General features: G+C 37.8%; 99 protein-coding genes, 1 pseudogene and 2 other annotated features (1 of these 102 cut by a window edge). Of the genes and pseudogenes, 87 read left to right on the forward strand and 13 right to left on the reverse strand.

The window, feature by feature from the left end:
* Positions 1-101, reverse strand: the beginning of a protein-coding gene (locus tag MWJ95_RS18195) for a globin-coupled sensor protein (RefSeq protein ID WP_249106894.1). Its footprint begins 1,210 nt before the window's first position; the window shows 101 of its 1,311 coding nt (coding positions 1-101); it begins with the start codon at positions 99-101; its stop codon lies beyond the left edge, outside the window.
* Between the two features lie 295 nt (positions 102-396).
* On the opposite strand from MWJ95_RS18195, the gene MWJ95_RS18200 reads away from it, so the two are divergent.
* A complete protein-coding gene (locus tag MWJ95_RS18200) occupies positions 397-606 on the forward strand; it encodes a hypothetical protein (RefSeq protein ID WP_249075391.1) in 210 nt (69 codons plus the stop codon).
* Positions 607-704: 98 nt separating this feature from the next.
* Here MWJ95_RS18200 and corA read toward each other — a convergent pair whose 3' ends face one another.
* Entirely contained in the window at positions 705-1,664 is a 960-nt protein-coding gene (gene corA, locus MWJ95_RS18205) for a magnesium/cobalt transporter CorA (protein WP_481817361.1), read from the reverse strand.
* A 49-nt stretch (positions 1,665-1,713) separates the two neighbouring features.
* Positions 1,714-2,400, reverse strand: a complete 687-nt coding sequence (locus tag MWJ95_RS18210) for a class I SAM-dependent methyltransferase (RefSeq protein ID WP_249106896.1) — start codon at positions 2,398-2,400, stop codon at positions 1,714-1,716.
* Positions 2,401-2,520: 120 nt separating this feature from the next.
* Between MWJ95_RS18210 and MWJ95_RS18215 the strand changes: the two genes are divergently transcribed.
* From MWJ95_RS18215 to rpsI, 73 genes and pseudogenes are all read left to right on the forward strand, one after another.
* The gene (locus MWJ95_RS18215; RefSeq protein WP_249075394.1) at positions 2,521-2,826 is read left to right on the forward strand and encodes a DUF4870 domain-containing protein; all 306 of its coding nucleotides are present in this window, start codon (positions 2,521-2,523) and stop codon (positions 2,824-2,826) included.
* Positions 2,827-3,017: 191 nt separating this feature from the next.
* Positions 3,018-3,488, forward strand: coding sequence for a CtsR family transcriptional regulator (locus MWJ95_RS18220; protein WP_249075395.1), 471 nt, complete (start codon positions 3,018-3,020; stop codon positions 3,486-3,488).
* A 14-nt stretch (positions 3,489-3,502) separates the two neighbouring features.
* The gene (locus MWJ95_RS18225; RefSeq protein WP_249075396.1) at positions 3,503-4,051 is read left to right on the forward strand and encodes a UvrB/UvrC motif-containing protein; all 549 of its coding nucleotides are present in this window, start codon (positions 3,503-3,505) and stop codon (positions 4,049-4,051) included.
* Entirely contained in the window at positions 4,048-5,157 is a 1,110-nt protein-coding gene (mcsB, locus tag MWJ95_RS18230) for a protein-arginine kinase McsB (RefSeq protein WP_249075397.1), read from the forward strand. Before MWJ95_RS18225 ends, mcsB begins: the two co-directional genes overlap by 4 nt.
* On the forward strand, positions 5,147-7,591 hold the full coding sequence (locus tag MWJ95_RS18235) for an ATP-dependent Clp protease ATP-binding subunit (protein ID WP_249106897.1): 2,445 nt from the start codon (positions 5,147-5,149) through the stop codon (positions 7,589-7,591). The genes mcsB and MWJ95_RS18235 overlap by 11 nt, the downstream gene beginning before the upstream one ends.
* A 95-nt stretch (positions 7,592-7,686) precedes the next feature.
* Positions 7,687-9,063, forward strand: coding sequence for a DNA repair protein RadA (gene radA / locus MWJ95_RS18240; RefSeq protein WP_249075399.1), 1,377 nt, complete (start codon positions 7,687-7,689; stop codon positions 9,061-9,063).
* 273 nt (positions 9,064-9,336) lie between these two features.
* Positions 9,337-10,422, forward strand: a complete 1,086-nt coding sequence (locus MWJ95_RS18245; protein WP_249075400.1) for a PIN/TRAM domain-containing protein — start codon at positions 9,337-9,339, stop codon at positions 10,420-10,422.
* A 12-nt stretch (positions 10,423-10,434) separates the two neighbouring features.
* A complete protein-coding gene (ispD, locus tag MWJ95_RS18250; protein ID WP_249106920.1) occupies positions 10,435-11,130 on the forward strand; it encodes a 2-C-methyl-D-erythritol 4-phosphate cytidylyltransferase in 696 nt (231 codons plus the stop codon).
* Between the two features lie 389 nt (positions 11,131-11,519).
* Positions 11,520-11,996, forward strand: a complete 477-nt coding sequence (gene ispF / locus MWJ95_RS18255) for a 2-C-methyl-D-erythritol 2,4-cyclodiphosphate synthase (RefSeq protein WP_053482833.1) — start codon at positions 11,520-11,522, stop codon at positions 11,994-11,996.
* A 91-nt stretch (positions 11,997-12,087) separates the two neighbouring features.
* On the forward strand, positions 12,088-13,548 hold the full coding sequence (gene gltX / locus MWJ95_RS18260; protein WP_249075401.1) for a glutamate--tRNA ligase: 1,461 nt from the start codon (positions 12,088-12,090) through the stop codon (positions 13,546-13,548).
* A gap of 50 nt (positions 13,549-13,598) precedes the next feature.
* Positions 13,599-13,817 (forward strand) — a binding site (T-box leader).
* A 157-nt stretch (positions 13,818-13,974) separates the two neighbouring features.
* A complete protein-coding gene (gene epsC, locus MWJ95_RS18265) occupies positions 13,975-14,625 on the forward strand; it encodes a serine O-acetyltransferase EpsC (RefSeq protein WP_249075402.1) in 651 nt (216 codons plus the stop codon).
* Positions 14,622-16,022 carry a cysteine--tRNA ligase gene (cysS, locus tag MWJ95_RS18270; protein WP_249075403.1) on the forward strand — a complete coding sequence of 467 codons (1,401 nt, stop codon included), beginning with the start codon at positions 14,622-14,624 and terminating at the stop codon, positions 16,020-16,022. Before epsC ends, cysS begins: the two co-directional genes overlap by 4 nt.
* A 5-nt stretch (positions 16,023-16,027) precedes the next feature.
* The gene (locus MWJ95_RS18275) at positions 16,028-16,447 is read left to right on the forward strand and encodes a Mini-ribonuclease 3 (RefSeq protein WP_053482829.1); all 420 of its coding nucleotides are present in this window, start codon (positions 16,028-16,030) and stop codon (positions 16,445-16,447) included.
* Complete coding sequence (rlmB, locus tag MWJ95_RS18280; protein WP_249106898.1) at positions 16,447-17,199, forward strand: 23S rRNA (guanosine(2251)-2'-O)-methyltransferase RlmB; 753 nt, start codon at positions 16,447-16,449, stop codon at positions 17,197-17,199. Before MWJ95_RS18275 ends, rlmB begins: the two co-directional genes overlap by 1 nt.
* A gap of 2 nt (positions 17,200-17,201) precedes the next feature.
* Positions 17,202-17,714 (forward strand): NYN domain-containing protein, encoded by a 513-nt coding sequence (locus tag MWJ95_RS18285; protein WP_249075405.1) that lies wholly within the window; start codon positions 17,202-17,204, stop codon positions 17,712-17,714.
* 68 nt (positions 17,715-17,782) lie between these two features.
* A complete protein-coding gene (gene sigH, locus MWJ95_RS18290; RefSeq protein ID WP_249075406.1) occupies positions 17,783-18,430 on the forward strand; it encodes an RNA polymerase sporulation sigma factor SigH in 648 nt (215 codons plus the stop codon).
* Positions 18,431-18,506: 76 nt separating this feature from the next.
* Positions 18,507-18,653 carry a 50S ribosomal protein L33 gene (gene rpmG / locus MWJ95_RS18295; protein ID WP_079562383.1) on the forward strand — a complete coding sequence of 49 codons (147 nt, stop codon included), beginning with the start codon at positions 18,507-18,509 and terminating at the stop codon, positions 18,651-18,653.
* A 48-nt stretch (positions 18,654-18,701) separates the two neighbouring features.
* Positions 18,702-18,887 carry a preprotein translocase subunit SecE gene (gene secE, locus MWJ95_RS18300; protein WP_249075407.1) on the forward strand — a complete coding sequence of 62 codons (186 nt, stop codon included), beginning with the start codon at positions 18,702-18,704 and terminating at the stop codon, positions 18,885-18,887.
* 417 nt (positions 18,888-19,304) lie between these two features.
* Positions 19,305-19,838, forward strand: a complete 534-nt coding sequence (gene nusG, locus MWJ95_RS18305) for a transcription termination/antitermination protein NusG (protein ID WP_249075408.1) — start codon at positions 19,305-19,307, stop codon at positions 19,836-19,838.
* 227 nt (positions 19,839-20,065) lie between these two features.
* The gene (rplK, locus tag MWJ95_RS18310) at positions 20,066-20,491 is read left to right on the forward strand and encodes a 50S ribosomal protein L11 (RefSeq protein WP_004233593.1); all 426 of its coding nucleotides are present in this window, start codon (positions 20,066-20,068) and stop codon (positions 20,489-20,491) included.
* A gap of 120 nt (positions 20,492-20,611) precedes the next feature.
* Positions 20,612-21,310 carry a 50S ribosomal protein L1 gene (rplA, locus tag MWJ95_RS18315; protein ID WP_249075409.1) on the forward strand — a complete coding sequence of 233 codons (699 nt, stop codon included), beginning with the start codon at positions 20,612-20,614 and terminating at the stop codon, positions 21,308-21,310.
* A 61-nt stretch (positions 21,311-21,371) separates the two neighbouring features.
* Positions 21,372-21,518, forward strand: a sequence feature (ribosomal protein L10 leader region).
* Positions 21,519-21,550: 32 nt separating this feature from the next.
* On the forward strand, positions 21,551-22,051 hold the full coding sequence (rplJ, locus tag MWJ95_RS18320; protein WP_249075410.1) for a 50S ribosomal protein L10: 501 nt from the start codon (positions 21,551-21,553) through the stop codon (positions 22,049-22,051).
* A 72-nt stretch (positions 22,052-22,123) separates the two neighbouring features.
* Positions 22,124-22,483, forward strand: a complete 360-nt coding sequence (gene rplL, locus MWJ95_RS18325) for a 50S ribosomal protein L7/L12 (protein ID WP_132362671.1) — start codon at positions 22,124-22,126, stop codon at positions 22,481-22,483.
* A 76-nt stretch (positions 22,484-22,559) separates the two neighbouring features.
* Positions 22,560-23,162, forward strand: a complete 603-nt coding sequence (locus MWJ95_RS18330) for a class I SAM-dependent methyltransferase (protein WP_249075411.1) — start codon at positions 22,560-22,562, stop codon at positions 23,160-23,162.
* Between the two features lie 242 nt (positions 23,163-23,404).
* The gene (gene rpoB / locus MWJ95_RS18335; protein WP_249075412.1) at positions 23,405-26,980 is read left to right on the forward strand and encodes a DNA-directed RNA polymerase subunit beta; all 3,576 of its coding nucleotides are present in this window, start codon (positions 23,405-23,407) and stop codon (positions 26,978-26,980) included.
* Between the two features lie 208 nt (positions 26,981-27,188).
* Positions 27,189-30,875, forward strand: coding sequence for a DNA-directed RNA polymerase subunit beta' (rpoC, locus tag MWJ95_RS18340; protein WP_283164778.1), 3,687 nt, complete (start codon positions 27,189-27,191; stop codon positions 30,873-30,875).
* A gap of 138 nt (positions 30,876-31,013) precedes the next feature.
* Entirely contained in the window at positions 31,014-31,262 is a 249-nt protein-coding gene (locus MWJ95_RS18345; protein ID WP_132362679.1) for a ribosomal L7Ae/L30e/S12e/Gadd45 family protein, read from the forward strand.
* Between the two features lie 98 nt (positions 31,263-31,360).
* The gene (gene rpsL / locus MWJ95_RS18350) at positions 31,361-31,780 is read left to right on the forward strand and encodes a 30S ribosomal protein S12 (protein WP_010860613.1); all 420 of its coding nucleotides are present in this window, start codon (positions 31,361-31,363) and stop codon (positions 31,778-31,780) included.
* Between the two features lie 148 nt (positions 31,781-31,928).
* Positions 31,929-32,399, forward strand: coding sequence for a 30S ribosomal protein S7 (gene rpsG, locus MWJ95_RS18355; protein WP_132362681.1), 471 nt, complete (start codon positions 31,929-31,931; stop codon positions 32,397-32,399).
* A 42-nt stretch (positions 32,400-32,441) separates the two neighbouring features.
* On the forward strand, positions 32,442-34,520 hold the full coding sequence (gene fusA / locus MWJ95_RS18360) for an elongation factor G (RefSeq protein WP_249075413.1): 2,079 nt from the start codon (positions 32,442-32,444) through the stop codon (positions 34,518-34,520).
* A gap of 140 nt (positions 34,521-34,660) precedes the next feature.
* On the forward strand, positions 34,661-35,848 hold the full coding sequence (gene tuf / locus MWJ95_RS18365) for an elongation factor Tu (RefSeq protein WP_249075414.1): 1,188 nt from the start codon (positions 34,661-34,663) through the stop codon (positions 35,846-35,848).
* 267 nt (positions 35,849-36,115) lie between these two features.
* A complete protein-coding gene (locus MWJ95_RS18370) occupies positions 36,116-36,805 on the forward strand; it encodes a response regulator transcription factor (RefSeq protein ID WP_283164779.1) in 690 nt (229 codons plus the stop codon).
* Between the two features lie 6 nt (positions 36,806-36,811).
* On the forward strand, positions 36,812-37,828 hold the full coding sequence (locus MWJ95_RS18375) for a sensor histidine kinase (RefSeq protein ID WP_249075415.1): 1,017 nt from the start codon (positions 36,812-36,814) through the stop codon (positions 37,826-37,828).
* Positions 37,829-37,924: 96 nt separating this feature from the next.
* Positions 37,925-38,686, forward strand: coding sequence for an ABC transporter ATP-binding protein (locus MWJ95_RS18380; RefSeq protein ID WP_249075442.1), 762 nt, complete (start codon positions 37,925-37,927; stop codon positions 38,684-38,686).
* Positions 38,676-40,658 (forward strand): FtsX-like permease family protein, encoded by a 1,983-nt coding sequence (locus tag MWJ95_RS18385; protein ID WP_249106899.1) that lies wholly within the window; start codon positions 38,676-38,678, stop codon positions 40,656-40,658. The genes MWJ95_RS18380 and MWJ95_RS18385 overlap by 11 nt, the downstream gene beginning before the upstream one ends.
* Before the next feature lie 163 nt (positions 40,659-40,821).
* On the forward strand, positions 40,822-42,138 hold the full coding sequence (locus MWJ95_RS18390) for a Na+/H+ antiporter family protein (protein ID WP_249106900.1): 1,317 nt from the start codon (positions 40,822-40,824) through the stop codon (positions 42,136-42,138).
* A gap of 506 nt (positions 42,139-42,644) precedes the next feature.
* Positions 42,645-42,953, forward strand: a complete 309-nt coding sequence (gene rpsJ / locus MWJ95_RS18395) for a 30S ribosomal protein S10 (protein ID WP_004233624.1) — start codon at positions 42,645-42,647, stop codon at positions 42,951-42,953.
* Between the two features lie 45 nt (positions 42,954-42,998).
* Positions 42,999-43,628, forward strand: coding sequence for a 50S ribosomal protein L3 (gene rplC / locus MWJ95_RS18400; protein WP_249075418.1), 630 nt, complete (start codon positions 42,999-43,001; stop codon positions 43,626-43,628).
* Positions 43,629-43,654: 26 nt separating this feature from the next.
* Positions 43,655-44,278 carry a 50S ribosomal protein L4 gene (gene rplD / locus MWJ95_RS18405; protein WP_012296062.1) on the forward strand — a complete coding sequence of 208 codons (624 nt, stop codon included), beginning with the start codon at positions 43,655-43,657 and terminating at the stop codon, positions 44,276-44,278.
* Positions 44,278-44,562, forward strand: a complete 285-nt coding sequence (gene rplW / locus MWJ95_RS18410) for a 50S ribosomal protein L23 (protein WP_053482811.1) — start codon at positions 44,278-44,280, stop codon at positions 44,560-44,562. The genes rplD and rplW overlap by 1 nt, the downstream gene beginning before the upstream one ends.
* A 47-nt stretch (positions 44,563-44,609) precedes the next feature.
* Positions 44,610-45,440, forward strand: coding sequence for a 50S ribosomal protein L2 (gene rplB / locus MWJ95_RS18415; RefSeq protein WP_036124661.1), 831 nt, complete (start codon positions 44,610-44,612; stop codon positions 45,438-45,440).
* Between the two features lie 60 nt (positions 45,441-45,500).
* The gene (gene rpsS / locus MWJ95_RS18420; protein ID WP_249075419.1) at positions 45,501-45,779 is read left to right on the forward strand and encodes a 30S ribosomal protein S19; all 279 of its coding nucleotides are present in this window, start codon (positions 45,501-45,503) and stop codon (positions 45,777-45,779) included.
* 22 nt (positions 45,780-45,801) lie between these two features.
* Positions 45,802-46,146 (forward strand): 50S ribosomal protein L22, encoded by a 345-nt coding sequence (rplV, locus tag MWJ95_RS18425; protein WP_004233639.1) that lies wholly within the window; start codon positions 45,802-45,804, stop codon positions 46,144-46,146.
* Between the two features lie 3 nt (positions 46,147-46,149).
* Positions 46,150-46,803, forward strand: coding sequence for a 30S ribosomal protein S3 (rpsC, locus tag MWJ95_RS18430; RefSeq protein WP_249075420.1), 654 nt, complete (start codon positions 46,150-46,152; stop codon positions 46,801-46,803).
* Between the two features lies 1 nt (position 46,804).
* Entirely contained in the window at positions 46,805-47,239 is a 435-nt protein-coding gene (gene rplP, locus MWJ95_RS18435; protein ID WP_054767906.1) for a 50S ribosomal protein L16, read from the forward strand.
* Entirely contained in the window at positions 47,229-47,429 is a 201-nt protein-coding gene (rpmC, locus tag MWJ95_RS18440; RefSeq protein WP_049662852.1) for a 50S ribosomal protein L29, read from the forward strand. Before rplP ends, rpmC begins: the two co-directional genes overlap by 11 nt.
* 18 nt (positions 47,430-47,447) lie before the next feature.
* Entirely contained in the window at positions 47,448-47,711 is a 264-nt protein-coding gene (gene rpsQ, locus MWJ95_RS18445) for a 30S ribosomal protein S17 (protein ID WP_053482810.1), read from the forward strand.
* A gap of 43 nt (positions 47,712-47,754) precedes the next feature.
* Positions 47,755-48,123: a 50S ribosomal protein L14 gene (gene rplN / locus MWJ95_RS18450; protein WP_004233650.1), complete on the forward strand. Its 369-nt coding sequence runs from the start codon at positions 47,755-47,757 to the stop codon at positions 48,121-48,123.
* A gap of 35 nt (positions 48,124-48,158) precedes the next feature.
* Positions 48,159-48,467 carry a 50S ribosomal protein L24 gene (gene rplX, locus MWJ95_RS18455; RefSeq protein WP_053482809.1) on the forward strand — a complete coding sequence of 103 codons (309 nt, stop codon included), beginning with the start codon at positions 48,159-48,161 and terminating at the stop codon, positions 48,465-48,467.
* Positions 48,468-48,494: 27 nt separating this feature from the next.
* Positions 48,495-49,034 carry a 50S ribosomal protein L5 gene (gene rplE / locus MWJ95_RS18460; protein WP_008181719.1) on the forward strand — a complete coding sequence of 180 codons (540 nt, stop codon included), beginning with the start codon at positions 48,495-48,497 and terminating at the stop codon, positions 49,032-49,034.
* 21 nt (positions 49,035-49,055) lie between these two features.
* On the forward strand, positions 49,056-49,241 hold the full coding sequence (locus MWJ95_RS18465; RefSeq protein ID WP_004233656.1) for a type Z 30S ribosomal protein S14: 186 nt from the start codon (positions 49,056-49,058) through the stop codon (positions 49,239-49,241).
* Between the two features lie 29 nt (positions 49,242-49,270).
* On the forward strand, positions 49,271-49,669 hold the full coding sequence (gene rpsH / locus MWJ95_RS18470; protein WP_008181717.1) for a 30S ribosomal protein S8: 399 nt from the start codon (positions 49,271-49,273) through the stop codon (positions 49,667-49,669).
* 30 nt (positions 49,670-49,699) lie between these two features.
* Positions 49,700-50,239, forward strand: a complete 540-nt coding sequence (rplF, locus tag MWJ95_RS18475) for a 50S ribosomal protein L6 (RefSeq protein WP_249075421.1) — start codon at positions 49,700-49,702, stop codon at positions 50,237-50,239.
* Positions 50,240-50,271: 32 nt separating this feature from the next.
* Positions 50,272-50,631: a 50S ribosomal protein L18 gene (gene rplR, locus MWJ95_RS18480; RefSeq protein ID WP_100542761.1), complete on the forward strand. Its 360-nt coding sequence runs from the start codon at positions 50,272-50,274 to the stop codon at positions 50,629-50,631.
* Positions 50,632-50,652: 21 nt separating this feature from the next.
* A complete protein-coding gene (gene rpsE, locus MWJ95_RS18485; protein ID WP_249075422.1) occupies positions 50,653-51,156 on the forward strand; it encodes a 30S ribosomal protein S5 in 504 nt (167 codons plus the stop codon).
* Between the two features lie 13 nt (positions 51,157-51,169).
* Positions 51,170-51,352 (forward strand): 50S ribosomal protein L30, encoded by a 183-nt coding sequence (gene rpmD, locus MWJ95_RS18490; RefSeq protein ID WP_054771429.1) that lies wholly within the window; start codon positions 51,170-51,172, stop codon positions 51,350-51,352.
* A gap of 34 nt (positions 51,353-51,386) precedes the next feature.
* Positions 51,387-51,827, forward strand: a complete 441-nt coding sequence (gene rplO / locus MWJ95_RS18495; RefSeq protein WP_249075423.1) for a 50S ribosomal protein L15 — start codon at positions 51,387-51,389, stop codon at positions 51,825-51,827.
* Positions 51,827-53,122 carry a preprotein translocase subunit SecY gene (gene secY, locus MWJ95_RS18500; protein WP_249075424.1) on the forward strand — a complete coding sequence of 432 codons (1,296 nt, stop codon included), beginning with the start codon at positions 51,827-51,829 and terminating at the stop codon, positions 53,120-53,122. The genes rplO and secY overlap by 1 nt, the downstream gene beginning before the upstream one ends.
* A 70-nt stretch (positions 53,123-53,192) precedes the next feature.
* A complete protein-coding gene (locus tag MWJ95_RS18505; protein WP_249075425.1) occupies positions 53,193-53,846 on the forward strand; it encodes an adenylate kinase in 654 nt (217 codons plus the stop codon).
* A 248-nt stretch (positions 53,847-54,094) separates the two neighbouring features.
* Positions 54,095-54,172 (forward strand): annotated as a pseudogene (locus MWJ95_RS18510) (type I methionyl aminopeptidase); the annotation flags it as partial.
* An 86-nt stretch (positions 54,173-54,258) separates the two neighbouring features.
* Positions 54,259-54,477 (forward strand): translation initiation factor IF-1, encoded by a 219-nt coding sequence (gene infA / locus MWJ95_RS18515; protein ID WP_004233690.1) that lies wholly within the window; start codon positions 54,259-54,261, stop codon positions 54,475-54,477.
* A 37-nt stretch (positions 54,478-54,514) separates the two neighbouring features.
* Positions 54,515-54,628 (forward strand): 50S ribosomal protein L36, encoded by a 114-nt coding sequence (gene rpmJ / locus MWJ95_RS18520; RefSeq protein WP_000868344.1) that lies wholly within the window; start codon positions 54,515-54,517, stop codon positions 54,626-54,628.
* 24 nt (positions 54,629-54,652) lie between these two features.
* Positions 54,653-55,018, forward strand: a complete 366-nt coding sequence (gene rpsM, locus MWJ95_RS18525) for a 30S ribosomal protein S13 (RefSeq protein ID WP_049662875.1) — start codon at positions 54,653-54,655, stop codon at positions 55,016-55,018.
* A 25-nt stretch (positions 55,019-55,043) separates the two neighbouring features.
* Positions 55,044-55,433 carry a 30S ribosomal protein S11 gene (gene rpsK / locus MWJ95_RS18530; protein WP_036151912.1) on the forward strand — a complete coding sequence of 130 codons (390 nt, stop codon included), beginning with the start codon at positions 55,044-55,046 and terminating at the stop codon, positions 55,431-55,433.
* Positions 55,434-55,572: 139 nt separating this feature from the next.
* On the forward strand, positions 55,573-56,517 hold the full coding sequence (locus MWJ95_RS18535) for a DNA-directed RNA polymerase subunit alpha (RefSeq protein WP_004233733.1): 945 nt from the start codon (positions 55,573-55,575) through the stop codon (positions 56,515-56,517).
* A 56-nt stretch (positions 56,518-56,573) separates the two neighbouring features.
* Positions 56,574-56,954 (forward strand): 50S ribosomal protein L17, encoded by a 381-nt coding sequence (gene rplQ / locus MWJ95_RS18540; RefSeq protein WP_012296051.1) that lies wholly within the window; start codon positions 56,574-56,576, stop codon positions 56,952-56,954.
* A 487-nt stretch (positions 56,955-57,441) separates the two neighbouring features.
* The gene (locus MWJ95_RS18545; protein WP_249106901.1) at positions 57,442-58,287 is read left to right on the forward strand and encodes an energy-coupling factor ABC transporter ATP-binding protein; all 846 of its coding nucleotides are present in this window, start codon (positions 57,442-57,444) and stop codon (positions 58,285-58,287) included.
* The gene (locus tag MWJ95_RS18550) at positions 58,263-59,135 is read left to right on the forward strand and encodes an energy-coupling factor ABC transporter ATP-binding protein (protein ID WP_249075427.1); all 873 of its coding nucleotides are present in this window, start codon (positions 58,263-58,265) and stop codon (positions 59,133-59,135) included. The genes MWJ95_RS18545 and MWJ95_RS18550 overlap by 25 nt, the downstream gene beginning before the upstream one ends.
* Positions 59,132-59,929: an energy-coupling factor transporter transmembrane component T family protein gene (locus MWJ95_RS18555; RefSeq protein ID WP_249106902.1), complete on the forward strand. Its 798-nt coding sequence runs from the start codon at positions 59,132-59,134 to the stop codon at positions 59,927-59,929. Before MWJ95_RS18550 ends, MWJ95_RS18555 begins: the two co-directional genes overlap by 4 nt.
* 14 nt (positions 59,930-59,943) lie before the next feature.
* The gene (gene truA, locus MWJ95_RS18560) at positions 59,944-60,684 is read left to right on the forward strand and encodes a tRNA pseudouridine(38-40) synthase TruA (protein ID WP_249106903.1); all 741 of its coding nucleotides are present in this window, start codon (positions 59,944-59,946) and stop codon (positions 60,682-60,684) included.
* Positions 60,685-60,760: 76 nt separating this feature from the next.
* Positions 60,761-60,916 (forward strand): hypothetical protein, encoded by a 156-nt coding sequence (locus MWJ95_RS18565; RefSeq protein ID WP_249106904.1) that lies wholly within the window; start codon positions 60,761-60,763, stop codon positions 60,914-60,916.
* 256 nt (positions 60,917-61,172) lie between these two features.
* Positions 61,173-61,610, forward strand: coding sequence for a 50S ribosomal protein L13 (gene rplM / locus MWJ95_RS18570; protein WP_004233742.1), 438 nt, complete (start codon positions 61,173-61,175; stop codon positions 61,608-61,610).
* A gap of 25 nt (positions 61,611-61,635) precedes the next feature.
* Positions 61,636-62,028, forward strand: a complete 393-nt coding sequence (rpsI, locus tag MWJ95_RS18575) for a 30S ribosomal protein S9 (RefSeq protein ID WP_004233744.1) — start codon at positions 61,636-61,638, stop codon at positions 62,026-62,028.
* 68 nt (positions 62,029-62,096) lie between these two features.
* On the opposite strand, the gene MWJ95_RS18580 is transcribed toward rpsI, so the two are convergent.
* From MWJ95_RS18580 to MWJ95_RS18605, 6 genes are all read right to left on the reverse strand, one after another.
* The gene (locus MWJ95_RS18580; protein WP_249106905.1) at positions 62,097-63,137 is read right to left on the reverse strand and encodes a tyrosine-type recombinase/integrase; all 1,041 of its coding nucleotides are present in this window, start codon (positions 63,135-63,137) and stop codon (positions 62,097-62,099) included.
* Between the two features lie 94 nt (positions 63,138-63,231).
* Positions 63,232-63,429 carry a helix-turn-helix domain-containing protein gene (locus MWJ95_RS18585; RefSeq protein WP_249106906.1) on the reverse strand — a complete coding sequence of 66 codons (198 nt, stop codon included), beginning with the start codon at positions 63,427-63,429 and terminating at the stop codon, positions 63,232-63,234.
* Positions 63,430-63,455: 26 nt separating this feature from the next.
* A complete protein-coding gene (locus MWJ95_RS18590; protein ID WP_249106907.1) occupies positions 63,456-64,562 on the reverse strand; it encodes a replication initiation factor domain-containing protein in 1,107 nt (368 codons plus the stop codon).
* 80 nt (positions 64,563-64,642) lie between these two features.
* Positions 64,643-65,977: an FtsK/SpoIIIE domain-containing protein gene (locus MWJ95_RS18595; protein WP_249106908.1), complete on the reverse strand. Its 1,335-nt coding sequence runs from the start codon at positions 65,975-65,977 to the stop codon at positions 64,643-64,645.
* Positions 65,961-66,347 carry a hypothetical protein gene (locus MWJ95_RS18600; protein WP_249106909.1) on the reverse strand — a complete coding sequence of 129 codons (387 nt, stop codon included), beginning with the start codon at positions 66,345-66,347 and terminating at the stop codon, positions 65,961-65,963. Before MWJ95_RS18600 ends, MWJ95_RS18595 begins: the two co-directional genes overlap by 17 nt.
* A 33-nt stretch (positions 66,348-66,380) precedes the next feature.
* Positions 66,381-66,644: a hypothetical protein gene (locus MWJ95_RS18605; RefSeq protein WP_249106910.1), complete on the reverse strand. Its 264-nt coding sequence runs from the start codon at positions 66,642-66,644 to the stop codon at positions 66,381-66,383.
* 120 nt (positions 66,645-66,764) lie between these two features.
* On the opposite strand from MWJ95_RS18605, the gene MWJ95_RS18610 reads away from it, so the two are divergent.
* Positions 66,765-68,009, forward strand: a complete 1,245-nt coding sequence (locus MWJ95_RS18610; RefSeq protein WP_249106911.1) for a hypothetical protein — start codon at positions 66,765-66,767, stop codon at positions 68,007-68,009.
* Between the two features lie 184 nt (positions 68,010-68,193).
* Here MWJ95_RS18610 and MWJ95_RS18615 read toward each other — a convergent pair whose 3' ends face one another.
* Entirely contained in the window at positions 68,194-68,976 is a 783-nt protein-coding gene (locus MWJ95_RS18615) for a hypothetical protein (RefSeq protein WP_249106912.1), read from the reverse strand.
* A gap of 163 nt (positions 68,977-69,139) precedes the next feature.
* On the opposite strand from MWJ95_RS18615, the gene MWJ95_RS18620 reads away from it, so the two are divergent.
* The 5 genes from MWJ95_RS18620 (at position 69,140) to MWJ95_RS18635 (ending at position 72,375) form a co-directional block, all read left to right on the forward strand.
* Complete coding sequence (locus MWJ95_RS18620; protein WP_249106913.1) at positions 69,140-69,466, forward strand: helix-turn-helix domain-containing protein; 327 nt, start codon at positions 69,140-69,142, stop codon at positions 69,464-69,466.
* 210 nt (positions 69,467-69,676) lie between these two features.
* Positions 69,677-69,913: a hypothetical protein gene (locus tag MWJ95_RS18625; protein ID WP_249106914.1), complete on the forward strand. Its 237-nt coding sequence runs from the start codon at positions 69,677-69,679 to the stop codon at positions 69,911-69,913.
* A complete protein-coding gene (locus MWJ95_RS18630) occupies positions 69,913-70,470 on the forward strand; it encodes a hypothetical protein (RefSeq protein ID WP_249106915.1) in 558 nt (185 codons plus the stop codon). The genes MWJ95_RS18625 and MWJ95_RS18630 overlap by 1 nt, the downstream gene beginning before the upstream one ends.
* 1 nt (position 70,471) lies before the next feature.
* Entirely contained in the window at positions 70,472-70,699 is a 228-nt protein-coding gene (locus MWJ95_RS24725; RefSeq protein WP_368858275.1) for an ABC-three component system middle component 6, read from the forward strand.
* Positions 70,690-72,375, forward strand: a complete 1,686-nt coding sequence (locus tag MWJ95_RS18635) for a hypothetical protein (protein WP_249106916.1) — start codon at positions 70,690-70,692, stop codon at positions 72,373-72,375. Before MWJ95_RS24725 ends, MWJ95_RS18635 begins: the two co-directional genes overlap by 10 nt.
* A 262-nt stretch (positions 72,376-72,637) precedes the next feature.
* Here the strand turns inward: MWJ95_RS18635 and MWJ95_RS24730 are convergent, their stop codons facing one another.
* Complete coding sequence (locus MWJ95_RS24730) at positions 72,638-72,748, reverse strand: hypothetical protein (protein WP_481817362.1); 111 nt, start codon at positions 72,746-72,748, stop codon at positions 72,638-72,640.
* A 392-nt stretch (positions 72,749-73,140) separates the two neighbouring features.
* Between MWJ95_RS24730 and MWJ95_RS18640 the strand changes: the two genes are divergently transcribed.
* From MWJ95_RS18640 to MWJ95_RS18665, 6 genes are all read left to right on the forward strand, one after another.
* A complete protein-coding gene (locus tag MWJ95_RS18640) occupies positions 73,141-73,782 on the forward strand; it encodes a hypothetical protein (protein ID WP_249106917.1) in 642 nt (213 codons plus the stop codon).
* Positions 73,783-73,840: 58 nt separating this feature from the next.
* On the forward strand, positions 73,841-74,401 hold the full coding sequence (locus MWJ95_RS18645; RefSeq protein ID WP_249106918.1) for a hypothetical protein: 561 nt from the start codon (positions 73,841-73,843) through the stop codon (positions 74,399-74,401).
* A gap of 411 nt (positions 74,402-74,812) precedes the next feature.
* Positions 74,813-75,973, forward strand: a complete 1,161-nt coding sequence (locus MWJ95_RS18650; protein WP_249106919.1) for an acyltransferase family protein — start codon at positions 74,813-74,815, stop codon at positions 75,971-75,973.
* Positions 75,974-76,509: 536 nt separating this feature from the next.
* Positions 76,510-77,460 carry a DUF4822 domain-containing protein gene (locus tag MWJ95_RS18655; RefSeq protein ID WP_249075430.1) on the forward strand — a complete coding sequence of 317 codons (951 nt, stop codon included), beginning with the start codon at positions 76,510-76,512 and terminating at the stop codon, positions 77,458-77,460.
* 179 nt (positions 77,461-77,639) lie between these two features.
* Positions 77,640-78,353 (forward strand): N-acetylmuramoyl-L-alanine amidase, encoded by a 714-nt coding sequence (locus MWJ95_RS18660; protein WP_249075431.1) that lies wholly within the window; start codon positions 77,640-77,642, stop codon positions 78,351-78,353.
* 71 nt (positions 78,354-78,424) lie between these two features.
* Positions 78,425-79,480: a P-loop NTPase gene (locus MWJ95_RS18665; protein ID WP_249075432.1), complete on the forward strand. Its 1,056-nt coding sequence runs from the start codon at positions 78,425-78,427 to the stop codon at positions 79,478-79,480.
* A gap of 44 nt (positions 79,481-79,524) precedes the next feature.
* Here the strand turns inward: MWJ95_RS18665 and gerD are convergent, their stop codons facing one another.
* Positions 79,525-80,124, reverse strand: a complete 600-nt coding sequence (gene gerD / locus MWJ95_RS18670; RefSeq protein ID WP_249075433.1) for a spore germination lipoprotein GerD — start codon at positions 80,122-80,124, stop codon at positions 79,525-79,527.
* Between the two features lie 152 nt (positions 80,125-80,276).
* Between gerD and MWJ95_RS18675 the strand changes: the two genes are divergently transcribed.
* Positions 80,277-80,951: a KinB-signaling pathway activation protein gene (locus tag MWJ95_RS18675; protein ID WP_249075434.1), complete on the forward strand. Its 675-nt coding sequence runs from the start codon at positions 80,277-80,279 to the stop codon at positions 80,949-80,951.
* 240 nt (positions 80,952-81,191) lie between these two features.
* Here the strand turns inward: MWJ95_RS18675 and MWJ95_RS18680 are convergent, their stop codons facing one another.
* The gene (locus tag MWJ95_RS18680; RefSeq protein ID WP_249075435.1) at positions 81,192-81,848 is read right to left on the reverse strand and encodes a hypothetical protein; all 657 of its coding nucleotides are present in this window, start codon (positions 81,846-81,848) and stop codon (positions 81,192-81,194) included.
* Between the last annotated feature and the right edge of the window lie 292 nt (positions 81,849-82,140).

Here is an 82,140-nt window from a genome sequence, read left to right on the forward strand (position 1 = left end):
TTTGGATGGTTTGAGACATCCAATTGCACATCGTTCTTATAATTTTCAGGTACTAATGTAATTGAGTAGCGAGAATCGTTCTTTTTTGTAAACCAACTCATTGTTGTTTGCTCCATTCTTTATAAATGCATAGTAGTATATAAAAAATCGAATTGCTTATTTTGTTAATTTTTCGGAATATATGGTATTTAGTCTATTCTACTATTTTTTGTAGTGAATTTGGTTAAAATTTTAGTGTATTTCTTTATTTTTTTATAGGCATTATAGACGACTGTCGAATAAAAGTCATGAAATAGACTATTAAAAAGGTAATAGGTAAATTGAATTTGAAATAGGAAACCTGTAAAATACGAACTGTTTAGATTGATCGTAACAATAGTTTTGAGGAGGTATTACATGGAGAAGAAACGTTTCAAATTTGTTATTCCGGTTATGGTAATTGTAGCAATAGGATCGGTTTACATGTTGCGAAACTACTATACTGAGGTACCCGACTTAGATCAACTATTAATTACTATCTGTGCAACATTAGTATCTGGGGTACTCGCATACTTTTTATTTCCACAGCAGGGCGAAGATAAAGTTGATGATCGTGGACCTTACTGACAGTGAAAAGGCATCTTAGAAAAATCTCTAAGGTGCCTTTAGCTTGTCGACAAAATAAATAGTTGATTTCAAATTTCCGCTGGTTTCCTGCGTCATAACTAAGGTTTAAATAAATTGAACCAGCCTTTAAGCTTAAAGACTGCTAGCATAAATAACGCGATAAAAATCATAATGCCGAGTACGATAAAGTAGCTAAATCTCCCATGTAGCTCTGGCATATGGTCAAAATTCATCCCATAGACGCCGGCAATAAATGTTAGAGGAATAAAGATTGTTGAAACAATTGTTAAGGTCATCATAATGCCATTCATGCGACTAGAGCTCATGGCCATATAGCTATCACGCATATCCGCTGTGAGCTCACGGTTAGATTCGATCATTTCGGTGAGTTTAAGCAAATGATCATAAATATCTCCGAAATAAGCACGTTCCGATTTCTTAAGTGAAAATCGGTAAGAATTAAGGATTCGATATAAAAGATCACGCATTGGTAAAATGGTGCGTCGTAGATCAAGCAAATCACTACGGAATTCAAACACAATTTTCATAGCATTGAGGTTACTTTGGTAGGTAAGCTCATCTTCTAGTGCGTTTAAATGATCCTCAATTTTATAGACAAGTGGGAAATAGCTATCAACGATTTTATCTATAACCTGATATGTTAAATATATGGTGCCACGTTCCCAATTCTTTGGCTGTTTTTCTAACATCTTTTGTACTCGATCTATTTCAGGTGCTTCGTTTTTATGAAATGTGACAATAAATTTATTAGAAACAAAAATATTTACTTCCTCAGCGGTTAATTCTTCGTTAACCCTTTGAATAACAAAGAAATGGAAATCATCATAAAAATCGAGCTTTGGCCGCTGTAAACGCATTAAACAATCTTCTATAGCGAGTGGATGGAAATGGAAAAACGTATCTAACAATTGTTCTTCATCATCGGTCGGACAATTAAAATCGACCCAATACCATTCAAATTCGTTTTTGTGTATATCTTCAAGCGGAAATTCCTTTATAAGCTTTTGATCTTTTGTAATGCCAAATGTGCGTATCACAGCATTCACCTCAATTCTGTTCATTCTATCCTAACAGGTGTATATATCTTCACGAGCAACTTTCTTTATAACATATCCAACCACCAAATAGAGTAGTCGCAAAGAATCTAGATGGTTTTGTAAAGCCTGCCTGCTGTAATAGTGATAAAATCTCCTCCTCACACATAAATGAAAGAGAACGTATGGATTTCTCCATTTCTGCTACGTCCGATGATGTAAGCTTTGTGTGTTGTAGCCAATAAGCACGCCATAAATCAAATTGGAGCTCCGTTTCTAAGGAACAGAGTTGCCCGTATTTTGAGACGAGGACAAATGGAGCACCAGGCTTTAAATTATTTGCTATTTCTTTTAATGTTGCAAGCTTCTCTTGGTCATCTTGTATAAAATGAAGCACTAGCACACAGCTTGCTGCATCAAATTTCACTGCGGGTAGCTGCGTATCCAGTATAGTTCCTTGATATAAAGAAATATTATTAGGTAGGGATTTTAAACGTTCGCCAGCTATTTCTAGCATTGCTTCTGACGGATCTATGCCAACAAATGACCAGTGCGGTCTTTTCTCGGCAAGCTGTAAAATTTCATTGCCACTTCCGGAACCAACTACTAAAAATTCAGCTTTCTCATGTAATGCAGACTGGTAAAAAGTTTGTATTAAACGTAGCATGGCATCATAGCTTGGTAGCGTGCGACGAATACCTTTTTCGTATTCGTTTGCAAGTTTGTTACTAAATTCCATCAGGTATCACATGCCTTTCAAAAAAATTTTATAAATCGAATTTATATTGAAACTATATAAGGTATAGTTTCGTAAATAAAAGTACATAAAATAAAAAAATTAAAGGAAGGGTTGATATAAATGGAAACTAAATGGTCTAAGGTAATCATACACGCAAGTGCGTTTTTTGCGCCATGGTTAGTACCAATTTTATTTTTCTTAATTGGCTCGGATGAAGAGATAAAGAGTATTTCAGTGCAAGCTTTATTGTTCCAAGTTGTGATGGTGGTATTACTTACAATTTCGGGTATTTTAAGCTTCCTACTCGTTGGTATACCGTTTTTAATTGTTTTTGGTATTATGTATTTTATTGTGCCAATTATCGGTATTGTGAAGGCTCTATCTGATGAGCCTTGGCGTTATCCAATTGTTGGTCGCTGGGTATAATTTCTATAGACGCAAGTATATGCTAGTTGCATGTGCTTGCGTTTTTTCTATTGCTGAAAAGGGTATCTTAAAGCTAAGGATTTTTTCTGTGTGCGAATTAATTGCAATTATTTTCAAGCATTTTGTATAATATACTCAAAGAAAGTCAAAGATAGTCAAAGTCAGTGGAGTAAGCGAGGTGTATTCCTAAAATGCGTAATATATCAGACATCATAGAAGGCTACTTAAAGCAAGTACTTGAATTAGGTGGAGAAGGGCATATTGAAATTAAACGTAGTGAAATCGCAGATAAATTTCAATGCGTGCCCTCACAAATAAATTATGTAATTAATACAAGATTTACTGCCGAACGAGGTTACCTTGTTGAAAGCAAACGTGGTGGTGGTGGATACATTCGAATTTTACGTGTCCGCGCGAATTCACAAATTGATCTAATTGATGATGTCCTCAGGCAAATAGAAGGTGGGGCATCGCAAACAATGGCAGAAGATTTAGTGTATCGATTAATTGATGAGCAGGTAATTTCAATGCGAGAAGCGAAAATAATGTTAGCAGCAGTTGATCGTTCAACGATTGATTTGCAACTCCCGTTACGTGATCATATTCGATCAAAAATTTTAAGAGCGATGCTAACGACGATTAAATATGAACAGCAAAAATAAAAGAGGTGATGGAAATGATATGCGAACATTGTAAGCAGCGAAATGCGACAGTTACCGTAACACAAGTTCAAAGTGGTCAAAAGGTGGAGCACCATTATTGTGACGTCTGCGCCTCGCAATTCCATCCATTTCATGCTGAATTTAAACAAGAGCCAATCTCTATTCAACAGTTATTATCCAATTGGTTTGGCTCACCTTCATGGCAGCAACAACAAGTGGGTGAAAAACAACAGGCGCCACCACAACCACAAACATGTCCGCAATGTGGATTTACGTATAAACAGTTTTTAAAAGAAGGTAAATTTGGGTGCCCAAGTTGCTATGACACATTTAGCGAGCACTTACCGAAGCTCTTTAACCGTATACAGGCTGGTCCTCAACATATAGGGAAAATGCCCGGTGCCCGAAACAATGTTTATGTCATCAAAAAGCAAATTGAAGATATTCGTAAACGTATGAGGGTAGCAGTAGATGCAGAGCAATTTGAAGAGGCAGCTAAGCTCCGTGATGAAGTGAAAGAGCTTGAGAAGCAGCTACAATTCGAAGGTGGTGATGTGTTGTGATGATTGAATCGTTTTTAGAACGTGCTACACCAATATGGATGAGTGTGGAGGACGATTATTCAGATATTGTCATTAGTACACGCATCCGCCTTGCTCGAAATTTAGACGGTTATCGTTTTCCGTTAGCCTTTACAGAGGACGAAGCATTACAAGTGGAACAGGCAGTTACACATGCAATCAAGGATAGTACAGAACTTCGAGGAAATTATTCATATTTTGCTATTAAGGATTTAACGCCTTTGCAGCGTCAAATACTCGTGGAAAAACATTTAATTAGTCCTCAGCTTGCCAAAAAAGAGCGGGTGGGCTCAATGCTTTTATCTGATGACGAATCGACTAGCATTATGGTGAACGAAGAAGATCATTTACGCATTCAATGTATGACAGCGAGTTTTCAACTTCAAAAGGCATACGAGCAAGCCAATACAATTGATCGTACCTTAGAGAAAACTTTGCCCTATGCATTTCGAGATACATTTGGTTATTTAACAAGTTGCCCAACAAATATTGGTACTGGGTTGCGAGCATCTGTCATGATGCACCTACCAGCTCTTACACTTACAGGTCAGATGAATCAAATCATTAATGCAATGACACGGTTAGGGATGACGGTAAGAGGAATATATGGAGAGGGTAGCGAAAATATAGGGAATGTTTACCAAGTGTCAAATCAGATTACACTAGGGAAAACAGAGGATGATATTTTAGCGGACATTCAAAGTGTCGCTGAAAAAATAATTCAAAAAGAACGACATGCACGAGGCAAGTTACTGGAAAAAGCAGAGCTGGCCCTAGAAGACCGTGTATACCGTGCTTTAGGGACTATAACACATGCTCGAATTTTAACGAGTGAGGAAGCCGCTACCTGTCTATCTAATATTCGTTTGGGAGTAGATTTACAGTTAATTGATGGTGTCAAAGCGACCAAACTAAACGAATGTGTAGTCAGTATGCAACCTGGTTTTTTACAGAATTATGCAGGTGACGTCTTGCCGCCTGCTGAGCGAGATCGCGTACGAGCTGAAATGCTTCGTGAGGCACTATCTCGAGAAAATATGAGTAAGCCTATTATTCGGAGAAAAGGAGAGGATTCATTTGATGTTTAATCGTTTTACACAACGCGCACAAAAAGTATTACAGCTTGCACAAGAAGAGGCAATTCGTTGGAAACACGAATCAATTGGAACAGAGCATATTCTTTTAGGGCTTATCCGTGAAGGTGGCGGTATTGCTGCAAAAGCATTAGAAGCCATTGATATTAGTCCTCAAATGATTGAAACAGGTATTGAAGAACTTGTAGGGAAAGGCAAAGAGGATGTTGGGCCAATTGTTCACTATACACCTCGAGCAAAAAAAGTAATAGAACTATCAGTCGATGAATCACGTAAATTAGGTCATTCCTATATTGGCACAGAGCATTTACTATTAGCGCTTATTCGCGAAGGTGAAGGTATAGCTGCCCGTGTATTAAATAATGCTGGTGTTGGATTGAATAAGGCTCGTCAGCAAGTGCTGTTGTTATTAGGTAATAACGATAATGCCCAATCTGGTCAACAAGCTGCCCAGGCTGCCAATACACCAACATTAGATAGCCTTGCGCGTGATTTAACGCAAATTGCTCGTGAAGGTACATTAGACCCAGTCATTGGTCGTAGCAAGGAAATTACACGTGTTATTGAAGTGCTGTCACGTCGTACAAAGAATAACCCTGTATTAATCGGGGAGCCAGGTGTTGGTAAAACAGCAATCGCTGAAGGCTTAGCACAGCAAATTATTAATAATGAAGTGCCAGAAATTCTTCGCGATAAACGTGTTATGACACTTGATATGGGGACAGTTGTTGCTGGAACAAAATATCGTGGTGAATTCGAGGATCGCTTGAAAAAAGTAATGGATGAAATTCGCCAAGCTGGTAATGTTATTTTATTCATCGATGAACTGCATACATTGATCGGTGCAGGTGGTGCAGAAGGTGCCATTGATGCGTCAAATATTTTAAAACCGTCTTTAGCACGTGGCGAGCTTCAATGTATTGGTGCAACGACACTAGATGAGTATCGCAAATATATTGAGAAGGATGCGGCATTAGAGCGCCGCTTCCAACCAATTCAAGTTGATGAGCCAACTGTAGAAGAAGCGATTCAAATTATTCAAGGTTTACGTGATCGTTATGAAGCGCATCACCGCGTGAAAATTACAGATGAAGCAATTGAAGCGGCGGCAAAAATGAGCGACCGATATATTTCTGATCGTTTCTTACCAGATAAAGCGATTGATTTAATTGATGAAGCGGGTTCTAAAGTACGCTTACGCTCATTCGCAGTGCCACCAAACTTAAAGGCACTTGAAGATAAGCTTGAAAATGTGCGCTCTGAAAAGAATGCAGCTGTCTCAGGGCAAGAATTTGAAAAGGCAGCATCTTTAAGGGATACAGAGCAAAAACTAAAAGATGAAATTGAAACTACGAGAAAAAATTGGAAGGAAGAGCAAGGTAAAGCCGAATCAAAAGTTACAGTAGATGATGTAGCTGCGGTAGTATCTATGTGGACTGGAATTCCGGTATCGAAAATAGCCTCAGAAGAATCTTCTAAGTTATTACAACTTGAAGAGGAGCTACACAAACGAGTTGTAGGTCAAGGGGAAGCCGTAGAGGCAATTTCTCGAGCAATCCGTCGTGCAAGAGCTGGTTTGAAAGATCCGAAACGACCAATTGGCTCATTTATTTTCTTAGGCCCTACAGGGGTTGGTAAAACAGAGCTTGCTAGAGCACTAGCTGAGGTTATGTTTGGCGATGAGGACGCAATGATTCGTGTTGATATGTCTGAGTACATGGAAAAACATTCGACTTCACGTTTAGTTGGTTCACCTCCAGGTTATGTAGGCTTTGATGATGGCGGTCAACTAACGGAAAAGGTTCGTCGTAAACCGTATTCAGTAGTATTACTAGATGAAATTGAGAAGGCTCATCCAGATGTTTTCAATATCTTACTACAAGTACTTGAAGATGGCCGTTTAACAGACTCTAAAGGTCGTGTGGTAGATTTCCGCAACACAGTTGTTATTATGACATCAAATGTAGGTGCAGATGCTTTAAAATATCAGAAAAACCTTGGCTTCAATGTAGGTGGTACAGATACGAAGTATAAAGATATGAAGGGTACAATGCTGGAGGAACTGAAAAAAGCATTCCGCCCAGAATTCTTAAACCGTATCGATGAAATGATCGTCTTCCACTCACTAGAAAAAGAGCATTTAAAAGAAATCGTAGCGATGATGGCGAATGCTTTAACAAAACGTTTGCAAGAGCAAGACATCTCGTTAGAGTTAACGGATTCTGCTTTGGAGAAAATTGCAGAGGAAGGCTACGATCCTCAATACGGTGCTCGACCACTACGCCGTTCATTACAAAAACAAGTAGAAGACCGTTTATCTGAAGAACTGCTAAAGGGCAATGTAGAGAAGGGCAATCAAGTGATCATTGATTACGTAAATGATGAGTTTGTTGTGAAGAAAAAAGAGGAAGTTTCTACCTCTAAATAATTTTCCCGAAAAAGACAGCAAGGCTTTAAGTGCCAAGCTGTCTTTTTTTATGTACAATAATAAATATAAGAACAAATATTCGAGGTGGATGCAATTTGGCGAAGAAAAAAACAAAATTTGTATGCTCAGGCTGTGGCTATGAATCTGCAAAATGGATGGGTAGATGTCCAGGGTGTGGAGAATGGAATAAGATGGTTGAAGAGGTGGAGGTAGTTGCAAAAGGGCCGCGTGGGGCATTCCAACATTCTGCTACAGTTACCCAAAAGGCTCTCCCTATAATGCAGATTGAAGCTACTGAAGAATCACGAGTTGCAACAGAAATGGGTGAGCTAAACCGTGTGTTAGGTGGAGGCATCGTGCCAGGTTCTCTTGTGTTAATTGGGGGAGACCCTGGGATTGGGAAGTCGACATTATTATTACAAGTATCTGCGTTGCTGTCGAATAAGGGACATCGTGTGCTTTATATTTCTGGTGAGGAATCCATCCGTCAAACAAAGCTACGTGCAGAACGTTTAGGAGTAGTATCCCAGGAGCTTTATATATATTCTGAGACGAATTTAGAGTTTTTAAATCAGACCATTGACGATGTGCAGCCAAAGTTTGTTATTGTCGATTCTATTCAAACTGTTTTTCATCCGGAGGTAACGAGTGCACCGGGTAGTGTATCACAAGTGCGTGAATGTACAGCAGAACTTATGCGAATAGCAAAAACAAAGGGTATTGCCATTTTTTTAGTTGGACATGTAACAAAAGAAGGGCAAATTGCAGGGCCACGTATTTTGGAGCATATGGTTGATACGGTATTGTATTTTGAAGGAGAACGACATCATAATCACCGTATTTTACGTAGCCAAAAGAACCGTTTTGGCTCTACGAATGAAATTGCTATCTTTGAAATGCTGCAGGGGGGCTTAAAGGAAGTGTTAAACCCATCTGAGTTGTTCTTACAGGAGCGTTCACAGGGGGCGGCAGGGTCAACAATCGTAGCTTCGATGGAAGGTACACGACCGATTCTAGTTGAAATTCAATCACTTGTAACACCAACAAGCTTTAATTATCCGAAACGAATGGCAACAGGTGTCGATCAAAACCGCGTGCAACTGCTTATGGCCGTTCTTGAAAAGAGAATGGGCCTCTTGCTACAAGCCCAGGATGCCTATATTAAAGTTGCTGGCGGCGTGAAGCTTGATGAGCCCGCAATTGATTTAGCTGTGTTGACAAGCATTGTTTCAAGTTTTAAGGATCAAGCTGTCAGGGCAACGGATTGCTTCATTGGTGAAGTAGGTTTGACAGGTGAGGTGCGTCGTGTATCTCGTATTGAACAACGTGTGATTGAGGCAGCAAAACTCGGATTTAAACGAGCCTTCATACCAGCCTCGAATATAGGTGGATGGGATTTCCCACAAGGTATTGAGATAGTTGGTGTGGAAACAATAAAGGATGCATTAAATGCTTGCTTTAGAGAGCTATAAAGAAGCTTGTGCATGTTGGACAATGTTCTGACATGCACTTTTAATTGCATGAGTGGAATACCTAGATAGAAGGTAGGAAACTCAAAGAGGGGAAATGGCGTCTAAGATAACGTCTGTGAAAAGAATAGTTAGAATGAAGGATTTTGGCAATTGATTTTTCTTCTTTCAGTAGTCTCGATAGAAGAGGAATGAACGATACTTTGATGGGTTCATAAAAGATTTTCTACAGCAAACTATGTATAATTATATATTAAAAATAGGAGGTGACAGTTTATGAAAAAATTTGTTCAAATTGCTTTTTTACTGATTGGAGGAGCATTAGGCCTTGTTTTCTTACCGCCATTATACGAATTGCTTCATTTATCATCTAATCCTTGGCTTGATAATCCTTATGTATCAGTATCTTTAGGAGCGCTTTTACTGTTTACATTATCATTTGCCTTTTCAGATTATTTTGTAAGGCTTATTAGTTGGATGGAAGAGGTGTTATTTAAAGTACCTGTTGGGGATTTACTATTTGGTACACTCGGCCTTATTATCGGACTAATTGTTGCTTATTTCTTAGGCTTTGCAATTGATAGTATCGATTTGCCGAAGTTCACAAAGGTTTTACCGATAATACTGTCATTTGTACTAGGCTATTTAGGGTTCCGCGTAGGCTTTAAAAAGCGAGATGAATTAATCCAGCTATTTACATTGCGTGGTAACAATACGAAGAAAAAAGTAACGGAAGGTGTAGAACCTCAAGAAACACGAGGAAGCTATAAACTGTTAGATACTAGCGTTATTATTGATGGTCGTATCGCAGATATTTCTGAAACTGGCTTTATCGAAGGTACATTAGTTGTACCCCAATTTGTCCTTACTGAGCTCCAACATATTGCTGATTCTTCGGATACATTAAAGCGTACAAGAGGTCGTCGTGGTTTAGATATTTTAAAAAAATTACAAGATGAGCGAATGACGAAGGTAGAGATTACAGAAGAGGACTTTGAGGATGTGCAAGAGGTTGATTTAAAGCTAGTGCGTCTTGCGAAGAAAATGGGTAATGATACACAAATTGTGACGAACGACTTTAACCTAAACAAAGTTTGCGAGCTACACCAAGTGAAGGTTTTAAACATTAATGATTTAGCAAATGCAGTAAAGCCTGTCGTTATTCCGGGTGAAGATATGCAAGTGATGGTGATTAAAGATGGGAAAGAGCATAATCAAGGGGTTGCTTATTTAGATGATGGCACAATGATCGTTGTTGAAGGTGGACGTAGCTATATTGGACAGGCAATTACAGTAACTGTAACAAGTGTTCTTCAAACATCAGCAGGTCGTATGATTTTTGCTAAACCAAAGGATGACTAGGAAGTGGTAAATGTGCAATATGAAGTAGTATTACCTGCTGCGGGAAGCGGAAAGCGAATGGGTGCAGGACAAAATAAGTTATTTTTAAATCTTTTAGAAAAACCAATTCTCATCCACACACTGGAGGTATTCGAACAGGATAGTCAGTGTACAGGTATTTGGCTTGCGGTAAAGCCAGAAGAGCGTGTATTTATTCAAGAAATGCTTGAGCAGTATGGAATTACTAAAGTTAAAGGTTTACCTGATGGTGGTGCAGAACGACAGCATTCCGTGTATTCATGCATGAAAGAAATGAAGCAGGTTGATATTGTGCTTGTGCATGATGCTGCACGTCCATTTATTACGCATGACATTATTGCGAATCTTGTACAAAGTGCGCATGACTTTGGAGCTGCAATTGCGGGTGTTCGTGCGAAGGATACGATGAAAAAAGTACGAAATGGTGTTATTGAAGAGACAATTGATCGAGAAAGCTTATGGGTGATTCAAACCCCACAAGCATTTCAATTCGATTTGATTGTGGAGGCAGAGGATGTCGCGGAGAAGGTAGGCTTTCTTGGCACAGATGAAGCAATGCTTGTTGAACGTCTCGGTCATGAGGTGCATATTGTAGAAAGTAGCTACGAAAATGTAAAGATGACAACGCAAGAAGATTTAGTTTTTGGTGAAGCGATATTGCGTAAACGTGCTTTGAATGCGAGTAGTTGAAGTGAGACAATAGGTGAATGAAAAGTAAAAAATCCCGTAAAGAAGTAGCGCTATAACTTCTCTACGGGATTTTATTTTAACCTGTAGTGAAAGCGAAGCGTCAGCTATGGAAGTCTCCCACCCCTATAGGTAGGAGATGAGTAGACACGAATACGGCGCCCTCGTAACAACAAATGTGAGGGAAACTAGAAGTCGAATTTTATAAAGCTTTGTCGAGACACTCATTTCCTAGGAAATATGTTAAAATGTGAGGGTATAATATAGAGTAAATATATAAGTGAAGGAAGGTGAATGAGACTGCCTTATAAGCTGAATAGAAGCTTTTTAAGTCTGCTTCAGTTGGTGGATTTTCTTTTTTTATTTATCTTATTTGACAGTCTCAAAATCATATGTTTCGAGTGGGACAAGGGTTTGATGTGCATGCATTTGAAGAAGGACGACCATTAATTATTGGAGGTATCACAATTCCTCATGAAAAAGGGCTAGTAGGGCATTCGGACGCAGATGTTTTATTACACACTGTAACAGATGCAGCGCTAGGGGCTATTGGTGAGGGAGATATCGGTCGTCATTTTCCAGATACAGATCCAGCATTCAAGGATGCAGATTCAGCGAAATTATTAGAGCATATTTGGAAGATTGTTGAGGATAAAGGCTATGTTCTAGGTAATGTGGATTGTACGATTATGGCACAACGTCCAAAAATGGCGCCTTATATTGAACAAATGCAAAATCGTATTGCTGAATTGCTTCATGCAGAGCCTTCTCAGGTGAATGTTAAAGCAACAACAACGGAGCGTTTAGGTTTTACAGGTCGCGAGGAAGGGATTGCTGCGATGGCGACAATCCTATTGATGAAGAAATAAAAGCAAGCTCTCGATGCTTTTATTTCCTGTAACAGAGTGGTAAAATGAACAAAGTCAATTTTTTGATCGAAAATTTAGGAGGCTTTTAATTATGGCGAAAGAAGTTCGTGTTCGTTACGCGCCTTCCCCTACTGGTTTCTTACATATCGGTGGAGCGCGTACAGCGTTATTTAACTATTTATATGCAAAACATCATAACGGTAAATTTATCGTACGTATTGAGGATACAGATATTGAGCGTAATGTAGAGGGCGGAGAAGCATCTCAGCTAGATAACTTAAAATGGTTAGGTATTGAATATGATGAGTCAATCGATATCGGTGGACCATATGCACCTTATCGTCAAATGGAACGTCTTGATATTTATAAAGAGCACGCTGAAAAACTACTAGAGCAAGGTTTAGCTTACAAATGCTTCTGTTCTTCTGAGAAATTAGAAGCGTCTCGTGAAGAACAAAAAGCACGAGGTGTAGCAGCTCCAACTTATGACGGTACTTGTCGTCATTTATCAGCAGAAGAAGTGGCTGCTAAAGAAGCTGCTGGTGAACCATTTACAATTCGTATGCGCGTACCTGAAAATGTAACATATGAATTTGAAGATTTAGTACGTGGACAAGTAGCATTTGAGTCGAAAGATGTTGGCGACTGGGTACTTGTTAAAGCAAACGGTATTCCGACATATAACTATGCGGTAGTGCTAGATGATCACTTTATGGAAATTTCTCATGTATTCCGTGGTGAAGAGCATTTATCGAATACACCAAAACAAATGATGATTTTTGATGCATTCGGCTGGGAATATCCACGCTTTGGTCATATGACATTAATCATTAATGAAAATCGTAAAAAATTATCAAAACGTGATGAATCCATTATTCAATTCGTCACACAATATAAAGATTTAGGTTACTTACCTGAAGCGATGTTCAACTTCTTCGCATTACTTGGTTGGTCTCCTGAAGGGGAAGAAGAGATTTTCTCAAAAGAAGACTTTATTAAAATCTTTGATGAAAAACGTCTTTCAAAATCACCATCTATGTTTGATAAACAAAAGCTTACTTGGATGAATAACCAATATATTAAAAAATTATCTTTAGAAGAAGTAGTGGCATTATCTTTACCACACTTACAAAAAGCTGGTTTATTACCAGAAGAGCTAACAGAAGAAGAACGTGCATGGGCTACAGATTTAATTGCACTTTATCATGATCAAATGAGCTTTGGTGCTGAAATTGTAGAACTATCTCGCCTATTCTTTAACGATCATATTGAATATGATGAAGAAGCAAAAGCAGTTTTAGCTGGTGAGCAGGTACCTGAGGTAATGACTGCATTTAAAGCACAGCTTGAAGGTTTAGAGGAATTGACACCTGATACTGTCAAAGCGGCTATTAAAGCTGTTCAAAAAGAAACAGGTCATAAAGGTAAAAATCTATTTATGCCAATTCGCGTTGTAACGACGGGTGAAACGCATGGCCCAGAACTTCCGAACGCAATTTGCCTAATTGGCAAACAGAAAACAATTGACCGTGTAGAAAAATTTGCGCAATAAGTAGAAATTGATTGACAATTTGATAGTTCGTTGTAAAATGTATTTACATTGAGAAAGCGTTGATAAGGAGAAGTAAGTGGCGCATGCTCTAAAGAGAGGACCATCACCGGCTGAAAGTGGTCTGAGCCTAGGTAAAACTGAAATGCACCTTTGAGCATAAAGCTGAACAAATAGTAGGCTTTGTCGATTCGTTCCCGTTACAGAACGTCCAGAGTGGAAGGTGTTGGCCTTCAATCAGAGTGGAACCGCGCAAATTTAGCGTCTCTGTCATTCCTTTTTGGGGATGATAGGGGCGCTTTTTATTTTCCTGACATATGTCAAATTCTACTCGAATAACTCTGCGGTGAAATCAACGTCCGCAATAGTATTTCAAAGACCGGTACTTGATAGGATCAAGGTAGATCAACATGAAAAGGGGGAGCTTTTGTGTTTAAAAGAATGAAGGAAGATGTAGAAACGATTTTTGAGAATGACCCGGCAGCGCGTAGTGTATTTGAAGTTATATTAACATACTCAGGTTTGCACGCTACTTGGGCACATCGAGTTGCTCATTGGTTCTTTAAGAAACGTTTTTATTTTATAGCCCGTACTATTTCACAAATTAGTCGCTTCTTTACTGGAATTGAAATTCATCCTGGAGCGAAAATCGGTCGACGTTTCTTTATTGACCATGGGATGGGCGTTGTTATTGGTGAAACATGTGAGATTGGTGATAATGTAACGTTGTATCAAGGTGTAACGTTAGGTGGTACAGGGAAAGAAAAGGGAAAACGCCATCCGACATTGGAGGATAATGTACTAGTTGCAACAGGTGCAAAAGTTTTAGGTTCTATTACAATTGGCGAAAATAGTAAAATTGGTGCAGGCTCAGTAGTCTTAAAAGAAGTACCGCCAAATGCAACAGTTGTCGGTATTCCTGGTAAAATAGTGATTAAGGATGGAGTCCGTCTAGAGAAAAAACTAGACCACCAAAATATACCTGACCCTGTAGAAGAACGTTGTCAAGCTTTCGAGAAGCAGATTGCAACATTGAATCAGGAAATCGAACGCTTACAAAAGGAGAGAGAAACACAATGAGTATTCAAATTTTCAACTCATTAACACGACAAAAGGAAACTTTCGTACCGCTGGAGGAAGGCAAAGTAAAAATGTACGTTTGTGGCCCGACAGTTTATAACTATATTCATATTGGGAATTCACGACCTGTAATTGTCTACGATACAGTGCGACGTTATTTTCAATACAAAGGCTACGATGTGAAATTTGTTTCAAATTTCACAGATGTGGACGACAAAATTATAAAGACTGCAAATGAACTAGGAGAAGAAGTTCATGAATTAACGGAACGCTTCATAGCTGCATATTTTGAAGATGTTACAGCGTTAGGCTGCAAGAAAGCGGATGTGCATCCACGCGTGACAGAGCATATGGATGATATCATTCAATTTATTCAAGTTTTAATCGATAAAGGCTATGCTTATGAGTCAGCTGGTGATGTTTATTATCGAACTCGCAAATTCAATGGTTACGGTAAATTGTCTCATCAATCGGTGGATGATTTAAAAATTGGTGCTCGTATAGAAGCGGGCGAGAAAAAAGATGATGCGTTAGATTTTGCTCTATGGAAAGCTGTGAAGCCGGGTGAAATTTACTGGGAAAGTCCTTGGGGAAAAGGGCGCCCAGGTTGGCATATTGAATGCTCTGTAATGGCACGTGAGCATTTAGGTGATACTATTGACATTCATGCGGGTGGGCAAGATTTAACATTCCCGCATCATGAAAATGAAATTGCACAATCAGAAGCTCATAATGATAAAGCATTTGCTCGTTATTGGATGCACAATGGGTATATTAATATTGATAATGAAAAAATGTCCAAATCACTTGGTAATTTTATACTCGTCAATGATATTCGTAAACAAATTGACCCACAAGTTTTACGCTTCTTTATGCTTTCTGTGCATTATCGTCATCCGATTAATTTTGCGAAGGATTTAGTAGATGCAGCAGCAAATGGTTTAGAACGAATTCATACAGCCTATAACAATGTGAAACACCGTTTAACAGCAACTGCGAGCTTAGGTAATCACTCAGAAGAATGGCTTGAAAAAATTGCTGAACAAAAAGCTTATTTTGAAGAAGCAATGGATGATGACTTTAATACAGCCAATGCCATTTCTGTATTATTTGAATTAGCGCGTATCGCAAATATTTATCTAAATGAAACAAATACTGATGAAAAAGTATTAGTAAGCTTTGCTGAAACTTTTGAGGTGCTAGGTGACGTCTTAGGTATTGAATTTGCAAAAGAAGAAGAGCTATTAGACGAAGAAATTGAAGCACTTTTACAGGAGCGTGTAGAAGCACGTAAAAATCGTGATTTTGCTCGTTCGGATGAAATTCGTGACCATTTGCAAGCGCAAGGTATCATTTTAGAAGATACGCGACAAGGAACTAGATGGAAACGAGGGTAAGTAACTTGGATAAACTCCGCAACGAAGATGTTAAGCAATTGAATGCATTAGCGTTGGCCTATATGGGAGACGCAGTTTTAGAACAAAAGATACGAGAGCATTTATTACGTGCTGGCCGTGTCAAACCCAACACACTTCATAGAGAAGCGACACGTTACGTATCAGCGAAAGCACAATCTATGATCGTACATCGAATGATGGATGAAGGATTTTTAACAGAGGAGGAGTTGGCTGTGTTCCGTCGTGGACGCAATGCCAAATCCGGCTCTGTGCCAAAAAATACGGATGTTCAAACATACCGTAATAGCTCAGGCTTTGAAGCTGTGCTTGGTAGTTTATATTTATTAAATGAATTAGAACGCGTTTATGCAATCATTGCATACGCTATTCAAATAATCGAGGAATCGAAAGGAGTGTCAAATTAATGGCAGAGCAAAATGGTGAAATTATTGCCGGTAAAAACCCAGTGTTAGAAGCACTTCGTTCAGGCCGCGATATGAATAAAGTATGGATTGCAGAAGGTGTGAAAAAATCGGGGGTTAATGAACTGCTCGATTTAGCACGAGAACGTGGAGTCATCGTTCAGTTTGTTCCGAAAAAAAAGGTAGATCAATTATCGAGTGCCAATCACCAAGGAATAGTTGCCTCTGTTGCAGCATATAAATATGCAGAGCTAGAGGATTTATTTGCTGCGGCAGCAAAAAAACAAGAAGATCCGTTCTTCTTAATTTTAGATGAGTTGGAGGACCCGCATAATCTAGGTTCTATTATGCGAACTGCTGATGCGATTGGTGCACATGGTATTATTATTCCAAAGCGCCGTTCTGTGAGTTTGACAGCTGTAGTGGCAAAGGCATCAACTGGAGCAATTGAACATGTGCCTGTAGTGCGTGTTAATAACCTAGCACAGACGGTTGATGAGCTGAAAGAACGAGGGGTATGGATTGCGGGTACAGATGCAAAAGGTTCTGCAGACTATCGTAAAATGGATGCCACATTGCCACTTGCGATTATTATTGGTAGTGAAGGTAAAGGAATGGGCCGCTTATTAAAAGAGAAATGTGACTTTTTATATCATTTACCAATGGTTGGACATGTCACATCACTAAATGCATCAGTAGCTGCTGCAATTTTAATGTACGAAGTGTATCGTAAACGTCAAGAAGCGAATGATTGACGATGAACAACATTTTGCTTGTTGACGGTTATAATATGATAGGAGCTTGGAAAGAGCTACGACCATTACGTGATACTAATTTTGAAGATGCCCGTAAAAGATTAATTGAGCTTATGGCTGAGTATAAAGCAGCTATGGGGTGGCGCGTAATTATAGTTTTTGACGCACATCTTGTACCGGGTGTCGAGCAAACTTATTTAGAAAATGATGTTGAAGTCATTTATACACGGAAAAACGAAACAGCAGATGAACGTATTGAAAAAATGACGCACGAACTAAAAGCTAGAAATGTGCAGATTCACGTAGCAACCTCTGATATGGCAGAGCAAAATGTTATTTTTGGTAACGGTGCTCTTCGAAAATCGGCAAGAGAGCTAGAAATTGATCTGGGTATTATCCAGCATAAAATTTCTCATGATGTGAAACGAAAGCAAGATAGCAAGCCGCCTTCTCGCATAGAGCTAAGGCCCGATGTTGCTTTGGCCTTTGAAAAATGGCGGCGTGGTTTGAAATGATTGATTGACGCATATTTTCCAATTCCGTTATACTGTTCCTAATTATCTGTTGTAGCTGAGGTGATACCATGTTTAAAAATAGTATTGTACAAGTGACACAAGATTTTGAACGATTCAATGATGAAGAACTTATTGAAATGGTGCATCAAGGTAATACAGATGCGTTGGATTTTTTAATTACGAAATACCGTTTGTTAGTGAGAGCAAAGGCTAGATCTTATTTTTTAATTGGTGCAGATAAGGAAGACATTGTCCAAGAGGGCATGATTGGTTTGTATAAAGCTATTCGTGATTTTAAGGGAGATAAGCTTGCTTCTTTTCGAGCTTTTGCTGAACTGTGTATTACAAGACAGATTATTACGGCTATTAAAACAGCTACAAGACAGAAGCATATACCACTAAATTCTTATGTTTCTTTGGACAAGCCTATTTTTGATGAAGAGTCAGACCGTACATTAATGGATGTATTAACCGGCGCTATTATGGATGATCCGGAAGAATTAATGATTCATAGAGAAGAGTTTGGCTACTTAGAAGAAAAGATGGGTGAGATTTTAAGTGAATTAGAGCTACAAGTGTTAGCTCTATACTTAGATGGACAGTCTTATCATGAAATTTCTGAGAAATTAAATCGTCATGTGAAGTCTATTGACAATGCATTGCAGCGAGTAAAGCGTAAATTAGAGCGACATTTAGTTCTTGAAGAAATGTCTTAGTGGTTTTATGCCTTTATTGACATTGACAAATATAGGTGTTAGTCTTGAAAAGACAAAGTGCCGAAAAGGTGATAAAATGGCAAAAAAAGTCGTTCTAAATTGCGAAAAATGCGGATCGAGAAATTATACGTTTCCAGCTAAGGAAGATTCAACTGTACGCCTCGAATTAAAGAAATTTTGCTCGCATTGCAATGAACATACAGTGCATAAACAAACGCTATAAAATAATTTGTAAATAGACAGATATGATTGATTCGGAGGTTAGGCTAGAATGGGTAAGATTAAAGGCTTTTTCAGTAATGTAATGTCGGAAATGCGCAAAACAAGCTGGCCAAAAAGTAAAGAACTGACGAAATATACAGTCGTTGTAATTTCAACTGTTGTAATTATGGCTTTATTTTTTGTGTTAGCAGACTTAGGTATTTCATCATTATTCCGCTGGTACTTAGATCTATAATTTAGTAAATAGCATGTTAATACTTCTGAAATAGCCCGTCATTACAATAAACGGGTTTTTTCGTTTGCTTTATCTTCAGTCAGAATGAAGGTAAAGCCTCCGGCGGGTGTCGCGGTTTTTAAAAGGAATGAATTGTCGAGCGTAATTCAATGACACAATTACGCCAAGGAGAAATTGAAGAAACGAACAGCAGTAAAATATTCTCAATGTGATAAATATGCTACTAGGGATAGTATGAGGGTAGCGATAGATGACTATGCTAGATTTGGTATATATCATCAGGCTTTCGCTAGCAATGCGAAAGCTATGTTTTTCTAATGAGCAGTTTGTGAAAAGAGTAAAGGTTGCGTTTAGCATATCGTGATTCGTTTTCACTTTTATTTGTAAGGGAGGGACGGACGAGGAGTCCTAGTAGTTATGGAGAAAAATTGGTATGTTGTTCATACGTATTCAGGGTATGAAAACCGTGTAAAAGCAAACCTAGAGAAACGTGTAGAAACAATGGGTATGCAGGATAAGATTTTCCGTGTTATTGTGCCTGAACACGAAGAAACAGAAATGAAGGATGGGAAAAAGCGTACAATGATGCGTAAAGTTTTCCCTGGTTACGTTTTAGTAGAGCTAATTATGACGGATGATTCATGGTATGTTGTACGTAATACACCAGGTGTAACTGGCTTTATCGGTTCATCTGGTGGCGGTGCGAAGCCGACACCTTTATTACCTGAAGAAGCGGACCGTCTACTACAACAAATGGGTATGACTGACAAAGTTGTCGAAATTGATATTTCTGTTGGAGAAGCAGTAGAAGTATTGGAAGGACCTTTTGCGCACTTCCAAGGACGCGTTGAAGAGATTGACGCTGAAAAAGGTAAGCTAAAAGTTTCTGTCGATATGTTTGGTCGCGAAACAATTATGGAACTAGATTTTGAGCAAGTACAAAAATTATAGTTCTAGTAACTAAAGTGTCATATGTCTAAGACGTATGTCGCAGAATTTGTTAATTACTACTTGCTTAAAAAAATTAAAAGTGGTATCATTTCAAAGGTCAGACTGTCATACTTTGGTTTGACGTCTGCTATGATAATTTTAATGTTATCGGCACTTAGCTGACAGACAGATATTGAGTGGGAGGGGCAACCCAATTACCACATCACGGACTTAAGGAGGTGTGTCTCGTGGCTAAAAAAGTTATTAAAGTTGTTAAACTTCAAATCCCTGCAGGTAAAGCAAACCCAGCTCCACCAGTTGGTCCTGCATTAGGTCAAGCAGGTGTGAACATCATGGGATTCTGTAAAGAATTCAACGCTCGTACTGCAGACCAAGCTGGTCTTATTATTCCAGTTGAAATTTCAGTATTTGAGGACCGTTCATTCACTTTCATTACAAAAACTCCGCCGGCAGCAGTTCTACTTAAAGTAGCAGCTGGTATCCAATCTGGATCTGGTGAACCAAATCGTAAAAAAGTGGCAACGGTTAAACGTGATAAAGTTCGCGAAATCGCTGAAACTAAAATGCCAGACCTTAACGCTGCTTCAGTAGAAGCTGCAATGTTAATGGTTGAAGGTACTGCACGAAGCATGGGTATTGTTATCGAAGACTAATCCCAGTTACTTGATGATGTATTTGTTTTTTGGAAGGTTGCGGAGTTTCTTTGTGAACGCGCAACCTTTATTCGTGGGAGGTAAAATCCGCTATAACCACAATCAAGGAGGAATTATATAATGGCTAAAAAAGGTAAAAAACTGCAAGATGCAGCAAAATTAATCGACCGTAACGCAGTATACGGTGCGCAAGAAGCAATCGAACTTGCTCAAAAAACTAGCACAGTGAACTTCGACGCTACTGTAGAAGTTGCTTTCCGTTTAGGAATCGATACTCGTAAAAATGACCAACAAATCCGTGGTGCAGTAGTGCTACCAAACGGTACTGGTAAAACTCAACGCGTATTAGTATTCGCTAAAGGTGAAAAACTTAAAGAAGCTGAAGCAGCTGGTGCTGACTATGTAGGCGATGCAGAATACATCCAAAAAATCCAACAAGGTTGGTTCGATTTCGATGTAATCGTTGCAACTCCTGACATGATGGGTGAAGTTGGTAAACTTGGTCGTGTATTAGGACCTAAAGGTTTAATGCCAAACCCTAAAACTGGTACAGTTACTTTCGATGTAACAAAAGCTATCGGTGAAATCAAAGCTGGTAAAGTAGAATACCGTGCTGATAAAGCTGGTATCATCCACGCTCCTATCGGGAAAGCTTCATTCTCTACAGAAAAATTAGTAGAAAACTTCTTAGCTGTATTTGATGTAGTGCAAAAAGCAAAACCTGCTGCAGCTAAAGGTACTTACATGAAATCTGTAAACGTTACAACTACAATGGGTCCAGCTATTAAAGTTGATGCTTCAAGCGTAGTAGTAAAATAATTAACGTTTTTATATAAATCTGTTGACGGCGTCGTCTATCTATGATAAGATGATTGCTGTTGTGAATCATCCATTTGTACCGTAGACAGTAGGAGTGACTTGTCACTTAATGATCCTACCGAGGACATCGGAATTCGGATTCTTATTTAAAGATGATGACTTTCAGCCTCTGTGTCTATTTTGACCCAGGGGCTTTTCTTTTGTCGGTATAAATGACCCATTCTAATAGGAGGTGTCATCATGAGCAAAGCAATCGAAAACAAACAAGTACAAGTTCAAGAGATTACTGAGAAATTCCAAAACGCTGCTTCTGTAGTAGTTGTGGATTACCGTGGTCTTAACGTTGCACAAGTAACTGAGCTTCGTAAACAACTTCGTGAAGCTGGTGTTGAGTTCAAAGTTTACAAAAACACTTTAACACGTCGTGCTACTGAAGCTGTTGGCCTTGAAGGAATCAACGATGTATTAGTTGGTCCTAACGCAATTGCGTTCTCAAATGAAGATGTTGTAGCTCCTGCTAAAATCATCAACGAGTTCGCTAAGAAAAATGAAGCTTTAGAAATTAAAGCAGGTATTATTGAAGGTACAATCTCTTCTGTTGAAGATGTTAAAGCACTTGCAGAACTTCCATCACGCGAAGGTCTTCTATCTATGCTTTTATCTGTACTTCAAGCTCCAGTGCGCAACTTCGCACTTGCAACAAAAGCTGTTGCAGACCAAAAAGAAGAACAAGGCGCGTAATTTCGTACGCACTTTAACTTCCGCGGCATGACCGCAACAATAAAAACATTATCCAATTAGGAGGAAATTATAATGAATAAAGAGCAAATCTTAGAAGCTATCAAAGCTATGACAGTTCTTGAATTAAACGATTTAGTAAAAGCTATCGAAGAAGAATTCGGTGTAACAGCTGCTGCTCCTGTAGCAGTAGTAGGTGCTGCTGCTGGCGCTGCTGAAGAAAAAACTGAGTTTGACGTAGTATTAGCATCTGCTGGTGCTGAAAAAATCAAAGTAATCAAAGTGGTTCGTGAAATCACTGGTTTAGGTCTTAAAGAAGCTAAAGAAGTTGTAGATAACGCTCCTAAAGCTCTTAAAGAAGGCGTTTCTAAAGATGAAGCTGAACAAATCAAAGCTAAACTTGAAGAAGTTGGCGCATCTGTAGAAGTTAAGTAATCTCGCATTACTTTTAAACAAAAGGAAAGCTCGTCATTGTGGCGAGCTTTTTTCTTCATTCTGAGGAGGCGTGGAAATGTCAGATCACTATTATACGAATAAGCCTCAAACTGAGAGCAAACCTCGTCACTGGACATTCAAGTTGTTAGGGCATACGTTTTCCTTTGAAACGGATGCAGGTGTATTTAGTAAAAGCGAAGTAGATTTTGGATCCCGTGTTTTAATAGATGCTTTTCAAATGCCTGATATTGATGGTGCGATTTTTGATGTGGGGTGTGGGTACGGACCGATCGGATTATCGATTGCTAAAACAAACCCAGACCGTACCGTTTTTATGATGGATATCAATGAACGTGCTGTTGCACTCTCACAAAAAAATGCGCAAGTAAACGGAGTTCAAAATGTACGGATATTTGTGAGTGACGGACTATCGAAGGTTGGCAATGATGTAAACGCCGCAGCTATTTTAACCAATCCTCCAATTCGCGCAGGAAAGGAAACAATTTTCCGCTTTTACGACGGAGCTTATGATAAGTTAGTGTCATCTGGTGAGCTGTGGGTAGTCATACAGAAGAAGCAAGGTGCACCATCAACGGTAAGTTACCTAGAAGAAAAATTTTCTGAAGTCGATGTTGTGGAGAAGAAAAAAGGGTACTGGATAGTACGTGCGAAAAAATAAGTGAAATATGCATAATTTATTGACTTGACAAATCGGCTATGATAATATGATACAATGCAAAAATATTATTTTGAGGTCGTATGCCCTTTTTGTATATGATTGTTATAATGTGGGTATACTTGCCAAGATAAGTTTAGTTAACCGAAAATGAGATCTTTTTGAAGACTCGTTTTCTTTTTGTCTTTCGAAATCATACACTATTTGTATGATTTTGCAAAGACCTAATATCGCTTTATTGAGGGGTGAATGAGTTGACAGGTCAACTAGTTCAGTATGGACAACACCGCCAGCGTAGAAGCTTTGCGCGTATTAACGAGGTGCTTGAGCTTCCAAATCTGATTGAGATTCAAACGGCGTCTTACGAGTGGTTCCTTGAAGAAGGTTTACGTGAAATGTTCCGTGACATTTCGCCGATCGAGGACTTTACAGGTAATCTTTCATTAGAATTCATCGATTATTCATTAGGAGATCCTAAGTATGATGTAGATGAATGTAAAGAGCGAGATGTTACTTACGCGGCTCCATTACGTGTGAAAGTACGTCTTTACAACAAAGAAACAGACGAAGTGAAGGAACAGGATGTCTTCATGGGTGACTTCCCATTAATGACAGAGACAGGTACGTTCATTATCAATGGTGCTGAACGTGTTATCGTTTCACAATTAGTCCGTTCACCAAGTGTGTATTTCCATGATAAAACTGATAAAAACGGTAAGAAAGGTTTCGGAGCGACAGTTATTCCTAACCGTGGTGCATGGTTAGAGTATGAAACTGATGCAAAAGATGTAGTATATGTGCGTATTGACCGTACTCGTAAGCTACCAGTAACAGTGTTACTTCGTGCATTAGGCTTCGGTTCAGACCAAGAAATTATCGATATTATCGGTGACAACGAATATTTACGTAATACGTTAGAAAAAGATAACTCTGAAAGTACTGAAAAAGCACTTTTAGAAATCTATGAACGTTTACGTCCAGGTGAGCCACCAACAGTTGAAAGTGCGAAGAGTTTATTATACTCTCGTTTCTTCGATGCAAAACGCTATGATTTAGCGAATGTTGGTCGCTACAAAATGAATAAAAAGCTTCATATCAAAAATCGTTTATTTAACCAAACGATTGCTGAAACGCTTGTAGACCCAGAAACAGGCGAAATTTTAGTAGAGAAGGGTACAGTTCTTGACCGCCGTACTTTAGATAAAATCTTACCGTATCTAGAAGATTCATCAAAAGGAATCGGTTACCGCACTTTATCACAAGTAGGTGGAGTGCTTGAGGATGATGTAACAATCCAATCTATTAAAATTTATGCACCAAAAGATGAAGCGCAAAAAGAAATCAATATTATTGGTAATGCGTACATCGATGAAGAAGTGAAGAATATTACGCCTGCTGACGTATTATCTTCAGTAAGTTATTTCTTCAACTTGCTTTACCAAGTAGGGGCAACGGATGATATCGACCACTTAGGTAACCGTCGTCTACGCTCTGTTGGTGAGCTTTTACAAAATCAATTCCGTATCGGTTTATCCCGTATGGAACGTGTAGTACGTGAGCGTATGTCTATTAACGATACAGCTGCTATCGTACCTCAGCAATTAATTAATATCCGTCCAGTAATTGCGTCAATTAAAGAGTTCTTTGGTAGTTCTCAATTATCACAATTCATGGACCAAACAAACCCATTGGCAGAGTTAACGCATAAGCGTCGTCTATCTGCGTTAGGACCTGGTGGTTTAACACGTGAGCGTGCTGGTTTCGAAGTACGTGACGTTCACTATTCTCACTATGGTCGTATGTGTCCAATCGAGACACCAGAGGGTCCAAACATTGGGTTAATCAACTCATTATCTTCATTTGCCAAAGTAAATAAATTCGGATTCATTGAAACACCTTATCGTCGTATTGACCATGAGACAGGTAAAGTAACGGATCAAATTGATTACTTAACAGCTGATGAAGAAGATAACTACTATGTAGCACAAGCGAACTCACTATTAAATCCTGATGGCACATTCGCTAAAGACGAAGTAGTAGGTCGTTTCCGTGGGGATAATACAGTATTTAATAAATCGCAAATGGACTACATGGATGTATCTCCTAAACAAGTAGTGTCAGCTGCGACTGCATGTATCCCGTTCTTAGAAAACGATGACTCGAACCGTGCACTTATGGGTGCCAACATGCAACGTCAAGCAGTTCCTCTTCTTAACCCAGAAGCACCATTTGTTGGTACTGGTATGGAACATGTTGATGCGCGTGACTCAGGTGCGGCTGTAGTAGCGAAATATGACGGTATTGTTGAGCATGTTGAAGCTCGCTCTATCCATGTTCGCCGTATTGAAGTCGTTGACGGTAAAGAGGTTAAAGGCGATTTAACAAAATATAAATTACAAAAATTCATTCGTTCTAACCAAGGTACTTCATACAACCAACGTCCACTTGTAAAAGTTGGCGAACGTGTGAAACCTCGTGACATTTTAGCAGACGGTCCATCTATGGAAAATGGTGAACTTGCTCTTGGTCGTAACGTACTTGTTGCGTTCATGACTTGGAACGGCTTTAACTATGAGGATGCTGTTATCATGAGCGAACGCCTTGTAAAAGACGATGTCTATACATCTGTTCATATTGAAGAATATGAATCAGAGTCTCGTGATACAAAATTAGGACCTGAAGAAATCACTCGTGATATTCCAAACGTCGGGGAAGATGCACTTCGTAACTTAGATGAACGTGGTATCATTCGTGTTGGTGCGGAAGTACGTGACGGTGACATTCTTGTAGGTAAAGTAACACCTAAAGGGGTTACAGAATTAACAGCTGAAGAACGCTTATTACATGCTATCTTCGGTGAAAAAGCTCGTGAAGTTCGTGATACTTCATTACGTGTACCACATGGTGCTGGCGGTATTATTCTTGACGTAAAAGTATTTAACCGTGAAGATGGCGATGAATTACCACCGGGTGTTAACCAATTAGTTCGTGCTTACATTGTTCAAAAACGTAAAATTCGCGTAGGGGACAAAATGGCCGGACGTCATGGTAACAAAGGGGTTATCTCTCGTATCTTACCGGAAGAGGATATGCCATTCATGCCAGACGGTACTCCTGTTGATATCATGTTAAACCCACTTGGTGTACCTTCTCGTATGAACATCGGACAAGTTTTAGAGCTACACTTAGGTATGGCTTCTCGTTACTTAGGCGTTCATATGGCAACTCCAGTATTTGATGGTGCCAACGAGGAAGATGTTTGGGAAACGATGGAAGAGGCAGGTATGAACCGTGATGGTAAAACAATCCTGTATGATGGACGTTCAGGTGAACCATTTGATAACCGTGTATCAGTAGGTGTCATGTATATGATCAAACTTGCTCACATGGTTGATGATAAACTTCACGCACGTTCAACTGGTCCTTACTCACTTGTAACTCAACAGCCACTTGGTGGTAAAGCACAGTTCGGTGGACAACGTTTTGGTGAGATGGAGGTATGGGCACTTGAAGCATACGGTGCTGCATACACACTTCAAGAAATCTTAACAGTTAAATCCGACGACGTTGTTGGTCGTGTGAAAACATACGAAGCAATCGTTAAAGGTGAAAGTGTGCCAGAGCCAGGCGTTCCTGAATCATTCAAAGTATTGATTAAAGAACTTCAATCTCTTGGTATGGATGTGAAGATGCTAACAGTCAATGATGAAGAGGTAGAGCTTCGCGACTTAGACGAGGAAGACGATCTTCAACCAGCTGATGCACTTAACATTGCACCACAGCAAGATACAGAAGAAGAGCCAGTAGAGTCTTTTGAATAATGGAAAACGTTAATTCACATTCTTTGTGAACACGGTCAAAGTTATTTTTCAAATTAGTCGGGCAGGATTTAACGCCCTGTCCGACTTTTTCTTTCAATAAATCATTCTATTTTTAATCTTTTGCTAAAGAGCAATGATTCTTGCAAACGATTATCGAGCTGCGTAAAAGAGTCTTTATAAAGACCTATACTAGAGGGAGGTAGGCTCCTTGATAGACGTTAATGAATTTGAATATATGAAAATTGGTTTAGCTTCTCCTGACAAGATCCGTTCTTGGTCATACGGTGAAGTTAAAAAACCTGAAACGATTAACTATCGTACTTTAAAACCAGAAAAAGATGGTTTATTCTGTGAGCGTATTTTCGGTCCAACTAAGGACTGGGAGTGTCATTGTGGTAAATACAAACGTGTACGCTATAAAGGCGTAGTTTGTGATCGTTGTGGAGTAGAAGTAACACGCGCTAAAGTTCGCCGTGAACGTATGGGCCACATCGAATTAGCGGCACCAGTATCTCATATCTGGTACTTCAAAGGTATTCCTAGCCGTATGGGTCTTATTTTAGATATGTCCCCACGTGCATTAGAAGAAGTAATTTACTTTGCTTCATACGTTGTAATCGAACCAGGTGCTACAAACTTAGAAAGTAAACAACTACTTTCTGAAAAAGAGTACCGCGCATATCGCGAAAAATTCGGTAACACATTCGAAGCATCTATGGGTGCAGAAGCAATTAAAAAATTATTAGGCAAAATTGATCTTGAAGATGAAACTCAATCTTTAAAAGAAGAGTTGAAATCAGCGCAAGGTCAACGTCGTACACGTGCCATTAAACGTCTTGAAGTTGTTGAATCATTCCGTAACTCAGGGAACTCTCCTGAATGGATGATTTTAGATGTACTACCGGTTATTCCACCAGAGCTTCGTCCGATGGTGCAATTAGATGGTGGCCGTTTCGCAACTTCTGACTTAAACGATTTATATCGCCGTGTCATCAACCGTAATAACCGTTTAAAACGTTTACTAGACCTTGGTGCTCCAAGTATCATCGTACAAAACGAAAAACGTATGTTACAAGAAGCTGTTGATGCATTAATCGATAACGGTCGTCGTGGTCGTCCTGTAACAGGTCCTGGTAACCGTCCATTAAAATCACTTTCACATATGCTGAAAGGTAAACAAGGTCGTTTCCGCCAAAACTTACTTGGTAAACGTGTTGACTACTCTGGTCGTTCGGTTATCGTAGTAGGTCCAAACTTAAAAATGTACCAATGTGGTCTACCAAAAGAAATGGCAATTGAATTATTCAAGCCTTTCGTGATGAAAGAGTTAGTAGAACGTGGTCTTGCACATAATATTAAATCTGCTAAACGTAAAATCGAGCGTTTAAACAACGATGTATGGGACGTTTTAGAAGATGTAATTCGTGAGCATCCAGTATTACTAAACCGTGCACCAACGCTTCACCGTCTTGGTATTCAAGCGTTTGAACCAACATTAGTTGAAGGTCGTGCTATTCGTCTTCACCCATTAGTATGTACAGCTTACAACGCTGACTTCGATGGTGACCAAATGGCGGTTCACGTACCATTATCAGCGGAAGCGCAAGCAGAGGCTCGTCTTCTAATGCTTGCTGCACAAAACATCCTGAACCCGAAAGACGGTAAACCGGTTGTAACACCATCTCAAGATATGGTATTAGGGAACTACTACTTAACACTTGAACGTGAAGCAGCTCGCGGTGAAGGAACAGCTTTCTATGGTCCAAACGAAGTATTAATTGCATATGATACAGGTCATGTTCATTTGCATACTCGTATTGCGATTAAAGCAAGTTCGTTAAATAACCCAACATTTACTGAGGAACAAAATAATATGTTCCTATTAACGACTGTTGGTAAAGTAATCTTTAACGAAATTTTACCTAAATCATTCCCATATATTAATGAGCCAACTGCATTCAACTTAGAACAAGAAACACCTGACAAATACTTTGTTAACTTAACAATTGATGAAGAAACGTTAAAAGAGCTTGAAGCAGATGCTACTTATAATGGTCTTGATGAAAAAGGTAAAGTTGAAGCACAACGCACAGCTGTACTGCGCAAACACTTTGCATCAGTTCCAGTTGTAAATCCATTCCGTAAAAAATTCTTAGGTAATATCATTGCTGAAGTATTTAAACGTTTCCACATTACTGAAACATCTAAAATGCTTGACCGTATGAAGAACCTAGGATTCAAATATTCAACACGCGCTGGTATCACTGTAGGTGTATCTGACATCGTCGTATTACCAGACAAAGGTGAAATTTTAGCGGAAGCTCAAGAAAAAGTAGATAAAGTTCAAGCGCAATTCCGTCGTGGTTTCATCACTGAAGATGAGCGTTATGATCGCGTTATCTCAAGCTGGAGTGCTGCGAAAGATGAAATTCAATCTAAGCTAATGAAGTCTCTTGAGAAAACAAACCCAATCTTTATGATGTCTGACTCAGGTGCCCGTGGTAACGCATCTAACTTTACACAGTTAGCTGGTATGCGTGGTCTGATGGCCAACCCGGCTGGTCGTATCATTGAACTTCCAATTAAATCTTCATTCCGTGAAGGTTTAACGGTATTAGAGTACTTCATCTCAACTCACGGTGCTCGTAAAGGTCTTGCCGATACAGCCCTAAAAACTGCCGATTCAGGTTACTTAACACGTCGTCTTGTTGACGTTGCACAAGATGTAATTGTTCGTGAGGATGACTGTGGAACTGACCGAGGTTTAACAATCGGTGCGTTAATGGAAGGCACAGAGTTAATTGAAGCGTTAGATGAACGTATTATCGGTCGTCATACGAAGAAAACAATCGTGCATCCAGAAACAGGTGAAGTGATCTTAGAAAAAGATGGCTTAATCGATCAAGATATCGCTCGTACAGTTATTGAGGTTGGTATCGAGGAAGTAACAATCCGTTCAGCATTCACATGTAATACAAAACATGGTGTATGTAAAAAATGTTACGGCATGAACTTGGCAACAGGTGAAAAGGTTGAAGTTGGGGAAGCAGTGGGTATCATTGCGGCTCAATCAATCGGTGAACCAGGTACACAGTTAACAATGCGTACATTCCATACTGGTGGGGTTGCCGGTGACGATATTACACAAGGTCTTCCACGTATCCAAGAGATCTTCGAAGCACGTAATCCAAAAGGTCAATCTGTTATTTCAGAAATTACTGGTACTGTTTCGGATATCACTGAAATCCGTGAAGGTCTAAAAGAAATTACAATTCAAGGTGACGTAGAAACTCGTAAATATCAAGCACCTTATAATGCACGTCTAAAAGTTGTCGAAGGTGACACAGTAGAACGTGGTCAAGTTTTAACAGAGGGTTCTATCGATCCAAAACAATTATTAAAAGTAAAAGACGTTTCAACAGTTCAAGAATATTTACTAAAAGAAGTACAAAAAGTATACCGTATGCAAGGGGTAGAAATTGGAGACAAACATATCGAGGTAATGGTTCGCCAAATGCTTCGTAAAGTTCGTGTAATCGAAGCTGGTGACACTGAATTATTACCAGGTTCATTACTAGATATTCACCAATTCACAGAGGCAAACGTAGACGCTGTTATGAATGGCAAAAACCCTGCAACTTGCCGCCCTGTAATTCTAGGTATTACAAAAGCTTCTCTTGAAACAGAATCATTCTTATCCGCTGCATCATTCCAAGAAACAACTCGTGTGTTAACGGATGCTGCTATTAAAGGAAAACGTGATGAACTTCTTGGTCTGAAGGAAAACGTAATTATCGGTAAACTTGTTCCTGCAGGTACTGGTATGCAACGTTACCGTCAAATCCGTATTGAAAAAGATGAGCTTGACACAGAAGACTTAGTTTCTGCTGAATAATCATTAAAATAAGTACCGAAGAGGTGTGTTTTTAGCATCTCTTCGGGCTTTTTAAAGATATTAGTTGACAGTTGAAATTGGTAATGATAATATATTGAAGGTTGATAGTTAACTGTCTGTACTTCGGAGGATATGAAAATGTCTTATGATAAAGTAAGGGCAAGTCAAACAATCATAGGTACAAAGCAAGCAGTAAAAGCAATGCAAGCTGGTTCAGTGAAAGAACTTTTTGTGGCACTCGATGCAGACAATTGGGTAACCGATTCGGCCATATCTTTCGCGAGAGAAATCGGTATACCAGTTATTCTTGTTGAGTCCAAAAAGGAACTGGGCAAGGCCTGTGGAATCCATGTTGGAGCTGCGGTAGTTGCGATTACTGTAGAGTAGTTTTTGTGTATTAAACACAAAGACTTTGTTTTTACCCAAAAAATGAACCACCTGGATGTGTGGTATTAACAAGGAATAAATGAAGGGAGGAAAAATCGATGCCTACAATTAACCAATTAGTACGTAAGCCTCGTCAATCTAAAATCACGAAATCAAAATCACCAGCGTTAAACAAAGGATATAACTCATTTAAAAAATCTTTAACTGATGTTAAGTCTCCACAAAAACGCGGAGTTTGTACTCGTGTGGGTACAATGACACCTCGTAAACCAAACTCAGCGTTACGTAAATACGCTCGTGTACGTTTAACTAACCAAATCGAGGTTACAGCTTATATCCCAGGTGAAGGCCACAACTTACAAGAGCACAGTGTTGTTCTTATCCGTGGCGGACGCGTAAAAGACTTAGCGGGTGTTCGTTACCATATCGTACGTGGAGCTCTTGATACAGCTGGTGTAAACGGTCGTTTACAATCACGTTCTAAATACGGAACAAAACGCCCTAAAGAAAAAAAATAATTTAACATTATTAAGCGCTGCTTAATAATAAACATAAGTAGTTGTCGCAAATTTCTAATCTTGCTAGCAGATTGGAATTTTTTGCGGCAAATATGGCAAGACAATTCTTTTAAAATAAATCGATAACTATTCGAAAGGAGGAAAACACATGCCTCGTAAAGGTCCTGTTTCCAAACGTGACGTGTTACCAGATCCAATTTATAGTTCAAAACTAGTAACTCGTTTAATTAATAAAATGATGGTTGATGGTAAAAGAGGTACTTCTCAAAAGATTTTATACGGTGCGTTCGATCTAGTGAAAGAACGTTCTGGTCAAAATCCAATTGAAGTATTCGAAGCTGCCCTAAATAACGTAATGCCAGTTCTTGAAGTACGCGCTCGCCGTGTTGGTGGTTCTAACTACCAAGTGCCAGTAGAAGTACGTCCAGAACGTCGTACAACTTTAGGTCTTCGTTACCTAGTTAACTACGCTCGTCTTCGTGGTGAAAAAACAATGGAAGAGCGTTTAGCTAACGAAATCCTTGATGCTTCTAACAACACTGGTGCATCAGTTAAAAAGCGTGAAGATATGCATAAAATGGCAGAAGCGAACAAAGCATTCGCTCACTACCGTTGGTAATCTAAACATCGCATAAGCCCAATATGGAAGGAGAAATACCTCATGAAACGCGAATTCTCTCTTGAGAATACTCGTAATATTGGGATCATGGCTCACATTGATGCTGGTAAAACAACAACTACTGAGCGTATCCTTTATTACACAGGTAAGATTCACAAAATCGGTGAAACTCACGAAGGCGCTTCTCAAATGGACTGGATGGAGCAAGAGCAAGAACGTGGTATCACAATCACTTCTGCTGCAACAACAGCTCAATGGAACGGCCACCGTGTAAACATCATCGATACTCCTGGACACGTAGACTTCACTGTAGAAGTTGAACGTTCACTACGCGTACTTGATGGTGCTGTAACAGTTCTTGATGCTCAATCTGGTGTTGAACCTCAAACTGAAACAGTATGGCGTCAAGCTACAACTTACGGCGTTCCACGTATCGTGTTCATTAACAAAATGGATAAAACAGGTGCAGACTTCCTATATTCTGTAGGCACTCTACACGAACGTTTACAAGCAAACGCTCACCCTATCCAATTACCTATCGGAGCTGAAGATCAGTTCTCAGCAATCATTGACTTAGTGGAAATGAAAGCTACTTTCTACGGCGACGAAAAAGGTACAGCAGTAACTGAAGGTGAAATTCCTGAAGAGCACCGCGCACAAGCTGAAGAATACCGTGAAAAATTAATCGATGCTGTTGCAAGTGTTGATGAAGATATCATGGAAAAATATTTAGAAGGCGAAGAAATTTCTGTTGCTGAACTTAAAGCGGCTATCCGTCGTGCTACGATCGCAGTAGAATTTTACCCAGTAATCTGTGGTACAGCATTCAAACACAAAGGCGTACGCCCAATGTTAGATGCAGTTATCGATTACTTACCATCTCCATTAGATGTACCAGCAATCAAAGGTACTGATGTTGATGGTGAAGAAGAATTAGAACGTCATTCTTCAGATGAAGAGCCATTCTCAGCTCTTGCATTCAAAGTTATGACTGACCCATTCGTAGGTAAATTAACTTTCTTCCGTGTGTACTCTGGAACTTTAGAATCAGGTTCATACGTACAAAACTCTTCTAAAGGTAAACGTGAGCGTGTAGGACGTATCCTACAAATGCACGCAAACTCTCGTGAAGAGATTTCTAAAGTATATGCTGGGGACATCGCAGCAGCAGTAGGTCTTAAAGATACTACTACTGGTGATACTCTATGTGACGAGAAAAACCTAGTTATTCTTGAATCAATGGAATTCCCTGAGCCAGTAATTTCTCTTTCTGTAGAACCAAAATCAAAAGCTGACCAAGATAAAATGGGTCAAGCTTTACAAAAACTTCAAGAAGAGGATCCAACTTTCCGTGCTCACACTGACACAGAAACTGGTCAAACAATCATCTCAGGTATGGGTGAGCTTCACCTTGATATCTTAGTTGACCGTATGCGCCGTGAATTTAAAGTAGAAGCTAACGTAGGTGCTCCAATGGTATCTTACCGTGAAACATTCCGTAGCTCTGCAAAAGTTCAAGGTAAATTCACTCGCCAATCTGGTGGTCGTGGACAATATGGTGACGTAACGATTGAGTTCTCTCCAAATGAAGAAGGTAAAGGCTTTGAATTCGAAAACGCTATCGTTGGTGGTGTAGTACCTCGTGAATACATTCCTGCAGTTGAAGCTGGTCTTCGTGACTCTCTTGAACGCGGTGTAGTAGCTGGTTACCCACTTATCGACATTAAAGCGAAATTAGTATTCGGTTCTTACCATGACGTTGACTCGAATGAGATGGCGTTCAAAATTGCCGCATCTATGGCTCTTAAAGAAGCTGCTAAACAATGTGATGCAGTTATCTTAGAACCAATGATGAAAGTAGAAGTTGTAATTCCAGAAGAATACCTTGGTGATATCATGGGTAACATTACTTCTCGTCGCGGACGCGTTGAGGGTATGGAAGCTCGCGGTAACTCTCAAGTTGTTCGTGCAATGGTTCCTTTATCGGAAATGTTTGGATATGCAACAACTCTACGTTCAGCAACACAAGGTCGTGGTGTATTCTCAATGACATTCGATCATTATGAAGAAGTACCAAAATCGATCGCTGCTGACATCGTCAAAAAAAATAAAGGTGAATAATTGAATTTTCATCTTGCATAAAGTATAACTAATTTGTAAGCTATGATTGTGGGATGGTGGATGGGCCCGTTCGCCATCAGCAATCATTCTATAAATTTTCTAAAAAATATAAACATATAATTTTGAGGAGGCAATCTCTAATGGCTAAAGAAAAATTCGACCGTTCAAAAACGCATGCTAACATTGGTACAATCGGACACGTTGACCATGGTAAAACAACTTTAACTGCTGCTATCGCAACAGTTCTTTCTAAAAAAATGGGTGGGGAAGCTAAATCATACGCTGATATCGATAACGCTCCAGAAGAAAAAGAACGTGGTATCACAATCAATACTTCTCACGTAGAATACGAAACTGATACTCGTCACTATGCACACGTTGACTGCCCAGGACACGCTGACTATGTTAAAAACATGATCACTGGTGCTGCACAAATGGACGGCGGTATCTTAGTAGTATCTGCTGCTGATGGCCCAATGCCACAAACTCGTGAACACATCCTTTTATCTCGTCAAGTAGGTGTTCCATACTTAGTAGTATTCATGAACAAATGTGATATGGTAGACGACGAAGAATTATTAGAATTAGTAGAAATGGAAATCCGTGACCTACTATCTGAATATGAATTCCCAGGTGACGATCTTCCTGTAATCAAAGGTTCTGCTCTTAAAGCTCTTGAAGGTGAAGCAGAATGGGAAGAAAAAATCGTTGAATTAATGGACGCTGTAGATGCTTACATCCCAACTCCAGAACGTCAAACTGACAAACCATTCATGATGCCAGTAGAGGACGTATTCTCTATCACTGGTCGTGGTACAGTTGCAACTGGCCGTGTTGAACGTGGTCAAGTTAAAGTTGGTGACGTAGTTGAGATCGTTGGTATCTCTGAAGAAGCAAAATCTACTACTGTAACTGGTGTAGAAATGTTCCGTAAATTATTAGACTACGCTGAAGCTGGTGACAACATCGGTGCTTTACTTCGTGGTGTAGCTCGTGAAGAAATCCAACGTGGTCAAGTATTAGCTAAACCAGGCTCAATCACTCCACACACTAACTTCAAAGCTGAAGTTTATGTTTTATCAAAAGAAGAGGGTGGCCGTCATACTCCATTCTTCTCTAACTACCGTCCTCAGTTCTACTTCCGTACAACTGACGTAACAGGTATCTGTAACTTACCAGAAGGCGTTGAAATGGTAATGCCTGGCGATAACATCGAAATGACAGTAGAACTTATCGCTCCAATCGCTCTTGAAGAAGGTACTAAATTCTCTATCCGTGAGGGTGGCCGTACTGTAGGCGCTGGCGTAGTTGCTTCTATCCAAAAATAATTTAAGCATTTAGCTTATTTTCAAAACCAATCTGTAGGGACGCTTACAGATTGGTTTTTTATGTTAAAATAGGTAAAGAGCATTTGATAAACTCGTTTAAATTAGATTATTTTATGTATACATAACAAATGAAATATCAAAAAACAGAAATTACTTAACACGATAAAAGTAAATAGAATTTCCCTGTGCGAAAACGGAAATCAATCTCACGTTTTGGTGATAGAACTATTTAATACATATCAATATTCATGAAAGGAGAATTTGCATATGGAGATGAAAATACTACTGATTGAAGACGATCCATCCATTTTCGAAATGATTCAAACACGTTTTGCACAATGGTCCCTTCAGGTTGTAGGCCCTACAGATTTCCAAAAGGTGATGGATGATTTTATTGAGCAAAAGCCGCAGCTTGTATTAATTGACATTCAGCTACCTGCTTATGATGGCTTTCATTGGTGTCGTGAAATACGTCATATCTCAAAGGTGCCAATTCTCTTTCTATCTTCACGAGACCATCCAATGGATATGGTAATGGCCATGCAAATGGGAGCAGATGATTTTGTGCAAAAGCCTTTCCATATGGAGGTATTACTAGCAAAGGTACAAGCAATTTTACGCCGGACCTATGACTATATAGAAGAATCAATGGATGTTACACGTTTTAATGGTGCGGTTATTGATTATGCACGCAGTGAAATTATGTATGAGGGTAATCTTGCTTCGTTGACCAAAAATGAACTCTTTATTTTACGCATTTTAGTGGAAAAGGCCGATCAAATAGTTTCTAGAGATGATTTAATGCGAAAGTTATGGGATGATGAGCGTTTCGTTAATGATAATACCTTGTCGGTAAATGTTAATCGATTACGTAGTAAGCTTGAGGATATAGGTTTGCAAGAAGCGATTTTAACTAAAAAGGGACTTGGTTATATGGCTGTAACACAAGGGACGTGAGTGATAATGCTAATTTTATTTTTAAGAGAACGACTCGCTTGGATAGGATTTTTCGCTTTTATCATCATCATGATCAATGTTTTATTTTCTTTAGATGCTGGATTAGAAGGAATATCTATTTGGTATATAAATATTAGCATGCTTATTAGTTTTATGATCTTCCTTTTTTGGCGATATGTAGTAGAAGTGGGGCAGGTGAAGGTTTTCCTGGGAAATGTGGAAAGTCAAATCGATGATGTGCATAGCAAAAATTTTGGGTTATCACCTTTTCAAGTAGCATATCTTACGAAAATTGAAGATTTTTTTTATGATAAAAATACAGAGTTAAATCAAGCAAAGGTACAGCTACAGGAATATTCGGATGAGCTCCTAGCATGGGTGCACGAAGTAAAGGCACCTCTGACTTCAATTAATTTAATGTTGGATCATATAGATGATTTGACATTACGTCGTAAATTAGAGACTGAGTGGCTAAGACTGCATTTATTAGTTGACCAGCAGCTCCACCAAACACGGTTAGCTTCTATTGAAAAAGATAATTATATGACGGAGATCGAGCTAAAAACTGTGGTCTATAAAGAAATAAGAGCTATGCAGGCATGGTGCATTGAAAAAGGTATCGGTTTTGAGATTGAAGAGTTAGCTGAAACAGTGGTGACGGATGGTAAATGGCTAGCCTTTATTATCCGTCAAATTTTGTCCAATGCCATTAAATATAGTCCCGCGAATTCAGAGGTATTGATCTTTACTGAAGTAGATGCTACTGGAGCAACACTACTACATATAAAAGATGCAGGTATTGGTATTCGTAAGGAGGATCTACCCCGTATTTTTTATAAATCGTATACGGGGACAGCTGGGAGAGAGTCTGCACAATCTACAGGTATGGGTCTATACTTAGCGCATAATGTGGCACAGAAAATTGGGGTTCGTATTACTGTCCAATCTATCGTGGGGGAAGGTTCGATATTTACATTACGTTTCCCATTGCAAAATGAATATGTCCAACTAACAGGTAGATGACGAAATTGTCACCTACCTTTTTATATTGTCATGTAAAACACACGAATTATCGAAGAGGACAGGGTACACTTGAATTATAGAAAGGGGCGTTTACAAGTGGCGGTTTTAATTGGTCGTAAAGTAAAAAAAGTATATGGTAAAAAATCAACAGCCCAAGAGGTGTTAAAGGGTATTGATGTAGAAGTAAATCAAGGTGAATTTGTTGGTATTATGGGACCTTCAGGCTCTGGGAAGACAACACTTTTAAATGTTTTGTGTTCGATTGACTTTGCAACAGAAGGTGTTATTGAAATAAATGGTCAAAACTTACGTGGTATGAAGGAGAAGGCGTTAGCTAATTTCCGTCGTGAACAATTAGGATTCATATTCCAAGATTATAATTTGTTAGATACACTAACGGTGAAAGAAAATATTCTACTACCACTAGCTATTGGTAGGCTTCCAAAGGCTGTCGCGGAGAGCCGTGTTAAGGAGCTAACACATTTGTTAGGTATTACGGAGATTTTAAATAAATATCCTAACGAAATATCAGGTGGCCAAAAGCAACGTACATCAGCGGCTCGAGCGCTAATTACAAATCCGTCTCTTGTATTTGCTGATGAGCCTACAGGGGCACTTGACTCAAAATCAGCCACTGCACTTTTAAAAAATCTACAAAGTATTAATGAATCAAAAAAAGCAACGATTATGATGGTTACGCATGATGCAGTAGCAGCGAGTTTTTGCACACGTGTTTTATTTTTGAAGGACGGACTTATTTATAGTGAGCTATATAAAGGAGATAAAACAAGACAAGCATTTTTCCAAGAAATCATGCATACGCAAAGTGTGCTAGGCGGTGACGGCTATGAGTCTTAGTAAGCTCGTGTTACGCAGTATGAAGAAAAATATGAAGCATTATTATTTATATTTTTTCGCACTTATTTTTAGTGTTACTTTATATTTTTCTTTTGTGACACTGCAGAATAATACTGAAGTGCTGGCTACAGTACAAGAGAGCGGTACTGCCACAGCAGGTTTCGCTGCAGCAACCTATATGCTGTACTTTATTGTCTTGTTTTTCGTACTTTATGCAAACCATCTATTTATGAAGCGTCGTAGTAAGGAAATTGGCTTGTATCAGCTAATAGGGATGACAAAGGGGCTTATCGTACGCTTATTAGCGGTAGAAAGTATCCTATTGTTTGTAGGCGCGGTCATTTTAGGTATGCTTGCTGGGTTCTTTAGTTCACGTTTATTTACAATGATTTTACTACGTGTACTGGAAAAAGAGGCACTTGTGACGATGACATTTAGTACAGAGGCATTGCAACAGTCTATCGTAGTATTTGCCATTCTACTAGTCATAGTACTCGTGCAAATGGCTTGGATGATTTATCGCGTATCATTACTATCATTATTCAGTGCTTCTAAGCAAGCCGATGAGCGCGTAAAGCGTTTCAACCCATTACAAATGGTTATTGGTTTTTTAGGACTTGTGCTAATTGCGTATGGCTATTATGCATCAACGAAGCTTTTCGATATTAATTCTCAGGGTAATTTAACGCTTAATATGATTATTATTTTAGCCACTACCATCGGCGGAACGTTCCTTGTTTTCCGTTTCTCTGTAGCATTTATTATGAATTCTATTCGTCTTAAGAAAAATGGACATCTAACTGTCCGTGATGTATTAGCACTAACACCGATTATGCATCGCATGAAAGGTAATGCGAAATCCTTAACGCTTATAACAGTTTTAACGGGTGTTTCACTTGGGGTTACAACATTAGCATATATAGCGTATTATTCAACAGGCTCGTCGTCATATAGTCAAGTACCTGCAGATTATATTTTACTTGAAGACCATTTCCAAGAGTTTTTAAAGGAGCTTGAAGAAAATAATATTGCTTTTGAAAAAGTAGATTACCGATTACAGAGTGTTTCAGCTTCTTTTTCACAATTATTGTCTGAAAGTCAGCAAAATGAAGATAATCCCCTTTATGGTGCAGAAGGAATCATTACTACAATTCCGATTTCTGACTATCAACAAATAGCTCCTGAAGCTTCTGTATCGGGTTACGATGTTATTTTAACAAACTATAGTGGCTATATGGCAGAAATGTTTCCGCTTGAAAAGGATCGTGATGTAGATATTACTATAGGAAGTCCAGAGGAAGGTCGTAAAAAAACCCTTCATGTAACAGATGTGCGACATGAAAGTATTATAAGTGGTGCTGTGACTGGTGGGCCTGGGGGACCTGTTTTCGTAGTTTCAGATGCATTGTTTGAAGAAATAGCTGCTCACGAAGATATTGATATGTTGCATAAACAAACTTCTATTCACCTAAAGAATAAAAGTGATTTAGCTCTAGCGGAGAATTTATATGCAAAGAGTTCGAGTGTGAAAAAAGGTGGAGTTAATTATTCATTCTATTTACAGTCCTATGAAAAACAACGTAAAGAGAATTTAGAAACTTTAGGTTTATCAATTTTCACCGTAGCATTTTTAGGCTTAGCATTTTTAATGACAACTGGTAGTATTTTATACTTTAAGCAAATGTCTGAGGCTGAAGAGGAGCGAGCTTCGTATACGATATTAAGAAAGATTGGCTTCGCTGAAAAGGATATTATGAAAGGCATATATATGAAACAAGCCTTTAATTTTGGCGTCCCATTAATAATAGGGCTGCTCCATAGTTACTTTGCTGTGAAGTCTGGATGGTTTTTATTCGGCTCAGAGTTAACTACACCATTATGGATTGCTATGAGCTGTTATATTGCGTTATACGCTATCTTCGCTGTACTTTCCGTTGGCTATTATAAAAAAGTTATTCGTGAATCATTATAATAGGAAGAAATCTAAAAGCAGTATGATTATTTAAGATCATACTGTTTTTGTCGTTTAAATTCGGAAGATTATTATAGGGGTATAAAAATATCTTGACTTTTAATTATTAGAGGATTAAAGTTTAACGTATTAGTAATCTAGTGTATGAAAGTGAAGTGTTGAAATGAACGCAGTAATTGTGGCAGTGGCTATCATGCTAATATTAAGCTTGCTCCGTATCAATGTTGTTCTTTCCCTTGTGTTGGGGGCCTTTGCAGGAGGTCTAACAAGCGGTATGGGTATTGAAGCAACTGTAAAGTCATTTACAGAAGGCCTAGGAGCCGGCGCAACGATTGCTTTAAGTTATGGATTGCTTGGTGGTTTCGCTATTGCCATCTCAAAAACGGGAATTCCTGAATTAATGATTGCAGGGATTTTAAAGATATTAAATAAAAACGGTACAAGTAATCGAAAAGGTTTAGTAAAGGTGCTCATCTTCTTATTAATCTTTATGATGTCTATTTTCTCACAAAATTTAATTCCGATTCATATTGCCTTTATTCCATTATTGATACCGCCAATCTTAAAGGTTTTAAATTTGCTTGAGGTTGACCGCCGGATTATTGCAACGTTAATTGCTGTTGGTTTAATAGGGACATATAGTTTCGTTCCTGCTGGCTTCGGAGCTATTTTCCAAGATATCGTTTCTACTCAAGTATCTAAGGCTGGTATGGAGGCATCTTCACGTGATGTGCCAGTAGCGATGGCTATACCTATTCTGGGGATGTTAATTGGGCTATGTGTAGCCTTTTTCGTTTACCGTAAGCCTCGACAATATCAAAATAATGATGTGGAGACAGCGTCTTTAAACGTTAATGTTAGTAAGTTCGTTATTTTTTCTACGACTGTGGCTTTAATTGTCTCTCTTTGTGCACAAATTTATACTGATTCAATGATTGTAGGTGCTTTTGCGGGCATTATGATTATGTATTTCACTGGTGCACTTAAATGGAAAGAAGCAGATGAGATTCTTTCTGAGGGAATGAAGATGATGGCCTTTATCGGTTTTGTTATGATCACTGCAAATGGTTTTGCATCTGTGATTAACGCAACAGGTCATGTAGATAGCTTAATTAATAGCTCTATAAACATTCTTCAAGGGAATAAGAGTCTTGCTATATTTATTATGTTGGTTATTGGTTTAATTGTGACGATGGGAATCGGTTCATCATTTGCAACCGTTCCTATTATAGCAACTTTATTTGTTCCTCTTGGACAAGGGTTAGGAATGAGTCCGTTGGCGATTTTATGTCTAATAGGCACAGCGGGTGCTTTAGGAGATGCAGGCTCTCCTGCTTCAGATTCTACTCTAGGACCAACAGCTGGCTTAAATGTAGACGGACAGCATAATCACATTTGGGATACCTGTGTGCCAACGTTTACGTTCATTAACATTCCACTTATTATATTTGGCTGGGTTGCATGTGTGTTTTTCTTATAAATTGATAGAATGGGCGGCTTCTTTATTAAAGAGGCTGCTTTTTTATTAATTTACTTCTTTAATTGTAACGAATGCGAAGCGACAGCTACAGAAGTCTCCCATCTCTATAAATTGATAGAAAATAAGAAGGTAGTTTTCATTTCATTCACGAAGTGAGTTCAACAGTACTCGTTTTTGTGGTCAGTTAATTGTTAGAAATATTAAAAAACGTTGATATAGCAGCCTTAAGTGTTGCAATATGCAAAGGAATTTTATATACTAATAAACGGCTTAGAAAAGCGAGAAATATTAGTGAAAATAGTAGTACTAAAGAATATCTGCAACATTTAAAAGAATTTAGCGAAAAGACTTGCTTATTCTTTTTTTATTGTATATAATGTTGAATGTTGGTCTTTGACTGCGATGAAACGAGAGGTTGCCGACACACCCGGCCGCTTTGCCATGGCGGTGTGTGGGAGAATTTTCGTGGAGAATGTCTAGAAAATAGGCGAGAAGGAGGGAAAATAATGGCAAAACAAAAGATTCGTATTCGTTTAAAAGCGTATGATCACCGTATTTTAGATCAGTCTGCTGAGAAAATTGTGGAAACTGCAAAACGTTCAGGTGCAAGTGTATCAGGTCCGATTCCACTTCCAACTGAGAAGTCTGTGTACACAATTCTTCGTGCTGTTCACAAGTACAAAGATTCTCGTGAACAATTCGAAATGCGTACGCATAAACGTCTGATCGATATCGTTAACCCAACACCACAAACTGTTGATGCGTTAATGAAACTTGATTTACCATCTGGCGTTGATATCGAAATCAAACTTTAATGGTAAAAAATATAACTTTTTTAAAACTTACAGGAGGTGTGACAAATGGCTAAAGGAATCTTAGGTAGAAAAATTGGTATGACACAAGTTTTCGCTGAAAACGGCGATTTAATCCCGGTAACAGTTATCGAAGCTACTCCAAACGTAGTGCTTCAAAAGAAATCTGTTGAAACAGACGGCTACGAAGCTATCCAAGTTGGTTTCGAAGACAAGCGTGTTAAGCTTTCTAACAAACCAGAACAAGGTCACGTAGCAAAAGCGAACACTGCTCCTAAGCGCTTCATTCGTGAATTCCGCAACGTGAATACGGAAGAATACGAAGTTGGTCAAGAAGTCAAAGTAGAAATTTTCGCAGAAGGCGATGTAATTGATGTAACAGGTGTTACTAAAGGTAAAGGTTTCCAAGGTGTAATTAAACGCCATGGTCAATCTCGTGGTCCTATGGCCCACGGTTCTCGTTACCACCGTCGTCCTGGTTCAATGGGTCCAGTTGCTCCGAACCGCGTATTCAAACAAAAGAAATTACCTGGTCAAATGGGTGGCACAGTAGTTACAATCCAAAACTTAGAAATCGTGAAAGTTGATGCGGAACGTAACTTGCTACTTGTTAAAGGTAATGTTCCTGGTTCTAAAAAAGCTCTAGTTACAGTTAAAACTGCAATTAAAGCTAAGTAATCACCTAAGGAAAGGAGGAAACAGGAATGACAAAAGTATCTGTACTTAGTCAAACAGGTGCTTCAGTTGGTGAAATCGAATTAAACGATGCGATTTTTGGAATCGAGCCAAATGAAGCAGTATTATTCGACGCTGTAGTAGCTCAACGTGCTTCTCTTCGTCAAGGTAATCACAAGGTTAAAAACCGTTCTGAAGTTGCTGGTGGTGGTCGTAAACCATGGCGTCAAAAAGGAACTGGTCGTGCTCGTCAAGGTTCTATCCGTTCTCCACAATGGCGCGGTGGTGGTATCGTATTCGGTCCAACTCCACGTAGCTACTCTTACAAATTACCTAAAAAAGTTCGTCGCTTAGCTCTTAAATCAGCTTTATCAGCTAAAGTTGTAGAACAAAACTTCTTAGTTCTTGATGCTCTTACATTAGCAGCACCAAAAACAAAAGAATTCACAAAAATTCTTAAAGATCTTTCTTTAGAGAAAAAATCTTTATTCGTAACTGCTGACCTAGATGAAAACGTAGCATTATCTGCTCGTAACATCCCTGGTGTAACAGTTTTAACTGCAAATGGAATCAACGTTCTTGATCTTTTAGGTCATGAAAAAGTTGTATTCACAAAATCTGCAGTAGAAAAAGTTGAGGAGGTGCTTGGATAATGGAAGCACGTGATATTTTAAAACGTCCGGTCATTACTGAGCGTTCTTCAGAACTTATGGCAGAGAAAAAGTATACTTTCGAAGTAGACACTCGCGCTAACAAAACTCAAGTAAAAGACGCTGTAGAAGAAATCTTTGGTGTAACAGTTGAGAAAGTAAACGTTCTTAACTACAAAGGTAAATTCAAACGCGTTGGCCGTTACGGTGGTTACACTAACAAACGTCGTAAAGCGATTGTTAAATTAACTGCTGATAGCAAAGAAATCGAATTATTCGAAATGTAATCCTTTAAGGATTTATGATTTGAACACTCAAGAAGGAGGGAAACACAATGGCGATTAAAAAGTATAAACCTACCTCTAATGGTCGTCGTAATATGACGTCTTTAGACTTTGCGGAAATTACAACTAACAAGCCTGAGAAATCATTGCTTGAACCAACTAAACGCAAAGCTGGTCGTAACAACCAAGGTAAAATCACTGTTCGTCATCATGGCGGTGGACATAAGAAGCAATACCGTGTTATCGATTTCAAACGTGTAAAAGATGGCATTCCGGCTAAAGTTGCTACTATCGAATATGATCCAAACCGTTCTGCGAATATCGCATTAATCAACTACGCTGATGGAGCAAAAGCTTACATCTTAGCACCTAAAGGTCTAGAGGTTGGTCAAACAATCGTATCTGGTCCAGATGCTGATATTAAAGTAGGTAACGCATTACCATTAGCAAACATTCCAATGGGTACAACAATCCATAACATCGAGTTAAAACCTGGTAAAGGTGGACAATTAGTACGTTCTGCTGGTACTTCTGCGCAAGTACTTGGTCGTGAAGACAAATACGTAATCGTTCGTCTACAATCTGGTGAAGTTCGTTTAGTGTTAGCTACTTGCCGCGCTACAATCGGTCAAGTTGGTAACGAACAACACGAACTAGTACACATCGGTAAAGCAGGTCGTAGCCGTTGGTTAGGTAAACGCCCAGAAGTTCGTGGTTCTGTAATGAACCCTAACGATCACCCACACGGCGGTGGTGAAGGACGTTCTCCAATCGGACGTAAATCACCAATGACTCCTTGGGGTAAACCAGCACTTGGTTACAAAACTCGCAAGAAGAAAAACAAATCGGATAAATTCATCATCCGTAGTCGTAAAAAATAATGTGGTTAAACTACGGTTCTATGTGAGAGCCGTGGTGGAATCACGGAGGGAGGTTCCTACATGGGTCGCAGCTTGAAAAAAGGACCTTTTGTTGATGGTCACTTAATGAAAAAAGTGGAAGCACAAGAGGCTTCTGAGAAAAAACAAGTTATCAAAACTTGGTCACGCCGTTCTACAATCTTTCCTAACTTTATTGGTTTAACGATTGCTGTTTATGATGGACGTAAACACGTTCCTGTATACGTAACAGAAGATATGGTAGGCCATAAACTTGGTGAGTTCGCACCGACACGTGCTTACAAAGGTCACGGTGCAGACGACAAGAAAACAAGACGCTAATTTTGAGAGGAGGTAAATCCTAATGACACAAGCTAAAGCTATCGCTCGTACTGTTCGCATTGCTCCTCGTAAAGTACGTCTAGTTGTAGACTTAATCCGAGGCAAGCAAGTTGGTGAGGCAGTTGCAATTTTACGTCATACTCCAAAAGCGGCGTCTCCAGTCGTTGAAAAAGTATTAAAATCTGCAGTTGCTAACGCTGAACACAACTACGATCTTGACATCAACTCTTTAGTAGTTTCTGAAGTTTTCGTTGATGAAGGTCCAACATTAAAACGTTTCCGTCCACGTGCACAAGGACGTGCAAGCGCAATTAACAAACGCACAAGCCACATTACTCTAGTGGTATCTGAGAAGAAGGAGGGTTAATCCGTGGGTCAAAAAGTACATCCAATAGGACTACGCGTTGGTGTTATTCGTGACTGGGAGTCAAAATGGTACGCTGAAAAAGACTATGCAACTCTACTTCACGAAGACATCAAAGTGCGTAAATATATTGAAACGGCTCTTAAAGACGCTTCTGTTTCTAAAGTAGAAATCGAACGCGCTGCAAACCGTGTAAACATTACAATTCACACTGCGAAACCAGGTATGGTAATCGGTAAAGGTGGTTCTGAAGTTGAAAACCTTCGTAAATACCTTAGCGATTTAACTGGTAAACGTGTACACATCAACATTATCGAAATCAAACGTGCTGATCTTGACGCTCGTCTAGTAGCTGAAAACATCGCTCGTCAATTAGAAAACCGTGTATCATTCCGTCGTGCGCAAAAGCAAGCGATCCAACGCACAATTCGTGCTGGTGCAAAAGGAATTAAAACACAAGTATCTGGTCGTTTAGGTGGCGCTGATATCGCGCGTGCTGAACACTATAGTGAAGGAACTGTTCCACTTCATACTCTACGTGCTGACATCGACTATGCACACGCAGAAGCTGACACTACTTACGGTAAATTAGGCGTTAAAGTATGGATCTACCGTGGTGAAGTTCTTCCTACGAAGAAATCTGTGGAAGGAGGCAAATAATATGTTATTGCCTAAACGCGTAAAATACCGTCGTGAACACCGCGGAAACATGCGTGGCGAAGCGAAAGGCGGTAAAGAAGTATCTTTCGGCGAATGGGGCCTACAAGCTCAAACAGCTAGCTGGATTACTAACCGTCAAATCGAATCTGCACGTATCGCGATGACTCGTTACATGAAACGTGGCGGTAAAGTTTGGATTAAAATCTTCCCACACAAACCTTACACTAAAAAACCTCTAGAAGTCCGCATGGGTTCTGGTAAAGGTTCTCCTGAAGGTTGGGTTGCAGTAGTAAAACCAGGAAAAGTTATGTTCGAAATCGCTGGTGTATCTGAAGAGGTTGCACGTGAAGCACTTCGTTTAGCATCACATAAGCTTCCTGTTAAATGTAAGATCGTAAAACGTCAAGAAACTGGTGGTGAATCTAATGAAAGCTAATGAAATCCGTGACCTTGCCACTTCTGAATTAGAATTAAAAGTGAAATCACTGAAAGAAGAGCTTTTCAACCTTCGCTTCCAATTGGCGACTGGTCAATTAGAAAACACAGCTCGTATTCGTGAAGTGCGTAAAGCAATCGCGCGTATGAAAACTGTTATTCGTGAAAGAGAAATCAGTGCAAATAACTGATAAAGGAGGTTTTCAAGTATGACTGAGCGTAATCAACGCAAAGTTTACACGGGCCGCGTTGTTTCAGATAAAATGGATAAAACAATTTCTGTTCTAGTTGAAACTCACAAAAAGCACAAGCTTTATGGTAAACGTGTAAAGTACTCTAAAAAGTTTAAGGCTCATGATGAGTTAAACACAGCGAAAATCGGTGATATCGTACGTATCATGGAAACTCGCCCGCTATCAGCTACTAAACGTTTCCGTCTAGTTGAAGTTGTAGAAAAAGCGGTTATTATTTAATAACTATTTCGGAACAACCAATTTCCGAAGGGAGGTAACCTAAGTGATCCAACAAGAAAGTCGTATGAAAGTTGCTGACAACTCAGGTGCACGTGAAGTTCTTACAATTAAAGTCCTTGGTGGCTCTGGCCGTAAAACTGCTAACATCGGTGATATCGTTGTTTGTACAGTTAAGAAAGCAACACCAGGTGGCGTTGTTAAGAAGGGTGACGTTGTTAAGGCTGTTATCGTTCGTACTAAATCAGGCGTACGTCGTAAAGATGGTACGTACATCAAATTTGATGAAAATGCTTGTGTAATTATTCGTGATGATAAATCACCACGCGGAACTCGTATTTTCGGACCTGTTGCACGTGAATTACGTGACAGCAACTTCATGAAAATCGTTTCTCTAGCTCCAGAAGTTCTTTAATTTCATGACAGTGCCAATCAAGGAGGTGCGACAGCATGCATGTAAAAAAAGGTGACAAGGTTAAGGTTATCACTGGTAAGGACAAAGGCAAAGAAGGCGTAATCCTTGCTGCTTACCCTAAACAAGATCGCGTTCTTGTTGAAGGTGTGAACATCGTGAAAAAACACGTAAAACCTAACCAATTGAATCCACAAGGTGGTATTGTAAGCCAAGAGGCTGCAATTCACGTTTCGAACGTAATGCTAATCGATCCTAAATCTGGCGAGCCGACTCGTGTAGGTTATAAAATCGAAAACGGTAAAAAAGTTCGTGTTGCAAAAAAATCAGGTGCAGTAATCGACTAATTTTTATAAAAGAAGGGAGGTACACAAATGAGCCGCCTAAAAGAAAAATATTTAAATGAAGTTTCACCTGCTCTTATGAGCAAGTTTGGATATAAATCAGTTATGCAATTGCCGAAAGTTGACAAAATCGTTATCAACATGGGTGTTGGTGACGCAGTTCAAAACTCAAAAGCATTAGATGCAGCTGTAGAAGAACTAACAATTATCACTGGTCAAAAACCAGTAGTAACTAAAGCGAAAAAATCGATTGCAGGTTTCCGTCTACGTGAAGGTATGCCTATCGGTGCTAAAGTTACATTACGCGGTGAGCGTATGTATGAATTCTTGGATAAATTAATCTCAATTTCACTACCTCGTGTACGTGACTTCCGTGGTGTTTCTAAAAAAGCATTCGATGGTCGCGGTAACTACACTTTAGGTGTTAAAGAGCAATTAATTTTCCCAGAAATCGATTACGATAAAGTTTCAAAAGTACGCGGTATGGACATCGTGATCGTAACGACAGCGAATTCTGATGAAGAAGCTCGCGAGTTATTGACACAATTCGGTATGCCGTTCCAAAAGTAATTAAACAAGGAGGGCGAAAACGTGGCTAAAAAATCTATGATCGTTAAACAACAACGTAAGCAAAAGTTTAAAGTGCAAGAATATACACGTTGTGAACGCTGTGGCCGTCCACACTCTGTATATCGTAAATTTAAACTTTGCCGTATTTGTTTCCGAGAACTTGCATATAAGGGACAAATTCCTGGCGTGAAAAAAGCCAGCTGGTAATCCCCTAATTTGGGAAGGAGGTAAATGTAATGACAATGACTGATCCGATTGCAGATATGCTTACTCGCATTCGTAATGCGAACATGGTTCGTCACGAAAAGTTAGAAGTACCAGCTTCCAACGTGAAAAAAGAAATCGCTGAAATTTTAAAGCGTGAAGGTTTCGTACGTGACGTAGAATACGTGGAAGATAACAAACAAGGTATCATCCGTATCTTCTTAAAATACGGTAAAGATAACGAGCGCGTTATCACTGGTTTAAAACGTATTTCTAAACCTGGTCTACGAGTATATGCTAAAACAAATGAAGTGCCTAAAGTACTGAACGGTCTTGGTATCGCTTTAGTGTCAACTTCACAAGGTCTATTAACAGATAAAGAAGCTCGCGCTAAACAAGTTGGCGGCGAAGTTCTAGCATACGTTTGGTAATTAGCAATAAATGAATGGAGGTGCAACTAAATGTCTCGTGTAGGTAAAAAAATTATCGAGGTACCAGCTAACGTAACTGTTACTGTTGCAGCTGACAACACAGTTACTGTTAAAGGTCCTAAAGGCGAACTTGTTCGTTCTTTCCACCAAGATATGAAAATTGAGCAAGAAGGTAACGTAATCTCAGTATCACGTCCTTCTGACTCAAAAGAACACCGCACAAACCACGGTACTACTCGTGCGCTATTAGCGAACATGGTTACTGGTGTTTCTGTAGGTTTCGAAAAATCATTAGAACTAATCGGTGTCGGTTACCGTGCGCAATTACAAGGTAAAAAACTTGTTCTTAACGTAGGTTACTCACATCCAGTTGAGTTCACACCTGAAGATGGTTTAGAAGTAGAAGTTCCTTCTAACACTAAGATCATCGTTAAAGGTATCAGCAAAGAACGTGTTGGTGCTCTTGCATCTAACATCCGTGACGTGCGTCCACCAGAGCCTTACAAAGGTAAAGGTATCCGTTATGAAGGCGAATATGTTCGTCGTAAAGAAGGTAAAACAGGTAAATAATGCTTCCTAAGCATTAGAAAGGAGTGACCCTTGTGATTACGAAACAAGATAAAAATCAGGTTCGTAAAAAACGTCATGCACGCGTACGTTCTAAAATTACAGGTACTGCTGAGCGTCCACGCTTAAACGTATTCCGTTCAAACAAGAACATCTACGCTCAACTTATCGATGACGTAGCAGGCGTAACAATTGTTAGCGCATCTTCTCAAGAAAATGGTTTTGAAGGCGCTGGTAGCAATGTTGATGCTGCAACTAAAGTCGGTGAAACAATCGCAAAACGCGCTACGGAAAAAAATATTACTGCTGTAGTATTTGACCGTGGTGGTTACTTATATCATGGACGTGTAAAAGCTTTAGCTGAAGCAGCACGTGAGAACGGTTTACAATTTTAATAAAAAGGAGGGACACATTTCATGAGTCGAATTGACGCAAACAAACTTGGAGAACTTGAAGAACGCGTAGTTACTATTAACCGTGTTGCTAAAGTTGTTAAAGGTGGACGTCGCTTCCGCTTCACAGCATTAGTTGTTGTTGGCGATAAAAACGGTCACGTTGGATTCGGTACTGGTAAAGCTCAAGAGGTGCCAGATGCTATCCGCAAAGCTGTTGAAGATGCGAAGAAAAACTTAATCGAAGTGCCACGCGTAGGTGGAACAACTCCACACTTAGTGCAAGGTCGCTTTGGTGCAGGAGAAATTCTAATTAAACCTGCTGCTCCTGGTACAGGGGTTATCGCTGGTGGTCCAGTACGTGCAGTACTAGAACTTGCTGGTATTACTGATATTCTTTCAAAATCTCTTGGAACTAACACACCAATCAATATGGTGCGTGCAACTATTCAAGGTTTAACTGAATTAAAACGCGTAGAGGACGTAGCTAAATTACGTGGTAAATCAGTGGAAGAATTATTAGGATAAGGGGGGAAAGATAATGGCTAACAAATTAGAAATCACCCTTACAAAATCTGTGATTGGTACTAAACCAGCGCAACGTAAAACAATCGAAGCTCTAGGTTTACGCAAATTACACCAAACTGTTGAGAAAGCTGATAATGCAGCTACTCGCGGTATGCTTGATAAAGTAGCTCACTTAGTTACTGTAAAAGAAATTTAATTTCCAATTATTGAACAAGGAGGTGCCACCCACTATGAAACTGCATGAGTTAAAACCAGCAGAAGGTTCTCGTAAACAACGCAACCGCGTTGGTCGTGGTATCGGTTCTGGTAACGGTAAAACAGCAGGTAAAGGTCATAAAGGTCAAAACGCTCGTTCTGGTGGCGGTGTACGCCCAGGCTTTGAAGGCGGTCAAAACCCATTATTCCGTCGTTTACCAAAACGTGGCTTTACGAACATTAACCGTAAAGAATACGCTATCGTTAACCTTGACACTTTAAACCGTTTCGAAGACGGTGCAGAGGTAACTGCTGCATTATTACTTGAAACTGGTCTTGTGAGCAATGAAAAAGCTGGAATTAAAGTTCTTGGAAACGGAACTCTTAACAAAAAGCTTACAGTAAAAGCTCATAAATTCTCTGCTTCAGCTAAAGAAGCAATCGAGAATGCCGGCGGAACTACTGAGGTGATTTAATGTTTCAGACGATCTCTAACTTTATGCGTGTTCGAGATATACGAAATAAAATCATTTTCACTCTTTTAATGTTAATCGTTTTCCGTATTGGTACGTTTGTACCAGTACCAAACGTTGACGCTAATGTATTAAAGGCAACTGATGAGTTCAATCTCGTTGGTTTCCTGAATACTTTTGGCGGTGGTGCTTTGAAAAACTTCTCTATCTTTGCGATGGGAATTATGCCTTACATCACTGCTTCAATTATTGTTCAGTTATTGCAAATGGACGTAGTACCGAAATTTGCTGAATGGGCAAAGCAAGGTGAAGTCGGAAGACGAAAACTTGCTCAATTTACTCGTTACTTTACAATTATTCTTGCCTTAATCCAATCATTCGCACTTTCATTTGGTTTTAACAAAATGTATGGCGGATCATTGATTAAAGAAGAAGGAATTTTAACATACGTTACAATTTCTATTGTATTAACAGCGGGTACAGCATTCCTAGTATGGCTTGCTGAACAAATTACTGCGCATGGTGTTGGTAATGGTATTTCAGTTGTAATTTTCGCAGGTATCGTTGCGGCATTACCGAATGGCATTAACCAAATCTATGCACAGCAAATCGAGGGTGCTGGGGATAAATTATTTATCAATCTAGTGATTCTTGGTTTACTTATTTTAATTTTGCTTGCAGTTGTTGTTGGAGTTATCTACGTGCAACAAGCACTACGTAAAATTCCAATTCAATATGCAAAACGAGTTACTGGGCGCAACCAACAAACTGGTGCTCAACAAACGCACTTACCGTTAAAAGTAAATGCTGCGGGGGTTATTCCGGTAATCTTTGCATCAGCGTTCCTGATGACACCACGTACGTTAGTTCCGTTCTTTGGTGAAGGTAACGTAGCTTCATTCATTCAAAACACGTTTGATTATACAAAACCTGTTGGGATGATTCTTTACGTTGCATTGATCATCGCGTTCACATATTTCTATGCATTCGTACAAGTGAATCCGGAAAATGTGGCAGATAACTTGAAAAAGCAAGGTGCTTACATTCCAGGTATTCGTCCTGGTGAAAGTACGCAAACGTATTTAACAAGCGTGTTATATCGTCTGACATTTGTCGGTGCGATTTTCTTAACTGTTATTTCAGTAATGCCGGTTATATTCATAAACTTTATGAATCTACCTGCCACAGTGCAGATCGGTGGTACTAGTATAATTATCGTAGTCGGCGTTGCGCTCGAAACGATGAAACAGCTAGAATCTCAACTTGTTAAACGTCACTACAAAGGCTTTATGAAATAATGTTGGTTTTTAGGGAACGTTTCACCGTTTCCTGAAATCAGCAAACCTTTTGTGGGAGGAATATTTCCGTATGAATATCGTTTTAATGGGTCTGCCAGGTGCTGGTAAAGGTACTCAGGCAGATAAAATCGTTGAGAAGTACGCGATTCCTCATATTTCTACAGGCGATATGTTCCGTGCTGCTATTAAAGATGGTACAGAACTAGGCTTGCAAGCTAAATCGTTTATGGATCAAGGTGCTCTAGTACCGGATGAAGTAACGATTGGTATTGTTCGTGAACGACTTGCTAAACATGATTGTGAAAAGGGCTTCTTATTAGATGGATTCCCACGTACTGTTCCTCAAGCTGAAGCTTTGGACAACATTCTTGCTGACCTTGGTAAAGCTATTGAACATACGATTAACATCCAAGTTGAAAAAGATGAGTTAGTTGCTCGTCTGTCAGGTCGTCGTATTTGTAAAACTTGTGGTACATCTTATCATCTTGTTTTCAATCCTCCAGCTGAGGAAGGAAAATGTGATAAAGATGGTGGCGAGCTTTATACACGTGCGGATGATAATCCTGAAACGGTTGCAAACCGTCTGGAAGTAAATATGAAACAAGCACAACCTTTACTTGACTACTATGAAGTAAAAGGTGTGTTAACTAATATAGATGGACAGCAAGATATTAACAAAGTGTTTGCTGATCTTGATGCTCTATTACAGGGCAGCCGCAGCTGATACCCGGCTCCGGGCGCAGAATACTGCTTCCGCGGGAGGCATGCGGGAGCAACAACGAAACATAATTTTTTGAGAGTTGCAAAAGCATATTGTGCCCGGTATATATTTCTTTTAAAAAGTGCAACATTACTTTTGAAAGAGTATAATGGGTTTCGTGGAAGCATCTGTGTAACGGGTATGAATATCTCATCAAAGACATTCCGGTATTCGTGTAAACATGGGAGGTTCAGCACCCTTAATGGTTCTGTATATTCCGTGGATTGTGTGAAGCGAAACCAGACGAGCGTCTTTCAAACATCTCTCATACAATCCAAACATATGTTGAAACGAGGTTGCTTCTATAGTTGCAGCAGATATCCGTTTGATGTAACGATGAGAACTTTAATTTGCATATAGAGAGGAGACAGAGTAGATGGCGAAAGATGATGTAATTGAAGTCGAAGGGACAGTTGTTGAGACTTTGCCAAACGCGATGTTTAAGGTAGAATTAGAAAATGGACATGTGATTCTAGCACACGTTTCTGGTAAGATTCGTATGCACTTTATCCGTATTCTACCTGGAGATAAGGTTACTATCGAGTTATCTCCTTATGATTTAACTCGCGGTCGTATCACATACCGTTTTAAATAATCTTTTGCGCTCCGGACTACTAAGGAGGTTAGGTTAGATGAAAGTGAGACCATCTGTAAAACCGATCTGCGAAAAATGTAAAGTAATTCGCCGACGCGGTAAAGTAATGGTAATTTGTGAAAATCCTAAACACAAACAAAAACAAGGTTAATTCTAAAGGAGGTGCACAACGTACATGGCACGTATTGCTGGTGTTGACATTCCTCGCGACAAACGCGTGGTAATTTCATTAACTTACATTTACGGTATTGGTAAAACTACAGCTCAGAAAGTATTAGCTGACGCAGGTATTTCAGAAGATACACGCGTACGCGACTTAACTGAAGATGAGTTAAACAAAATCCGTGAACAATTAGACTCATACAAACTTGAAGGTGACTTACGTCGCGAAACTTCATTAAATATTAAACGTCTGATGGAAATCGGTTCATTCCGTGGTATCCGTCACCGTCGTGGTTTACCTGTTCGTGGTCAAAATACGAAGAACAATGCGCGTACGCGTAAAGGTCCTCGTAAAACAGTAGCGAACAAGAAAAAATAATCAGTAAAGGAGGTTCCTTCTTAACATGGCTCGTAAACAACAAACTCGTAAACGTCGTGTGAAAAAGAATATCGAATCTGGTATTGCACACATTCGTTCTACATTCAACAATACAATCGTAACGATTACAGATATGCAAGGTAACGCTGTATCTTGGTCAAGTGCTGGTGCTCTTGGTTTCCGTGGTTCACGTAAATCTACACCATTCGCTGCTCAAATGGCTGCAGAAACTGCTGCTAAAGCATCCCTTGAACATGGTCTGAAAACGTTGGAAGTAACTGTTAAAGGTCCTGGTGCAGGTCGTGAAGCTGCAATTCGTGCACTTCAAGCTGCTGGTTTAGAAGTAACTGCTATTAAAGACGTTACTCCAGTTCCTCATAATGGTTGCCGTCCGCCAAAACGTCGTCGCGTGTAATGGGTGCGTCTCATATTGTATGAGAACATCATTTTTTGTACAGACTGTCTTGTGCAGATAATAAACGATACGTCAATGACGATCGAATCTATGATGGAAAGAACCTATACATTCGATGTTTTGAAGGAGGGTAAATAAAATGATCGAAATTGAAAAACCAAAGATTGAAACGGTGGAGATCAGCGAAGATTCCAAATATGGAAAGTTTGTTGTAGAACCGCTTGAACGCGGATATGGAAACACTTTGGGTAATTCTTTACGTCGTATCCTTCTGTCTTCATTACCAGGAGCTGCTGTCACTTCAATTCAAATTGACGGTGTTCTTCACGAATTCTCAACTGTAGAAGGCGTTGTAGAGGATGTAGCTTCAATTATTTTGAACGTGAAAAAACTAGCTCTTAAAATCTACTCTGACGAAGAAAAAGTTATTGAGATTGATGTAAAAGGCGATGGTACAGTTACAGCTGCTGACATTACACATGACAGTGATGTAGAAATTTTAAACCCGGATCTATATATTGCAACAATCGCTAAAAACGGTCATTTACGTATGCGTATGTACGCACAACGCGGCCGTGGTTACACTCCTGCTGATCAAAACAAACGTGAGGATCTTCCTATCGGCGTGATCCCGATCGACTCTATTTACACTCCAGTATCACGCGTCAATTTCCAAGTGGAAAATACTCGTGTAGGTCAGTCTTCTGACTACGATAAACTTTCACTTGATGTGTGGACAGATGGTAGCATCGGTCCGAAAGAGGCGATTTCGCTCGGAGCAAAAATTTTAACCGAGCATCTAAACATCTTCGTTGGCATGACAGATGAGGCACAAACAGCTGAAATCATGGTCGAAAAAGAAGAAGATCAAAAAGAAAAAGTTTTAGAGATGACTATCGAAGAACTTGATCTTTCTGTTCGTTCTTATAACTGCTTAAAACGCGCTGGTATTAACACAGTACTAGAACTTGCGAATAAGTCAGAAGACGACATGATGAAAGTTCGTAACCTTGGACGTAAGTCACTAGAAGAAGTAAAAGCGAAGTTAGAAGAGCTTGGTTTAGGGTTACGCAAAGAAGACTAAGCGATTTAAACAAAACTTACAAGATCAGATATTTTTTATAAAGGAGGGAAACATCCATGGGTTACAGAAAACTTGGTCGTACAAGTTCTCAACGTAAAGCGATGTTACGTGACTTAGCTACTGATTTAATCATCAACGAGCGTATCGAAACTACTGAGGCTCGCGCTAAAGAAGTACGTAAAGCTGTTGAAAAAATGATTACTTTAGGTAAACGCGGTGATTTACATGCACGCCGTCAAGCTGCTGCATTCATCCGTCGTGAACTAGTAACAACTACTGATGCTGAAGGTAACGAAACAACTTCATTTGCACTTCAAAAGTTATTTGATGATGTTGCACCACGTTATGCAGAGCGTCAAGGTGGTTACACTCGTATTCTTAAAGTAGGTCCTCGTCGTGGTGACGGTGCACCTGTTGTAGTGATTGAATTAGTTTAATCATAAGAGAAAACAAGTGGTGAAGAGGGTGGAATCACCACCCTCTTTCTTTATAAACGATTTATACGACAAATAATTAAGCTGAGCGTTATGATGAGCGGACACTGTTGTGTGGCGTCTCGTTTAGCTCTCCGCACCTCATTCAGACGAAACTAGGGCTTGAGCACCCGTGTTTCTTGAAAATGTAACGACTAGCGCATTTCTATCGAATGAGGTGCGCGCTTTTTTATTTTTTAGGGAAGTATGGTAGCGCCAATTTTATGGTGCTTTTTTTTATAGTCTGATTTTAGAATGACGATCACCAGATGTTCGGGATCTCCACCCCAATATTTGGTGTATTCGTATATGATAGCCTTTATAGAAAAAACAAAAGAATGATAAGTGTTATAGCACTTTTCTTTTATCGACATAATGATTGTAGTAGAATTCATACATAAAAAAGTGTAAGTTAGTTAGTAGAGCTGAGCATGTAGAGAGGAGTACTGAAATGCCAGAAATTTTATCATTAAATAATGTGACATTTTCATATACACCAGAAGAAAAGGAAGGTCGCAATGCTGTTGAAAATGTAAGCTTTGCGGTTCAAGAAGGAGAATGGATTGCCATTGTTGGCCATAACGGTTCTGGTAAATCCACCATTGCAAAGCTTATGAATGGTTTACTGTACCCACAACAGGGCGATGTACGGATATTACGTGAACTATTAAGTGAAGAAAACCTTTGGGAAAGCCGTTCACAGATAGGAATGGTTTTTCAAAATCCAGACAATCAGTTTGTTGGAGCCACAGTGCAGGATGATGTTGCTTTTGCTCTTGAAAATAATGGAGTGCCGTTTGAAGAGATGGTAGATCGTGTACATGCAGCACTCGAACAAGTTAAAATGAACGATTTTTTAGATCATGAGCCACACCATTTATCAGGTGGACAAAAGCAGCGTGTTGCCATTGCAGGTGCACTTGCGATGAAACCTAAGCTCCTTATTTTAGATGAGGCTACTTCTATGCTAGATCCACAGGGGCGAGCTGAGGTATTACAAACCGTTCAAACTTTACGTGCTGAAACAGGGTTAACGGTATTATCTATTACGCATGATTTAGAGGAAGCCATGCTTGCAGATCGTGTTCTCTTTATGAATGATGGAAAGAAATTTGCTGAGGGTACACCTGCTGAAATTTTTGCATTTGGGGACAAGCTAGTTGAGTTTGGACTCGACTTACCATTTGCCATGAAGTTATCAAAGTTATTGCAAAAGGAAGGTGTTCCGTTAATGGGGCAACATATGACAGAAGAAGAGTTGGTGAATGATTTATGGACATCAAACTTCAACAAGTAAGCTATGCCTATTCACAGGGTACACCTTTTGAAAAACGGGCATTATTTGATGTAGATTTTGACATTCCTTCACACACGTATCAGGCAATTATTGGACATACTGGTTCTGGTAAATCGACAATTCTTCAGCATTTTAATGCACTTCTGAAACCAACATCTGGGGAAGTACATATTGGAGATCGAGTTGTTGTAGCTGGAAAAAAGGCGAAGGATTTAAAGGCTGTACGTCAAAAGGTTGGTATTGTATTTCAATTCCCAGAGCATCAGCTGTTTGAAGAAACAGTATTAAAGGATATTATGTTTGGTCCTATGAACTTTGGTGTATCGGAACAAGAAGCAGAAGTACGAGCAAAAGAACTTATAGACCTAGTAGGTTTACCAGAGAATGTACTTGAAAAATCACCTTTTGATTTATCGGGTGGTCAAATGCGCAGGGTAGCCATTGCTGGCGTTTTAGCGATGGAACCTGAAGTAATTGTTTTAGATGAACCAACAGCAGGGCTTGATCCACGTGGTCAGAAAGAGATAATGGATATGTTTTATAAGCTACACAAGGAACGTGGTCTAACGACGATTCTTGTTACGCATAGTATGGAGGACGCGGCTCGTTATGCAGATAATATTGTTATTATGCATGAAGGGAAAAATGTACTAAGTGGCACACCACAAGAAATTTTTAAAGATGTAGAAACATTAAAGAATTTCCGCTTAGAACCACCTCGTATTGTACGCTTTCAACAAAGAATCGAAAAAATGATAAACAAATCCTTCTCAAAGATATGCCTAACCGAAGAAGAGCTAGCAACTGAAATTGCCCAGGTCCTAAGAGAGGAGCGTGGTCAGTCATGATGGAGAAAATGATATTTGGTCGGTTCCTTCCAGGGAATTCTCCAGTTCATAAGCTCGATCCACGATCCAAGCTTATATTTGTGTTTGCATTCATTATTATTGTATTTTTAGCAAACAACACAGTAACATATGCCTTGCTATTAGCTTTTACTTTACTCATTGTGCTAATCTCGAAGATTCGTCTATATTTTTTAATTAATGGTCTAAAGCCAGTCATTTTTTTAATGGCATTTACCTTCTTAATTCATATATTTATGACGAAAGAAGGGGCCGTAGTATTTGAGTGGAAGTTTATTACTATTTATGAAGAAGGAATCCGACAAGGGATCTTTATTTCGATACGTTTTCTAGTTTTAGTGTTTATGACATCTATTTTAACTCTTACAACATCACCGATTTCCATTACGGATGGCATTGAAGTACTTCTAAATCCATTAAAGGCGATAAAAGTGCCAGTACATGAACTAGCCTTGATGATGTCTATTTCATTGCGCTTTATTCCAACGTTAATGGATGAAACAGATAAAATTATGAAAGCACAAATGGCACGAGGTTCGGACTTATCTTCTGGACCAATAAAGGATCGTATTAAAGCGGTTGTGCCATTACTGGTACCTCTCTTTGTAAGTGCTTTTAAACGAGCCGAGGATTTAGCAACAGCTATGGAAGTAAGAGGCTACCGTGGAGGCGAAGGGCGTACGAGATATCGTAAGCTAAAGTGGGATATGAGTGATACGTTCTCACTTGTGTTATTAGTAGTAATGGCCGTTTTACTATTCTTCTATAGAAGTTAAAAGGAGTAAGCTTGATGCGACGATTAAAAGCAATTATAAGTTATGATGGAACGCAATTTTCTGGCTATCAAGTGCAGCTTGGAGAGCGCACAGTACAAGCAGAGATTGAGCGTGTTCTAGCCATTATGCATAAAGGGGAAAAGGTAAAGGTGACAGCTAGTGGACGTACAGATGCAAGAGTACATGCTACCGGTCAAACATTGCATTTTGATTCACCACTTGCGATTCCCGTAGATAAATATATGAAGGCATTAAATGTTCAACTGCCAAGAGATATTCGGGTAATGTCAATGGAAGAAGTAGCAGATGATTTTCATGCGCGCTACAGTGTAACAGGAAAGCGGTATAGATATAAATGGTCATGTGAGCCTGTACAGAGTCCGTTTAGTAGACATTACACTGTTGAGACTAATGGTGTGAAACCAAATGTTGAGGCAATGCAGGAGGCGGCAAAGGCTATAATTGGTACACATGATTTTTCATGTTTTTGTGCAGCCAATACAAGTGTCAAAGATAAGGTCCGCACAGTGACTACCCTACAATTTGAATGGCATGGTGAGGAGCTACATATGGTGATTGAAGGAACTGGCTTCTTATACAATATGGTTCGTATTATCGCAGGCACACTCTGGGAAGTGGGTATAGGACGTCGTGACATAGAGAACGTGGAGTTAGTCGTTCAATCTATGAATCGTGATAAGGCGGGAAAAACTGCACCTCCGCAAGGTCTATATCTTGAGAAAGTCTTCTATTAACCCGTCATCTGAGGTGACATTTGTTAAAACGTATAAAATTTATATAAGTTGATTGGAGTAGAGACTGGGCGACTCCTTGGGGATCAGCGTCACAGATGATACCCTGCAGCGAAGCGAAGCGGCTCATCGGACGCCCCCAGGAAGCTTTGCTCTGTGCGAAAGCGAAGCGACAGCAACAAAGCGACCAGTCGGAACGGAAATCAACCCACGTTATGGTGATGATCCTTTTTAACTGGCGAATGCTATAGAAATCTTGACACGAAATATCATTATATTTTTAAAAATGAAGGCTAAAAGAAGCCCTAATTTAACCAATCAAGGAATCTGAACAACTTCTCCAGGTGTTTATTGAAATTGCTTGACTTTAAAAGTCATTCATTATATGATAACAGATGGTATTTTCATTACCACCACAAATAAGCCCCGAAAACTTATAGTGTAGTTTAATGAAAAATAACGGTAATCGAATCGATTAGGAGGATATATACATGCGTACAACATTCATGGCTAAAGGTCACGAAGTAGACCGTAAATGGCTAGTAGTTGATGCAGAAGGCCAAACTCTTGGACGTTTAGCTTCTGAAGTAGCTGCTATCTTACGTGGTAAACATAAACCAACATTCACACCAAACGTTGACACAGGTGATCACGTAATCATCATCAACGCTGACAAAATCCATTTAACTGGTAACAAATTAGAGGGTAAACTTTACCGTCACCATACTCAATTTGCGGGTGGTTTAAAAACTCGTACTGCTGGTGAAATGCTAGACAAGTACCCAACAAGAATGATCGAATTAGCAGTTAAAGGAATGCTTCCTAAAAACTCTTTAGGTCGCAAAATGTTCACTAAACTTAACGTTTACACTGGAACAGAGCATCCACATGCTGCACAAAAACCAGAAGCATACGAGCTTCGCGGATAATATAAATTAAGAGGAGGATATTACTTTGGCACAAGTTCAATACATCGGCACTGGTCGCCGTAAAAGCTCTGTAGCTCGTGTACGTTTAGTACCAGGTACAGGTAAAATTGTTATCAACAAACGTGAAATCGAAGAATACGTACCATTCGCTGCATTACGTGAAGTAATTAAGCAACCATTAGTAGCTACTGAAACTACAGGAAGCTACGATATCCACGTAAACGTTAACGGTGGTGGATACACTGGTCAAGCTGGAGCAGTACGTCACGGTATCGCTCGTGCTCTACTTCAAGTAGACCCTGATTTCCGTGCTGCATTAAAATCTGCTGGATTACTTACTCGTGATTCACGCATGAAAGAACGTAAAAAACCAGGTCTACGCGGCGCTCGTCGTGCACCTCAGTTCTCAAAACGTTAATCAATTTCTTATTGCATCAACGTTTACAAAGGTTTTTTGGTTCAAGTTGGTTCAAATCAGCTTAGAACTCATAAAGAACTTAACAGATTTAAAGCATCAGCATCTTGCTGGTGCTTTTTTTCTGGCATTAATTCCAGATAATAATTTTGCGTTGTTTGAATATTGATATGACCTAACCGTTTTGATACATATGCAATATCTATATCTTGTGAAAATAAAAATGATGCGTGCGTATCTCTTAAACCGTGGAATGTTGTTTTTTTAATGTTTAATTTCGTTAATAATTCGGCTAATAGTTCTGATTGTTTAAACCCACCAAAGCCAAAAATATAACCATTCTCTTTAACGGGAATGTTACGGATTAGCTCATATACTTCTCTGTTAATAGAAACATCACGTTTTGCATTTTGTGTTTTTAATGAAGTATCGTCAGAAGTAGGACTGATTGAATGTCTAACTTCTATCCCGTATTCAAAAAGGCTTTCTGGTCGTATTGCTAATAGCTCTCCACGTCGCATGCCTGTTTCTAAAGCGAGTAATACAAGTAAGTTAAACTCCTCTTCTGGATGCTTTAAAACGTAATTGCGGAGCTTTTTAAAGTCAGTGATAGATAATGCTCTGTTTCGCTTAGGTGGGTTTTCTCCACGTGTTTTTACTAATCGTGCGAAATCATTAGCAATATAACCGCGGGCGTACGCATCACGTAAAGCCGTTTTGATTTTTAATAATACTTCATGTGTTGTTTTTCGCGAATGTGTTTTTGCATATTCATCAATTTTTTTCTGAACAACAATGTCATTTAAATCTTTTAATTGAATGTCCTGAAATAATTTCTTAATAACCCCTAAAGTACGAACATAATTTTGAAAAGTTGTTTCTTTCACGTCATTTACTTTTACAAGGTAAATCCAATTCTCAAAATAATCTGCAAAGGTTGTTGTTCTATGTGCGAGTTCTTTACCTTCACCTTTCGCTAATTCCATTTCTAAAGTCCAAAGTTCTGCTTCCTTTTTTGTTGGAAAGGTTTTAGAAAGTTTTTTATGTTTTCCTTGTTTGTATAAAGAAACTTGCGCTCGATATGATTTTCCTCTTTTAATAATACTAGCCATGCTATCAATTCCTTTCAAAAAAATAGTCGATAGATGCTAGTTGAATACAACTGTATTGTATTCTGAAACTAGCATGGTATCAACTGCCAATAAATTAAACCAAGTGTGTTTCAATAAATTGTATTAAAGATTTCATTGTGTATCTTTCATGCCGACCAATCATAAAACGGTCAAGTTCGCTGTGAGGTCGGATATATTTATCAAATGATTTTGGGTCTACACCTAGAAAACGAGCTGCTTGTTCTCTTGTTAAAAGATATGGGAATTCCTGTGAAATCATATCAATGCTCATGAAGACATCATCTCCTTGTGAATTTCTTATTTAAATGGATAACCTTGTTTTGTATATAATGGCGAATACTTTTTTAACCAAGCAATGACATCGTCATTAGGCACATAGTTTTCAAATTCATCGTAAAGAAATGATAAACACTTCTTCAGCCCCTCATCTCCCCAAATACGTCGAACTTTAAATAAGTAGGGGAATAATCCAGACCCATTTAAAATGTGCTTTTGTGATTGTTCTAACAAATTCATTCGTGGAGAAGGGGAACTAAACATAAAATTTCTCTGATTAAGCAAATCAAGCATTTTTCTAGTGTATGTCGTTAATTTTTCTGATTTGGCATAATAAAATTGGTAACGATCAGTTAGAGCTGAAACAAGCAAATCTTTTAACTCTGTATCATTGCTTATGCCCTTTAGTTTGTCTGAAAGGTCATGAGCATAAGCGCCCTTATAAACTGCTTCAAAGCGTACCCAATCATTATAATGAATGGCTTCTCCGTATCGAACGCCCATTGTTTCAACTTGTTCTTTCTTCTTATCATAAACCCTTAATAAAGCCTTTATATTTTTACCTTTCGAACCAAGATAAAAAGTTGAGGTGATATTATTTTTTGTTATTGCCGATAAGTCAGAATGATTTCTTCTCCCGGTAGCAGTTTTAACGATTTGATTTTTTTTAGAGAGCTGATTATAAATCGTGGTTACATTCACTTTTTCATTGATAAAATCAACTGCAATATCAATTCTCGATAGTCTGGAAGTGTATAAGGTACTGTTGTTTATATTCGTAAAAAACTGATGTATCTGTATTGGACTAGTGAATAATGTTTCATATTGCTTTTTGTATTCCATCCATGCGTACGCAGAGAATTTTATACAAATACCCATCTGTATAAAATCAGTATGATAAGCGATTGCGATATAATATGGTGCATCATCGCAAACAAAACCATTTGAATAACCTTGAGGTAATGAATATGTCGTTTCTTTTAGGTTACCTAATACGGTTTCTAATTTCGACAGTCTAACAAATTCATTAATAATATTGATTGCCATACCTTCCCAACCTTCTATTTGACTGGGTCTTTTCGTTGGTTGTAAAACTAGTGTAAATTCATCGACTTGAACATCTAACAAAATCATCACTCCTTTCAAGTCATGAAACATTGATATATCAGCACTAGTTGCAATTTTCTTGTTTTTCGGAGCGGGGGTTATTACATAACCCCCGCTCGCGATTTTAAGTGGGTCACAGCTTCTAATATGTCAAAATCTAAATAACTAAAGTGACAAATCTTCGGCGTGTTAGCCAGGATTGGACAAGTAAAGACACCTTGACCCAATGCAAAATTCTTCTCCGGTACATCTACTCCAGTACCAAATGCCGTTGTGTAAGTTTGCTTTTCCGCATTACCAAGCACGAACTTTACAGGCAGATTCTCTCGTAAACTGGTTGGTAATAAGGTTGCATCTGATTTTTGCATGACAATCCATAAGAAAAACCCTAATTGCCTACCTTGTAAAACAACCTGTGACAACAGCTTCATTACTTCATCACGTTTTTTCTTTTCCATCGTTTGTAAAACAGTTTGAAAACTAGCAAATTCATCAAATATAAAAATATAGGGTTCATATTGAAAATCAGCATATGTTGCTTCTAATTTCGAGTTAAGTTTATCTTTAATCTCTGCTTTTCTAACTTCCATCATTTCATTGAAACTTTGTAGTAGCTTAATAATGTCTTCTATATTAGTGGCGGTATTTTCCGCTGAAATTCTTTCACCAAGAACAGCAAGGCTTGAATTTTTAGGGTCGGCAAAATAAATATTGTATTGTACATTTTTAGCTAACATTTGAAGAATTAGAGAATAAAGTGCGTATGTTTTGCCCGACCCTGTCATGCCAACAAGTAAAGTTCCATATAAAGAGATTGAGATAGACTTATCAATAAACAATGTGTAGTCATCGACTTGAACTGATTGTTTTTGTAATTCGTAAAGACTATTAAATTTAAGCTGTTGGTCAGTGTTACTATTGTATATTTCAAAGACATAATAATTTTCATTGTTCGACAAGTATGCTCGGTCTACAATGAAATTGTTTAGTGCAAAAGAGATATTTACATCACTGATATCTTTGTTAATATTTATGTTTTCAATGAACAATGTAGCTTTTGAAAAGTTTGCGGTAAATTGTAATTTAATTTTCGGTAGTTCTGCTATTTCGGTATTGAAGTAAAATCTTTTGTTGAAGTAATTAGCATCTAGGAACGATTTTCTTAGTTTTAGTACGATAAGATAATGGTGTATAGCGTGTTTTAAGCCTTTATAAACCTTATTACGAATAAGCCATACAGTTATTTGAATCGAAAATATTACTAGCAGAAATCCGATAAATAACACATTGACATGTTTTGTGAAAACAACTCCCAACTTAAGTTGGGAGTCGATAAAATTCACACAAAGAACAATCACAGCAAGCATAAAGCACATGCTATATATGAAAACCCTGTTTTGTTGTCTTTGTGTTCTTAATTTACTTTGTTTGAACATTGATTTTTTCCACATCTTTAAATCGAAGAACCATATCAAAGCCTATTACAAAAGATTTCTCATGAAGAAAATCAATCAATCGTACATAATCGCCTTTTTGAACATTAATATGTTCTTTACCGTTCAAGATCGTCACATCAAAGTTATTTAGAGTATTACTATCTCGCTTCAATCCAGTTTTTTTATCGGAACCGTAATCAGTATCGTCTTTGATAATTAACAGTCTTAAGGTAACGCCTTTTTCAGTTGGATCTTTTTTACTTACATATGGTCGTTGAGAGACCAACTTGTACATATTTTGAGTGTTTTTTAAAAACTCTTCTGCTTTAAATTTAGTTTCTGTGAATGCCCATCCGTTTGCAATCGTCATAGCGCATAACCTCTTTCTATTAATTTAATTTTTTTATAGTCTTTCTAATACATATTCAAGCCCTCGAATTGTGGCAACTGCTTCATCGATTCCTTGAACTTTTAATTCGCAATTTCCAAAAGTGAGAGTAACAGCATCCTCTCTTAATTCGCATCTATAATCTCTAAGAAATTCGAGATTATCCTCAACATTGCTTGCGGTTAATTCGCTTTTGAAATCTTCTAAGAAATAATCGATACTGTATATATCTGGGTATGACCATTTCATAGATGCTAAATGGTTTTTCCTAACTAGCATTGGTGTTTAACCTCCTTTCTTTTTAACTATCTTTATTCTAATTGATTGATAATTGTTAAAGGTGTATGATTTTGGTAGAAAGTAAAGGTAGAAATCAACCACGTTCTTTAGGAGGATAATATGCTTAACTTTAAAAGGTATTTATATAAAGGTGTAGGTAGTAGAGTAAAAAGGACTAGAGAAAGTATGGGATTCAATCAAGTAGACTTTGTTAGTAAATTACAAGAGAAGTATATTTCTATAGACAGATTTAAGTTATCGCACATTGAGAATGGAAGAATATACAAAAAGAAAAATCCTTATTTACTTACAGAAGACCAAATGTTTGGAATATCAGAGTTAACAGGATACGAACCGAAAAATTTGATATTTGGAAATGATAAAGAAAGAGAAGATACTGTTAAATTAATTTTATTAGCAGTTATCATGAATGGAGCAAAGTATGGTACAGATGAAAAAAACAAAGAAATATTTATTAATCCTTTTATAGATACTAGGGTCAAAAAAGAAGACCGTGAAGAGCTATATAAAGAACTAAGAAGAAATAATACGGAGGAAATAGCAAAAGAAAAATCTGAGGAGCTAGGAAGAAATAGTCTAGAGGAGTTTCTACGTCTGTCTAAGGATTTTATTAAAAATGAATCAGCAGACCGAATAGTTTACTTGCACTCCCGTTTTAATTCAATAGAAGAAATAGATGATGAAGAAATAGGGGAGTATATAGAATGGTTTAGAATAAAACAGCCCTTTTTCGCCAATAAAAACCACTTTGAATATATGAAGTACCTTGTGAATGAACCAGATAAAGAATTAGAATGTCCATCTAATTTACTTATAAAATTATTAATAGGTAATAATAGCTTTGCACAATTGTTTATGGAAGGATTATCTCAGAGAAGTCAATATCAAATAATGTATCCAAATCATTTTCCAAAGAACTGTAATATAGCAGAAAGCTTTATAAATAACTACAATCACTTCGGTGATTTAGCCATAGATTTTAAAAAATCTGGATTTACTAGATTCGTAAAAGCGTTTACTGAAATGTGGGAAAGAAATGATGAGAAACTCATGGATTATTTCAATGAGAATTTATTTAATATTAATTTAAGTGAACAAGGATTAAAACAAATAGACGATGAATTCATCCATAGTTTAATTATTTCAAATGAGTTTAGTAAAATGTTGTACGATATGATAGAGGTAGAAAGGTATGGAATGCAAACGATGAAAGGTCATAATACATTTGAACTTTATCTCCAAGAGATGGTGATCAAAAATACAATCGATTTTGTTAGCCTTCCTGAAAACGACTTATTCAAATATATTAATAATATGATTCAAACTAACAATACTCAGTTATGAATTAATTAAATCACTTCTGAATAAATAGAAGTGATTGGAATGACAGATTATTTTTCTTCGCGCATTAATTGACAACTAAATAAAACCTTTCTACTAACGCAGAGAGGTTTCTCTTTTGGTATAAATAAGCATCTATATCAATGTAAAGAAATGGCACACGCTAATTACAGCATGTGCCTTCTTTTTATTTTCCTTCAATTGTTACGTTTTTCTTATCGGTGTCTGGGTTATCTAATCTAAAACCAACTAATGAATCATCTACACGTGTTAACAGACTGTAGTTATCGCCTATACTCAATCCTGAATAAGATTTATCGAATATTTTTTGTGAAACGATTCCCCCATTAATAGATGGTAATATAGATTTTGGTTCCTTTTCTACAGAAGTAAAGGTTATATAATCACCATCAATCTCAAACTCTTTACCTTCTTTTTCTAAGGAAGCTATATATTCGTCCATGCTTGAGAGACCGCTTTCCCAATATAAGCTTTCTTTATCAAAAGTCCATATATTTGTATAATCCTTTTCTAAAATAACGCTTAACTTTTCGGTATTCTGTCCTAATTGATCTAGAGTGATATCCAGAGTATATTTTCCTTCGTATATAGACTGAGAACCTTCTTTTGCTATCTGAATTATTTCATTATCAGAAAGGTCATTAATTTTCTCAAGTCTTAGTTTATCTCGGGTTGAGTCTGGGATATTACTATAGGATGTTATTTTATCATCTTCAAAAACATGCACTGCTCTAACAGTACTATTTCTATCTGGATTGTCACTAACTTCAAACCAAACAGGATACTTTTCAAATCCATCACTTATCGGTATAAAATCATCTGGTGAACCGTCTTGTGGTCTATCTTGTATAGGTACTTCATCAGAACTCTCTTTACCTCCGCAAGCACCTAAAAGTAATACAGTAGTAATTACCGCCAACATTGCTAACCACTTTTTGCGTAAATACATTTCTTAGACCCCCATATGTAGTGTTGGAACATCTCTGTTCATAAAACTCACTATAAAATAGAAAAAATGCTATATAACTCATATTATAAATAGAAAAGATACATTTGTCATCTTATTAATAGTAGTTTCCCCCTCTACAATAAAGTAATAGGAAGTAGAGAGGATGAGCGCCTTGCTTAATAAACGCATAGCCACTCAAATTCGTGTATATCGAAAACATAAAAAGATGACATTAGAGGGTCTTTCAAAAAAAGCTGATATTGATGATACCTATTTAGGTCGTGTAGAAAGAGGCGAAATTAATATTACTCTTTCCACTTTAGAAAAAATCATAGACGGTCTGGGAATGACTGAAGCTGAATTTTTTAGTTTTTTAGATTTAGAAAGTGATGACCCTACATTAGCTAAGCTAATGCGAGAAGTAAAACAATCACCCAAGCGGGATAAATTAACAAAAACCATCCAAGAAATTATTGATTTATCAAAATAATTCTTTTTAAAAGACTACTTTAATCGGTAGTCTTTTTCTTTCGCCACTGTCGTCCTCTTATCCATTAAATCGATCTTGACGTTACAAAATCAAGCTCTTTAATAAGAGATAGGTTTAATTTATACTATCTCGTTTTATTTGTATTGTTCTCTATGAAATAAGTTTCTCTATTGTGATAGAATAGTAAGTAAATTGTAATGGGGTGAAATAATGGTAAATATAAATCTCGTGTTAGGAATTATTGCTTCAATCCTATCTATTTGTTCTATTGTTTTTTCAAAAAAGGTATCTGCTAAAAATAAGGAAATTGAACGTTATTTGAAACAAGAATTAAATATTACATTGGATGCATCGAAAAAAGATGTATTGTCTAGTAAAAAGGCTACTTCGGGTGAAAATGGGAACAGTATAATAGGGGATGGAAATAATATTCGTGGAGGAAAATAATGGCGTTAAGTAGTAGTGCTAGAAGCGGAGATAATGGAACTTCAATTGTTGGTGATGGGAATAATCTTACAACTTTTAATTTTGGCAGCCAAACTCCTAAAATATTAAAGCGAAGTGCTATCTTTGATGTTTGTAAAACAATAGCAGAGCTCGATATCGACTATGATGATGAATATTCTATCCAAAACAATTCTGATTGGATGGAAAAGTTTGAGTACAATAAAGTTGATCTTTACGTGGGGATTTTTGATAATTATTCGGACGGTTATGATGAAGTTTCTAAGGTTTTACACGGCTATTTAAAAAAGACAATAATGGTCAAAAAAATTCGGACGGTTTATTTAGAAGTTGAAAAGGTAAGAGAAGAAGAAAAGCTTGATGGTGATTATGTAATTAAACAAGTGTTTAATCGTCTTAAAGAAGAAGTTTGTTATAGTGCACTAATCAGTGAATCTGACTTATTAGATGAAGAAGTCGATCAAGCCATTTATCTGATAATGTTCTATGCATTTACTAAATGTAAACTTTTAAAGCCAGTGCCTAAGGATGTTGAATAAGATGATAATTGACAGAGACTCAAATCCTAAAGATACCGTATACTACATCTCAGCATGTATATTAGAAATTATTTCTCTAAACAAGCACAACGTTGAGGGCTTATACGAAACTTTAAAGAGGCGATACAATGACTCCCTTGAATACACAATCTATTTACTTTCATTGGATTTTCTTTTTCTTATTGATAAAATTTCAATTAGTAAGGAGGGATTTCTAAATTGTTCATAAAGCGTTTGATTATTAAAGAAACAAAACCTGCTCAAGAAATCATTAGAGAAATTCCTTTTGCTAAGGGAATGAATTTTATTGTTGATGCTGGAAAAGATCAGGAAAAGGGAAATAGTGTTGGGAAAACGACTATTTTAAAGTTGATAGATATATGTTTGGGAGCAAGAGACAGGAAATATATTTATTATGATGATGAAACAAAGCAAACAAATGAGATACTAAAAAACTATATTATTGACAACAAAATTAATGTTGAATTGATGGTTGTTGAGTCTTTCGACGAGGAAGATTCAAACGGGCATATTCTTTCTGTGGATCTTTATCCTCGAGGTAAAAGATATATCAATGGTATAGAAGTGAATCAAAATGATTACTGGCTACAACTTAATGAGATTTTCTTTTCTAATTTGGCTAATTATCCTACATTTAGACAGTTGATTAATATGTTTGTTAGAATAGATCAACGGGCAGACAATAATAAGTTCCTTAAATTTTTGGATAGAACTAATGATGTAACCTATGAGAATATTTATTCGTATCTTTTTGAGATGCAAGATCAGGTAGTAAGTAACCATATTTTTGATTTGAGAAAAGAAATCGCAGAGAAAAATAAAGAAATAAAAAACTTTATGTCTATAAACAATTTTAAATCTATAGATAGTGTCAATCAAAAGGTAATTTTACTGGAGTCGACTATTGATGAATTAAATAATCAAATGAACACATTAGTGAATTCAAGGAAATTCAAAGAAAATGAAGAAAAGATATCTGAAATAAAAATTATGTACGCTGATTATAGTGATCGGATTGATGAACTTTTATTTAAAAGAAAGAGAATCAAAGATATTCTTGTGGATGCTGAACAGGAAATAGAGGATGCCATTGACAAAGAGGTTCTAAGAAATTTATATAATGAAACTTTGGAAGCAATGGGTGAATTGCATAAGGAATTTGAAGACTTAGTAAAGTTTAATGATGAACTTATGCATAATAAAATAAGATATTTTAATTCTCAGTTAGAAAAGATAGAAGAAAAAATTGTTGTTCTTGAAGAAGATAAGAATCGACTGTTTGAAAAGCATAAGAATGTAATTATGTTAATAGAAGAAAATAAAATTGATGAGTACACTTCATTGCAGAATAAACTAGCGGAATATAACGAAGAGCTGGGGAGTAATAAGAACATTAGATCAATTTATAATCTTTTAGAGAGTCGGGTAGCGGAGCTTGGTGAAGAATTAGAAGAAACTGAAGGTGAAGCTGCTATTAAGGAAGATTCGTTGTCTATCTTTAATAAATATTTTTCCCAATATAGTGAAAAGACTAATGGAGAACCCTTTATGCTCTATAAAGCAGAAAAAGGCTTTCCTTTTGGTATCGATTACGTAAAAAGGGGATTAAGTACAGGTACGAGGAAATCCATTATTGCTGCATTTGATTTAGCCTATCAACAATTAGCTAAGGATTTGGAGAAGAAAGTCCCCAATTTTATAATTCATGATGTAATAGAAACTATCGACCAGGTGGCTCTAAAGGCGATTATCAATATCGTGAACTCTATAGAATGTCAATACATTGTAGCAGTTCTAAAAGAAAAAGTTCAAGATAATGATTTATTACAAAAATCAAATATTGTAGTTACACTCTCTGAAAATGATAGGCCTTTTAGAATTTAAACGGTTAAATGAAACTTTTAGGAAACTGTATTCAACTAACGTCCATCATTTTTGTTCAATCATTATTATCAATACTTTTACATACAGCTTTATCCACTTGTAATTGGGTAGATTGTTGATATGAAAGGATTCCAATGGATTAGATATACTTAAAAATTTTTAAATATATTTCTCAAAAAGTTAATCAGTTCCTTATTGCATCAACATTTACAAAGGTTTTTTGGTTCAAATCAGCTTGAACCTCATAAAGAACTTAACAGATTTAGAGCATCAGCATCTTGCTGGTGCTTTTTGGTGTTAATTGCATATAACAACTTTTTGTTGTTTGAATATTTATGTGTCCTAATCTTTTTGAAACATAAGCAATATCTATATCTTGAGCAAATAAAAGTGATACGTGTGTGTCTCTTAGACCGTGAAAAGTCGTTTTTTAATACCTGATTCCGTTAAATTCAAATTCCGCTAATTTTTCTCTATTTTCATTATCTTCATATAGAATAAATGATGGTTCAAGATTGATATACTCCTAAATCAATATTTTCAGTTTTCAAAGTATTATAATAATTCAAAGAGCTTTGCCTATTTGGGTAAAGTTTTTTGGGGTCGAAATTAGAAAATCTATCTTCTCAAAGTAAACAGTTATTTTATTGGATTAATTTGGATTTATAGTGTAAAATTATGCAAAAAATTAGATTCTAAATAATTTGTCCGTAAAGGAATAAAAATTAATACAACAGATTAAAAATATGGGAGTGAATAATTAGAATGGAAACTAAATTCAATTTTACTAATCTTCTTGGAGTATATTTGGAAGGCCTAGATTCAGAAGATAAAATGACTGCTTTTGAGATCAAAATTAATAACGGCAGATTTGTTTTTATGATGTTTCTTTCGGAAGAGGATTCAGCCAGAAGAGACGATCTTTACATACATTTGAGACGAATTAACAAAATTATCAAACTCAAAACATATGGAAATCATTTGAAGGGGGATTTTGAAGTTTGGATAAAAGAGAAAGAAAAAGAGGTTATCATTTCTGAACTCGATCTACAAAGGAATGGCGCCACGTTTAATTTCGAATCATTTCTTGAGCAACTTAACGACAAAATCCCTAATTCAATACCTAAGGAAGAGAAAATAGCAACGATAAGGGCTAATAAAGGTGTAATTAGTGAATTAGGTATTGATGAGAATGATAAAATCATACTCATTGGAACAAGGCATTTATCGATTGGCACACCACAAGATAAAACTTTGCGAAAACTCTATGTTCATACGGACAGTGAGCTAGAGGTAATTGAGGAGTTTATAAAACGTTTAAAGGAAACAAACAGTACGGTTGCATGGACAACTGAAGATAATAGGAAGAACGCCCCGAACATAAGAAATTTAATAAGTGGCTTGTAGTTTATCGTTTTTAGTTTAGAAGTGGGATAGAAAAAATAACAGATAGGGGGAGGGTAATATGAGTTCAATTTATGTAAAAAATTTAATTAACACAGTCATTGAAAAATCGGTAAATAAATCATGGAATACTGCTGTATTGGAATGGGAAATTGATGATGTTATTGAAGATGAAAATCATGAATCTTCTTGTATATGTGGCAAAGAAAATATTAGATATTTATTTACAATTAAGAATATCAATAATCAAAACACGTTATTCCCTATTGGAAGTTCTTGCATTAAGAAATTTGAGCGTGAAGATTTAAATGAACTTACATTAGTTAACGAAAAATTGTTTAAATTATTTCATGCTGTTAAAGCAAATGCATTTATCACATTGGATTCTAAATACTTCTCAAGAAAATTATTAAAGTATATGTTTGATCAAGGTGCATTCCCCCCTAATCAGTACAATAAATATAATGGAGATAAAGATTACGATTTCATGCTAAAAATGTTTAATATGAGGGGCGAGCCATCTGAAAATCAGTTAAAAAAAATAAGAGCTATCATTTTGAATTCTATAAAACCATATCTCATACAATTACTTAATGATAAGGTTGCGAAAAAGAGCTTTTAGATTCAAGAATAATATGTTTATTTAAAATGCGAATTATTTACGTAACAACAATAGAAAAGTAAAAAGAAATGTATTCAACTAGCTTCTATAATAATGATGGTTCAAATTGGTTTAAGTCGTATCAATTTTCATACAGATTCATACCTTTATATCAATTTATAATTTTATTAGTTATTGATATGAAAGGATTTAAATGGATTGCTTATACATGAAAAATGTGTTCGTATTTCTCAAAATGTTAATCAATTCCTTATTGCATCAACGTTTACAAAGGTTTTTTGGTTCAAGTTAGTTCAAGTTGGTTCAAATCGGCTTGAACCTCATAAAGAACTTAACAGATTTTTTCCTAAAGTGGTAATAAATACATTGATATTATCTCAGTGTAACTTCTAGTGGGAAAGGAGTTTATAGGTGAAAAAAGAGAGTGATCGTTTATATTTCATCGATAATTTAAAAATAGCTTTAATTATGCTTGTAGTAGCTCACCATGCTGGACAAGCTTATGGACCAGGTGGTTGGTGGTATTTTTTGGATGATGAATCTATCAATTGGTTGGGCAGATTTTTCTCTGTAAATGCAGCATTTTTTATGAGTTTGTTTTTCTTTTTATCAGCCTATTTTCTCCCCCAATCAATCTCAAGAAAAGGGCCGAAACGGTTTTTAAAAGAACGGCTTATTAGAATTGGTATTCCATTACTACTGGGATTTCTCGTGATGATTCCTATTCTGATGTATTTATATTACATTAATTTCAGAGATTATGAACCCATCCCATTATTTCCTTACTATGCTAATATATTTTTTGGACTTGGTAATGAACCCGCGAATTGGACTGGGCCATCATGGCCTGATATGCAATTTGGCCATTTATGGTTTTTAGAGCATTTACTTGTGTATGCGATTGTGTTTTCGGTCTGGACCTTCTTTACATCTAAGAAATTCACACAAAAGTCTGATAGAAACATTAAGGCTTATCAGATTCTCTCCCTGTGGTTGGTCGTTAGTTTAGTGACTTTTATTACAAGGATATGGTTTCCTATTGATCATTGGACAGCTTTTTTAGGATTTATTCAAACTGAATTTGCACATGTACCACAGTATGTGACTTTCTTTTGTTTAGGCATTATGGCTTATCATCGCAAATGGTTTTTAACTATGAGTGCGAGAGCAGGATACATCTGGCTTGTTATTGGAATATTAATAGTGACCATTTTGTATTTTGGAGGAAATACGATAGATCCTTTTCTTTTAAAGGGTGGACAAAACTTCGGTTCGTTGGCTCGATCATTAATTGAGACGTTACTGTGTATTTCACTTGTAATCGGTCTTCTAATTTTATTTAGAGAGAAAGTTAACGGCGCTAATCGTTGGTCAAAGATGTTAGCAAACAATGTATTTGTTGTTTATTTCATCCATGTCCCAGTAGTTGTCTTCCTTCAATATACATTGAATGACCTACCAATATCAGTCTGGACTAAATTTCTTATAACGGTATTTTTAGGAATCATTCTAAGCTTTTTGCTAAGTCATTTTGTATGGCGAAAGATTCCATACCTCAAAAAAATGATGTAAAAGGAAATAATTTTTAGATAAGTGAAAAAGCCAGCATTAATGCTGGCTTTTGTCTTAATAGGATAATGATGTGTCATAAAAATAATGGTTCTTGTTCAACGGGTGCTTTACTTTAATAAGCTCCATTATTAAATGTCTTTAAATGTACACATAGCAGTGGAATATATTAGCAAAATGTATTCAACTAACATTGGTTCAAATCGGTTCAAGTAATGTCAATTTCAATCCTTTGCCATACATTTTTATCCATATAACAATTCCCAAAACGTTGATATAAATGGATTATGATGTATTCAATACACTTAGAATATATCTGTATATTTCTCAAAACGTTAATATCGTTGTTATATCAACGTTTCAAACCCTTTCTCGAATTTTCGAGAAAGGGTTTTTTTGTGGAAAATGCTGCGCTTTGGTTCTTTAAACTTACGAGCACAGTTTTGTCTGGAATATTAATAGCCATTGAGATGTGTATTTTAGATAGAAATGGCTGATACTATTTTTAGGTTGTTTATTCTGAAAATGGAGGTCAATAGATGAAAAAGCTATTAATATTATCAGTTGCAGCAATGGCACTTCTTGGTGCATGTCAAAATAAAACTGACGTGAAAAAAACCGAGGAAGTAAGAACAGGAAATACGGCAGCTCAAAGACAGGTAGAAATAACAGACGGTCAAGCGAATGCCAAAATTCTTAGTAGTACAGACTGGCAAGCCACAAAAGTTTACGATAAAAATAATAAAGATTTAACTGCAGAAAATTCAAATTTACTTGGTCTTGCGAAATATGACGCTGATTCAGGTCGCTATGAATTCTTCGATCCAAATACAGCTGGAAGCCTCGACGATAAAGGAATTTTCTTTATTACAAATGACGGAAAGCGTAGAATATTGATCTCAGAAACGAAAAATTACCAAGAAATTGTGGATATTACTAAGCTAACGAATGCAAGGTTCACTTATAAACGGATGGGGAAAGATGCAAACGGTCACGATGTAGAAGTATTCGTTGAGCATACTCCTTATAAGGAAAGACACCTAACATTTACAGCACCAGATAAAACTTTAAATCATTCTACAGGCTCTATTGTTAAGGACATAGATGGAGATAATATTTTAGCTGATACGCTGTGGCAAGGGACAGTTGTATTAGATATCAACAAAAATGATGTAACAAAATATAATACAAATTTTATTAGCATTGCAAAATATGATGCTAATACGAATAGATATGAATTTTTCAGTCCTGAAACAGGTAAAAGCCGCGGTGACTATGGTTACTTCAATGTGATCGATGGAAATAAATTAAGAGCTCATGTTTCTATTGGCGAAAATAAATATGGGGCTGTGCTCGAAATTACTGAGTTAAATAATAAGAAATTCACGTATATAAGAACTGGTAAAGATAAAGATGGTAAGGACATACCAATATTCGTTGAGCATGAACCTTATACGGGTAAGTTTAAACCAGAATTTACACTCAAATAAATGGATCAATGCCATAGGAATATCTTTTAGGGCTCTCACTTGTAATTCTCGCAGCTACTGAGAGAAGTTACAGTCTCGAACACAATTATGTCGAGGTGTAAAGTGAGAGTTTTTTTTACTTTCTGGCATAGTTTAATCACTAACTTCGTACACTAAATGTAAAAGGGTGGTGGATATGGGTGAAGCGCTGGCTTGCACTAGGAGTAATTATGCTAATGAGTATAGTGGTCGTGGCATATGAAACGAATGCTTCGAACCGAAACTTCTTCTTACCGGACCCACTTGGTGGCATAAAAATTGTCATTGATGCGGGGCACGGAGGTCAGGATGGAGGGGCTTCTAAGGGTGAAGTAATTGAAAAGGATATTACACTTGCAATTGCCCAGCATGTGGAGAAGCAATTGAAGAAAAAAGGCGCAAAAGTCGTGATGACGCGTACAAAAGATGGAGACGTTATCGATGAACATGCGTCATCAGAAAAGTTTGGAACATTGAGAGAGCGCAAAAAGCAGGATATCTTTTTAAGAAAAGACATTGTAGAAAAAGAAAAACCGGATATTTTTATTACCATTCATGCAAATGCCATTCCTGAAACAAAATGGCGTGGGGCACAGGTGTTCTATCATCAAGAAGGACATGCTGAAAGTGAATTTTTAGCAAAGAGCATTCAAGATTCCATTCGCACTAATTTGAAAAATACTGACAGGGAAGCAATGTCTATAAAACAAATATATTTACTGAAAAAAGCTGAGGTACCTGCTGCACTAGTAGAAACAGGGTTTATAAGTAATGATGAGGAACGCGCACTTTTAACTGATAAGAAATACCAAGAAAAAATGGGAGACGCCATTGTTGAAGGTATAGAAGAGTATTTATTAGCTAAAATTGAATAGAGCAACAACACAACGTAAATCAACTCATTATGATATACTAACATTGAGATAATATAAGGGGAGTGTTCGTCGTGATAACTGAACAACAAGTACGAGAAATACTGGGACAACTACAAGATCCATTTTTACATAAATCATTTGCAGAAACAGACGGTATTACAAACGTAGCGATAAAAGAAGAGAAGAATCATGTCAGTGTAAAAATTGCGATTGCTAAAACAAATACACCTGAACAATTACAGCTACAAATGAAAATTGTTGAAGTTTTGAAAGAAGCCGGTGCAAATACAGTTGGTATTCGTTTCGAAGAGCTGTCAGCAGAAAAGCTACAGAGCTTCCGTGGCGTAGCAACTGAGGCTGAGGCACAAGATATTTTATCGCCATTGAGCACAGTACAAGTTATTTCAATTGCCTCTGGAAAAGGCGGTGTAGGGAAATCTACAGTATCGGTTAACTTAGCTGTTGCATTAGCTCGCCTTGGCAAAAAAGTTGGCTTGGTTGATGCTGATATTTATGGGTTCAGTGTGCCTGATATGATGGGTGTTACTGATATGCCTAAAGTGGTAGACAATCGAATTTTCCCTGTGGATCGTTTAGGAGTAAAGATGATTTCAATGGGCTTCTTTGTTGAAAATAACGCACCGATTGTATGGCGTGGACCAATGCTAGGTAAAGTGTTAGATCAGTTCTTCCGTGATGTAGAATGGGGCGAGTTAGACTATCTACTATTGGATTTACCACCAGGTACAGGTGACGTTGCATTGGATATTCACCAAATGCTTCCTTCATCTAAAGAAATTGTCGTAACAACACCACACCCAACGGCAGCGTTCGTTGCTGCTCGTGCAGGTGCAATGGCTTTACAAACAGATCATGAAATTTTAGGTGTTATTGAAAACATGGCATGGTATGAATCGAAATCAGGTGACCGTGAATTCGTATTCGGTCAAGGTGGAGGACCTAAGTTAGCGGAAGAGCTACGTACAGAACTACTTGGACAAATTCCTCTTGGTCAACCTGACTGGTCAGAAGAAGATTTTGCACCTTCTGTTTATGCTGAAAAACACACAACAGGACAAACATATTTAGACATCGCGACGAAAATCATCAGTAAATTGAATAAATAATGAAAACGGATTTCCTCAAACAATGGAGGAAATCCGTTTTTACATTACTGAGTACCTTTTTGCTCATTACCTGTCTCACCACCGCCAGCTTCTTTTTTACCACCGCCAGCCTTACCTGTCTCGCCACCGCTCTTCTTAATAAGCTCCTGCCATTTCGTTTGCATAAGCGGACTTTCAATCGTCTCCTTGACGACTTCCTCCATTTGTTTTCTCATATTGGAGGATTTTAGAATAGTCTCTAATTGCTTTTGCATATCTGGTTGACCAAAGAAAGCCTCCATATCTTTTTGGAAAGTGGGGTCTTTTATTAATTCCTTCATAATATCCTGTTGTTGCTTTTGCATACTTTTAGCAATGGTTTCCTTAAATTTTGGATCTTCAAAAGTTTTCTTCCAAAAGTCTTCTGCTTCTTTGGAAAGCAAGGTAGCCTCAGTAGCCTTTTTCACTTCATCATGTTCCAAAACTAATAATTCACGGAAACTTGGGTCCTCTAAAAGCTTTCGCAACGCCTTTTTACCATCCTCAGTTTGTAAAGAGTCGATCATTATTTTTTTTATTTCTTCATAGGACATGGTAGAAGCTTTTTCTTGTGAACAGGCAGAAAGAAACACCATTAGAATTAGTAGTAAGAAGATTTTTCGCATCAATAATCAGTCCTTTCTATAGATAGACTCTTTCAATTATTGTTCACATTTATGATGACTTTATGTATTGGTTAGGATGAGAAATAGCTTTTTTAACAATGCATTGTTAAAATAAGTACAGATATACATAAGAAATTGGGGGACTTTTAGTTGTGACGATACGAAATTGGGCAAAGTTTTTCTTCTTTGCAATGCTCGTTGGTGGCGCAGTCAACGGAATTTGCAGTTTATTTATTCGATGGGATTTCTTCCAACCATATATAACAAACGGTCACTGGGGTGAATTTTTGGCTGGGCTTTTATGGATGGTTTTCTTAGGGTTTACAATGAGTGTTATTGCACAAGCGGGCTTTTTTGCTTATTTAACAATCCATCAAGTGGGGGTTAATATTTTTAGAACACTTACATTATGGAATTGGGTACAGCTAGTATTAATTGCTATTACTATTTTCGATATTATATTTTTCCGATTTATTCCAGGTGTAAAAGATGGTCAAAGTTGGGTATTCTATAGTGTTTTGTTAATTTCATTAATATTCAGTGCAATAGTAACGGCTATTCAAAAAGTAAAATTAACAGGAAAAAAACATGTTTTCATTTCGGCATTATTTTTTATGATTGTTGTTACTTCGCTAGAATGGACAATTGCATTAATGGGTCGCGATGAAAATATTAACGAGTATGTTGCACTATTACTATTCCCACTACTCGCTGTAAATGCTTATCAATTATTAGTATTACCAAAATATAATGCAAAATCCGAAGAAGATCGTCAAAGATTAGAAGCACGTCGCAAAGCTCGTCGTGAACAAGCTAAAAACGCATAATAATTTAACTTCTTTTAGCAAAAGAATCCCACCTCTATAGTGTGAGATGAATGCGGATTTAAGTTACTTTTCAGCGGGTGTTCAAACATCCGCTAAAAGAAGTTAAAGCCTCCGGCGGATGTCACGGAATCGGAAAGGAGTACTTTGTGCAAGCACAAAGCCGTTTCCGGACGCAATTATGCCGAGGCATAATTGATAAAAAGAAGTTGCCTCTGTAACACGTTGGAGGCAACTTCTTTTTTACGGTGATTTTTTAGTTTGAACTTTATAGCCGAATATATTTTCCTCAATCGACATAAATTTATTTTGTTGTAGAAATGTACTCATCTCTTTAATCGAGATTTTGTTATTTTGGTGTAAAGTCATAAACACAAAATCTCCCTTTTGTAATTTAGGTGTCTTCTCACCTTTCCAGATTAGAGAGGGAGAAAGTATATTTATCTGCTGTTGAAATAAGTTGTTTTGTAAATCCTGCGAATACTGGTGATTTCGTGTTGCAAACCAAAGTGGTATTTCTTGAAAATGCTTTTCGTAAATTTTTATATCTTTTTGAACGACGGCAAGATCAATTGGTTTATCCACTGAATCCTCAGACCCTAATAGTCCTGTAGGTAGTTTTCGCTCTTGAATTACTTTCAGGTGATCAGGTGAACGTTCAATCCATGCTGCATCTAGCAATAGAAGCGGATAAGGTTCTTTTACAGTTTTAAGCCAGTCCAACAAGGCTTCATCAGAGAAAGAAATTTCGACAATAAGTGATGTACCATAGTGTCCTTTTGTCACAACTGCTGGAGCATCGGCAATGTTAAATACAGAAATCATAGTAGAATTTATAGGTTTTATAAAGACAAACAGTATTACGATGAAAATCAGTGAAATCAACGTTTTGCGAACCATTATAACAACCTCGTTTCTATGTTTTTAAACGAAAAAATAAAGTCCTTAAAAAAACTTATGATTTAGTGTTGACTTTCATGAACAATCGATGTTATTATGTATAAGTCGCCAAGAGGTGACACAGTAAATTAAAAAAATGAACCTTGAAAACTGAACAAGCAAAACGTAATCAATAAAGTTTTTAGTAGCTAACCTTGAGTTGGTGAACAAAACAAAATTTTGGACATCAAACATGATGCCAGCAAAACAATTTGAGCTAATCAAATTTCTTTTTATGGAGAGTTTGATCCTG

The sequence above is a fragment of the Lysinibacillus sp. Bpr_S20 genome, from assembly GCF_023337835.1.
GTDB lineage: Bacteria > Bacillota > Bacilli > Bacillales_A > Planococcaceae > Lysinibacillus.

Bases quoted from the DNA above. Each gene is read 5' to 3' on its own strand.
- cysS (WP_249075403.1), top strand. From the start codon at position 14,622: ATGAGTATTCAAATTTTCAACTCATTAACACGACAAAAGGAAACTTTC.
- rpmJ (WP_000868344.1), top strand. From the start codon at position 54,515: ATGAAAGTGAGACCATCTGTAAAACCGATCTGCGAAAAATGTAAAGTA.
- rplV (WP_004233639.1), top strand. From the start codon at position 45,802: ATGACACAAGCTAAAGCTATCGCTCGTACTGTTCGCATTGCTCCTCGT.
- rpmD (WP_054771429.1), top strand. From the start codon at position 51,170: ATGGCTAACAAATTAGAAATCACCCTTACAAAATCTGTGATTGGTACT.
- rplA (WP_249075409.1), top strand. From the start codon at position 20,612: ATGGCTAAAAAAGGTAAAAAACTGCAAGATGCAGCAAAATTAATCGAC.
- rlmB (WP_249106898.1), top strand. From the start codon at position 16,447: ATGGCAGAGCAAAATGGTGAAATTATTGCCGGTAAAAACCCAGTGTTA.
- MWJ95_RS18625 (WP_249106914.1), top strand. From the start codon at position 69,677: ATGGTAAATATAAATCTCGTGTTAGGAATTATTGCTTCAATCCTATCT.
- MWJ95_RS18330 (WP_249075411.1), top strand. From the start codon at position 22,560: ATGTCAGATCACTATTATACGAATAAGCCTCAAACTGAGAGCAAACCT.
- truA (WP_249106903.1), top strand. From the start codon at position 59,944: ATGCGACGATTAAAAGCAATTATAAGTTATGATGGAACGCAATTTTCT.
- rpmG (WP_079562383.1), top strand. From the start codon at position 18,507: ATGGCAAAAAAAGTCGTTCTAAATTGCGAAAAATGCGGATCGAGAAAT.
- ispF (WP_053482833.1), top strand. From the start codon at position 11,520: ATGTTTCGAGTGGGACAAGGGTTTGATGTGCATGCATTTGAAGAAGGA.
- rplC (WP_249075418.1), top strand. From the start codon at position 42,999: ATGGCTAAAGGAATCTTAGGTAGAAAAATTGGTATGACACAAGTTTTC.
- MWJ95_RS18385 (WP_249106899.1), top strand. From the start codon at position 38,676: ATGAGTCTTAGTAAGCTCGTGTTACGCAGTATGAAGAAAAATATGAAG.
- MWJ95_RS18610 (WP_249106911.1), top strand. From the start codon at position 66,765: ATGCTTAACTTTAAAAGGTATTTATATAAAGGTGTAGGTAGTAGAGTA.
- MWJ95_RS18505 (WP_249075425.1), top strand. From the start codon at position 53,193: ATGAATATCGTTTTAATGGGTCTGCCAGGTGCTGGTAAAGGTACTCAG.
- rpsH (WP_008181717.1), top strand. From the start codon at position 49,271: ATGACAATGACTGATCCGATTGCAGATATGCTTACTCGCATTCGTAAT.
- rpsS (WP_249075419.1), top strand. From the start codon at position 45,501: ATGGGTCGCAGCTTGAAAAAAGGACCTTTTGTTGATGGTCACTTAATG.
- rplM (WP_004233742.1), top strand. From the start codon at position 61,173: ATGCGTACAACATTCATGGCTAAAGGTCACGAAGTAGACCGTAAATGG.
- MWJ95_RS18215 (WP_249075394.1), top strand. From the start codon at position 2,521: ATGGAAACTAAATGGTCTAAGGTAATCATACACGCAAGTGCGTTTTTT.
- rplJ (WP_249075410.1), top strand. From the start codon at position 21,551: ATGAGCAAAGCAATCGAAAACAAACAAGTACAAGTTCAAGAGATTACT.
- MWJ95_RS18225 (WP_249075396.1), top strand. From the start codon at position 3,503: ATGATATGCGAACATTGTAAGCAGCGAAATGCGACAGTTACCGTAACA.
- MWJ95_RS18585 (WP_249106906.1), bottom strand. From the start codon at position 63,429: ATGAGCATTGATATGATTTCACAGGAATTCCCATATCTTTTAACAAGA.
- MWJ95_RS18345 (WP_132362679.1), top strand. From the start codon at position 31,014: ATGTCTTATGATAAAGTAAGGGCAAGTCAAACAATCATAGGTACAAAG.
- rplD (WP_012296062.1), top strand. From the start codon at position 43,655: ATGACAAAAGTATCTGTACTTAGTCAAACAGGTGCTTCAGTTGGTGAA.
- MWJ95_RS18655 (WP_249075430.1), top strand. From the start codon at position 76,510: ATGAAAAAGCTATTAATATTATCAGTTGCAGCAATGGCACTTCTTGGT.
- MWJ95_RS18605 (WP_249106910.1), bottom strand. From the start codon at position 66,644: ATGCTAGTTAGGAAAAACCATTTAGCATCTATGAAATGGTCATACCCA.
- fusA (WP_249075413.1), top strand. From the start codon at position 32,442: ATGAAACGCGAATTCTCTCTTGAGAATACTCGTAATATTGGGATCATG.
- MWJ95_RS18640 (WP_249106917.1), top strand. From the start codon at position 73,141: ATGGAAACTAAATTCAATTTTACTAATCTTCTTGGAGTATATTTGGAA.
- secY (WP_249075424.1), top strand. From the start codon at position 51,827: ATGTTTCAGACGATCTCTAACTTTATGCGTGTTCGAGATATACGAAAT.
- MWJ95_RS24725 (WP_368858275.1), top strand. From the start codon at position 70,472: ATGATAATTGACAGAGACTCAAATCCTAAAGATACCGTATACTACATC.
- rplL (WP_132362671.1), top strand. From the start codon at position 22,124: ATGAATAAAGAGCAAATCTTAGAAGCTATCAAAGCTATGACAGTTCTT.
- rpsK (WP_036151912.1), top strand. From the start codon at position 55,044: ATGGCTCGTAAACAACAAACTCGTAAACGTCGTGTGAAAAAGAATATC.
- tuf (WP_249075414.1), top strand. From the start codon at position 34,661: ATGGCTAAAGAAAAATTCGACCGTTCAAAAACGCATGCTAACATTGGT.
- MWJ95_RS18680 (WP_249075435.1), bottom strand. From the start codon at position 81,848: ATGGTTCGCAAAACGTTGATTTCACTGATTTTCATCGTAATACTGTTT.
- gltX (WP_249075401.1), top strand. From the start codon at position 12,088: ATGGCGAAAGAAGTTCGTGTTCGTTACGCGCCTTCCCCTACTGGTTTC.
- MWJ95_RS18645 (WP_249106918.1), top strand. From the start codon at position 73,841: ATGAGTTCAATTTATGTAAAAAATTTAATTAACACAGTCATTGAAAAA.
- rpsM (WP_049662875.1), top strand. From the start codon at position 54,653: ATGGCACGTATTGCTGGTGTTGACATTCCTCGCGACAAACGCGTGGTA.
- rplB (WP_036124661.1), top strand. From the start codon at position 44,610: ATGGCGATTAAAAAGTATAAACCTACCTCTAATGGTCGTCGTAATATG.
- rplQ (WP_012296051.1), top strand. From the start codon at position 56,574: ATGGGTTACAGAAAACTTGGTCGTACAAGTTCTCAACGTAAAGCGATG.
- rplW (WP_053482811.1), top strand. From the start codon at position 44,278: ATGGAAGCACGTGATATTTTAAAACGTCCGGTCATTACTGAGCGTTCT.
- rpsE (WP_249075422.1), top strand. From the start codon at position 50,653: ATGAGTCGAATTGACGCAAACAAACTTGGAGAACTTGAAGAACGCGTA.
- MWJ95_RS18285 (WP_249075405.1), top strand. From the start codon at position 17,202: ATGAACAACATTTTGCTTGTTGACGGTTATAATATGATAGGAGCTTGG.
- MWJ95_RS18630 (WP_249106915.1), top strand. From the start codon at position 69,913: ATGGCGTTAAGTAGTAGTGCTAGAAGCGGAGATAATGGAACTTCAATT.
- infA (WP_004233690.1), top strand. From the start codon at position 54,259: ATGGCGAAAGATGATGTAATTGAAGTCGAAGGGACAGTTGTTGAGACT.
- MWJ95_RS18600 (WP_249106909.1), bottom strand. From the start codon at position 66,347: ATGACGATTGCAAACGGATGGGCATTCACAGAAACTAAATTTAAAGCA.
- MWJ95_RS18245 (WP_249075400.1), top strand. From the start codon at position 9,337: ATGAAAAAATTTGTTCAAATTGCTTTTTTACTGATTGGAGGAGCATTA.
- rplE (WP_008181719.1), top strand. From the start codon at position 48,495: ATGAGCCGCCTAAAAGAAAAATATTTAAATGAAGTTTCACCTGCTCTT.
- MWJ95_RS18370 (WP_283164779.1), top strand. From the start codon at position 36,116: ATGGAGATGAAAATACTACTGATTGAAGACGATCCATCCATTTTCGAA.
- MWJ95_RS18375 (WP_249075415.1), top strand. From the start codon at position 36,812: ATGCTAATTTTATTTTTAAGAGAACGACTCGCTTGGATAGGATTTTTC.
- rpsQ (WP_053482810.1), top strand. From the start codon at position 47,448: ATGACTGAGCGTAATCAACGCAAAGTTTACACGGGCCGCGTTGTTTCA.
- secE (WP_249075407.1), top strand. From the start codon at position 18,702: ATGGGTAAGATTAAAGGCTTTTTCAGTAATGTAATGTCGGAAATGCGC.
- rpsG (WP_132362681.1), top strand. From the start codon at position 31,929: ATGCCTCGTAAAGGTCCTGTTTCCAAACGTGACGTGTTACCAGATCCA.
- MWJ95_RS18550 (WP_249075427.1), top strand. From the start codon at position 58,263: ATGGACATCAAACTTCAACAAGTAAGCTATGCCTATTCACAGGGTACA.
- MWJ95_RS18620 (WP_249106913.1), top strand. From the start codon at position 69,140: ATGAGCGCCTTGCTTAATAAACGCATAGCCACTCAAATTCGTGTATAT.
- MWJ95_RS18595 (WP_249106908.1), bottom strand. From the start codon at position 65,977: ATGTTCAAACAAAGTAAATTAAGAACACAAAGACAACAAAACAGGGTT.
- MWJ95_RS18220 (WP_249075395.1), top strand. From the start codon at position 3,018: ATGCGTAATATATCAGACATCATAGAAGGCTACTTAAAGCAAGTACTT.
- rpmC (WP_049662852.1), top strand. From the start codon at position 47,229: ATGAAAGCTAATGAAATCCGTGACCTTGCCACTTCTGAATTAGAATTA.
- MWJ95_RS18615 (WP_249106912.1), bottom strand. From the start codon at position 68,976: ATGTATTTACGCAAAAAGTGGTTAGCAATGTTGGCGGTAATTACTACT.
- MWJ95_RS18580 (WP_249106905.1), bottom strand. From the start codon at position 63,137: ATGGCTAGTATTATTAAAAGAGGAAAATCATATCGAGCGCAAGTTTCT.
- rpsJ (WP_004233624.1), top strand. From the start codon at position 42,645: ATGGCAAAACAAAAGATTCGTATTCGTTTAAAAGCGTATGATCACCGT.
- rplP (WP_054767906.1), top strand. From the start codon at position 46,805: ATGTTATTGCCTAAACGCGTAAAATACCGTCGTGAACACCGCGGAAAC.
- nusG (WP_249075408.1), top strand. From the start codon at position 19,305: ATGGAGAAAAATTGGTATGTTGTTCATACGTATTCAGGGTATGAAAAC.
- MWJ95_RS18535 (WP_004233733.1), top strand. From the start codon at position 55,573: ATGATCGAAATTGAAAAACCAAAGATTGAAACGGTGGAGATCAGCGAA.
- rplF (WP_249075421.1), top strand. From the start codon at position 49,700: ATGTCTCGTGTAGGTAAAAAAATTATCGAGGTACCAGCTAACGTAACT.
- MWJ95_RS18545 (WP_249106901.1), top strand. From the start codon at position 57,442: ATGCCAGAAATTTTATCATTAAATAATGTGACATTTTCATATACACCA.
- rplO (WP_249075423.1), top strand. From the start codon at position 51,387: ATGAAACTGCATGAGTTAAAACCAGCAGAAGGTTCTCGTAAACAACGC.
- MWJ95_RS18210 (WP_249106896.1), bottom strand. From the start codon at position 2,400: ATGGAATTTAGTAACAAACTTGCAAACGAATACGAAAAAGGTATTCGT.
- rpsL (WP_010860613.1), top strand. From the start codon at position 31,361: ATGCCTACAATTAACCAATTAGTACGTAAGCCTCGTCAATCTAAAATC.
- MWJ95_RS18200 (WP_249075391.1), top strand. From the start codon at position 397: ATGGAGAAGAAACGTTTCAAATTTGTTATTCCGGTTATGGTAATTGTA.
- MWJ95_RS18390 (WP_249106900.1), top strand. From the start codon at position 40,822: ATGAACGCAGTAATTGTGGCAGTGGCTATCATGCTAATATTAAGCTTG.
- MWJ95_RS18555 (WP_249106902.1), top strand. From the start codon at position 59,132: ATGATGGAGAAAATGATATTTGGTCGGTTCCTTCCAGGGAATTCTCCA.
- rplX (WP_053482809.1), top strand. From the start codon at position 48,159: ATGCATGTAAAAAAAGGTGACAAGGTTAAGGTTATCACTGGTAAGGAC.
- gerD (WP_249075433.1), bottom strand. From the start codon at position 80,124: ATGCGAAAAATCTTCTTACTACTAATTCTAATGGTGTTTCTTTCTGCC.
- sigH (WP_249075406.1), top strand. From the start codon at position 17,783: ATGTTTAAAAATAGTATTGTACAAGTGACACAAGATTTTGAACGATTC.